The sequence below is a fragment of the Novosphingobium sp. SG707 genome, from assembly GCF_012275515.1.
Lineage (GTDB): Bacteria > Pseudomonadota > Alphaproteobacteria > Sphingomonadales > Sphingomonadaceae > Novosphingobium.
Window position 1 is genome coordinate 1 of sequence record NZ_JAAZQL010000001.1, and the last position, 115,343, is coordinate 115,343.

Annotated in this window: 93 protein-coding genes and 2 pseudogenes (1 of these 95 running past the window's edge); 36 read left to right on the forward strand and 59 right to left on the reverse strand. The window is 61.7% G+C overall.

Annotation, left to right across the window (positions count from 1 at the left end; genetic code table 11):
- The first annotated feature begins 122 nt into the window (after positions 1-122).
- A complete protein-coding gene (locus tag FHW92_RS00005; RefSeq protein ID WP_168601195.1) occupies positions 123-1,370 on the forward strand; it encodes an MFS transporter in 1,248 nt (415 codons plus the stop codon).
- A gap of 5 nt (positions 1,371-1,375) precedes the next feature.
- Positions 1,376-3,793: a TIM-barrel domain-containing protein gene (locus tag FHW92_RS00010; RefSeq protein ID WP_168601196.1), complete on the forward strand. Its 2,418-nt coding sequence runs from the start codon at positions 1,376-1,378 to the stop codon at positions 3,791-3,793.
- Between the two features lie 67 nt (positions 3,794-3,860).
- Here the strand turns inward: FHW92_RS00010 and glpK are convergent, their stop codons facing one another.
- From glpK to FHW92_RS00045, 7 genes are all read right to left on the reverse strand, one after another.
- Positions 3,861-5,336: a glycerol kinase GlpK gene (gene glpK, locus FHW92_RS00015; RefSeq protein WP_168601197.1), complete on the reverse strand. Its 1,476-nt coding sequence runs from the start codon at positions 5,334-5,336 to the stop codon at positions 3,861-3,863.
- 12 nt (positions 5,337-5,348) lie between these two features.
- Positions 5,349-6,854, reverse strand: a complete 1,506-nt coding sequence (glpD, locus tag FHW92_RS00020; RefSeq protein WP_168601198.1) for a glycerol-3-phosphate dehydrogenase — start codon at positions 6,852-6,854, stop codon at positions 5,349-5,351.
- 117 nt (positions 6,855-6,971) lie between these two features.
- Positions 6,972-8,219 carry an MFS transporter gene (locus FHW92_RS00025; RefSeq protein ID WP_168601199.1) on the reverse strand — a complete coding sequence of 416 codons (1,248 nt, stop codon included), beginning with the start codon at positions 8,217-8,219 and terminating at the stop codon, positions 6,972-6,974.
- Positions 8,220-8,234: 15 nt separating this feature from the next.
- Positions 8,235-10,901 (reverse strand): glycoside hydrolase family 2 TIM barrel-domain containing protein, encoded by a 2,667-nt coding sequence (locus FHW92_RS00030; RefSeq protein ID WP_168601200.1) that lies wholly within the window; start codon positions 10,899-10,901, stop codon positions 8,235-8,237.
- 16 nt (positions 10,902-10,917) lie between these two features.
- Positions 10,918-11,844, reverse strand: a complete 927-nt coding sequence (locus FHW92_RS25620; RefSeq protein WP_210428311.1) for an alpha/beta hydrolase — start codon at positions 11,842-11,844, stop codon at positions 10,918-10,920.
- Positions 11,841-13,739, reverse strand: a complete 1,899-nt coding sequence (locus tag FHW92_RS00040) for a glycoside hydrolase family 2 TIM barrel-domain containing protein (protein WP_246869838.1) — start codon at positions 13,737-13,739, stop codon at positions 11,841-11,843. Before FHW92_RS00040 ends, FHW92_RS25620 begins: the two co-directional genes overlap by 4 nt.
- A 107-nt stretch (positions 13,740-13,846) precedes the next feature.
- Positions 13,847-16,096: a TonB-dependent receptor gene (locus FHW92_RS00045; RefSeq protein WP_168601201.1), complete on the reverse strand. Its 2,250-nt coding sequence runs from the start codon at positions 16,094-16,096 to the stop codon at positions 13,847-13,849.
- 618 nt (positions 16,097-16,714) lie between these two features.
- On the opposite strand from FHW92_RS00045, the gene FHW92_RS00050 reads away from it, so the two are divergent.
- Both FHW92_RS00050 and FHW92_RS00055 read left to right on the forward strand, forming a co-directional pair.
- Positions 16,715-16,948, forward strand: a complete 234-nt coding sequence (locus FHW92_RS00050) for an MFS transporter (RefSeq protein ID WP_168601202.1) — start codon at positions 16,715-16,717, stop codon at positions 16,946-16,948.
- A gap of 21 nt (positions 16,949-16,969) precedes the next feature.
- Positions 16,970-17,482 (forward strand): MFS transporter, encoded by a 513-nt coding sequence (locus FHW92_RS00055; protein ID WP_168602049.1) that lies wholly within the window; start codon positions 16,970-16,972, stop codon positions 17,480-17,482.
- A gap of 41 nt (positions 17,483-17,523) precedes the next feature.
- Here the strand turns inward: FHW92_RS00055 and FHW92_RS00060 are convergent, their stop codons facing one another.
- Both FHW92_RS00060 and FHW92_RS00065 read right to left on the reverse strand, forming a co-directional pair.
- Entirely contained in the window at positions 17,524-18,111 is a 588-nt protein-coding gene (locus FHW92_RS00060; protein ID WP_168601203.1) for a nitroreductase family protein, read from the reverse strand.
- A 340-nt stretch (positions 18,112-18,451) separates the two neighbouring features.
- Positions 18,452-19,201, reverse strand: coding sequence for an SDR family oxidoreductase (locus FHW92_RS00065; protein ID WP_168601204.1), 750 nt, complete (start codon positions 19,199-19,201; stop codon positions 18,452-18,454).
- Positions 19,202-19,297: 96 nt separating this feature from the next.
- On the opposite strand from FHW92_RS00065, the gene FHW92_RS00070 reads away from it, so the two are divergent.
- The 3 genes from FHW92_RS00070 to FHW92_RS00080 all read left to right on the forward strand — a co-directional run bounded on the left by FHW92_RS00070 (position 19,298) and on the right by FHW92_RS00080 (position 21,164).
- Complete coding sequence (locus tag FHW92_RS00070) at positions 19,298-20,203, forward strand: AraC family transcriptional regulator (RefSeq protein ID WP_168601205.1); 906 nt, start codon at positions 19,298-19,300, stop codon at positions 20,201-20,203.
- Positions 20,204-20,445: 242 nt separating this feature from the next.
- Positions 20,446-20,766, forward strand: a complete 321-nt coding sequence (locus FHW92_RS00075) for a hypothetical protein (RefSeq protein WP_168601206.1) — start codon at positions 20,446-20,448, stop codon at positions 20,764-20,766.
- Between the two features lie 35 nt (positions 20,767-20,801).
- Positions 20,802-21,164, forward strand: a complete 363-nt coding sequence (locus tag FHW92_RS00080) for a hypothetical protein (protein ID WP_349237613.1) — start codon at positions 20,802-20,804, stop codon at positions 21,162-21,164.
- Between the two features lie 317 nt (positions 21,165-21,481).
- Here FHW92_RS00080 and FHW92_RS25990 read toward each other — a convergent pair whose 3' ends face one another.
- The 4 genes from FHW92_RS25990 to FHW92_RS00095 form a co-directional block, all read right to left on the reverse strand.
- Positions 21,482-21,616 (reverse strand): hypothetical protein, encoded by a 135-nt coding sequence (locus FHW92_RS25990; RefSeq protein WP_282599627.1) that lies wholly within the window; start codon positions 21,614-21,616, stop codon positions 21,482-21,484.
- Positions 21,613-22,008 (reverse strand): hypothetical protein, encoded by a 396-nt coding sequence (locus tag FHW92_RS00085; RefSeq protein WP_168601207.1) that lies wholly within the window; start codon positions 22,006-22,008, stop codon positions 21,613-21,615. The genes FHW92_RS25990 and FHW92_RS00085 overlap by 4 nt, the downstream gene beginning before the upstream one ends.
- Before the next feature lie 362 nt (positions 22,009-22,370).
- A complete protein-coding gene (locus tag FHW92_RS00090) occupies positions 22,371-24,683 on the reverse strand; it encodes a TonB-dependent receptor (protein ID WP_168601208.1) in 2,313 nt (770 codons plus the stop codon).
- 58 nt (positions 24,684-24,741) lie between these two features.
- Positions 24,742-26,991 carry an arylsulfatase gene (locus FHW92_RS00095; protein WP_168601209.1) on the reverse strand — a complete coding sequence of 750 codons (2,250 nt, stop codon included), beginning with the start codon at positions 26,989-26,991 and terminating at the stop codon, positions 24,742-24,744.
- Between the two features lie 282 nt (positions 26,992-27,273).
- Here FHW92_RS00095 and FHW92_RS00100 point away from each other — a divergent pair, with 282 nt between their 5' ends.
- Complete coding sequence (locus FHW92_RS00100; protein WP_168601210.1) at positions 27,274-28,191, forward strand: LysR family transcriptional regulator; 918 nt, start codon at positions 27,274-27,276, stop codon at positions 28,189-28,191.
- A gap of 91 nt (positions 28,192-28,282) precedes the next feature.
- Here the strand turns inward: FHW92_RS00100 and FHW92_RS00105 are convergent, their stop codons facing one another.
- From FHW92_RS00105 to FHW92_RS00125, 5 genes are all read right to left on the reverse strand, one after another.
- Entirely contained in the window at positions 28,283-30,619 is a 2,337-nt protein-coding gene (locus FHW92_RS00105) for an arylsulfatase (protein WP_168601211.1), read from the reverse strand.
- Between the two features lie 6 nt (positions 30,620-30,625).
- Positions 30,626-32,293 carry a sulfatase-like hydrolase/transferase gene (locus FHW92_RS00110; RefSeq protein ID WP_168601212.1) on the reverse strand — a complete coding sequence of 556 codons (1,668 nt, stop codon included), beginning with the start codon at positions 32,291-32,293 and terminating at the stop codon, positions 30,626-30,628.
- Positions 32,294-32,504: 211 nt separating this feature from the next.
- Entirely contained in the window at positions 32,505-33,950 is a 1,446-nt protein-coding gene (locus FHW92_RS00115) for a sodium:solute symporter family protein (protein WP_168601213.1), read from the reverse strand.
- Entirely contained in the window at positions 33,947-34,162 is a 216-nt protein-coding gene (locus FHW92_RS00120; protein ID WP_168601214.1) for a DUF3311 domain-containing protein, read from the reverse strand. Before FHW92_RS00120 ends, FHW92_RS00115 begins: the two co-directional genes overlap by 4 nt.
- 106 nt (positions 34,163-34,268) lie before the next feature.
- Positions 34,269-35,189, reverse strand: coding sequence for a LysR family transcriptional regulator (locus FHW92_RS00125; protein WP_246869839.1), 921 nt, complete (start codon positions 35,187-35,189; stop codon positions 34,269-34,271).
- Between the two features lie 181 nt (positions 35,190-35,370).
- On the opposite strand from FHW92_RS00125, the gene FHW92_RS00130 reads away from it, so the two are divergent.
- The 6 genes from FHW92_RS00130 to FHW92_RS00155 all read left to right on the forward strand — a co-directional run bounded on the left by FHW92_RS00130 (position 35,371) and on the right by FHW92_RS00155 (position 40,178).
- Entirely contained in the window at positions 35,371-36,297 is a 927-nt protein-coding gene (locus FHW92_RS00130; RefSeq protein WP_168601215.1) for a dihydrodipicolinate synthase family protein, read from the forward strand.
- A gap of 3 nt (positions 36,298-36,300) precedes the next feature.
- Positions 36,301-37,494: an FAD-dependent oxidoreductase gene (locus FHW92_RS00135; RefSeq protein ID WP_168601216.1), complete on the forward strand. Its 1,194-nt coding sequence runs from the start codon at positions 36,301-36,303 to the stop codon at positions 37,492-37,494.
- Positions 37,491-37,784: a (2Fe-2S)-binding protein gene (locus FHW92_RS00140; RefSeq protein WP_168601217.1), complete on the forward strand. Its 294-nt coding sequence runs from the start codon at positions 37,491-37,493 to the stop codon at positions 37,782-37,784. Before FHW92_RS00135 ends, FHW92_RS00140 begins: the two co-directional genes overlap by 4 nt.
- Complete coding sequence (locus tag FHW92_RS00145; RefSeq protein ID WP_168601218.1) at positions 37,781-39,148, forward strand: FAD-dependent oxidoreductase; 1,368 nt, start codon at positions 37,781-37,783, stop codon at positions 39,146-39,148. The genes FHW92_RS00140 and FHW92_RS00145 overlap by 4 nt, the downstream gene beginning before the upstream one ends.
- A gap of 101 nt (positions 39,149-39,249) precedes the next feature.
- Positions 39,250-39,738, forward strand: coding sequence for a VOC family protein (locus FHW92_RS00150; RefSeq protein ID WP_168601219.1), 489 nt, complete (start codon positions 39,250-39,252; stop codon positions 39,736-39,738).
- Between the two features lie 29 nt (positions 39,739-39,767).
- Positions 39,768-40,178, forward strand: a complete 411-nt coding sequence (locus tag FHW92_RS00155) for a RidA family protein (RefSeq protein ID WP_168601220.1) — start codon at positions 39,768-39,770, stop codon at positions 40,176-40,178.
- A gap of 44 nt (positions 40,179-40,222) precedes the next feature.
- Here FHW92_RS00155 and FHW92_RS00160 read toward each other — a convergent pair whose 3' ends face one another.
- From FHW92_RS00160 to FHW92_RS00175, 4 genes are all read right to left on the reverse strand, one after another.
- A complete protein-coding gene (locus FHW92_RS00160; protein ID WP_168601221.1) occupies positions 40,223-42,718 on the reverse strand; it encodes a glycoside hydrolase family 3 C-terminal domain-containing protein in 2,496 nt (831 codons plus the stop codon).
- A 100-nt stretch (positions 42,719-42,818) separates the two neighbouring features.
- The gene (locus FHW92_RS00165) at positions 42,819-44,201 is read right to left on the reverse strand and encodes a TonB-dependent receptor (protein WP_246869906.1); all 1,383 of its coding nucleotides are present in this window, start codon (positions 44,199-44,201) and stop codon (positions 42,819-42,821) included.
- Positions 44,099-45,034 carry a TonB-dependent receptor plug domain-containing protein gene (locus FHW92_RS00170; protein ID WP_168601223.1) on the reverse strand — a complete coding sequence of 312 codons (936 nt, stop codon included), beginning with the start codon at positions 45,032-45,034 and terminating at the stop codon, positions 44,099-44,101. Before FHW92_RS00170 ends, FHW92_RS00165 begins: the two co-directional genes overlap by 103 nt.
- A gap of 250 nt (positions 45,035-45,284) precedes the next feature.
- Positions 45,285-46,163 (reverse strand): AraC family transcriptional regulator, encoded by an 879-nt coding sequence (locus FHW92_RS00175; RefSeq protein ID WP_168601224.1) that lies wholly within the window; start codon positions 46,161-46,163, stop codon positions 45,285-45,287.
- A 132-nt stretch (positions 46,164-46,295) separates the two neighbouring features.
- Between FHW92_RS00175 and FHW92_RS00180 the strand changes: the two genes are divergently transcribed.
- Positions 46,296-47,039 carry an SDR family oxidoreductase gene (locus FHW92_RS00180; RefSeq protein ID WP_168601225.1) on the forward strand — a complete coding sequence of 248 codons (744 nt, stop codon included), beginning with the start codon at positions 46,296-46,298 and terminating at the stop codon, positions 47,037-47,039.
- Here the strand turns inward: FHW92_RS00180 and FHW92_RS00185 are convergent.
- Complete coding sequence (locus FHW92_RS00185; protein WP_168601226.1) at positions 47,032-47,889, reverse strand: LysR family transcriptional regulator; 858 nt, start codon at positions 47,887-47,889, stop codon at positions 47,032-47,034. The two genes, FHW92_RS00180 and FHW92_RS00185, sit on opposite strands and share 8 nt — an antisense overlap.
- Before the next feature lie 100 nt (positions 47,890-47,989).
- On the opposite strand from FHW92_RS00185, the gene FHW92_RS00190 reads away from it, so the two are divergent.
- Positions 47,990-48,997, forward strand: a complete 1,008-nt coding sequence (locus FHW92_RS00190; RefSeq protein WP_172249104.1) for a zinc-dependent alcohol dehydrogenase family protein — start codon at positions 47,990-47,992, stop codon at positions 48,995-48,997.
- A gap of 43 nt (positions 48,998-49,040) precedes the next feature.
- On the opposite strand, the gene FHW92_RS00195 is transcribed toward FHW92_RS00190, so the two are convergent.
- The 5 genes from FHW92_RS00195 to FHW92_RS00215 all read right to left on the reverse strand — a co-directional run bounded on the left by FHW92_RS00195 (position 49,041) and on the right by FHW92_RS00215 (position 55,122).
- Positions 49,041-49,538 carry a hypothetical protein gene (locus tag FHW92_RS00195; RefSeq protein WP_168601193.1) on the reverse strand — a complete coding sequence of 166 codons (498 nt, stop codon included), beginning with the start codon at positions 49,536-49,538 and terminating at the stop codon, positions 49,041-49,043.
- 85 nt (positions 49,539-49,623) lie between these two features.
- Positions 49,624-51,012: a PLP-dependent aminotransferase family protein gene (locus FHW92_RS00200; protein WP_168601227.1), complete on the reverse strand. Its 1,389-nt coding sequence runs from the start codon at positions 51,010-51,012 to the stop codon at positions 49,624-49,626.
- A gap of 41 nt (positions 51,013-51,053) precedes the next feature.
- The gene (locus FHW92_RS00205; RefSeq protein ID WP_168601228.1) at positions 51,054-51,392 is read right to left on the reverse strand and encodes a hypothetical protein; all 339 of its coding nucleotides are present in this window, start codon (positions 51,390-51,392) and stop codon (positions 51,054-51,056) included.
- A 1-nt stretch (position 51,393) separates the two neighbouring features.
- Complete coding sequence (locus FHW92_RS00210) at positions 51,394-51,819, reverse strand: DUF983 domain-containing protein (protein ID WP_168601229.1); 426 nt, start codon at positions 51,817-51,819, stop codon at positions 51,394-51,396.
- Positions 51,820-52,239: 420 nt separating this feature from the next.
- A complete protein-coding gene (locus FHW92_RS00215; RefSeq protein ID WP_168601230.1) occupies positions 52,240-55,122 on the reverse strand; it encodes a TIM-barrel domain-containing protein in 2,883 nt (960 codons plus the stop codon).
- Between the two features lie 443 nt (positions 55,123-55,565).
- Between FHW92_RS00215 and FHW92_RS00220 the strand changes: the two genes are divergently transcribed.
- Positions 55,566-58,091, forward strand: a complete 2,526-nt coding sequence (locus tag FHW92_RS00220) for a TIM-barrel domain-containing protein (protein WP_246869907.1) — start codon at positions 55,566-55,568, stop codon at positions 58,089-58,091.
- Positions 58,092-58,122: 31 nt separating this feature from the next.
- Here the strand turns inward: FHW92_RS00220 and gloB are convergent, their stop codons facing one another.
- From gloB to FHW92_RS00270, 10 genes are all read right to left on the reverse strand, one after another.
- Positions 58,123-58,905: a hydroxyacylglutathione hydrolase gene (gloB, locus tag FHW92_RS00225; RefSeq protein ID WP_168601232.1), complete on the reverse strand. Its 783-nt coding sequence runs from the start codon at positions 58,903-58,905 to the stop codon at positions 58,123-58,125.
- Complete coding sequence (locus tag FHW92_RS00230) at positions 58,902-59,198, reverse strand: ribbon-helix-helix domain-containing protein (RefSeq protein ID WP_168601233.1); 297 nt, start codon at positions 59,196-59,198, stop codon at positions 58,902-58,904. Before FHW92_RS00230 ends, gloB begins: the two co-directional genes overlap by 4 nt.
- A 204-nt stretch (positions 59,199-59,402) precedes the next feature.
- Positions 59,403-60,296 carry a transporter gene (locus tag FHW92_RS00235; RefSeq protein WP_168601234.1) on the reverse strand — a complete coding sequence of 298 codons (894 nt, stop codon included), beginning with the start codon at positions 60,294-60,296 and terminating at the stop codon, positions 59,403-59,405.
- 177 nt (positions 60,297-60,473) lie between these two features.
- Entirely contained in the window at positions 60,474-62,498 is a 2,025-nt protein-coding gene (locus tag FHW92_RS00240; protein WP_168601235.1) for a sigma-54-dependent Fis family transcriptional regulator, read from the reverse strand.
- A gap of 213 nt (positions 62,499-62,711) precedes the next feature.
- Positions 62,712-65,528, reverse strand: coding sequence for an FAD-binding and (Fe-S)-binding domain-containing protein (locus FHW92_RS00245; RefSeq protein WP_210428314.1), 2,817 nt, complete (start codon positions 65,526-65,528; stop codon positions 62,712-62,714).
- 119 nt (positions 65,529-65,647) lie between these two features.
- Positions 65,648-67,285, reverse strand: a complete 1,638-nt coding sequence (gene groEL / locus FHW92_RS00250; RefSeq protein WP_168601236.1) for a chaperonin GroEL — start codon at positions 67,283-67,285, stop codon at positions 65,648-65,650.
- A 106-nt stretch (positions 67,286-67,391) separates the two neighbouring features.
- Positions 67,392-67,748, reverse strand: a complete 357-nt coding sequence (locus FHW92_RS00255; RefSeq protein WP_168601237.1) for an MmoB/DmpM family protein — start codon at positions 67,746-67,748, stop codon at positions 67,392-67,394.
- 28 nt (positions 67,749-67,776) lie between these two features.
- The gene (locus tag FHW92_RS00260) at positions 67,777-68,883 is read right to left on the reverse strand and encodes an aromatic/alkene monooxygenase hydroxylase subunit beta (RefSeq protein ID WP_168601238.1); all 1,107 of its coding nucleotides are present in this window, start codon (positions 68,881-68,883) and stop codon (positions 67,777-67,779) included.
- Between the two features lie 17 nt (positions 68,884-68,900).
- The gene (locus tag FHW92_RS00265) at positions 68,901-69,959 is read right to left on the reverse strand and encodes a 2Fe-2S iron-sulfur cluster binding domain-containing protein (protein WP_168601239.1); all 1,059 of its coding nucleotides are present in this window, start codon (positions 69,957-69,959) and stop codon (positions 68,901-68,903) included.
- An 85-nt stretch (positions 69,960-70,044) separates the two neighbouring features.
- Positions 70,045-71,709, reverse strand: a complete 1,665-nt coding sequence (locus tag FHW92_RS00270; RefSeq protein ID WP_168601240.1) for a methane monooxygenase — start codon at positions 71,707-71,709, stop codon at positions 70,045-70,047.
- Positions 71,710-72,139: 430 nt separating this feature from the next.
- Between FHW92_RS00270 and FHW92_RS00275 the strand changes: the two genes are divergently transcribed.
- From FHW92_RS00275 to FHW92_RS00295, 5 genes are all read left to right on the forward strand, one after another.
- Positions 72,140-72,559, forward strand: a complete 420-nt coding sequence (locus FHW92_RS00275; protein WP_246869840.1) for a c-type cytochrome — start codon at positions 72,140-72,142, stop codon at positions 72,557-72,559.
- A gap of 6 nt (positions 72,560-72,565) precedes the next feature.
- Complete coding sequence (locus tag FHW92_RS00280; protein WP_168601241.1) at positions 72,566-72,961, forward strand: VOC family protein; 396 nt, start codon at positions 72,566-72,568, stop codon at positions 72,959-72,961.
- A 58-nt stretch (positions 72,962-73,019) separates the two neighbouring features.
- Positions 73,020-73,547 carry a gluconate 2-dehydrogenase subunit 3 family protein gene (locus tag FHW92_RS00285; RefSeq protein WP_168601242.1) on the forward strand — a complete coding sequence of 176 codons (528 nt, stop codon included), beginning with the start codon at positions 73,020-73,022 and terminating at the stop codon, positions 73,545-73,547.
- Positions 73,548-73,577: 30 nt separating this feature from the next.
- Positions 73,578-75,149 carry a GMC family oxidoreductase gene (locus tag FHW92_RS00290; protein ID WP_168601243.1) on the forward strand — a complete coding sequence of 524 codons (1,572 nt, stop codon included), beginning with the start codon at positions 73,578-73,580 and terminating at the stop codon, positions 75,147-75,149.
- A gap of 186 nt (positions 75,150-75,335) precedes the next feature.
- Positions 75,336-76,583: an Nramp family divalent metal transporter gene (locus FHW92_RS00295; RefSeq protein WP_349237614.1), complete on the forward strand. Its 1,248-nt coding sequence runs from the start codon at positions 75,336-75,338 to the stop codon at positions 76,581-76,583.
- A gap of 34 nt (positions 76,584-76,617) precedes the next feature.
- On the opposite strand, the gene FHW92_RS00300 is transcribed toward FHW92_RS00295, so the two are convergent.
- On the reverse strand, positions 76,618-76,806 hold the full coding sequence (locus tag FHW92_RS00300; protein WP_168601244.1) for a hypothetical protein: 189 nt from the start codon (positions 76,804-76,806) through the stop codon (positions 76,618-76,620).
- A 232-nt stretch (positions 76,807-77,038) separates the two neighbouring features.
- Between FHW92_RS00300 and FHW92_RS25625 the strand changes: the two are divergent.
- Positions 77,039-77,176, forward strand: a pseudogene (locus FHW92_RS25625) (DDE-type integrase/transposase/recombinase); the annotation flags it as partial.
- Here FHW92_RS25625 and FHW92_RS00310 read toward each other — a convergent pair.
- Positions 77,110-77,334, reverse strand: coding sequence for an enoyl-CoA hydratase-related protein (locus FHW92_RS00310; protein WP_168601245.1), 225 nt, complete (start codon positions 77,332-77,334; stop codon positions 77,110-77,112). The pseudogene FHW92_RS25625 and the gene FHW92_RS00310 sit on opposite strands and share 67 nt — an antisense overlap.
- A gap of 410 nt (positions 77,335-77,744) precedes the next feature.
- Here FHW92_RS00310 and FHW92_RS00315 point away from each other — a divergent pair, with 410 nt between their 5' ends.
- The 3 genes from FHW92_RS00315 to FHW92_RS00325 are packed head-to-tail and all read left to right on the forward strand — an operon-like array spanning position 77,745 to position 81,909.
- Positions 77,745-78,113: a hypothetical protein gene (locus tag FHW92_RS00315; protein ID WP_168601246.1), complete on the forward strand. Its 369-nt coding sequence runs from the start codon at positions 77,745-77,747 to the stop codon at positions 78,111-78,113.
- Positions 78,113-80,932 carry a hybrid sensor histidine kinase/response regulator gene (locus FHW92_RS00320; protein WP_246869842.1) on the forward strand — a complete coding sequence of 940 codons (2,820 nt, stop codon included), beginning with the start codon at positions 78,113-78,115 and terminating at the stop codon, positions 80,930-80,932. Before FHW92_RS00315 ends, FHW92_RS00320 begins: the two co-directional genes overlap by 1 nt.
- Entirely contained in the window at positions 80,896-81,909 is a 1,014-nt protein-coding gene (locus FHW92_RS00325) for a diguanylate cyclase (RefSeq protein ID WP_246869843.1), read from the forward strand. The genes FHW92_RS00320 and FHW92_RS00325 overlap by 37 nt, the downstream gene beginning before the upstream one ends.
- Positions 81,910-81,973: 64 nt before the next feature.
- On the opposite strand, the gene FHW92_RS00330 is transcribed toward FHW92_RS00325, so the two are convergent.
- The 8 genes from FHW92_RS00330 to FHW92_RS00365 form a co-directional block, all read right to left on the reverse strand.
- Positions 81,974-83,272, reverse strand: coding sequence for an ankyrin repeat domain-containing protein (locus FHW92_RS00330; protein ID WP_168601247.1), 1,299 nt, complete (start codon positions 83,270-83,272; stop codon positions 81,974-81,976).
- Positions 83,265-84,599 (reverse strand): DUF1552 domain-containing protein, encoded by a 1,335-nt coding sequence (locus FHW92_RS00335; protein WP_168601248.1) that lies wholly within the window; start codon positions 84,597-84,599, stop codon positions 83,265-83,267. Before FHW92_RS00335 ends, FHW92_RS00330 begins: the two co-directional genes overlap by 8 nt.
- Positions 84,596-87,052 (reverse strand): DUF1592 domain-containing protein, encoded by a 2,457-nt coding sequence (locus FHW92_RS00340; RefSeq protein WP_246869844.1) that lies wholly within the window; start codon positions 87,050-87,052, stop codon positions 84,596-84,598. Before FHW92_RS00340 ends, FHW92_RS00335 begins: the two co-directional genes overlap by 4 nt.
- A gap of 217 nt (positions 87,053-87,269) precedes the next feature.
- A complete protein-coding gene (locus FHW92_RS00345; protein WP_168602058.1) occupies positions 87,270-87,881 on the reverse strand; it encodes a pyridoxamine 5'-phosphate oxidase family protein in 612 nt (203 codons plus the stop codon).
- Between the two features lie 157 nt (positions 87,882-88,038).
- Positions 88,039-88,620, reverse strand: coding sequence for a TetR/AcrR family transcriptional regulator (locus FHW92_RS00350; RefSeq protein ID WP_168601250.1), 582 nt, complete (start codon positions 88,618-88,620; stop codon positions 88,039-88,041).
- Complete coding sequence (locus FHW92_RS00355) at positions 88,617-89,081, reverse strand: DUF1348 family protein (RefSeq protein WP_168601251.1); 465 nt, start codon at positions 89,079-89,081, stop codon at positions 88,617-88,619. The genes FHW92_RS00350 and FHW92_RS00355 overlap by 4 nt, the downstream gene beginning before the upstream one ends.
- A 355-nt stretch (positions 89,082-89,436) precedes the next feature.
- Positions 89,437-89,628, reverse strand: coding sequence for a hypothetical protein (locus FHW92_RS00360; RefSeq protein ID WP_246869845.1), 192 nt, complete (start codon positions 89,626-89,628; stop codon positions 89,437-89,439).
- Entirely contained in the window at positions 89,583-90,587 is a 1,005-nt protein-coding gene (locus tag FHW92_RS00365) for a type IV secretory system conjugative DNA transfer family protein (protein ID WP_246869909.1), read from the reverse strand. The genes FHW92_RS00360 and FHW92_RS00365 overlap by 46 nt, the downstream gene beginning before the upstream one ends.
- A 262-nt stretch (positions 90,588-90,849) precedes the next feature.
- On the opposite strand from FHW92_RS00365, the gene FHW92_RS00370 reads away from it, so the two are divergent.
- From FHW92_RS00370 to FHW92_RS00385, 4 genes and pseudogenes are all read left to right on the forward strand, one after another.
- Entirely contained in the window at positions 90,850-91,236 is a 387-nt protein-coding gene (locus FHW92_RS00370; RefSeq protein ID WP_168601252.1) for a hypothetical protein, read from the forward strand.
- A 187-nt stretch (positions 91,237-91,423) separates the two neighbouring features.
- A complete protein-coding gene (locus FHW92_RS00375) occupies positions 91,424-93,571 on the forward strand; it encodes a TonB-dependent receptor plug domain-containing protein (RefSeq protein WP_168601253.1) in 2,148 nt (715 codons plus the stop codon).
- 36 nt (positions 93,572-93,607) lie between these two features.
- A complete protein-coding gene (locus FHW92_RS00380) occupies positions 93,608-94,150 on the forward strand; it encodes a cytochrome c (RefSeq protein ID WP_168601254.1) in 543 nt (180 codons plus the stop codon).
- A 358-nt stretch (positions 94,151-94,508) separates the two neighbouring features.
- Positions 94,509-95,105, forward strand: a pseudogene (locus FHW92_RS00385) (IS5 family transposase); the annotation flags it as partial.
- A 146-nt stretch (positions 95,106-95,251) separates the two neighbouring features.
- On the opposite strand, the gene FHW92_RS00390 reads toward FHW92_RS00385, so the two are convergent.
- From FHW92_RS00390 to FHW92_RS00405, 4 genes are all read right to left on the reverse strand, one after another.
- On the reverse strand, positions 95,252-96,640 hold the full coding sequence (locus FHW92_RS00390) for an MATE family efflux transporter (protein WP_168601255.1): 1,389 nt from the start codon (positions 96,638-96,640) through the stop codon (positions 95,252-95,254).
- 128 nt (positions 96,641-96,768) lie between these two features.
- On the reverse strand, positions 96,769-97,320 hold the full coding sequence (locus tag FHW92_RS00395) for a GNAT family protein (protein WP_168601256.1): 552 nt from the start codon (positions 97,318-97,320) through the stop codon (positions 96,769-96,771).
- 107 nt (positions 97,321-97,427) lie between these two features.
- On the reverse strand, positions 97,428-98,015 hold the full coding sequence (locus FHW92_RS00400) for an NAD(P)H-dependent oxidoreductase (protein ID WP_168601257.1): 588 nt from the start codon (positions 98,013-98,015) through the stop codon (positions 97,428-97,430).
- 82 nt (positions 98,016-98,097) lie between these two features.
- The gene (locus FHW92_RS00405; RefSeq protein ID WP_168601258.1) at positions 98,098-100,350 is read right to left on the reverse strand and encodes a TonB-dependent receptor; all 2,253 of its coding nucleotides are present in this window, start codon (positions 100,348-100,350) and stop codon (positions 98,098-98,100) included.
- Positions 100,351-100,726: 376 nt separating this feature from the next.
- Here FHW92_RS00405 and FHW92_RS00410 point away from each other — a divergent pair, with 376 nt between their 5' ends.
- On the forward strand, positions 100,727-101,908 hold the full coding sequence (locus tag FHW92_RS00410; RefSeq protein WP_168601259.1) for an acyl-CoA dehydrogenase family protein: 1,182 nt from the start codon (positions 100,727-100,729) through the stop codon (positions 101,906-101,908).
- A gap of 86 nt (positions 101,909-101,994) precedes the next feature.
- Here FHW92_RS00410 and FHW92_RS00415 read toward each other — a convergent pair whose 3' ends face one another.
- A complete protein-coding gene (locus tag FHW92_RS00415; RefSeq protein ID WP_210428315.1) occupies positions 101,995-102,939 on the reverse strand; it encodes a LysR family transcriptional regulator in 945 nt (314 codons plus the stop codon).
- Positions 102,940-103,201: 262 nt separating this feature from the next.
- Between FHW92_RS00415 and FHW92_RS00420 the strand changes: the two genes are divergently transcribed.
- From FHW92_RS00420 to FHW92_RS00430, 3 genes are all read left to right on the forward strand, one after another.
- Positions 103,202-104,566: an aminotransferase gene (locus tag FHW92_RS00420; protein WP_168601260.1), complete on the forward strand. Its 1,365-nt coding sequence runs from the start codon at positions 103,202-103,204 to the stop codon at positions 104,564-104,566.
- Between the two features lie 68 nt (positions 104,567-104,634).
- A complete protein-coding gene (locus tag FHW92_RS00425; RefSeq protein WP_168601261.1) occupies positions 104,635-105,816 on the forward strand; it encodes an MFS transporter in 1,182 nt (393 codons plus the stop codon).
- A complete protein-coding gene (locus FHW92_RS00430; RefSeq protein ID WP_168601262.1) occupies positions 105,813-106,199 on the forward strand; it encodes a carboxymuconolactone decarboxylase family protein in 387 nt (128 codons plus the stop codon). Before FHW92_RS00425 ends, FHW92_RS00430 begins: the two co-directional genes overlap by 4 nt.
- Positions 106,200-106,238: 39 nt before the next feature.
- Here FHW92_RS00430 and FHW92_RS00435 read toward each other — a convergent pair whose 3' ends face one another.
- Genes FHW92_RS00435 through FHW92_RS00445 form a run of 3 tightly spaced genes read right to left on the reverse strand, consistent with a single transcriptional unit; the run spans position 106,239 to position 109,595 of the window.
- Positions 106,239-107,513 carry a cytochrome P450 gene (locus FHW92_RS00435; protein WP_168601263.1) on the reverse strand — a complete coding sequence of 425 codons (1,275 nt, stop codon included), beginning with the start codon at positions 107,511-107,513 and terminating at the stop codon, positions 106,239-106,241.
- Entirely contained in the window at positions 107,510-108,259 is a 750-nt protein-coding gene (locus FHW92_RS00440) for a hypothetical protein (RefSeq protein ID WP_168601264.1), read from the reverse strand. Before FHW92_RS00440 ends, FHW92_RS00435 begins: the two co-directional genes overlap by 4 nt.
- A 4-nt stretch (positions 108,260-108,263) precedes the next feature.
- Positions 108,264-109,595, reverse strand: coding sequence for a glutamine synthetase family protein (locus FHW92_RS00445; protein ID WP_168601265.1), 1,332 nt, complete (start codon positions 109,593-109,595; stop codon positions 108,264-108,266).
- Between the two features lie 141 nt (positions 109,596-109,736).
- Here FHW92_RS00445 and FHW92_RS00450 point away from each other — a divergent pair, with 141 nt between their 5' ends.
- On the forward strand, positions 109,737-110,801 hold the full coding sequence (locus FHW92_RS00450) for an AraC family transcriptional regulator (protein WP_168601266.1): 1,065 nt from the start codon (positions 109,737-109,739) through the stop codon (positions 110,799-110,801).
- On the opposite strand, the gene FHW92_RS00455 is transcribed toward FHW92_RS00450, so the two are convergent.
- From FHW92_RS00455 to FHW92_RS00465, 3 genes are all read right to left on the reverse strand, one after another.
- The gene (locus FHW92_RS00455) at positions 110,767-111,183 is read right to left on the reverse strand and encodes a VOC family protein (protein ID WP_168601267.1); all 417 of its coding nucleotides are present in this window, start codon (positions 111,181-111,183) and stop codon (positions 110,767-110,769) included. The two genes, FHW92_RS00450 and FHW92_RS00455, sit on opposite strands and share 35 nt — an antisense overlap.
- Complete coding sequence (locus FHW92_RS00460; protein ID WP_168601268.1) at positions 111,170-112,198, reverse strand: glycosyl hydrolase; 1,029 nt, start codon at positions 112,196-112,198, stop codon at positions 111,170-111,172. Before FHW92_RS00460 ends, FHW92_RS00455 begins: the two co-directional genes overlap by 14 nt.
- Before the next feature lie 103 nt (positions 112,199-112,301).
- Positions 112,302-113,411: a helix-turn-helix transcriptional regulator gene (locus FHW92_RS00465; protein ID WP_210428316.1), complete on the reverse strand. Its 1,110-nt coding sequence runs from the start codon at positions 113,409-113,411 to the stop codon at positions 112,302-112,304.
- A 209-nt stretch (positions 113,412-113,620) separates the two neighbouring features.
- Here FHW92_RS00465 and FHW92_RS00470 point away from each other — a divergent pair, with 209 nt between their 5' ends.
- Positions 113,621-115,343, forward strand: the 5' portion of a protein-coding gene (locus tag FHW92_RS00470) for a TonB-dependent receptor (protein WP_168601270.1). It continues 416 nt past the right edge of the window; the window shows 1,723 of its 2,139 coding nt (coding positions 1-1,723); the start codon lies at positions 113,621-113,623; its stop codon lies off the right edge, out of view.

Below are 115,343 nucleotides of genomic sequence, written 5' to 3' on the forward strand. Positions count from 1 at the left end.
CGACATCGACGAAACCCTCGCCGCCAAGTATCCTTACAAGCCCGCATACCTCCCCGTCGCAAGGCTCGAAGATGGTACCATGTGGAATTGGTAAGCCATAAAATTCGGGAGAGGATAAGAACATGACATGGCGCTCAGCAAGATTGCGCATTCTGTTGCTGGTGATGGTGGGAACCATCATCAACTATATCGCGCGCAATTCACTGGGCGTTCTGGCACCCCAGCTCAAGGCCGATCTGGCCATCACGACCGAGCAATATTCCTATATCGTCGGCGCTTTTCAGCTTGCCTATACGCTGATGCAGCCGATTGGCGGGATGTTGATCGACAAGATTGGTCTGACCGCAGGCTTCGCCTTGTTCGCGCTGGCGTGGAGTCTGGCCAATATGGCCCATGGCGCGGCGCGGGGCTGGCTTTCGCTGGCGGCGTTCCGCGGCATGTTGGGCATGGCCGAGGCCGCCGCCATTCCGGCGGGGATGAAGACGATCGGCGAATGGTTCCCCGATCGCGAACGTTCGGTGGCGGTGGGCTGGTTCAATGCGGGCACGTCGCTTGGCGCGGTGATCGCGCCGGTGCTGGCCGCCGTGGTCGCCAAGGTCTATGGCTGGCAGGCGGCCTTTGTCGTCACCGGGGCGCTGGGCGTATTATTCGCCGCCGCATGGTACAAATTCTATCGCTCGCCGGGTGACGCCTCCTATGTCACACCCCAGGAACTGGCCGAAATCCGCGAGGGCCAGCGCCCGGTCGAGGCCAGCGCCACCACTTTGCGCGCCATCGCCAAAACCAGGCGCTTCTGGGCCATTGCCATCCCCCGCTTTCTGGCCGAACCGGCGTGGCAGACCTTCTCCTTCTGGATCCCGCTCTATCTGGCCAAGGAGCGCGGCATGGACATCACCCAGATCGCGCTTTTCGCATGGGTGCCGTTTCTGGCCGCCGATGCGGGGGGCATTCTGGGCGGCTATCTCGCGCCCTTCCTGCAGCGCACGCGGGGCCTCAGCCTTGAAGGTTCGCGCATCGCCGGGATCTCACTGGGCGCGGTCATGATGATCGCGCCGGGCTGCGTCGGCCTTGTCGCCAGCCCATATGCAGCCATCGCGCTGCTTTCCCTTGGCGGCTTTGCGCATCAGATCATCTCGGTGCTCATCAACACGCTCTCCGCCGATGTCTTTCCCAAGGGCGATATTGCCAAGGCCAACGGGCTGGTCGGCATGGCCGGATGGACCGGCGGGCTACTCTTCTCGCTCGCCATTGGGCAATTGGCCGACAAGATCGGCTATGCCCCGCTGTTCGCCTGCCTTGGCGCTTTCGATCTGATCGGCGCGGTGTGGCTGTTTGCCATGCGTCGCCACCTCATCCTGCAAAAGGCCTGACCCCCATGCGTAAATCCAGCCTTGCCCATCCGCCCCGCTTTTCGCTGGCCGAGCGGGAGGGGCCGCGCGTTACCCTGCATGCCGACACCGGCGCGATTGCGCATATTTTCGTGGCCGAAGAGGATATTATCCGCGTCCTGCTGCTGGCGCAGGGCAAAGTGACATCCGCGCCGAGCTGGGCCATCGCGCCGGGGCAGAGCGATATTGCCGAGCCGGGCCGCGACCGAATGAGCGTCGAAGGCTTTGCCGCGCCCGATTTCAGCATCGAAGAAACCGAAACCCACATCACCATTGCCACCACCCGCCTGCGCCTTACCATCGCGCGCGACGGTTTCTTCTGCACGTGGTCTCAATCCGGCCCGCAAGGCTGGGAATTGATCGCCCAGGACCGCCCGACGCAAGCCTATAATTTCGGCTGGTGGGACGATGCCACCTATCATTACGTCACCCGCCAGACCGGCGAGCGCTATTATGCCCTTGGCGAAAAGGCAGGGGCGATGGACCGCGCGGGCCGCCGCTTCCGCCTGACCAATCTGGACCCGATGGGCTACGACGCCAGCGCGAATGATCCGCTGTATAAGTCGATCCCCTATGTCCTCGTGGTCAATGCAGAGGGCGCGGCCCATGGCGTGTTTTACGACACCACCGCCGATCCGACTTTCGATTTCGGCCATGAGCATGACAATTATCACCCGCATTACCGCTATATGCGCTCCGAAAGCGGCGATCTCGACTATTACATGATCGCCGGGCCCGACGCGCGCGAAGTGACCCGCCGCTACACATGGCTGACCGGGCGGCCCGCGTTTCAGCCGCGCTGGGCGGTGGGCTATTCCGGCTCGACCATGACCTATACCGACGCCCCCAATGCGCAGGAGCGGATGGGTGAATTCATCGAAGGCATCAAGCGCCACGACATTCCGTGCGAGAGCTTCCACCTCTCCTCGGGCTATACCTCGATCGGCGACAAGCGTTACGTCTTTCACTGGAATCGCGAGAAATTCCCCGATGTGGGCGGTTTCGTGCAATCCTATGCCGATGCGGGCGTCGAACTGGTCCCCAATATCAAGCCCGCGCTGCTGGTCACACATCCGCGCTATGATGAGCTGGCCGCGAAGGGCTGGTTCGTGTCGGACGCGGATGGCGATCCCATCGTCTGCCAATTCTGGGACGAGGTGGGCGCCTATGTCGACTTCACCAACCCGGACGCCGCCGCATGGTGGCGCCAGCAGGTGACGCAGCAATTGCTGGAATATGGCATCCATTCGACATGGAATGACAACAATGAGTATGAGATCTGGGACAAGCGCGCCCTGATCTCCGGCTTTGGCGCGCCCCGCCCGGCCGCCGCCGAACGCCCGGTGCAGACCCTGCTGATGATGCGCGCAAGCCGCGCCGCGCAAATCGCCTATCGCCCCGACGAGCGCCCCTATGTGGTGACGCGTAGCGGCATGGCCGGGATGCAGCGCTATGCGCAAAGCTGGTCGGGCGACAATTACACCGCGTGGCACACGATCCGCTATAATCAGAAGATGGCGCTGGGCATCGCGCTGTCGGGCGTGTCGAATTTCGGCCATGATATCGGCGGTTTCGCCGGCCCCGCGCCCGAACCGGAACTGCTGCTGCGCTGGATTCAGGCTGGCATCGTCATGCCGCGCTTCTCGATCCACAGCTGGAATTCGGATCGCACGGTCAACGAACCATGGATGTATCCCGAGGCCACCCCGGCCATCGTGGGCATGATGCAATTGCGACGCGCGCTGCAGCCGATGCTGCATGATCTGCTCTGGCGCCACCATGCCCATTATGAGCCGGTCAGCCGCCCGGTCTGGCTGGATTTCGGCCATGACCCGCGGGCGTGGGAGGATGGAGACACCCATCTGCTCGGCCCCGATCTGCTGGTGGCCCCGGCGATGGACAAGGGCGTGGAGAGCGTCACGGCCTATCTGCCGATGGGCGCAAATTGGTATGATGTTCGCGATGACCGCGCCTACGCGGGCGGGCAAGAGGTTGCGCTGGACGCACCGCTTTCGGGCCTGCCGCCAATGCTGGCGCGTGAGGGTTCGGGCCTGTTCCTCGATCTGGCCCCGGCCGGTTTCGTACAGGCTGCGCCCCAGCCCGCCGTCCTGCTCTATCCCGCGCCGGGCGAGGGGCAATTCACATGGAGCGGGTTTGACGAGAGCGGCAATGCTTGGCCCGATGCCGATCATCCGCCGCTGTGGAATGTCTGGGTCAAGAGCGCATCGGATGCGATCACCATCGTGGCGGCATGGACCGGCCATGGCCCCGCCCCGGCCCCGGCGCTGCGCATCGTTCTGCCTGCCGCCGAGGCGCGTGCGATCACGCTCAATGGTGCGGTGATGGCTGCCCGCCTTGAAAATGTGCTGGGCGTTGCGCGCAAGGTTGTGGACGCAGCCATTTAAAGAAAAGGCCGGGCCGCGCTTGAGGGAAGCGCGGCCCGGCCGATAGACCGCAACACTGGTGAGAGGTTCAGCGTGCAGTGGCGCGGCGGATGGCGGCTTGCCACCCGGCCTGCAATTTCTGGCGCGCGGGCGCCTCCATCTGCGAATGGAAACGCACCACCTCGCCCCGGCTTGCGCCCGAAAGCGCATCGGGCCAGACTCCGCTGGCATGACCCGCCAGCATCGCCGCGCCCAGCGCGGTGGTTTCCAGATTGGCGGGGCGTTCGACCACAATGTCGAGAATGTCGGCCAGGAATTGGCAGAACCAGTCATTGGCCGCCATGCCGCCATCGACCCGCAAAGCCGCCAGCGCGCCCGCGCCATCGGCCTGCATCGCGGCAACCAGATCGGCGGTCTGAAACGCCACCGATTCCAGCGCCGCGCGCGCAATATGGGCCGCCCCGCTGTCAAAGGTCATGCCGGTCAGCATCCCCCGCGCCTCGGTGCACCAATGCGGCGCGCCAAGGCCGACGAAAGCGGGCACCATATAGACCCCGCCATTGTCGGGCAGGCGCGCGGCCATTTCCTGCGTCTGGCGCGCCTCGACAATGATGCCCAGCCCATCGCGCAGCCATTTGATCGCCGCGCCCGCGACGAACAAAGAGCCTTCCATCGCGTAATGCGTGACGCCATCGATGCGATAGGCAATCGTGGTCAGCAACCGGCTGCGCGAGCGGGTCAACACCTCGCCGGTGTTCATCAGCATGAAGCCGCCGGTGCCATAGGTGATCTTGGCCTGCCCCGGTGCCAGGCAGGACTGCCCCACCAGCGCGGCCTGCTGATCGCCCGCGATGCCGCGAATGGGGATCGTTCCGCCCAAGAGATGCGTGACGCCGAAATCATCCGCGCTCTGGCAAACCTGAGGCAGAACGGCGGCGGGAATGCGGAACAGGGCCAAAAGATCGGGGCACCAGCGCTGTTTGCGAATATCAAACAGCAGCGTGCGCGAGGCATTGGTCACATCGGTCTTGTGCTCGCGCCCCTCGGTCAGGCGCCAGAGCAGGAAAGTGTCGATCGTGCCAAAGGCCAGTTCGCCCTTTTCCGCCCTTTCGCGTGCGCCCGGAATTGTATCCAGCAGCCAAGCCAGTTTGGTCGCGGAAAAATAGGGATCGAGCAGCAGGCCGGTGCGCTCCTGCACCAGCGCTTCATGGCCCGCCTCATGCAACCGGGCACAGATTTCCGCCGTGCGCCGGTCCTGCCAGACAATCGCGCGGTGGAGCGGGGCGCCGGTGGCGCGGTCCCACAGGACCACGGTTTCGCGCTGGTTGGTGATGCCGATGGCGGCAATATCGTCCGGCCCCATCCCCGCCTTGGCCATGGCGCCCTGCGCCGTGGCCAGCGTGTCGCGCCAGATATCCTCGGCATCATGTTCGACCCAGCCATCGGCCGGATAATGCTGGGCAAATTCCTGCTGCGCGCTGGCGATCACCTGATGCGAGGGCGAGAAAATCAGGCTGCGGGTCGAGGTCGTGCCCTGATCGATGCTGAGAATATGGCCGCTCATGATGCCCCCCGCCTATTTTTTCTTTTCAAACCATTGGTCGATGCGCTGCGCCATATCGCCCTGCGCAGTCAGGCCCAGCTTGCTGCGCCGCCACAGAACATCGCGGCTGGTGCGCGCCCATTCATGATCGGCCAGATAGCGCAACTCGGCCTCGTACAACCCATTGCCGAAATCCTCGCCCAGATCATTGAGCGATTGCGCATTGCCCAAGATCTGCTCGATCCGCGAGCCATAGGCATGAGCCAGACGCCCCGCCAATTCAGGCGACAGGAACGGCCAGCGGCGGCGCACATCGGCAAGGAAAGCGGCAAACCCGCCCGTAAAATCCCCGCCCGGCAAAGGCGCTGTGCCGGTCCATCCACCGCGCATCGGTGGCAGGAAAGGCTCCAGCATTTCAAGCGCATGTTCGGCCAAACGGCGATAGGTGGTCAGCTTGCCGCCAAAGATCGAGAGCACCTGCGGCCCGCTCTCACGCCCCAGTTTCAGCACATAGTCGCGCGTGATCGCCTTGGCATCCGCCCCGCCATCGTCATAGAGCGGACGCACCCCCGAATAGGTCGAGACGACATCATCCGGGCTGATCCCGCCCTCGAAATATTCATTCACTGTGGCGCAGAGGTAATCGACCTCCTCCGCCGAGATTTTGGGCGCATCGCGCTCGGCCTCACCCACCAGCAGGTCGGTCGTGCCCACCAGCGTGAAGCCGTTCTGATAGGGGATGGTGAAAACGATCCGTCCGTCCTGTTTTTGCAGGATAAAGGCATGGTCGCCGGGGTAGACCTGCGGCACGATGATATGGCTGCCCTTGACCAGACGGATACCGCCATGGGCCTGCGCCTGCGGTATCGCGCCCAGCATTGCGCCCACCCACGGACCTGCGGCATTGACCACGGCGCGGGCGCGCACCTGCTGCGGCCCCGCCGCACCGGAAAGATCGACCAGCCAGTGATCGCCCTCCACCTTCGCGCCGGTGGCGGTCACGCCGATGCGGATTTCGGCCCCGCGCTCGGCCGCGTCGATGGCGTTGAGCACCACCAGCCGCGCATCATCAACCCATGCATCGGAATAGACAAAGCCTTTGGCCAGCCCCGGCTTCAACCCCGCCCCCCATTGCGGATCGCGCAGATCAACGCCATGCGAGGGCGGCAGCGTCTGTTTCCCGCCAATATGGTCATAGAGCCACAGGCCAATGCGGATCATCCATCCGGGCCGCCCGCCCTTGGGCTGAGGCAGGACAAAGCGCAGCGGCCAGCTGATATGCGGGGCAATATGGATCAGCCGCTCGCGCTCCTGCAAAGCCTCGCGCACCAGACGGAATTCGTAATATTCCAGATAGCGCAGGCCGCCATGGATCAGCTTGGTGCTGGCCGAGGAGGTGTGGGCCGCCAGATCGTCGCGTTCGACCAGCAGGACTTTCAGGCCCCGTCCTGCCGCATCGCGCGCAATCCCGGTGCCATTGATGCCCCCGCCAATCACCAGCATGTCATATTCGGCAACCGGGGGAAGAGCTTGAGCCATCGACTTTTCCTGATCGTGTGCAACCGGCAGGTACGCCGCCATAGGGCGCGTTCCTGCCTAGGCCATCATTCCAATCCTGTCAATTGGTCATTCCAATTGGCAGGCAATTGCCACTCATCATTCCTTGATCTTGCGAACCAGCATCCACAAAACCGCGCAGCCCACCAGATCCAGCCCGCAAAGGCTGACGAACAGCGGATTATAGCCAAAGGAATCCGCGCTTTGCCCGATCAGGAAGGTAAACAGGATGCCCCCGATCCACGCCGCCGATCCGGTCAGACCACTGACCGTGCCGACCCGGTTGCTGGGGAACATGTCCGAACACAGTGTAATCAGCGCGCCATTGAGCATCTGATGCGCAAAACCGCCGATGCAGAAAAAGACGATCGCCATCATCGGGCTGGTGGCAAGGCCGATGCAGGCCGGGCCTGCCATCAACAGCGCCCCGCAGGTCATGGTGATCTTGCGCGAAGCCACTACCCCCGCCCCGCGCCGGATCAGCCATCCGGGCAGCACCCCCGCCGCCAGCGACCCGAAATCCGCCGCCAGAAACGGCAGCCATGCCCAGAGCGCCACCGCCTTCAGATCCAGATGCCATGCGCTGACCAGATAGAGCGGGATGAAAAAGTTGAAGGTCTGCCACGCCGGTTCGGCAAAGAAGCGCGGCAGGGCAATCGCCCAGAACGAGCGCTCTTTGAGCAGCGACCAGCGGCTGGGCACCGGGCCATCGGGCGCGGCCCCGCCCTGTCCTTCGCGGATCATGGTCAGTTCCTGCGCCGAAAGCCGCGTATGTTCCTCAGGCCTCCGATAGCAAAACCACCACATCAGCGCCCACACCATGCTGAGCGCGCCCGACACCACAAAGGCGGAGCGCCAGCCCCACCACAGGATGCAAAAGGCCACCAAGGGCGGGGCAATCATATTGCCGACGCTGGTGCCCATCTGAAACGCGCTGGTGGCCAGCGAGCGCTCGCGCGCGGGGAACCATTCGGACACGACCTTGGCCCCGGCGGGAATGGCGGCGGCCTCATTCGCGCCCAGCAGGCTGCGGAAAAAGGCAAGGCCAACCCAGCCCCCAGCCAGCGCATGGAGCGCATTGGCCACCGCCCAGCCCACCGCAAAGATCATGAACCCCAGCCGCGTGCCCAGCGCATCCAGCACCGCGCCCGCCACCGTCTGCATCACCGTATAGCTGGCCTGAAAGGCGATCACGATCCAGCTGTATTGCTGGGTCGTGATGCTCAGTTCCGCCTTGAGCGTGGGCGCGGCGACCGAAAGCGTCGAGCGCGCCAGATAATTGAGCACGGTCCCCAGCGTCACCAGACCGATGATCCACCAACGCAGGGATTTTACTTTGCCAGCCATTTACGCGGGATACCTTTATTGAGCGTCGAGTTCGATCAGCGAAACGCGCGCCGGAGCCGTCCCCGCCTTGAATTCCAGATCGATGCGGCCATTCGAGGTGACATCGAAGGTCCGCGCCACAGCCGCCGCATCCGTCGCCGGGGCGGCCGGTTCAAAGGCGCGCAGGATGGGTTTGCCATTGGCGCGGATATCAAAGCCGCCCTTGGCCTGCCCGGCCATGGCCGGGAACCACAGGGTCAGCTTGTAACGCCCGGCAGGCGCGGGAATGTGATAGGCAAAACTGCCCTTACGATAGGTGGCGATGGCGTCGCGTTCACCCGTGCCGTCAATGCGGGCAGGCTCAGCCTTGCGGCCGTAATCGGCGGGCTTGTCCAGACTGGCCACCTCGCCGCCTTCAAACCAATTGTCCGAGCCGAGCAGCCGCGTCTTGCTCTTGGCCGCGACCAGAGTGCCGGTGTCGATCACAATATGCCCGCGCTTTTCGGGCGAGAGCGTCCAGGTGATCTGATCCTCAACCGCCGCGCCATGGCGGATGCCGCGCGCCACCAGCCGGTTCTCGCCCGCATCCAGCGCCACGGCGGGCCAGACGCAGACCATCTGCGCACAGCCCTCGCGCTTACCTAGAGAACGGCCATTGAGCAGCAACTCGGTGCTCTCGGCATTGCTGTAAACCTTGACGTCGGTGATGCCATAGGCGCGGGCTGCATAGCGCCGCCCGGTGATGCGGATCGTGGGCGCGTCGCTCCAGTTCGCCTTGTAGAAATACCAGGCGTCCTTGCGGGTCTTGTGGTCATAGGCGACCAGACCCTTGGTGTTGATGTCCTGCGCATCGCCCTCGGTGCGCACGGTGGTGGCAAAATCGAAGGAATTCCACAGCCAAGAGGCATAGAGATAGGGTCGCGCGGTGATCTGGGCCAGCGCGGTTTCGTGGATATAGGATTCATATTCTTCGGGCTGGGCCGCGCCGCGCGAATCCGGCATCCCGCCCAGCACATTGTCCGTATGGATCGTCAACGCCCCGCCAGCGCCATATTCGGTGACGGACAAAGGCTGGACCGGACGCTTGGCGTGCAACTGATCCAGCGCCGGGCCGAGGTCCTGCTCCTTGCCGAAATACCAGCCGAAATAGCGGTTGGCCCCGCCCAGATCGGCGGCCACCGCCGTTTCGGGAATGGCCACATCCGCGCCGAACAGCCGACCTTCGCAGCAGGTCGCCAGAGCGGTCGGGCGCGAGGGATCTTCCGATTTTGCCTGTTTCTGCAGCATGTTGAGCAAAGGCATCGGATCGGGTGTCTGCCCATCGGTGCCGCCCCTGACAAAAGCGGGCAGCGAGTTGCCGAAATCGACCTCGTTGGCGATGCTCCAGATGGCGGTTGCGGCGTGGTTGTAATTCTGGTGGATCAATTCGCTCAATTGCTGGCGTACATTGGCCACCAGCGCGGGCTCCGGCTCCATCTTGCCCATCATGGTCCAGGCCGAAACCAGCGGCACTTCATCCCACAGCACAAAGCCATAGCGGTCGGCCAGATCGTGGATGGTCTGTCCATGCTGATAATGGGTCAGGCGGATCGAATTGACGCCCATTTCGCGCATCGTCGCCACGTCTTCCTCGACATCGGCGGGGCTGATCGCCCAGCCCTTGCCGTCGCGGTCCTGATGATAGCCCACGCCATGCAGGACATAGGGCTTGTCATTGAGGAAGAAGCCCTTGTCGGCATCGAAACGCATGGTGCGGATGCCGAAATTCTGCTCGACGGTATCGCTGACCTTGCCATCGGCGCCCAGCACCTCGGCGCGCAGGCGGTAGAGATAGGGATCGGCCACGCCCTGCCACAGATGGGCACCCGCAACGGTCAAATCGGCGGCCACTTCCTGCGTCGCCTTGACGCCAAGGGCCTGTTTGACGGTGGTCTGCGCCGCCACCTTGCCATCGCGGTCGATCAGGGCGATCCGCGCCGAGGCCAGAGCCGGCTTGCCCGCATCATTGGTCAGGCGCAGCCGGACATGAACCTGCGCATCGCCGCCCTGAACCGCCGCAGTGTTGGCATAGAGGCCCGGCCCGCCGAAATCCTGCATATCGACATGCAGCGGCGCGGTAGAGATCAGCCGCACCGGGCGATAAAGCCCGCCATGCACGAAAAAGTCGCCGAACAGGGGCAGCACGTCAGATGTGGATGACCCGGCCGCAGGCTGCGAATTGTCCACCCGCACGGCCAGAACATTGCTCTGCCCCGGCTTCAGCGCGGCGGTCGCATCCAGCCGGAAGCGGCTAAACCCGCCGCGATGCTCGCCCAGCAGGACGCCATTGAGCCAGACCTGCGCCACCCGGCTTGCCGCATCAAATTCGATCCACGTCTTGCGCCCGGCAAGATCGGCGGGCGCATCGAACCGATTGCGATACCAGCCTACGCCCATTTTCTTGGCCACCGTGGCCGCCGTGTTCGTGCCGCCCAGATCGTGGTGGTAATAGCCCACCCGGTTCCAGGTGTGGGGCACGGAAACCGCCTGCCATCCGCCATCGGCAAAATCGGGTTTGGCGGCATCGGCGGGAGCATCCTGCCCGGCAAAGCGCCAGTCGGAGGCGAGCGGAAGGACCGTGCGGGCCTCCTGCGCGGCGGCATGGGAGGCAAGCGCGGCGCCAAGGGCAAAACCGGCGGTACGGGCGAGAAGACGTGCGATCATCGGGGGTACTTTCCGCTTATTGGCCGGTGATGTGCCCGGTTATATGATTGTCTTTGAGCCACAGAGCATATTGGTCAAACCATGCATCGCTGGTCGTGCCATTGGGCTGTGAGGCAAAACCATGGCCGCCCGCGCTGTAGAGGTGGAACTCCACCGAGCTGCCCGACATGCGCCATGCGTGAAGCAGGCTCAGGTCCTGCGCCTTGAAGAAACGGTCATCGGCCGCGATGACCGAAAAGAGCGGCGGGGCATGGGCGGGAACTTCGGTTCCCTGGGTCGGGCCATAGACCATGCCGACAAAATCGGGCCGCGCATCCGCCGCATTGGCCTGCGTTGTGGCCAGAACCGTCACCGCGCCTGCCGAAAAGCCCAGAATGCCGACCTTTGCCGGGTCGACATGCCACGCCCCGGCATGGGCGCGCACCATGCGGATCGCGGCCTGCGTATCGGCCACGGCATAGGGGCGGTTGTCCTCCTTGGGCTTCTCGCCGCGTTGGAACAGCCCGGCCAAGGCCTGTTTGAAGGCAGGGAAACCGTCGCCGATGGGCCCATTACCTATTGGCAAGGTGCGATATTTCAGGATGAACACCCGCACGCCCTGCTTGTCGAGGCGCTTGGCGACGTCAAAGCCTTCATTGTCCATCGCGAGGAACTGATAGCCCCCGCCCGGCACCAGAATGACCGCCGGGGCCACCTTGTCCGCCGCCAGTGTGCCGGGCCAGAGCAGGAGCTGCGGCTTGCTGACATTATAAACCAGCCGCTGATCGGGCGTCTGCTGTGCCCAGCCCTCACGCGCGGGGTTTTCGCGCGGGAGGGTGATGGGCAGATCCACCGCCTTGCTGACCGGAGGATTGGTGACGGGCAGAACGCCATCGACCCATGCCCCCGGCGCAGCGCTTGCCGCAGTGGCCCAAAGGGCCGCGATCAGGGCAAGGCGCTTCACTTGGGCGTCTCCTTGGATTTCCGCGTGTAGTAATTGGCCAGCACGTCAAAGGCCAGCTTGTGCTGTCCGGTCTCCGAAATCAGCCCCTTGCGGTTCCAGCCCATCTGGAAGTCGGGATTCTGGCGGCGGGGCGAGCGGAAATCCTTGAGGATCCAAGGCGAGAGCCCGCGCAGAGTCGGCACATGATCGGCCATTTCCAGCGTCTTGCGGTAATATTCGGCCTGAAATTCCTCGGAGAATTTCTGCATCCTGTCCGGGCTGTGGAAGCCCGATTTGGCATCCGCGCCAAATTCGGAAAACACCAGCGGACGGTCGGCAGGCACATTCCACACGCTGGCGGGCAGGTCGGAGAGGCGATCCCCGGTGTACCAGCCGTTGTAAGTGTTGATGGCAACAATATCGAGATCACCCGCCAGCGGATCGGCCATGGTCATGGTCGGAACCTTGGCATTTTCCTCGCGCTTGACCAGCAGGGCGGCGCTGACCAGACGCGAGGGATCGAGACGGCGCACATCGCCGATCAGCGTGCGCAGGAAAGCGTTGCGATCATCATTGACCGGGGTCTCATTGGCCACGCTCCAGATCACCACGGAGGCGCGATTGGAATCGCGCAGGATGTTTTCAGCCAGCATGTTGCGCGCGGCAGCCAGCGTGCCGGGATTATTCCACGCCACCATCCAGTAAACCGGCACCTCGCTCCACACCAGCAGGCCCAGCTTGTCGGCGGCGCGGGTCATCACCTCGGAATGGGGGTAATGCGAGAGGCGGACGTAATTGCCGTGCAGCCCGTTCTTGATCTCGCCCAGCAAGGCATTGGCGGCCTCGGGGGTGATGACGCGGGCCGGGTTGGGGCTGATCTCTTCCTCATGCATCGAAATGCCGCGCAGGAAAATCGGCTTGCCGTTCAACAGGATGTCCGCGCCCTTGCGCTCAATGGTGCGGAAACCGATCTGGTCGCGCCAGACGTCCTCGCCCGCGCTCAGCGTCACATCATAAAGCTTGGGATTTTCCGGCGACCAGCGCACCAGCGAACGCGGCGCGGGGATCGAAGCCTTCCAATTGCCCTGCGCGTCGGTTTTGCCCGGCACGTCCAGCTTGAGCCCGGCGATCGTCAGATGCAGGCTCTGCCCCGCCGCCGATGCGCCATCCAGATGCGCCGCAGCCTCCAGCTTGCCGTCGGTGGTCAGGCGGACCATCGCATTGTCGACATAGGTTGCGGGCGTATGGACCAGACGGATGCCGCGCGTCGCGCCGCCATAGTTTTCCCAGTCGGTGACGGTGGGGGGAACGGTGGTGGCGGTGGCCTGCGAGTCGACCGCGAAGGTGATCTGGTTGTCGCCATCGCGCAATTGCTGCGTCACCTCAAAGGCGAAGGGGGTGAAGCCGCCCTCGTGGCGACCGAGGGGCTTGCCATTGAGATAGGCCGTGGTGGCATAATTGGCCGCGCCAAAGCGCAGAAAATAGCGGCCCTTGCGGTTGGCCGGGGCGTCAAAATGGCGCTGATACCAGACAAGGCCCTGATAATGGCGCATTTCGGGCGTCGCGGCCAGCCATGATCCGGGCAGCGAGGTGGTTTGCGCATGGGCCATGTCGAATTCGAACATGGTCCGGTTGTCCTGCGCCATGGTCTTGCGCACGTCGATGTCCAACCAGCGCCGCTGCCCCAGATCCGGCGCTTCGCCATGAAAACCCGATATGCCGGAGCGATAGGGGTCGATTGAATAATTCCAGGTGCCGGAGAGTTCGGTGCCCTCGCGCATGTCGGCCGAAACCAGCAACGGCTCATTGGCAATTGTGGCCAGAGGCAGCGCGTTGGGCGCCTCTTCGGCCAGAAGCGGAAAGCTGCCCGTCATAAGGGCTGCGGCGAAAAACCTGATTGCGTGGGTCTTGCGCATACCGTCTCCAAGAATGGGATTGGCCGCGCCCCTTGTGGCTGGCCGATTTTTCCGCGCGCGGCGCGCGCAAAAAGGCCGGGCGGTTTTGGCCGCCCGGCCCGGTATTATCAGAAGTTCAGGCTGGCGCGCAGCCCGCCATAGCGGCGGAAGTCACGCGGAAGCACCGCCTGCGTGGTCATGGCATTGCCCCAGCTGCCGTTCGAGTTGATCAGCGAGGGATAATACTGCTGGTCGAACAGGTTGTTGACGAAAGCGGCCACTTCCCAGCGGCGATTTTCATCGCGGATACCAAGGCTCATATTCACGATCTCATAGCCCTTCTGGAAGGTCTGGGGATCGCGGGCGGCGTAATAGACGCTGCTCTGATGCTGAACATTGACCTGCGCCAGGCCGCGCAGCCCATCGCGGATCTGGGGCGTGTATTCCGCCGTTGCCGACATCTTGAACTGCGGGGCCTGAACCGCGCGGGTACCGGTCAGGTTCTGGCTTGAGGGCGTGCCCGCCACGCAGCCCTGAGCGGCGGTCTGGCCGGGGAAGCACTGGGCCACCGGATAGTCGATATATTTCGCGTCCAGAATGGCCAGCGAGGAGTTGAAGTTGAAATCCGAGCTGGGGCGATAGCCTGCATCGATTTCAAAGCCATGCGTGCCCAGCTTGCCCACGTTGGTCAGACGGAAGTTCGTCGTGCCGTCGGCCAGCGTTTCGATCGTCTGGGCCTGCAGGTTCTTGTAGGTCGTGTCGAAATAGGTGACGTTCAGCGTAACCTTGCGGTCGAAAAGCTGGCTGCGCACACCGAATTCGATATCGCGCGAAGTTTCCGGCTTGATCGGCCCGGCCGCCGCGCGGTTGGCGTTGAAACCGGTGGTCAGGTCATAGGTCTGCCCCTTGTAGCCGGTCGAATAGGTGACGAAAGCATTGATGCGCGGCGTGAATTCATAGCGCGCGCTGATGCGATAGGTGGCTGCCGTATCCTGGGCGCTGCCGCTGAACTGGGCGTTGCCGTTCTGGATGTCCTGGAACGTGTAGGACACCTTTTCATTCTGCACGCGCCCGCCGCCGGTCAGGGTCGCCTTGGGCATGAACTGCCAGTCGGCCTGAACGAAACCGGCGATCTGGGACGACTTGGAGGTGGCGTACCAATTGGCCAGCGAGAAGGCCGGACCGCGATAGAAGGGGCGCTCAAAATCGACATTCGCGTAATAGGCGCCGACCGTATAATGGAAAGGCTTGCTGCCGTCGGACAGCAGGCGGACTTCCTGCGTGAAAAGCGTCGACTTGAACGTACCGACCTGAATGTTGTTGAAGCCGGTCAGCGCCGAAGAGGTTTCGTCGGAGTCGAAATAGTCGTCCAGACGGAACTTGTCATAGGAGGTAATGGTCACCAGCGAGTGATCGCCCAGCGTGAATTCGCCGCGCAGATTGCCGCCGCCGCCCTGATACTTGGTGCGCGAGGTGTAATTGATGCTGGCGTTCTGGTTGTTGGGCCCAACCACCACGCCGGGCAGCACCTGGCTGATGGTCTGACCAGCGGTGCCGCGGAAATTGGCGCTGGCGGCCTGGGCAATGATCGGGCGGCCAATATTGGTGTTGCCGTTCATGTAGTTGAGCGACAGGGTCAGCTTGGCGTCGCTGCTCGGTTCCCAGCGGATCTTGGCGCGGACATTGCCTGCTTCGCGGCCGTTCAGCTTCTGGCCGTTGAACAGGTTGCGCACATTGCCTTCCCACTTGGAATAGGCCGCCGAGAACACATAGCCCACTGTCGGGCTGATCGGGCCGGAAACGCTGGCATTGACCGCATATTCCTGATCGGTCGTCACGGTCGCATTGGCGCGAACCTTGAGCGTATCGCTGGGGCCGCGCGTGATGATATTGATCAGACCAGCCGAAGCCGCCTTGCCATACAGGGTCGACTGCGGGCCGCGCAGGACTTCGATACGCTCCACATCGGGCAGATCGGTGAAGGCGCGGGCCTGAAACGCCATCGGCACTTCATCGACCAGCACGGCCACGCTCGGCTCCACGCCAATGCCGAAAGCGAAAGTGCCCACGCCGCGCAGCGACACGTTGGCATTCACCGGATGTTCGGCCGGGCGGATGGTCAGCGAGGGCGAAACCGCGCCGAGATCCTGAAAATTGCGAACGCCTGCGGCCTGAAGCTGGCTCGCGCCCAGCACCGAGACGGCCAGCGGCACGTTCTGGACGTTTTCGGCGCGCTTTTGCGCGGTCACGATGATTTCGCCCGTGTCAGGCTTGTCAGACGCCTTGGGCGCAGCGCTCTGTGCATGGGCGGGGCCAGCCAACAGACCAATTGCAGCCGCGAGCGCGGCGACGCACACGGAGTTGTGGAAGCTCTTCATACCATCCCCTGATGATGCCGGACTGAATCGTCCTGTTTGTTTCGAAGGATGTTCTACATAATGGCCTGACCAAATGCAAGACCGGTTTGGCATATTGCGGATGAATGGCCTTATGATTGGTCATGGGTCGCGGCAATCAGATGTTTGGCCGAAATCGTCCCGGTGATTCTTCGGAGACCACATGGCCGCCGTCATACCGGTATGAAAATCTCCAGATCATCGCCATCAAATCAATGATAATAAAATAATAATTTGACATACCCCTATAGTGGACGACGAACGTCGGGCATGACGTCAATCTTTCAAATCCCACCTTTGATCGTGAGGCCGGGGCGAAACGGGCCCGAAAGGTTCTGCCCAAGGGTGTTGCGCAAATGACACTCGCGATCAACATCCGAGACAAGACGACACGCATCCGCGCGGGCAAGACCGTTGGGCGGCAATTGGCCTAACAACGGCCGGCGCGCGCAACACAAGCCCCGCGTGCGGTCAAGGCACTGGGCCTGAGGATCCTGTGCAGATCGCGGCCGCGACATCGCCTGCGTGCCATCGCCATCAATGTGTCGCAAAATCCGCCGTCGACAATGGCTGCGCGGGCCGCCCCTATACTCTACCAGTATGGTAGGAAAACTTGCTGACGCCCCCTTTCGCCGTAATCTGCTCTTTGCCCTCGCTTTGTCGGCGGGCATTCTCAATCTGATCGACCGCCAGATCATCGCGGTTTTGAAACCCACCATCGCGGCCGAATTGCATTGGAATGACGAGGATTACGGTACGCTGGCCACATGGTTTCAGACCGGCGCGGCGTTCGGCTTTCTGGCGGGGGCTGGATTGTGGACAGGCCGGGGGTGAAATGGGCCAATCCGCTTGGGGATGGCGGTATGGTCGCTGGCCGTGATGGCGCATGGCTGGGTGCGCTCGATGGCAGGCTTTACCGCCGCCCGCCTTTCCCTTGGCGCGACCGAGGCGATGGGGACGCCATCGAGCGTGAAAACCATCGCCAGGATTTTCCATGCTCCACTGCGCAGCGCCAGTTTTGGTCTGTCCAATGCGATGAACAGTATTGGCGCGATGCTGGCGCCTTTGGCGATTCCTTTTGTGGCGGCCGAATATGGCTGGCGGGCGGCTTTTGAACTGGGGGGGGGCGGGGCTGGTCTGGGCGGGGCTGTTCGGCAAAAATGCCAGCGCAGGTGCCATCAGCATCGCCACCAAAGGCCCCAGCGCACCGGCGGCTGTGGCGAGGTGAGCGCCACCACTGATCAGGAATATCGCGCCAAGGCGGGCATCACCGGCGCGATCACCAATGGCCTGAATGCCGGGACCAGCCGCCTCGTCCCCCGCGACGATGTGCGCTATGGCGGCATCCTGCTGCGCAAGACGTTCTGACAGCGAGGGGGCGGCGTTGAAAAGCGCCGCCCCTTTTTGCCTTAACCCTGAAGCGGGCCGTGGAACGCGATTTCGTTCACGCTCAAACGCGGGCTGGGCTTTTCGCGCGCCTGCAGCGCTTCGGGCAGATCGCCCGCATCGCCGCGCCAGCCCACGGCCACGGCCACTTCGACCTTGTAACGCTCGCCCGCGCCGGTTGCCTTGGCCGCCGCTTCGGGATCGAAACCGGCCATTGCGTGGGTGGACAATCCGCGCTTGGCCCCCTGCAGAGCCAGATAGGCCCATGCCGCGCCCGCATCGAAGGAGTTCCACTTGGCGGGCGTAGCCTCGCTTGCCCCCGGCGCGGTGATCTGCTTGTCCGACAGGACGAAGATCAGCGCCCCGGCCTTCTGCGCCCAGCCCGCATTGAACGGCAGCAGCGCGCCGACAAACGCATCCCAGTTCGCATCGCCGCGCAGCGCATAGGCAAAGCGCCAGGGCTGATAATTGAACGCGGAGGGGGCCCAGCGCGCGGCCTCGAACAAAGGCAGCAGATCGGCCTGCGTCACCCCCTGCTCGCTATAGGCGCGCGGGCTCCAGCGGGCGAGGAAATCGGGATCAATCGGGTGATCGGCATTACGCGTGGTCATATAAGCTCCTTATTTCAATCAGCCTTGGCCTTTGGGGCAGGATAAACCGGCCTTTGCGCAAAAGGAAAGTCCCGCGTCTGGCTGCAGGCCGACTTATCGCCATCGCCCATTCGAGGACGCGGCCTGCCACAAGGGCCAAACGCCTCCTGATACGCCCCTCCCGGCTAGCCCGATGCGCCGACGCCCATCAATTCTCTTTCTTGCACCCCATCGACGCTGACATGACATCGAACAGGCGGGTATTGGCAAGAAGCCGTGCACAAGGTTGGCGCCCGGCCCGCGCCGCCCACCAGCGCCGTGTCATGGTCGAAACGGGGCTGGTGGGCGAAAAGGACTGGAGCTATGCGCCCTTTGCCAAGGCCAGAGCATCCGCCCCCGCCGGAAAGCGGAGCTGGCCTGTCCGGTCCTGCACGGCGTCCCACACCGCCTGGGCAACATCGCTCTCGCGCGTGGTCAGGGCGGGCATGGCAAAGGCTTCCAGAATGGGGCGGGCAAAGTCGGCATAGCCGCCCGGCAGCAGATCGCTCACCGGCACGATGGCATTGGCCCCGAACCGCGTGGTCGGCGCATAGCCCGGCTCGACCAGCTTCACGTCAATACCGAAATAGCCCAGCTCATGCGCCAGCGAGCCGGTAAAGCCCTCGATGGCCTGCTTGGTCGCGGTATAGGCGGCGGCCAGCGGGAATGCGCCCAAAGTGACGCTTGAGGTGACATTGACGATGCAGCCCGAGCGGCGTTCCCGCATCCGGGGGATGAAGGCCTGACACATCGCCATCACGCCGATCGTGTTGGTCTCGATCAATTGCCGGATCAGGCTCATCGGCATGGCCTCGAAAGCGCCCACCCCGCCCACTCCCGCATTGTTGACCAGCACATCGATAGGCCCGGCCGCCTCTGCCAGAGCCGCGATGCTGTCCTGCGAGGTGACATCCAGCGGCAGGATGCGCAGCCGATCAGAAGCGCCGCCAAACACCGCCGGGTCGGGCTTGCGCATGGTCGCCACCACATTCCAGCCCTTGGCGAGGAAATGCTCCGCCGTTGCCTGGCCATAGCCGGAGGATGTGCCGGTGATGAGGATCGTCTTGGTCATTGCCTGTCTCCTTGATGTCGATGCAGGGAGAGATAGACGCAGGGATCAAGACAATATATAATCATAGGTCCATATTCATTTACGGATCGTCCAGACATGGATCCCCTCAGCGGAATCATCGCCCTGCTTCGCCCCCATGCGGCCCTGTCGAAACCGATCACGGCGCGGGGGCGCTGGGCGGTTCGCTATCAGGCGCATGATGCGCCGGGCTTCACGCTCATCCTCGCCGGACAGGCATGGGTGACCTTCGAAGGATCGGCGCCGCTGCAAATGGCACAGGGGGATTTCCTGCTGATTCCGACAACGCCCGCCTTTGCTCTGGGCAGCGAACCGGGGCTGGCCGGCCCTCTGCTGGAGCCGAGCAAAGAGGCGGTCCGGCATGGGGAGCAGGACGGCGAGCCCGACTTTGCGGCTCTGGGCGGCAGTTTTTCCTTTGAGCGGGCCAATGCCCCTCTCCTGCTCGCACTGTTGCCCGGCCTGATCCATATTCCCGCTGCGCAGGGTATGACGGACCGTATGGGCCGGACCATCCACCTGCTGGCCGAAGAATGCACATCCAGTCATCCGGGCAAGGATCTGATCGTGCAACACATGCTCGAAGTGCTGCTGGTCGAGGCCCTTCGGTGGCAAGGGGTGGGACATGATGCCGCCTCGGCAGGCTTGCTGGCCGGGCTGCGTGATCCGGCGCTGGCCCGCGCGCTGCACGCGATGCATGCCGATATCCGCGCCCATTGGACCGTTGCGCAGCTCGCAAAGATCGCCGGCATGTCGCGGTCGGCCTTTTCGGCACGGTTCGGCCTGATCGTTGGCCGCGCGCCCATGGAATATCTCACCAGTTGGCGCATGGCGGTTGCCAAGGATGCGCTTTCCCGTGGCGGCAAATCACTAGACCGCATCGCCGATGACATCGGCTATGAATCAGCCAGCGCTTTCAGCACCGCCTTTCGGAAACACAACGGCACTCCGCCGGGCAGCTTTGCCAGAATGATGGCAGAAGCGTAATCCGCAACTGCAGACGTTCCCCAACGGCCGCATGCGTTGTTCAACTGGCCCGCATCTTCGGTACGGAAGCGCAAAACCCGCAGGCCACGTTGATCAGGGACTGGGCCGCAGATCCTCTGGCCGCCAACCGCGCCCATCGCTTCGCGGGCGGCTATATCGCGCCATCAGACCAACCGTGGGCGGCCTGACCCATGGGCGCAAAATCTGTTCCTTGCCGACAGAAACCTGCTAATCGCGTCGACATGTCAAACATTCACAGGCTTGCCGGTACCGTCGACGTTGACGGGCTTCACTATGATTGGGAACTTCGACGCGAGCCGCACTGGAGCGAGTTTGAAGGCTGGAAGGGCATGGCCGTTGCGTTGCTCCAGCAAGATGGCCAGCGCGGAGCCGTGCTGGAATTTCCCCCGCCGAAACGTCTGCTGAAAGGCTTGCCACCGAGCCGCCTGCAAATCAGCGACACCCTTGTTTCCCGGGGAATTCGTGCGGCACTGCTGGCCGGGTGGGAACCGATGTCTCGCGGCAAACCTATGGTGTTCGTTGTCGACGCGGACGGCAACTAGTCGCCGATTGCCCTAACAGACCAAGGTTGGAGAGCATGATGAGCGTTTCGGCAAAAGCATGGGAAGGCGAACTGGTTCGGAAATGGCTGGAATGCCGCATCGAAGCCGCGAGACTTGATCAGACCGCAGCGGACATGCGGGGATATGAAGGTCAGGACGACTATGACAAGGCAGCCGCCGAGGAATGGGTTTGCCGAACCCTGATGGCCGCCGCACGCCAGGGCGATCAGGCCGCTTTCGCCGCGCGCCTCAAAGAATTGCTGGGGCAAGACGAGTATCGGGCCACGGGCATTTATGATGACCGGCGCTTCGAAAGATATGTCCGCGCCAACCTTAGAAAACTGACCAAGATGACCAGGACCAACGTTGGGTTCGAGAACACGTTGCGCTATCAGTGAGCGTCGCAGGCTCTGGAGTGAGCTAATCGCCCATTCCGAGGTCCGGGCCTCTAGCCGGACATACGACGGTTTCGCGGCAGTTAAAGATCAGTATAACCGCAATATATCGAATGAAGCAATGACGGCACTGGCACCGTATCCGGAAAGACCGGTTTTTGTGCGCGAATGACGATGGCTGCCGTAAGCGATCGCGCAACCATCTGATGGTTGCCGCAGGGTTTGCTGCCACAAGCAAAACCAGAGCGCTCACCGTGGTGCCCCCTATGTTTTGCGAAGCACGAGAACTCTCCCTGCATGCTTGGCGCCAGAGCAAGAAGCTATTCGGCGTCCAACTGGCGCCGACGCAGGGAGCCCCAGCCCGTGGCGTGGATGGCATCAAGCGTGGCAGTGATTTGCGCGGTCTGCATCGGGTTGAAACCCAAGAGGGTGAGGATCACAGGCAACCAGGTCATGACTGAAAAGCCCTGTTAATTTCTTTTGCTGCGCCATAGACGAGCTGATCGACCTCGTTCAATGTTTCACGGGCGAAACCGGCGTCAAGCAAACGGCGCGTCTCACCGGCAGGCATGGCGCCCCCGCGCAAGCGTAACAGGACTGCATAGCGCCGCAATGCCTCCAGTCGCGGATCGGCCAGTGGATTGGGCTGATCCGCCCTGAACAGCCAACGCATGAAACGATTGCCGCGCTCGGGCTGTGCCAGACTGTCGATCCCATCGCTCTGGGCAATGTGGATGGCCAGTCGCTCAAGCCTTGTCAGCGCCGGAATGAACCGCGAATTTTGCGCAGATGGGGCTGCGGCGGGGCCGGTTGAGATAAAACCCTGCGTGAGATCCAGATAGGCCATAAGAATGCTCCTCAACGTCAGGAATGTGCGGTTATCCTGCGTGACGAGGCGACAATGGCGAAATTCAGCCCTCCAAAACAGCTGATTAAATTTGAAGGATATGTTCGGAATTTTCGAACATTACCGTTTCTTGGCCTCATCAGCACTGGCAGTTCCATTGATTTCCGACGCGGCGGAGCGGCTTCTGGAATTTGGCCTCGCGATTTGGTGCGCGCAAAGGCAGACCAGCAAATCGTGATAAGGCTGCGAGATTTCGGACCGGGATCTGGCGATCCATCCGGCTCCGGGGCGAACGCCCGCGTCGATAAAGTGAAATGAGCTTGTGGCTGGCTCAACCTTCGAGCCAGCCACAAGTTCTCAGATCAGAATTTCCTCCGCAGGGAAAGCGACCATTCCCGTGGCGCTCCCAAAGTTCCGGTCGTGATGCCGATCGGCAGACGAACCTTGTTCAGATAATAAAAATTATTGGCCATATTGGTCACAGCCAAGGCAAGTGACCAGTTGTGTTCAGGAGAATTCCAGGTGATGCGGCCATTAAGCATCGTATAGCCCGGAACATTCGACAAAGGATTATTGTCGACATTAGTGTAGAATGAGGATTGATAGGCAAAGTCAATGCGCGGCGTGATACTGCCGCTGCTGCCCAGCATGGCTTCATATTGAACACCCACGCTTCCCTTCCATTTGGTGATGAAAGGAGCTTGCGAGGCCAGTGTGATATTGGCGATGGTGGCGCCGCTGGCACCAATACTTTTGAGTTTGAAATCAAGATAGCTCAAGCTCGCATCAATATTCAGCCCGTTCACCGGAGTGGCATGAAGTTCGGCCTCAATGCCTTTCAACTGGGCATTGCCCGCATTGGTCGGCGTGGAGTTCTGCGGCGTAATCAGCACGCCGCCGACGACGGTGGGCGCGGTATTCATAAAGATTATATTGCTATAATCATTGATAAATCCCGACAAATTCAACTGCACCGCCCTATCGAACAAACTGCTCTTCAGGCCGATTTCATAGGCCGAAAGTGTTTCCGGGTTAAACGGCACCACCTGCTGCACAACAAACGGCCGGGGGTTGATACCGCCGCCACGATAGCCGGTCGAAAATTGGGCATAGGCCATGATGCCCGGAGTGAACTTGTAACTGGCATTGGCGCGATAGTCCAAACGACTGCCGGAAAACCGCCCGACCGCGCCGTCGATCAGGCTTTGCGCCGTATAAGAAGTTTGGCTTGTGTTGAACGGGTTTTGCCGTTCGAAATAGTAATCTTTCTTGTCATCGGTATAGCGAATCCCACCGGTCAGATCGAGCTTGTCGGTGACATGCACGACCCCATGGGCAAATCCTGAAAGGCTGCGCGCCGGAATCCGGTCATCTGAATAAAATGCCGAACTGAATGGCGCTCCGGGCGCAATAATGTCGCCACCGACGATGGTGCTCGTGGCCTTGTAGTAATAAGCGCCAAGAGTCCAATCGAGCATCTTGTTAAAGCTCGACGAACTGATGCGCAGTTCCTGTGTGAACTGGCGATGGCCATTGGTAATGGTGCCCGTATTGATGCCAAAGGGCGATCCATCAAAATCGGTGCCATAGCGGCCCGAGATATTTTGGTAAGCCGTAACCGATTTTATCGCGATATCGCCCAGCTTCCAATCAATCGTCATCGCCGTATCCCAGGTCCGCAGCCTTGTGTTCGGCTGCCAGACCGTGGTCGGATGCGACCCGGCCGCATCGGTGAACGCGGGCGTCTGATAAGTGGAATAGTTGCTGTATTCCCGCGCAGGCGTGAGGAAAATCGACTGATTGGCCACACCGGGTGTCAGAATTGGGGACACCGCCATGGCAATAAGCTTGGTTGCGGAAGGCTCGGAATCGTCGACAAGACGGCTTGCCGAAACATTCACCTCCAGATTGTCGGTGGCAATCCAGCGAAGAGCCAGGCGCGCCGCCGTGTAGTTGGTGCCGCCCTCATGGCCGATCACGCAATTACCCGTGCTGCCCGCCGTCGCAGGCACCGCACTTGCGTAAGCAGGATTACGGCAGCCGAAATCATAGCGCGTGAGGTATCCGTCCTGGTGGCGGGTCACCCCGGAAATGCGTGCAAAGAGCTTGTCGGGCACCAGGGTGATGTCGGCGCCGGCGCGAACGTCAACGCGATCGCGAGAACCCGTCGTGGCCTCGATAAAGCCGCCATTGGTTCCGTTCGGCTTTTTGGTGTAGAGCTTGACGGCGCCGCCGATGGAGTTCTTGCCCGCCAGCGTCCCTTGCGGCCCGCGCAGAATTTCCACCCGGTCCAGATCAAGCAGGTCGAGTTGAGCCCCGAAAACGGCGCCGCGATAGACATCATCGACATAAAGTCCCACACCTGGCTCATAGGCAAAGCTGGTGTCGGCCTGGCCGATGCCGCGAATGTAAATAGCGGCGCCCGGGCCGAAAGCAGAGCCGGTCGGCTTGAGTACGACATTGGGCGAGGTGTTGCTGAGGTCTGTGATCGTATTATAGCTGCGGGAAAGCAAAGCATCGCCGCTTAGAGCCGTAATCGCAATCGGCGTATCCTGAAGTCTCTGGCCACGGAACTGCGCCGTGACGATGATATCGTTCACCGTGGCGGCCTCTGTCTTTGGCTTGTCAGCAGTGGCCTGCGCATTAGCCAAAGCCGGAACGGCCAGTGCCAGCACAGCGCAGCCGCTCTTTAGAATTATACCTTTCATGCAAATCCCCCAATATATTGGTTAGTTATTTTTTGAGATCGACATCAACCGATTGAAGGGTTGCATCGACAAGCGCTTCCACGCGTGAACCGGGCATCAATTCACCCAACCCTTTGCGGCCCACATAGGTGTTCCCGAAAACGCGGAAGAGTTTTGAAAGCTGGCGGGCGTCGACCTGTTTGCCGTCAACCGACAGGATCAGATTTACCGCCTGCGCGCCGCCCGCAGGGTGCGGCTCAAAGCGTACCGAAATATCGTGAGAGCCGGCCGCGAGCGGCAATTGCCCCGTCAATTCGACGCGCTCCTGCTCCCGGCCTGTGGGATTGTAGAGGAACACGGGAAAACCGTTTTCGATCGTCAGCCCATAGCCGCCAAAAAGGTCGCCCGTAATAAGGAGGGGTCCTCGTGCCTGACTGCTGCCAACAGTGACATGGGCGGTTGCGGACCATCCCTTCTGCAGGCCTGGAAAACTGTTGGAAGGATAGCGGGTATCGCCCGGATAATAGGTAAAATGGTTGAGCCCGGCCAGCAGATCGGGTCGGTTCGAGGGCGCAAAGCGCGTCATCAGATCGGCGCCAAGCGGATAGACGTGATTAAGGGTTGCCGCCTTATCAAACTTTTTCTTCAACTCGGCCAATTTGGCCGGAAATTGCGCGGCAACATCGGTTCCCTGCGAATAGTCCTTGTTAAGATCATACAGTTCCCAATGAAACTTGTATGGATCGACCGCCGCATGATGACGATCCCATGGAGCCACAACAGGGGTGGTGGAAGCCAGCCAACCATTGCTGTAATAGGCGCGATTACCAAGCATCTCGAAATATTGCTCGGTGTGGCGGCTTGGCGCAGCCGGGTCGTTGAAGGAGTAAAGCAGGCTGGTGCCGTCGATCTGCTGCTGTTTCACGCCGTCCACGGAAAGCGGCGGCTTGATACCGGCGGCCTCGTAAATGGTGGGCGCAATATCGATGACATGGGCAAATTGCGTGCGCAGCCCTGTGGACCGGATCCGGGCTGGCCAGCTGATCGCGAGGGCGTCGCGCAGGCCTCCCAGATGCGAGGCGATCTCCTTGCCCCACTGAAAAGGCGTGTTGGTTGCCCATGCCCATGGCGCCGGATAGTTGCCGAACGCAAATGGTCCGCCATGGCTCTCGATATTGCGCTCAAGTTCCCTGTATGTCGGTTCAATGCCGTTCAGGCTTGCCATTTCGTTGTTGGCGCCGTTGATGCTTTCATCGCTTGCGCCGTTGTCGCCCTGAATGAAAATGATCAGCGTGTTATCAAACTGACCGCTTTTCTTCAGCCAATCGATTACCCGACCAATCTGGTAATCGCTTTGGGCGAGCTGTGCCGCGGCCACTTCCATCATGCGGGATGCGGCGCTTTGTTCATCCTTCGTCAGGCTGTCCCAGGCAGGCATGGCCTCGGGCCGCGGTGTCAGAACCGCATCGGCCGGGATGATGCCAAGCTGTTTTTGTCTTTCAAATGTCTGCTCGCGCAGCTTGTCCCAGCCCATTGCAAACTGGCCTTTGAACCGCGCAATCCAATCCGCGCTGACCTGATGAGGTGAGTGCAAAGTGCCGGGCGCCCAATAGGCAAAAAACGGGCGGGCGCCGCGAACCGTATGATGGATCTGCATCCAGTGAAGAAGATGGTCGGCAAGGTCGCGATCCAGATTGTAGCCGGGATCCCTGGCCGGTGGATCTATCGGATTACGGTTCTCGACCAACTCGGGAGAAAACTGGTCTGCCATCGCGGCATTGAAACCATAGAAGTAATCGAAGCCCATGGCATTGGGCCAATGGTTGAACGGCCCCGCAGGCCCGGTCTCCCACACTGGAGTATTGTGATTTTTGCCCACCCAGGCCGTGTCATAGCCATTGAGCTGAAGAACGCGGCCGATGGTGGCCGCGCTATCGGGAATGACCGATGTATAGCCGACCTGATCGGTGGCAAGGTTGCTGATCGCGCCCGATCCCACCGCATGGTGATTGCGACCGGTCAGCAAGGCGGCGCGAGTAGGCGAGCACATGGCCGTGGTATGAAACGCATTGTAGCGCAGGCCGGTCAGCGCAAGGCTGTCAAAAGTTGGCGTCGGGATAACGCCGCCGAACGAGGTTGAGGCAGAAAAGCCGACATCATCGGTCATGATCAGCAGCACATTGGGCGCCTGTGCCGGAGCGCTGGGCTGCTGCGGGTAATTCCTGAAATCGCCGGGCGTGCGCGCAGCGGCAGCGGGCACCACAAACGCCGGATTGGCAACAAGGCCAATCGCCATAGCCATCCCGACCCCGCCTTTGATCGCCTTTTTAAGACGCCGATAGATCATCCCTGCCCCCAGATCTGCCAAGTTTACCTGGCTAGAAATTCACTTGAATTTGTTGTTGAGGAGGAGGAAGCATTGCGGACCGCGAAAGCCAGCGTGTCTATTCGTTGGGCTGCCAAAAGGTCGCATTCCCCTCATCTGCACATACTCTTGCGTAGCAAAGGCTTGAACAGCAACGGGGCAACATGTTATCGGACCATCAAGTAAAAGGTTATTGGTTGGGGGGGGAGAGGCATGCCAACGCTCAGGCGATTGGAGGTATTTGTGGAAGCTGCCGTAGATTGCAACTTTCGCAAGACGGCTGACCGCCTTGACATGAGCCAGGCAGGACTGAGCAACCACATTCTTCTTTTGGAAAAGGAATTGGGATATCCCGTTTTCGAGCGTCACCGGGGCAGCACACCAACCCTGGCCCCGGCCGGCAAGGCGCTGCTTGAACAGGCCAAGGCTGCGCTCGACGCCGCCAAGGCCTTTCGGGCGAAGGACGCGCCCCAAAGCATAGAGGGCGGAAAGGTCCGGTTCGATGTTTCCGTCAGAAACTATATGCTAAGGCAAACTATCATGCCTGCCTTGCCGGCGTTTCTGGAAGAGAACCCCAATATCGACATTGAATTCGACGTTGTTGAAAAAACTCCGGATATCATCGCGAAAGTTTCCTCACGCAAAAGTCACTTCGGCATTTATCGAGGTTACGCGCCTGCCTCGGATAACAGGCTGCGGTCAATCATCCTGGGAAGCTCGGGCACCTATCTCTTTGCATCTCCGGCCTTGGCGCAACAGGCGCGTGACGGGACTCCGTTGAATGAGCTTCCCTTTTTGCTGCCCAAAAAAGATACGGAGATGGGGAACGCGATCGAGCGCACGCTGGCGGAAAACGGCATTATACCGCAAAATGTGGTCGCGCGATCACAGTTTCCCGAAACGCTGGGAGACTGGGTCGTCGAAGGACGGGGCATTGGCCTGTTGTTCATGGGGCATATGGAGCGACATCTGGCCGACGGCCGCGCCGCTATCATCAGTTCACCGATTGGGCATTGGAACAGCGTGCTTATCAGCTCAGTGAGTGAGCAAGAACCGCATTTGCAAAAGATGATAGCGTTTTTCCGTAATGCGGTTGCCGCATCGGAGCAAATTGGTTCGCCCGAAGTGTGACGGCCATCGGCCCGGCAACAAAGGTAATTCTGCCAATCCCTCATCGCGCAAATGGCGGATGAGGGATTGATCAAATCGCTGGAAATTCCCTCTATTTCACTTTGCTCTGCATCTCGATCTTCAGCGTCTGAATGTTGCAGTCGCAAGATGCAGGAATCGTCGGCAGAGCCGGATTATAGCTGAAGGGCGCGATGCTGTTGCGACCGACATAGGCATCTCCGCGACCGCGCACCTTGAGCGAGGTTTGGGCTTGATCGACCTGCAGGCCATCCACGCTCAACTGCAAGGTGGTGCTTCCCGCTGCAGCGGCAAATCGGACCTCGATCCGGTGTGTTCCGGCATTTAGCGGTTGTCGGCCGCGCAGAACAACGAAATTCCTGCCGTCCCCGGCGTTGTAAATATAGGCTGGGCGGCCATCATCGAGCAGCAGCGCCTGCCCCCCGAAGTGGTCACCCTGAACCAGAATTGGACCACCCTCCCGCCTTCCTGCCACGCCGACGGTAGCCGAGATTGTCCAGCCAGGCCCCGTCACGGGAAAGGACGATGCCGGATAACGCGTATCGCCCGGCTCATAGTGAAAGCTGGTCCGATTTCCGATCAGGGAGGGACGAAGAGCCGGGTCCATTCGCGCCATCAATTTGGCATCGAGGGGATAGACATGGTATTTCTTTGCGGCTCGATCAAAATCGGCCTTCAACTCGGCCAGCTTCCCGGGAAACAGGGTCGATACATCCCGCGATTGCGACCAGTCCTTATTCAAATCGTAGAGTGCCCACTTGAAGGTCCCGGGATCAACGGCCCCCGCCGCGGTCCACGGCATGTTGCCGGGAAGCGTGGATGCCATCCAGCCATCCTTGTAATAGGCCCGATTGCCCAGCATCTCGAAATATTGCTCGCGGTGTCGCGTGGCGGCATCAGCATGGTCGAACGTATAGACCATGCTCACTCCCTCGATAGGCTGTTGCCGGACACCGTCGATCGAGGTTGGGGCCTTGATCCCTGCGGCTTCATAAATGGTTGGGGCAATATCGGTGACATGCGTGAATTGCCCGCGTATCTGTCCCGGCTGCTTGATCCTGGCAGGCCAACTGATGACCATGCCATCGCGCAATCCGCCCAGATGCGAAGCGACCCGCTTGCCCCATTGGAAGGGAGCATTCGTGGCCCAGGCCCAGCCAGCAGGGTAATTGCCGAAAGAGGCAGGTCCGCCATGCTGAGCGGCATCACGCACCATGTCGGCATCGCTTGTCTCTATGCCTGCGATGGTCAACAATTCCTGGCTGGAGCCGCGATAATCTTCCATGCTCGCGCCATTATCGCCCTGAATATAGACCACAAGAGTGTTATCAAGCTGGCCCGATACGCGCAGGGCCTCGATAATCCGGCCAGTCTGCGCATCGAAATAGGCCAATTGGGCGGCGGCAACCTCTATCATTCTGGCATAGGTGCGCTTCATGTCGGGGCTGAGATCATCCCACGCAGGAACCCCGTCGGGACGGGGATTGAAAACAGCGCTTTGGGGAATGATCCCCATGGCTTTCTGCCGGGCGAAAGTTTCCTCACGCAGCTTGTCCCACCCCTGATCGAACCTGCCCTTGAAACGGGCGATCCAATCGGCAGGCGCCATATGCGGCGCATGCATGGACCCGGTGGCCAGATAGGCAAAGAAAGGGTGATCAGGATGCAGGTTGCGCTGCATGTTGATCCAATGGATGGCATGGTCGGCCAGATCACGGTCGAGGATATAGCCCGGCTCGCTTGGCGGCCTTACCGGATTGCGGTTTTCAATCAGTGCAGGATTGAACTGGTCGGCATAAGGGGCGTTAAATCCATAGAAATAGTCAAAACCCCATGCGTTGGGCCAATTGTCGAACGGTCCCAAAGGACCGTTTTCCCATACGGGCGTATTATGATTCTTGCCGAAAAAGGCTGTGTCATAGCCATTCATCTTCAAAACACGGCTTATCATTCCTGCACTTTTGGGAATGACCGACGTGTAACCCGCATCATCGAGCGAGACATCCGCGATGGAACCGCTGGCAACCGCATGGTGGTTGCGACCGGTGAGCAGAGCCGCCCGTGTGGGCGAACACATGGCCGTCGTGTGAAACGCGTTGTAGCGCAAGCCTTGCATGGCCAGAGCGTCGAATGTGGGCGTCGGCACTGCGCCGCCAAAGGTGGAAGAAGCGCCAAAGCCCACGTCATCGGCAAGGATAAGCAAGACGTTGGGCGCCCCCGACGGAGCATTCGGGCTTTTGGGATAAGCCTGCCAGCCCGGCTCAGCGGGCGCGGCCAGAGCTGTTGCGGGAAGGATCAATGACAGCAGCGCAGCCTTGGCCAAGCGGCGCTGCATAAATGGCTTCAGGCGCGCCATCACTGAAATGGTCAGCCTTTGCGGGCGCGAAGCGTAGAAGGACGAACGCGGCATGGCTGCTTACAAACCCGACTGGATATGAACAGCCTGACGCAGGAAACAGTAATTGGCTGCCTCGTCGCCGGCCGAGAAGGTTACCCTGACAGTCGCGGGACAGGAGGATGGGGCCTTAAGAGGATACTCCTCGATTGGATCACGCACCAGATTATAGAATTCGCAATTCACCTTGCCGGTCTTCTGGATACACAGCACCTTGAACGTCGCGTTTTTCACCGCCACCTGCTGCTCAAGCGCAGGCCCCGGAAGCCCTTCGGGCGAGATCGATGGAATGGCTGTTTCGGATATGATGTAGTCGTGAACAGGATCACGAACATTCTTGTCACGACCGAAAAGAATGGGAGCCAAGGAACGGGAATCGAGCGCAACCTGTCCAGTTCCATCGCGGTTCGAAACTGTTTTGGGAATAGTCACGTGGGCAAGATCGAGAACGGTGGAGAAAAGATCGGTGGTATGGACCACCGCATCACTTACGCCTTGCTTGATGCCCGGCCCCCGGATCAGTACCGGCACCCGCATCCCGCTTTCATAGCCGGTTCCTTTGCCGCGATGGTCGCGCTTGATATACATATTGTCGATAAAATTGATATTGGGCTTGCCGTACATCGGCGTCCCATTGTCACCAAGGATGATGACATAGGTGTTGGGGTCGATGTTCTTGAGCGCATCGAGCAGCTTGCCGACGGCGGTATCCATCGAATTTGTCATCGCCCGGTTGAGCGCTGGCGCCGAGCAATTGCCCAAATTCGTCGTGCCGAATTGCCCGCCGCAGGCTTTCATTTCATCCTGACTGGCCTTGTCCAGCATGTCGGCATTGGGAACAAAGGTTGGCGGATGACTTTGTCCTGCAGTGATATGTGAAAGATTGAAGGCAAACCAGGCAAACCACGGCTTGCCCGCACTCTGTTGCTGCTTCATCCAGCCAATTGCATCCGACACTTTGGTGACGGGAGCATATGTCGTTGGCGCGATCCCCGGCAAAGCACGCGTAGGCGCCTTTTCAGAGCGCCATTTGTCGGGTGGCGTGGTCTCATCCTGTATCTGGTAATCGTAATCCCAATAGTCGTTAATCGCGCCATTCAGATTGCCCCGAAACAGATCGAACGATGCCTCCTTGGGCTTCAGGCCGGGATATTGATTGAGACCGGCCATATGCCATTTGCCAAAAATGGCCGTACTGTATCCTGCGGTCTTCAAATCCTGGGCCAGCGAATGATGATGCTGGGTCAGATAATTGGTGTAATCGCGCACCCCGGTTTTGTTGGCATTGAGGCCGGTGAGCATGGAGGCGCGGGTGGGCGAGCAGAACGGGTGCGCCCATGCCTCACGGAATGCCAATCCTTGCGCGGCAAAACGGTTAAGAACCGGGGTCGAGGCGGGCCTGCCGTTGATAAGGTGATAATCAGGATCATTGCGGCCTTGCGGACCATATTGGCGAGAAAGACTTTCTATGAGGCCCGGATAGGCATCACTGGTTGTGTCCAGGCCGACATCGTCAAGCACAATCAGCAGAACATTGGGATGATGCGCCGGTTTTGCCGCGGCCAGCGCGCCTTGCGGAGTGAAGCCGATACCCGAAATCGCGATCGAGGCGGCCGAAATGAGCGCAAGACGCAGCTTTGACCGAAAGCGCATTTTAAATCTCCCGTAAATTCGGATCTTTTCTTGCATCTGCCTATGCAAGTTGGCGCCAGCAGTCGTGTCACTCCCATTTAAAAGCAAGCGATCAGCCGGTTATTATACTGATAAGCTATCGCTTATGGCTATGGTTTCTCGCAACCTTCGGGGCAATTTCAGATCAAATTCGAATGATCCAATCGCCCGGAAATCAGCCTTGGGATTGCGTGAAACCGGCGGGATGGCGGCCTTTCCTATACCGGTATTATTTCGCCCCATCGCCCGCCGAAGGCAGAACCATCATGGCGACCAACGTCACCGTCAAATTGCACAGCACCGCCACCAGTCCGATTTCCCATTCAACGAAAACCCCCGCCAGCGCCTTGCCGATCATCGGCACCCACAGCACGGCATAGCCCGCGATCAGCCCGGCCATCACCGCCAGACCCGAAACCCGCCGCGTGATAAAGGCAAGATACACCCCCGGCACCAACATGCCGATGGCCGCATAGGCCGACAGGCCCACCTCGACCAGCGAGGCGCTGGCCCCCAACGCCAGCCACAGGGCCGCCCCCGCAAAGCCCACCATCGAGCAGCGCGACACCAGCAATTCGCGCCGGTCGTCCATGTTCCGCCAAACCGGCCGCACGATATTTCGCGCGAAAATCGACCCGCAAGTCAGCATCAGCACCGAACCCGGCACCAGCGCCAACAGGCTGGCCGTGCCCGCGAACAGGCCAATCAGCCAGACGGGACAATGCTGGACCACAAAAGTCAGCAACAGCGCGTTAAGATCCCCGCCCTCGGGCCGCGTGCCCGCCAGCAAGGCGGCAAAGCCGAGCAGGATGATGAAGAAATAGGACAGCGAATAGATCGGCTGAAGCACGGTATTGCGGCGGATCGTATCGCTGCTGCCCGCCGAAAAGCACAGTTGGAACATATGCGGGAAGATATAGGTGCCGATCGCCACATTGATCGCCGAGGTGCTCAGCCACACCAGACTGAGCCCGGCGTGGGGCTGTAAGCCGGGGAAACGGGTGGCGGCGGGATAAAGATCCTGAACCCGCGCGAACACGTCGAGCATCGACGACGCGCCCACCATCCCGGCCACGCCAAAAGCCAGCACCGCCACCACGATCAGCATCAGCACATCCTTGACCCCGGCGGCAAAAGCCGCCGAGCGCAGACCCGCCAAAAACACAAAGGCCAGCATCACCGCCACCGCGATCACCGCCGCCCATGTGCCCCCGATCACCGGCCCGGCCACCAGACGCACGATGAAGGTCAGCGCGGTCACCTGTATCTGGATATAGACCGTCAACGCGATCAGCCCCGCGCAGGCCACCACCATGCCCAGCCAGCGCGATTGATAGCGATGGGCAAAGAAATCGGCCTGAGTAATCAGCCCATGCCGCCGCCCATAGGCATGAATGCGCGGCGTCAGCCAATAGCCCACCGCCGCCGACAGCGAAACCGAGGTGAACGCCAGATAGGCTGGCGCGCCATAGGCCCAGGCAAAGCCCGAAATGCCCAGCACCGCAAAGGTCGTGTAAATCTCACCGGCATTAAGGAACCAGAACACCAGTGTCCCCATCCGCCGCCCGCCCAGCGCCCAGTCCTCCAGCGACTTGCTGCGGGTTTTGGCGCGGCCATAGGCCATCGCGCCGATCGTCGTGCCCAGCACGATCAGCAGGATCATCATGCGGATCATGGCTTGCGATCCAGCCAGTAGCGCAGGGCCAGCACAAAGGTGGCGAACATTATTCCCGCCATTTGCCAGACCATCGGGAAAGGAAGGCCAAACGGGCGCCACACGATGCCATTGGCCCATGGCGCAAGGCCCAGTTGCCAGACAAAGGGCAGCAAAAGCAGCGCGTCGGCCCGGCGAAAAGCCGCGACCTCGACGCCTTCGGGATCATCCATGGTTTATCCAGCCTGTGGGAATTGCGTGGGAATGGCAGAATTTGCCGCATTCAACGCTGCATTCAATGCTAGGCAATGCGGGATTATGTTGCCACAGACGCAACGATCAGACCTCGGCCACGCGCAAGGGGCGGTTCCACTGGCGCAACTGCGCCTCCACCATTTTGAGCAGGCGGGCGGGCGCGCCCTCCAATTGCCGCCCCGCGCGCAGGATCAGGCTGATCGTGGCATCCTCCATCGCATCATCGGCAATCGCGATACTGGTCAACTCGCCGCTTTCCAGCTCGCTCCACACCGACAATTGCGGCAGGATCGTCACCGCCGCCCCCCGCCGCACGGTTTCGCGCATCATATGGATCGAATTGGTGGTGATGACCGGTTCGAGATAGGTGTTGTGGCGCAGCTCCGCCCCGGCCAAAATCTGGCGCAGGCCGAAATGGCGCGGTGAAAGGCACAAAGGATGGCGCGCCAGATCGGCCAGCGACACGCTGGTCTGCCCCGCCAGCGGATGACCCGCGGCAACAATCGCCATCAGAGGCTGGGCGATCACCGAGCGGACATGGATCTTGATGTCATGCGGCGTCTGAAACACCAGCCCCAGATGCGCCTCGTCATCGAGCACCTGTCGCACGATCTGCTGCGATGAATTGACCGAGAGGTCGAGATGGATCTGGGGATTGGCGGCGGTAAAACTGGCGATCATGTCGGTAAAACCGCTGCCCAGAAAGCCTTCACCCACGGCCAGCACGGCATGGCCGCTTTTTACCGAGCGCAATTCCTCCAGCTTGGCGCGCAGAGCCTCGCGGTCGGCCACCTGGTTGCGGTAATGGGCGATGACGATTTCGCCCGCATGAGTCAGCCGCACCCCGCGCCGCCCCTTCTCGATCAGGGCAAGGCCATAGCTTTCCTCCAGTTGCGCGATCTGACGGCTGATCGAGGAGGCCGCGACATTGAGCCGGTCACTGGCCGCGCGCATCGAGCCTGCGTTGAGCGCCTCAAACAGATAGCGCAAACCCGTTTCCGACATTCGGCAAGCCCCCTATCATTCTTTGCAAACCCGGCATCAGCTTGCCCAAGTTTGCGCTCAACGCAACAACTTTGACAAAAGAGCGCCATTGCCTGCGCATATGGGGAATGCCAGATCAGGCCGTCCCCCGCCGGGCAAAGCGGTCATTCGCATCGCTTTTTCGGATGAAAACGAGGCATGAATGGCAAGTATCAAGCGTGATCGAGTGAACTGGCAGGGCTATCTTCCCGCCATCACAACTCCCTTTTCCGCCGATGGCGGGCTGGATGAGGCGGGTCTTGGCCGCCTGTTGGAATGGCTGCACGGCGAAGGCATGCATGGGCTGGTTCTGGCCGGAACCACAGGCGAATGGACCAGCATGAGCGCAGCCGAACGCGCCCGCCTGTTTGCCCTGACCGGCGCCCAGATGAAGGGCAAGCTGCCCCTGATCGCGGGCTGCTCCAGCTTTACCGCGACTGAGAGCATCGCCTTTGCCCGCCATGCGGCGCAGGCCGGATTTGACGGCGTGCTGTTGACGCCCCCGCCCTACATTCGCCCGCGCGCCGATGAAATCGTCGGCTTTTATGAAACGGTCAGCGCGGCCATCGACCTGCCCATCTGCATCTATAACTGGCCGCCGGGCACGGGCATCGACATGGATCTGCCCCTGCTCTCGCGCCTTGCCGACATCGAGGGCGTGGTGGCGATCAAGCAATCCTCCTCCTCTTTCGAGCGCTTTGTCGAGACCTTCTTTGCGCTCAAGGATCAGGTGCGCGTGTTCGGCTTTCCGATGAACGAGATCGGGCTGACGATGCTGCGCGTGCATGGCGGCGATGGCACGATGGGCGCGGGCGGTGTGCTGGGGCGCTATCAGCCGGGCTTTTACGATGCCTTCTGGGCGGGCGATCTGGAAGGTGCGCGCGCCTGCGGGGCCAAGGACCGCGTGCTGATGCGCGAATGGTACACGCCCGAACTGGTGGGGCGCTTCGGTTCCGGCCCGGCGATCCTCAAGGCCGCGCTCGATGCGCAGGGTCTGCCCGGCGGGCCGGTGCGCGCGCCTTTGCTACCTATCACCGATGCCGCGCGCGAAGAGATTGCCCAAACGCTGCGAAAGCTGCAAATCCTGTGATCCATGACGCATGAAGTCCTGATCATCGGCGGCGGCCTGCTGGGCTGCGCGGCGGCGTGGCATCTGGCCCGCGCCGGTCTTGCCCCGCGCCTGATTGAGGCGCGGGGCATCAATGCGGGCGCCTCGGGCCAGAACGCAGGTTCGCTGCATTTCCAGATCGAGCGGCGCTTTCTCGAACCGGGCGGTACGGCCCATGCGCAGGGCGGCGATATCGTCCGCCTCAACCGTCTGGCGATCGAGGAATGGGCGGGGCTGGAGGATCAGCTTGGCCGCCCGCTCGACATTCACATGCATGGCGGGCTGATGCTGGCCGAAAATGAGGCGGATCTGGCGCTGCTTTCCCTCAAGGTGGCACGCGAAAACGAACTGGGCCTACCTACGCAATTGCTGTCGGGCGCAGAGGCGCGCGATCTGGTGCCGCGCCTTGCCCCCCATATCTGCGGCGCGGCATGGCTGGCGCAGGAAGGCCACGCCAATCCGCGCATTCTGGCCGATGCCTTCGCCGATGCCGCGAAGTCATCAGGCGCGAGCATAGAAACGCAGAGCCGCCTGCTCGACCTGCGCCGCGATGGCGATCATTGGCAGGCCACCATCGAACAATCCGGCCAGATCGCCACCGCCCGCGCGCGTCACGTCATTCTGGCCACCGGCCATTGGACCGCACGGATCGCGGCGCGCATGGGGCTGAACATCCCGCTCTATCTGGCGCCTCTGATGATGAGCGTGACCGATCGTACCGCGCCCTTTCTGCCCTATCTGATCCAGCATGTCGGCAAACGGCTGTCGATGAAGCAGACAGATGACGGCAATATGGTGATCGGCGGCGGCTGGGCCTCGGCCCCACAGAAGATGGCCGACGGCCTGCCCGATCTGGACGCGCCGCCCCATCTGGTGCCCGACAACCTGCGCGCCAATCTGGCGGTTGCGGCGGGCGTCATGCCGTGTCTGCGCGGGCGCAGCCTGATCCGCAGCTGGACCGGCATGACGTGCATTTCCGCCGATCAATTGCCCATTGTGGGCGAAGTCCCCGCCGCGCCCGGCCTCCATGTCGCGGCGGGCGGGTCGATGTTCACGCTGGGGCCGCTGCTGGCGCGGATGTTGGCGCGCAGCATTATCGAGCGCGCCATGCCCGAGGAAATCGCCCTGTTCAGCGCCGCCCGCTTTGCTCATCTCAACGCCTTTGTGGTGCCGTCATGAGCCGGATCGTCGATGGCGTGACCCGCCCCGCCCCCATAACCGTCGAGATCGATGGCGCGATGATCCCGGCCCACCCAGGCGAAACGTTGGCCGCCGCCATGGTCGCAACCGAAATCTACCGGATGCGCGACGACCGATCCGGCGCCCCGCGCGGCCTGTTGTGCAACATGGGTACATGCAGCGAATGTTTCGTCTGGATCGCCATGGAGGACGGATGGCGCCGCCGTCGCGCCTGCCTGACCCCGGTGGAGGATGGCCTGCGCATTGCCACGCATGAGGTGCCGCTATGATCGACATCGCCATCATCGGCGGCGGCCCCGCCGGACAGGCCGCCGCACGGCAAACGCTGGCTGCGGGCCTGTCCACCACCATGATCGACGAGCAGGCCCGGCCCGGAGGCCAGATCCTGCGCCAGCCCCCTGCCGCTTTTGCGGTCAAAGGATGGATGGCGGGCCGCCTCTATCGCCCGCTGCGCCACCTGCTCGCCCAGACCGAGGCGGACACGCGGCTCGACTGGCGGGGAAGCACCAGCGTGGCCGGGATCGAGCGGATTGCCGATCATTTCCGTCTTACGCTCTCGGGTGCGCATGGCGGCACGCTGCTGGCGCGGCGGGTGCTGATCGCGGCGGGCTGTTATGACATGCCGGTGGCGATGCCGGGCTGGACCCTGCCCGGCGTGATGAGCGCGGGCGCGGTGCAGACCATGCTCAAATCGCAGCAGTTGGTGGCGGGCCAGCCCATTGTCCTGCTGGGCAGCCATCCCTTGCTGCTGGTGCTGGCCATGCAAATTCTGGACGCCGGGGCCGAGGTCGCGGCGGTGCTGATGCCGCAGACCTATGGCCGGACGATGCGCGCGGCCCTGCCCCATCTGGCGGGGGCGATGTTCGCGCCCAGCCCTTTGATTGCGGCGGGGGCGGCCATGGCGCGTCTGCGCTTGGCGGGGGTGCCCCTGATGATGGGCGCGCGGCCTATCGGCTTTACCGGCGATGGGCGGCTGGAGGCGGTTGATTATGCGTGGCGTGGCCGGACCCACCGTATCGCGGCGCAGGTGGCGGCTGTGTCCTATGGCTTCCTGCCCCAATCGGATCTGCCGCGTCAGGTCGGCGCGGCGGTGCGCTGGGCGCGACCTGCGGGCGGGTGGGAAACCTTGTGTGATGGGGCGATGCGCTCCTCGGTGCCGGGGCTTTATGTCGCGGGCGAAACCACCGGCGTTGCGGGCGCGGATGCCGCCATGGCCGAGGGCGAGATTGCGGGGATCGCGATAGCGCTGGATGCAGGCGCGCAGCCTGCCTCCGATATGGCCCGCGCGCAGGCAAGGCGCGCAAGGCTGCAACCCTTCATCGACCTGCTGCGCGCGGTGGCCGATCCGCGCGATGTCTGGCCGCAGGCGACGCCCGAAACGCTGCTGTGCCGATGCGAGGATATTTCCGTGGCGCAGGTCGAGGCAACTATGGCCCGGCTCTCGCCCATGGCTGACGCTTCGGCGGTCAAGCATCGCTGCCGGATCGGCATGGGCCTGTGTCAGGGGCGGTCCTGCGAACATGCGCTGGTGCGTCGGATTGCCGCCGCGCAGGGATGTGATCCCGATGCGGTCGCCCCGTTCCGTGTGCGCTTTCCCGCGCGGCCCTTGACCGTGGATGAGATCATCGGCTGACCGTTGCGCCCGCCGCAACAATGTGGTCCCGGCGATGTCATTGCTGCGGCGCAAACCCCTTGTCATCCTCGCCTCCTGCACCATTCACAGGAGCCGTCCGCATGACCGAGGCCATCCCTCCCCGCCCCCATTTCTCCGCCGATCACGTGTCATGGACCGTGGCCGATGCCGAAGCGGTGGCGCGCTTTTACATCGACGTGTTCGGCGCATCCGAATTGTTCCGCATGGGGCCGATTGACGCCGCCGACATTCCCCCCATGCCCGATGGGCGCGACTGGATGGCGGCGCATGTCAATGTGCCGGGCGCGCGGCTCACGCTCATCATGCTGCGTTTGACCGAGACGCTCAATTTTCAACTGGTGCAATATGACAAGCCCGATGACCGCAGCCCCGCCCTGCCGCGCAATTGCGATGCGGGCGGGCATCATCTGGGGCTGCGGGTCGATGATGTGCCAGCTGCGGCGGCCTATCTCGCCGCGCATGGCTGCACCGCGATGGAGATCATCGAGATTTCCGAAGGGCCGCTGGCGGGCAAGAAGAACCTCTATCTGCTCGACCCCTGGGGCCATCAGCTTGAAATCGTGGACTGACCCCCCTCTTTTTACAACAGGACACCATCATGACCGCAAAGCGTATCAATCCCGCATCCCTTTATGAAAGCACCCGCTTCGGCTTTTCCCATGCCGCGCTGGATGAAGCCACCGACACGCTCCATCTGGCGGGGCAAGTCGCGTGGGACAAGGATTACAATGTGGTGGGCGGCGATGACCTGGCCGCGCAAACCCGTCAGGCGCTGGCCAATATCCGCGCCGTTCTGGCCGAGGCGGGCGCGGGGGTGGACGATCTGCTGCGTCTGCGCACGCTGATCGTCAATTACGATATGTCCAAGCTGGAGGCCGTGGGCGCTGAACTGGCCGCGTTTTACGGCGATGTCATCCCCGCGCCCAACACCATCATCGGGGTTCAGGCGCTGGCCCTGCCCGATTTCCTGATCGAGATCGAAGCGGTAGCGGTGCTGCCCAGGGGTTGATCGATAGAAGGGCCGCTCCGGGGTGGAGAGCGGCCCTTCCCGTTTTAGCGCGACAGATTTGCCGACAAAGGCAGGTCGCGCGAACTGTTGCCCACAAAGATGCGCATGGTCCCGGCGGGAACCTTCCACGCATGGGCCTTGTCATCCCACACCGACAGATCGCGGCGCGTAAGGGCAAAGCTGACCTCGCGCGTCTCGCCCGGCGCCAGTTCGACGCGGGCAAAGCCCTTGAGCTGGCGCGGCGGCTCACCTGCGGCGGCGGGCATGGCCAGATAGAGCTGAGCCACCTCAGCCCCCGCCCGCGCGCCAAGATTGCGGACCTGCGCAAACACCTGCCAGCCGTCGCCCCGGCGCGCGACCTTCAGCCCGGAAAAGGCGAAATGCGTATAGGACAGGCCAAAACCAAAGGGATAAAGCGGGGTCAGCCCTTTGGCATCATACCAGCGATAGCCCACCAACAGACCCTCGCTGTAATCGGCCCTCGTGCCTTTGCCGGGATAGCGCGCAGGGCCATCGGCAGGCCCATGCGTTTCGTCGGCGGGGAAGGTGACGGTCAGCTTGCCCGAGGGATTGGCGGCCCCGGTCAGCAGGCGCGCGATGGCCGGTCCCGCCACCTCGCCCGGATACCAGCCCGCGATGATACCCGCCACCTTGTCGCGCCACGGCATCAAGACCGGGCCGGCGGTATGCATCACCACCACCGTGCGCGGATTGGCCTTGGCCACCGCCTCGATCAACGCATCCTGATCGCCGGGCAGGCGCAGGTCGGTGCGGTCGGCGCCTTCGGAAATGTGATCGGCCACGAACACCACCGCGACATCGGCCTTGGCCGCTGCGGCCACGGCGTCCGCGATCAGGCTTGCGTCGGGCGCCTGCCAACCCACGCGCAATTCGGGGGGAGAAAGGGTGGGCGCGGTCGAATAGTCCAGCTCGAACGAGACCGGTTTGCCCGCCTCCAGCGTGATCGTGCCATGGGTGGTCAGGCGGAAATTCTGCTTGGGCGTATAGGCCACCTCGCGCCCATCAATGCGCAGGCGGATTTCTCCGCCGCCATTGAGCGAGAAGCGGTAGAGCCCACCCACCGGAGGCACCAAAGTGCCGCGCCAGCGCGCGGAAAAGACGCTGCCCAACTCCTTGGTACCGGCCTGCTCATAATCAATCGTGGCTTCGGCGCGGGTCAGCGCGGGCTTGCCGGAAAAATCGGGCGAGGCGTAATAGCTGGCCGTCAGATCGTGCAGGGCCGAGGCGGGAATGGCGGGCAAAGGCGCAATCCCCAGCGTGCCGCGGGCATAATCGACCTTAACGTTTTCAGGTAGGGCAGCGCGGATCGCAGCCAGCGGGGCCATCGGCTTGATCTCATCATTCTTGACAAAGCCGCCATAGCGCTCGGTGGTCTGGACATGCTCGCCCGCATCATCGCCGATGATCGCCACGCGCGCCAGACCGGGGCCAAGCGGCAGCACGCCCCCCTGATTGCGCAGCAGCACGCTGCCCTCCTCAGCGATCCGTTGCGAAAGCGCAAGATGGGCGGGCGAGCGGGCCTGCGCATTGGCATCGCCCTTGATCGGGCGGTCAATCACGCCCAGCCGGAACATCGGCGTCAGGATGTGGCGCAACAGAGTGTCGATATCCCCGCCCGTCACCTCGCCCTTGGCCAGCGCCTTGCGCAGGGGCGGGCCGTAGAATTCGGCGAAACCAAAGGGGCTGGGGCCGCCGGGCATGGAAATATCCATCCCGGCTTTCACGCTGGCCACGGTGCTGCGATGGGCGAAATACCAGTCGGAAACGACAAAGCCGTCAAAGCCCCAGCCGCGCAACTGATTGAGCGCCGCCTTGTTTTCGCAGGCATAGGTGCCGTTGAAACGGTTATAGGCGCACATGATCGATCCGGCACCCGCGCGCCGCACCACCGCCTCGAAAGCGGGGAAATAGATCTCGTTCAGGGCGCGCTCGCTGACGCGCGCATCAATGGCCTCATAGGCGGGCGCATCGCCAAGGCGCAGCCATTCCTGATTGTTGGCGGCGAAATGCTTGGGCGTGGCCAGCACGCCCTGCGCCTGTATGCCTGCCGTGATCGCCGCGCCGCCGATGGCGGTCAGATAGGGATCTTCGCTGAGCGTTTCAGCAATGCGGCCCCATTTGGGCGTGCGGATGATGTTGATCGTGGGGGCAAGCACGACATTGCGCCCCTTGGCCGCATGTTCGCGCCCCAGCGCGGCGCCAAATTCCCGCATGAGGCCCGCATCCCACGTGCTGGCCGTCATCAAGGGGGCGGGAAACTGTGTCACGCCCACCATGCCATTGCCCACGCCCGCCGGACCATCGCCCATGCACAGCGCGGGCAGGCCCAGCCGGGGCAGGCCCGAAATATGCCCGACACAGGGGTTCACCCCGGTGCCATTGCCGTCCAGCACCGTGTCGCCCTGCAGCAGGCCGAGTTTTTCATCCATCGTCATGGCGGAGATCAGCCGATCTGCCCGCTGCGCCGGGGTCCGGCTCGCCTCCATCCATGGGCGCGCCTTGTCCGGCGTTTGGGCCATCACGCCCCCCCACCCCGCTGTTCCACAAAGCGCCGCCCCGGCAAACAGGGCAAGACGAAGCGACAAAACAGCAGAGCGGGAGAACATGGGCATTACTCTTTTAGAACTTCACCGAACCCGACAGGGTGATCGTGCGCGGGCGGCTGACATAATAGCCCAGCGGATAGACACCCGGCACGATTTCGTTGAAATTGATGACGGTCTGGTTGTTCGACAGGTTGGTGGCGTTCAGATTGACCGCCCATGCATCCTTGCTGATTCCGGCGCGCAGGCCGATCAGCCAGTAGCCGTTGAGATGCTGCCAGTTGTCAATCGTGGAGTTGAACTTGGTGTCCATCGGCCCCTGATAGGTGGCATCCGCGCCGATCGTGCCCATCAGCCCACTCGCCCCCACAGGCGCCGAATAGCTGATCCCCGTGGCGCCCGACCATGTGGGCACATAGGGAATATGATCGCCCTTGCGCCCGGTCGCGGCCACCGGATTGTCGCGGTCCAGCTTGGCATTGCTGTAGTTCAGGCTGCCCGTCAGGCGCAGGCCCGGCAACGGGCGCGCATCGATCTCGGCCTCAAAGCCGGTCACGCTCGCCTTGCCGCCATTGCCGGTATAGCCAAAGGAAACCGTGCCGTTCGTGGCCTGCTGCGAGACCTGAATGTTCGACCAGTCGATGTAATAGACCGCGCCGTTCAGATAGAGCTTGCGGTCGAGCAGCGTGTTTTTGAGGCCGAATTCATAGGACCACAGCTGATCCGAACCATAGCCGTCGGGAACGACCACATTGGCCAGCGCAGCCGCCGTCTGGTCGTTGGTGCCGCCCGAGCGATAGCCCTGCGCGACCTGAACATAGGCATTGGTGTGGCTGCTGACCTTATAGGCAAGGTTGAAGCGGCCGATCACGCCCTGATCCTTGGTTTTCAGCACCGGCCCTGCGCCCGCGCCCGCGCCGCCGCCCGCTGCAACAAACGCCACCGATTGCTGCTCCAGCTTGAAATCGAACCAGCGCGCGCCGGCGGTAAACGTCAGATCGGGCAGGATCTTGTAGCTGAGTTCACCGAAAATCGCGCGTTCGCGGATCTGGGTATTCACGGCGCGGTCAAGCAGCAAGGCTGCATTGGCCGGAATATTGCCGGTCGTATCGGCCTTGGGCCATGACGAACGGTAATAGCGGTCCTCATTCTGCATGAAGGCACCCACCAGCATCTGCACCGGGCCCTTGAAGTCCGAGGCGAAGCGCAATTCGGCGCTGTCCACCTTGCGGTGCTTGTTCTGCACCAGGGCGCTGCGCCCGGTAGTGTCATAGGGCAGGCCGAAAAACGCCTGTGCCGCCAGCGAGGCATCGCGCACAAAGCCGGTGTCGCGGACAAACCGCGAGCCCGTCGCCGTCACCGTACCGAAGCTGCGCTTGTAATTGGCGGTGACGTTATAGATCTCGCTCTTGTCATCATAGGGCGAGCGGACCACATCGGCCTGATAATTGGCGGGCAGCTTGGCCCCGCCAAAATCCTGAAGGTTATAGTAATCTTGGCGTCCTGATGCACCTTTTGGATCATCATCATCGTGTCGATGGTCAGGTCATCGGTGGCCTTCAGGCGGGTGGAAAGGCGCGCAGCCTTGCTCTTTTCCGCATTCGCGCCCTTTTCAAAGCGATTGTTGATCCAGCCGGGCAGGTCGGCATAGAAACCCGAAGCGCGCACCGCAAAACGGCCCGGAATGACCGGAATATTCACCGCGCCATCGGTCTGCATGCCAAGATCCGCGCCCTTGGTGGTGCGCAATCCGCCCTGAACATAGCCGGTCACCTTGTCCAGATCGGGCTTGGCGGTGATGTAGCGCATCGTGCCCGCCATCGAACTGGCGCCAAAGGTGGTGCCTTGGGGGCCTTTCAGCACTTCAACGCGGTCGATGTCGAACAGCTTGATGTCGGGGGCCTGACCGCCGCCATCCTGCGAGTTTTCGCCGGTGATGACCACTTCGTCCAGATAAAGCCCGACCGTGCCCGCGCCGCTGGCATTGATGCCGCGCACGACATAGCGCTTGTCGCCCGGACCTTCGTCCTGAACCGACAGGCCCGGCACGGTGCGATAGAAATCGGCAAAATCAATCGCGCCCTTGGCCTGAAGATCGGCCCCGCCGATCGCCTGCACGGCAATCGGGGTGGCCTGAATGGTCGAGGCCGTGCGCTTGGTTGCGGTCACGACAATGCCGTCGCCTGCCACATTGCTCGCCTGCGGGGCCTGCTGGGCATAGGCCGGAAGAGCAAAAATCATAAGACTGCTGGTCGCGGCCAGACGAAAGCCGATCTGCTTGGAGTAGCGCATATTATTCCCTGCCTTGATTAAGTGGAGGACTCTTGCCGCCTGCGAGCCTCCGGCTGTTGAGCCGCCGGATAGCCACGGAAATGTCATAGAAGCGGTCGCTGCGCTCAATGCATAATATTGTTCACTTTCGTTGCCCTGTACGCAACATATGCGAAGCGGCCGTTGGTTCAACGCTTCGAAATCGGCAACGAGCAACGCATTTCAGGGCGCGCGCCGGACCGCGTTGATCAGCAAAGCTGGAACGCGGGCTTCAGAGGCTTTCGCGTAATCTGGTGATGTCGTGCGATGGCGGCAGGCCGAATTGGCGGGCATATTCGCGGCTGAACTGGGTTTGGCTTTCATAGCCCACATCCATCGCGACCGATGTGACATTGCCCTCGCCCGCCATCAGCAGCGAACGCGCGTGCAACAGGCGCACCTGTTTCTGGTATTGCAGAGGGCTCAACGTGGTCACAGCCTTGAACTGGCGGTGAAAGGCCGAAACACTGAGCGCCGCCATGGCCGCCAGGGTTTCGACCCGCAGCGGTCGCGTAAAATTATGCCTGATCCATTGGATCGTCGCGCCCACCCGGGCCAAGGCTGTTCCCGGCGTGGCGATCGCGCGCAGCATCCAGCCCAATGGCCCCTGCAACACCCGAAACAGGATCTCCCGCTCATAGGCTGGCGCCAGCACAGCGATCTCGTCGGGGCGATCCATCAATCGCAGCAGCCGCACCCAGGCATCCAGCAAATCCTCGGTAATGGGCGCCACGCAAAAGGCAGCACCGTCCACCGGCCCGCCGGGGGCGTTGGGCGCATCGGCCAACAGCGCGGCGATGATCCTGGGCTCCAGCGTCAGGCTGACCGCCAGATAGGGCGCGCCATCATCGGCCGGATGCACCCTGCCCACCGCAGGCAGATCCACCGACATCACGAAATAGGTGGCCGGATCGTAACGCATTGTGCGCCCGCCCACCGTCATCGTCTTCGCGCCTGTCAGGATCAGGTTGATCATAGGATCATAAACAGCGGCAAGGCGATGCTCGGCAATTTCGCCCTGCACCATGGCCACGCGCGCAATTCTCGTTTCGGTCCGACGGTTTTCGGCCCGCGATGCCAATCTGCGCAATTCGGACAGCCGGGTTTCCATGTGTCGCGCTGTGTCACACCCGACTGGGCCCGGCAACGACAAAGCAGGAATAGGCATGAATGAAGGAGGATCATGGGCGCTCTCCTTCCTTGGGGCGACTAGATCCACCGCATCATAGCGAAGAGGACGACCATGAGCATTGTCATCATCACCGGCGCCAGTCGCGGCCTTGGCGCCAGCATGGCCCGCCATTGCGCCAGGCGCGGGTTTGGCACCATCATCACCTACCGAACAGGCCGGCAGGAAGCCGGGCAATTGGTCGCTGCGATTGAGGCCGAGGGCGGCAAAGCAATGGCCTTGCCGCTCGATGTCAGCGACATCGCCAGCTTCCCCGCCTTTTGTGCGATGCTGCGCGACGCCTTGGCCAGCGTATGGCAGGCCACGACCTTTGACGCGCTGGTCAACAATGCGGGGCATGGGCAATTCGCGCCTATCGCCAATGTCGCCGAAGATGACTTCGACGCCCTGTTCCGCGTCCACCTCAAAGGGCCGTTTTTCCTGACGCAGACCCTGTTGCCGTTGATGGCGGATGGCGGCCACATCGTGAATGTCACCAGCGCCACCACCCGCGTCGCCACGGCGGGCGTCGCGCCCTATGCCGCGTTCAAGGGCGGGCTGGAGGTGTTGACCCGCTATATGGCCAAGGAGTTTGGCGAACGCGGCATTCGCGCCAATGCCATTGCGCCGGGGGCGGTCCGTACGGATCTTGGCGGCGGCATCAGCGCGGAGTTCGAGGCCATGCTGGCCGGACAGACGGCGCTGGGCCGTATCGGCGAACCCGACGATGTGGGTCGGATGGTGGCCAGCCTCCTGTCTGACGACAACCGCTGGATCAATGCGCAGACCATCGAAGTGGCGGGCGGTTACATCATCTGAAAGCCACGCTTTCCACCATCAGGTCAAGCAACGCACGCAGGCGCGGCAAGCGCTTCAGGTCACGGTGATAGCCGAGCCATGTCTCGCGGCTCGGCGGTGCGCTGCCAAGATCCACCTCCACCAGACCCGGCGTGGCGGCGGCCAAAGGTTTGGGCAGGACCGCCAGCCCCGTGCCCAGCGCGCAGAGCTGCGCCTGCATCTCGCGGCTGTTGCTGCGGGCAACGATGCGTGCGGTGGGCAGGCTCTGCATCAGCCAGGCCACATCGGGCATCCCGCCAAAGCCGGTGTCCATCACCACCACCGGCACGCTATCCCCCAGCGGGCCAAAATCGGCCGGGGCATAGAGCGCATAGGGCACCGTCATCAGCCGCCTTGCGATCACCTCCGGCTCATCAAACGGGGCGATGCGCAGCACCAGATCGGCCTCGCGTCGGGCAAGGCTGTAGATGCGCGGATCGGTCAGCGTTTCGACCACCACGCCGGGATGGCGCCGGTGAAACTCGGCCAACATGGGCGCCAGCACGATCCGCCCGAACCAGTCCGAACAGGTCAGCCGCAACATGCCCTCCAAGCGCTGTTCATTGCCCGCCAATTCGCGTGAGAGCGCCTGCGCCTCAGCCTCCATACGCTCGGCATGGCGCAGCATCACCGCGCCTTCATCGGTCAGCACAAAGCCATCGGCGGTACGCTGAAACAGGGCGGTGCTTGTGGCTTCTTCCAGCGCGCGCAGGCGGCGGCCCATGGTGGGCTGCGATTGACCCAGTTTTCGCGCGGCCGCGCCCAGCGTGCCTTCGCGCGCAATGGCGAGGAAAACCGGCAGATCGCTCCATTCAAGCGGCGGGGAAGACATGGCATATCCAAACAAATATGAATGGACAGCATACAGTATCGTCGATTTTCATTCAAGCATGATCGGCGCACCATCAGGGCATCAAACAGGAGATACCCCGATGACCCATACTTCCACCATGCTCGCCGCCATCGCCGATACCGCCAATGGCCCTTTCACTCTGCGCACCGTCTCCCGGCCCACCACTGGCGCGGGCGAGGTTCTGATCCGCGTCCACGCCAGCGGCACCAACCCGCTCGACACCAAGATCCACGCGGGCGAGGCCGCTCATGCCCGCCGGCCGTTGCCCGCCGTGCTGGGCATGGATGTGGCGGGCGTGGTGGAACAGGTTGGCGCGGGCGTCACCGGTTTTGCGCCTGGAGATGAAGTCTATGGCCTGATCGGCGGTGTGGGCGCCCTGCCCGGCACGCAGGCGCAGTATGTCGCCGCCGATGCCCGCCTGCTGGCGCATAAGCCTGCAAACCTGACCATGCGCGAGGCGGCGATCCTGCCGCTGGTGGTGATCACCGCGTGGGAAGGGCTGATCGACCGCGCCGCCATCCGCCCGGGTGACAGCGTGCTGGTGCAGGGCGGCGCAGGGGGCGTGGGCCATGTGGCGGTGCAGATCGCACTGGCCCATGGCGCCCGCGTGTTCGCCACCGCCTTTGCCGCCGATCACGATTACCTGCGCGCATTGGGCGCCACCCCGATCGACGCCGCGCTGGATGTGGACCTATACGTGGCCGAGCATACCGCAGGGCGCGGCTTTGACGTGGTCTATGACACCGGCGGCGGAGCGCTGCTCGATGCCTCATTCCGGGCGGTGCGGCGCTTTGGCCATGTGGTCAGTTGCCTTGGCTGGGGCGCGCATGCGCTGGCCCCGCTGTCCTTCAAACAGGCCACCTATTCGGGCGTCTTCACGCTGCATACGCTGCTGGCCGACGAAGGGCGCGCCCATTATGGCGAGATCCTGAGCGCCGCCGCCGCCATTGCCGAAGGCGGCCACCTGCTGCCCCGGCTCGACCCGCGTACGTTCACGATGGAGCAGATCGGGGATGCCTATGACGCGGTGATCGGCCGCAATGGCGCCCGGCGCGCGCAGGGCAAGATCGCCATCACCGTCGCCTGATGCACGCTGGTGGGGGCATTTCCCGCGACAGGTTCAAAACGCCTCAACGCACAAAACTGAACCAACCGGCGGCAACATTACCATAGGCCCACGCAAGCGCGCTGACGGTCACCGCGATGCTGAAATAGATCTTTTCGCGCAGCAGGGAGTCGCGGCGGCGGATCAAAGCATCACGCAACGCCTCGATATGCTGAATGCTTTCCTCCTCAAGGGCGTGGCCGGCTTGTCCGAGGCGATCATACAGATCGGCCTCGGCGGTCGGCTTCGCCACCAGAAACACCGCCAGCGTAAGCACGAAGGCCAAGGCGCCGCCGGTTCCGCCCACAGCCCTGTCGCCCCAGCATCCGGCGTAAACAATCCCGATCAGGGATAAGGTGAGGGCGATCAGCATCGTTATGAAAATGCGCAATTCGCTGGTCCATTGCGCGTCGGTGCCTTCATCTTTCCGATCCTGATCGTAATGCCATTTGACGGCAAAGAACATGGCGGTGCCGATGACACTAGCCTTTACGATCAGCAATATTACGGGAGCCCAATCCATCACGACGTCCTAACAAAGTTCATTGAGGGTGAGGTTTGGAACCGTGTCCTCACCCTCCCATATTCCGACATATCGGCCCAGAGTATCAGACCAGATTGATCTTGCGCGGTGCCTGCGGACCAATCAGGGCAGACAGCAGGTTGAGGCCACGTCGCAATTGATCGCGCCCTATCGCTCCGCCAACCGAAACCCGCATGGCGGCAGGCCTGCTTGATGATTTTTCGGCCGCGAAAGCATCACCGGGGATCGCGGCCAGGCCATGCTGGCGCAGCGCATCGCAAACATGGCGAGCATCCAGATCCTCCGGCACTTCGACCCACAGGTGATAGCCATAGTCCTGCGCGCGGAAGCTGCCCGGCGAAAGGCTTTCCCGCACGATATCCTGTCGCAGGCGGGCCTCGGACCTTACCTCGTCAATCAGCTTGTGGAACAAGCCGCCCCTGACCCAGTCCGTGACAATGGCGGCATTGAGCGGCGGCGCCATGATGGCGGTTTCATGCATATCGGCGGCCAGTCGCCACGCGCCCGCCACATTGGGTGCGCGCAGCCACGCAACGCGCAAGCCGGGGGTCAAGACTTTCGAAACGCTCGCGATGTGCCAGCTTTGATCGGGCACATAGGAGGTGATCGGGGGTAGAGGATGGTCTGGCAGCCAGCCATAGGCATCGTCCTCGATCAGCAGCAGATCGTGCTTTTCAATCACTGCGGCCATCGCCTGCCTGCGGGCATCAGGCATGGTGATGGTGGTCGGATTGTCATTCGTCGGTACGAGGTAAATGCCCTTCACCCCGCCGCCCGCGCAAGCCTGGTCCAAACTGGCGGGATCCATGCCATCGGCATCCGAGGCGATGACCTGCAACGTCACGCCAAACCGCCGGGCCAGCGCGAGCAATCCAGGATAGGCATGGGCGCAGACCGCAAGCCTGTCGCCCGACCTGAACTGGGCGCTGAAGATGGCATGAAGCGCATTCTGACCACCCGCCGCCAAAAGCACGGTGTCCTCGCAGCAGGCAATGCCGCGCGCCATGAGCAGTTCGGCGCCAGCCCTGCGCGCCGACGGAGCACCGCCGCTGCGCTGATACTGGAGGGGCGCCGCGGCCATGTCGGCGCTGAGCAGACCCGCCACACTGTCGCGAAAGGCCTGAGCAAGCGTGCCGCCAAAGCCTTCGGGCGGGGCGTTCATCCCGGTATCGCCGGGATCGTCAGCGGAAATCGACGGAGCCGTTTTATCCCGGGCCTTCACATAGCTGCCACGGCGGCCGCTACCCTCGATCAGACCAAGCCTTTGGGCCTCTCCATAGGCGCGGGTTACGGTGGTCAGATCCAGACCAAGCAGATCAGCCAGCGCCCTTTGCGGCGGCAGCCGGTCGCCGGGCGTCAGAACCCCCGCCTCGATGGCATTGGCCAGAGATTGGGCAATCGCCAGGTATTTAGGGCCGCTCGCCGCGTTAATGTCGGGCGTCCAATCGGTCATTATGAGGTTCCAACCTTTTTGCAGGCATTTTGCATGGATCATCAGTCCCGATGATTGAAAACGGGGCGGCCCGCAAGCACGTTCCTCGCCATTTCCCCAGCATCATGCAACGCGAGCATGCCGCCCGGCGTCGTGTCATCCCAAAGGCCGGGATCGGCATATTGCCGCAGCGCTGATTCATAACGGCCAATGCGGGCCGTTTCATGTTCCAGCAGTGCCGCAGCGTCCGCGATCTCCGGAAAATCTTCTGCCTGGCCGGCGCGGATCATGGCAGCAAGATCTGACCTGTTGATCGCATCATACACTTTTGCAACCAGATGTGCGGCCAAAGTCAGTGCGTTACCGTCTGTCGCAGCAAGATCGACATTCTGCGTCTGCATGTCAATCAGCCTTGTCCTCGGCGCGGGCATGCAGTTCGGCCCACAGCCTTTCGGTGCCTGCCTCCTTTGCGTGATTGACATAGGCCGAGGCGACCAACCACCCCTTGATATAGGGCAATGGCAAGATACAGCCGAGCATCATCAGCGGAAGCGATGTGACCAGATGCACCCAGTAGGGCGGATCAAACGCCACCTGAAGCCAGACAACAAAAAAGGACAGCGGAAAGGCCACGATGCAGAGCGAAAAGAACGCCGGGCCATCGTCCGGCGCGGCAAAGTTATAATTCAGCCCGCAATTGGGGCAGCGGTCCTGCAGCTTGAGCCAGCGCTTGAACATGGATGCCTTGCCACATTTGGGGCAACAGCCCTTCATGCCGCAACGAAAAATCCATTTTCCTTTATTTTCAACGAGATTTGCGGGCTTCATCGGCCATATCCCTTAGAGGGGCACTGATTCTGCATCCCACTTACAATGCATACATAACACATGCAATAATCCATACGTTATGAAGGCAAAATTTCACATCATGGTTCCGAGAGCATTGTCGTTCAGGACAGAAAAAGCCGCTCAGGACCAACAAGCCCGAGGCAGCGCGAAACCAGCCGACATCGATTGTACGGCACGTTGCCGGGCGCGCGGGCCAGCCTGCCCGAACCGCCCCCCTGATGTGACCGACCTGTCACGGACTTGCCAGCCACCGATACGGGCCATTCCTTCTTGATCCTCAGGTCTCGTCCCGAAAAGCATCATCCGGCCGCCGTGCGCCACGACGGTGGATCACGTCAGACCTGACGAAAGCCTTCAACAGAAGCACGAGGGCCTGCTTCAACGGAAAATAATTTCCGGTCACAGACGGACGGACAACTTCTTGCCTGAGTATTGAACGCGCCGAAGGAACGATGCGGGCGCCAATCCTCCCGCCGGGTTTGGGCGGATTAGCGCAATATTCAAAATCCGCCTTTTCACCATGCCGGGAAAAGCACCCTGTCTTGCGCCGATGATCAATGTGCGGGTGCGGTCGTGCCAGACCAGTTCGGTGGTGGCGCGCTGCCCCTTCTCATAGGCATAGGTTTCGCCGTCATCGTCATAGAGTGTGAATCGGGCGTCCGCGCCGGGATAGATGCGGATGTCCAGCAGAGCGTCCGGCTTTTGGGTGGCATATTGCAGCACCGGTCCCATGGGCAGGATCGACCCGGCCCGCACATAGAGCGGCACCAGATCAAGCGGAGCCGGACGGGTTACCCTTTCGCCGCCCCGCAAGCGCTGCCCGCTCCAGAAATCGTACCAGTCCGCGCCTTTGGGCAGCGTGGTGGTGACGTTGAAATCCGCAGGACCCGTCACCTCGCCGCTGCCATCGCTGGGGCGGCGCCAGGCAAGGCGCAGCGCGCGATTGCCATCGCCGTTGAAGTAATCAATGCCGATCCTCACCCTCTGCCCCTTGGCCAGCGTGAGGCGTTTGCCGGTATAGCGCAAGGTGCCCTTTCCCCAGCGGCTGATCACCGTCTCGCCATCCAGCGTCAGGCGATAGCCATCATCGCCTTCCAGCCCCAGTTCATAGCTTCCCGCCTCAGGCGCGGTAAGCGTCCCGGTCCAGCGGGCGGAGAAATGGCTGAGGCCGGAAAGTCCGCCCGGAATCTCGGCCAGCGGGGGATCGGGCCAGGTATGGTCCAGCCTGGCGTCGATGGCGGTGCCCTTGGGCGTTTCGAAGTTCTCGCCCTCAAAATACTGGACGGCAAGACCCGGTTTGCCATCCGGCGTCGTCAGGGCTTCGGCCGGAACCGTGGCGGGCGGGGGCGGCTGGATATGGATCATCGCGCGCGTGACCGGGTGGACCAGCAGCGAGGAACCGAACATGAACTGATCGTCGATGGTGTCGAGCGCCCGGTCGTCGGGAAAATCCATCATCATCGGGCGCATCATCGTGCCCCCCGCATGAGTCACATTCCACGCAAGGCCATAGATGTAGGGCATCAGACGATAGCGCAGCTGCGTGCTCTTCAGCAGGGAATCATACACCTGAGGGTCGAGCGTTTTGAAGCGCCATGGCTCGCGCTCGACATCGGTGCCGTGGATGCGCATCAGCGGGTTGAAGGCGGCAAATTGCAGCCAGCGGGCATAGAGTTCGCGCCAGCCCGCGTTCTGTTCGCCGCCGGGAAAGTCGGAGACGAAGAAGCCGCCGGTGTCCTGTGTCCAATAGGGATTGCCGGTGACGGTGACGTTGATCCCGCCCGCCACCTGCTGCTTCAGCGTTTTCCAGCTGGCAAAGATATCGCCGCTCCATGATGCGGCGGCTGTGCGCTGCGCCCCCGCCCAGGCCGAGCGGGTAAGAGTAAACACGCGCTTGTTGCTGGTGGCGCGCTGGCCGTCATAGGTGCCCTGCGTGGTCATCAGCGAATAAGGGTTGAGGTAGCGCGTGAAATCACCCAGCGCGTTGGCCCCCAACGCCTTGGTGTCGCGGATGTTGTCGGCCGCATTCCACATGGCGCTGGAAACCTCGACCTCGGTGCCGTCCATCCACAGCGCATCGACGCCCTTGTCCAGCAGGCCCGATTTGATGTGTTTGAAATAGATCCGGCGGGCGACGGGGCTGTAGGCGTCATAAACCCGCGCATGTTTGGAAATCCAGTGCAACGGGGCAAAGCGCAAATGCTGCGCGTCCAGCTCATGCGCCAGCGCCGTATCATCACCTACCGAGGGCCAAATCGACACCATCAGTTTCATATGCATGGCGTGAAGCTGGCGCGTCATGCCCTCGGGGTCGGGATAGCGGGTCTTGTCCCAGATCATCCCGCTCCAGGTGCCGTCCTTGTCGCCGCCCCAATATTGCCAGTCCTGCACGATCGTATCGAGGGGAAACTGTTCTTTGCGAAAGGTCTGCGCGATGTCGAGCAATTGCGCCTGCGTCTTATAGCGCTCCTTGGACATGAACAGGCCCAGCATCTGTTTGGGCACCATCGGCGCATCGCCGGTCAGACGGCGATAGGCGGCCACCACATCGTCGGGCGTCTGTCCGCCCATGAAATAGTAATCGACACCGCCCGGCGCGCTTTCGGCCCATAGCGATGCGCCGCCCGCGTCATCCTTGAACCGCATCTGGGAATAGGTGTCCCACAGGATGCCATAGCGGCGCGAGGACATCATCACCGGGATGATGATCCCCACATTGGTCTGTACCAGCAAAAGGTCGCTGCCGCGCCGGTTGGAGCGATCATCGGCGGTGAAGCCAAAGCCATAGATCGCCTCGTCGCCTTGCAGGGTGAAGCGGTTGGTGGCCTCGTAGCTGGGGGCGCCCTCGATGGTGACGGGTTTGACCGTTTCGGGCGCCGCGGCATTCTCGGCGGTATAGAGTTTGCCCGATGCGTCCATGAAACGCAGCGCGCCGGTAGCCTTGCTGACCTCGATGCGCAGGCGGGGGGTGATGATGGTCAGCGTGTCGGGTTTTTCCGCGACGGTGAAGGGCTGGGGCGCCGGAGGCCGCACCACGACAAGGCTGGGCGCCGTCCAGTAATTCCGGCCGAGATTGGCATTCACCCGCACCGTATCGGGACCATAGAAGAGGATGTTTTTGGTCAGCCCGTGCAGGTGAATCTGCACGCCATCGCTGAGCAGCTTATAGGCAAAGGCGTCCCCCGCCTCCGCTTCCACGGCCAGCAGATGGCCGCGCGCGTCAAGGCCGCTTGCCGCCTGAGATTTTGCCGGTGCCGGCAGGCTGGCCGCAAAAGCCATCATCAACACTGGAATCCAGACGGAGCCCCGCCGAAGCCTGCCAACATCCGTTCCCATAGCGCATGGCCTCTTATCTCTATTGCCAGAGCATGGTATCGCTAACAAACTCGCTGTCAAGGCTTACTCATATGCGGGGGCAGCGAGGTGCGGTGCTCCACTTTGAAAGTTATGATTGTTCCATTCCCACTTTGCGAAACTTTATCTGTCGGCGCTTATGACTCTTTGCTTCGCCTTGGCAGGTATGGTAACGCTACCCAAAGAGAGTATAACAGTACTACCTGCCTAAAACAAAACCATATCGTGTGTTGAAGAGAGGAAATATGGTCAGGTCACTCAGTCGTCGCAAACTCTTGTCTGCCGGGGTTGCGGGCGCGACACTGGCCGCACCTGGCATGCCTTTGTTGGCAAACCCGGCCCGAGGCCGCGCAGCAGATCTCTTGCTGCCGATGGCCGACGGTCTGCTCCAGATTGCCGCGCTCAGCGACCGGGCTTTCCGCATCCGTTTTGTGCCGGGACAGGCCGCTCCCGCCATGCCCGTCAGCGACATTCTGGCGCCCCTCCATGACAGGCCAAGCCCGGCTCGGCGTAAAGAGAGCAATGGCGCCATCCGGCTGGAACTGCCCCACATCCGCTGCGAGGTGAGGCCGGACAGCGCCGCGCTCCGCTTTTTTGATCGCAACGGGGCGCTGCTGCTGGCGGAAAGGCCCGGTGGACGCAGGCTTGCCCCCGGCATGCTGGGCACAGAACGGGTTTTTTCGGTCGAACAGGCTTTCGAATCCCCCGCCGATGAACATCTCTACGGCACCGGCTGTTTTCAGGACGGCCATCTCAACCTGCGTGGCCTGCCGCGCCGGTTGACGCAGGTGAACACCCAGATCAGCCTGCCCTTCCTTCTCTCCAGCAAGGGCTACGGCCTGCTCTGGCACCAGCAGGGGATGAGTGAGATCAACCCGCCTGACCGCCCCATCGCGCTGGTGCGGCAACAGCAGGATGGCGCCGCCCAGTTGGCCGATGTCACCACCACCCAAGGCAATGCCCGCGTCGCGCGTCGAGAGGCGGTTTTTGAGGGTCGTTTTGTCACCGACCATGAGGGGCCCCATGCCTTCCTGCTCGACATCGGCCAGAAGATGGCCTCGCGCCACCATGTCGAAATCGACGGCAGGGTTCTTACCGATCACACCAATCTCTGGCTGCCGCCCACGGCGGGTTTCATCGCCCATCTGGGCGCCGGCGAGCACAGGGTGAGAGTGATCGCCGATGACAAGGACACACCCTCGCTGGCCTTTGCGCCGGTGGATGAGAGCACGCGGTGGCGCTCTCCCGTGGCCGAGGCGATCGACTATGTGGTGATCGCGGGCCCCTCGGCGGCCGAGGTCATGGCCGGTTATCGCGCGCTGATCGGGATAACACCCATGATGCCGCTCTGGGCGCTGGGCTATATCCATTGCCGCGAAAGGTTCCATTCCTCCGACGAGATCATAGAGACCGCGCGCGAGTTCCGCCGCCGCCGCCTGCCTGTCGACATGATGGTCCAGGATTGGCAATATTGGGGCCAATATGGCTGGAACGCGATGCGTTTCGATGAAAGCCGTTATCCCGATCCGGTGGGCCTTTGCCGGACCCTCCACGACATGGATATGCGCTTCATGCTCTCGGTCTGGTCAAAGGTGTCGCGCGAGACCGATCTGGGCCGACAGTTCGCCCAAAGGGATTTCTATATCCGCGACACCGACTGGGTCGATTTCTTCAACCCTCAGGCCGCCTCGTTTTATGCCTATAACCAGAACCGGCGCCTGGCCTCGCTGGGCATCGACGCATGGTGGCAGGATGCCACAGAGCCGGAGAATGACGATCTGGTCGGCCGCCATACCGCCGCCGGGCCGGGCGAGAAGGTCCGCCTGTCCTATCCCCTTCAGGTTTCGCGCGCGGTCTATGAAGGCCAGCGCCGCGCCGCGCCCGACAAGCGGGTGATGATCCTGACCCGATCGGCCTTTCCGGGCCAGCAGCGCTATGCCGCCGCCACATGGTCGGGCGATATCGGCCATGACTGGGAAACGCTAAAACGCCAGATACCCGCCGGGCTCAACATGGCGGCGGCGGGCTATCCTTATTGGACGGTGGATGCCGGGGGCTTCTTCCGCCCCGGCAAGGAGCAATACACCGACCCTGCCTATCACGAACGTTTCCTGCGCTGGTTTCAGTATGCCACCTTCCTGCCCCTGCAACGGGTGCATGGTTATATGACCGACACCGAATTCTGGCGCTATGGCGATCAGGTGGAGAACGTGGCGCGGCGCTATCTTGAACTGCGCTATCGCATGCTGCCCTATATCTATGCGCTGGCGGCGCAGGCCCATCAGGTCGGAATGCCGGTCCTACGCCCGCTGGTCTTCGATTTCCCCCACGATCCCCAAGCTCTTGGGCAAAGCCACAGCTATATGTTCGGCCCCGCGCTGCATGTGGCGCCGGTGCTGGCTCCGGACGCCGCGTCATGGCCGGTCTATCTGCCCGCCTCGACCGGGGGCTGGTACGATTTCTGGACTGGCTCTCGCCGGGCCGGGGGGCAGGTCCATCAGGTGGACTGCCCGATTGAGCGGATCCCGCTTCATGTCCGCGCGGGCAGCATCCTTCCGCTGGGGCCAATAGTGGAATCGAGCGCGCACGCGTTGGGCAAGGATCTCGACATCGTGGTCTTTCCCGGCCGCGACGGCGCAATGATGCTCTACGAGGACGATGCCCTCAGCTATGCCTATGAGCATGGTGAGAGCGCAAGTACGACTTTGATCTGGCAGGATGCGAAACGCGTTCTGAAAATCGGCCCGCGCGTGGGCCGATTTTCAGGCATGGCAAATCAACGGCGCTTGCGGATCAGGCTGGCCGGGGATGGTACCTGCGCAATGGAAGCGCCGATGTTTCATGACATCCTCTACACAGGGCAAGCCATAGATGTAGAACTCGGCCGAGGTCATTGACGAAGCCATCCGGTTCGTCGCGCTACGGCAACTATGATCGAAAGTCGTTTTTCAGTTCGCGAAGTTCGCGAAATCGGTCCACCTGTCTTTCGACACACTGCTCAGCCAACGGTAATCTCAGAAAGGGGTTCGTGCGCTTCTCAAGGCCGATGGTGCTCGGCACCGTAGAGCTTACCCGATGCATCACTATGGCCTGCGCCCGTGCCGTGACCTCCCTTTCTGTCTCGTCCCCCAGGCTCAAGGCAAAACTTGCATTGCTGAACCCATACTCATGGCCGCTGTAAACTCTGGTCTCATCGGAAAGCTCCGCAAGCCTGCGCAGGCCGCCCCATGCCGTCTGCGGTGTTCCCTCGAACAGGCGTCCGCATCCCATGGTGAACAGGGCATCGCCCGTAAACACGGCCTCCATTCCTGGAACGTGGTAGCTCAGACAGCCCAGCGTGTGCCCAGCCGTGTCGATGGCATGGATCACCAGCCCTCCCAGAAAAATCACTGTTCCCCCACGAATGCCTATGTCGATCCCCGGTATGCGCCTGCGCTCGGCGGCCGGCGCGATAATGCGTGCCCCGGTCGCCTCCTTAAGCGCAACGTTTCCCCCGACATGGTCATCATGCCAATGCGTGTTGAGGATATAGGTAAGCCTCCATCCCCTTTCTTCCAGCACCTCCAGCGCCTTTGCCGGATCGGGTGTGTCGATCGCTACGGCCCGGAATGACGCGCTGTCGACCAGCAGGTAACCGTAGTTATCCGCAAGGCAGGGGAACTGGACAATCTCCCCCGCGTCAACGCGCATGCCCTGATGGAGTATCGTCATGCCGTCTCCTTCAAACGCTCACAGCAGCCTGTCCGGCTTCCTGACCCATAATACAGGGCCATCACCCGCAGGCAGGATGCGAAATTGGGAAGGTCCGCCCCGGACTGGCGCACTTCGTCATGCAGGATGGTCACGAGACGGCCCAGACTCTTGCCCTCTGCCTCCGCCATGGTTTCCAGAATATCCCAGAAGCCCTTTTCCAGCCGAACAGAGGTGGAATGACCGTGGATGCGCAATTTGCGCGTGGCAGGACTATAGCTGTCTGACGATGTGTGGCGATACAATCGACACATGGTTTTTTCTCCCTGAACCACGCGCCTGCAGGGTAATCCCGATCTTGTCCGGCGCTGGATCGGGGGATTGCTATCAAGCTTCGTGCCAATTCCGCTGCGCACGGATCGCACAGCAAATTCGCAGCGCCCGCCCGCCCTGCGGCCCACGGGCCGACGCTGCGTGAGACACATGTGTGTCAACTTGTATCGGTTTGTTCCGAAGCGTCAAAAGACATACAGCGTGCGGACCAGCACCCCGACATTCTGACTGAAGCCGCCGCGAACGTCGAACTGATGATTGACTTCGCCCATCAACTGGACCCGGGGCGTGATGAATTTGGAGGCCACCAGCCGCGCTTCGTCGAAATGCGTGCGATTGCCGTTATCAACGCCGTCCAGCCGCTGCTTGCCGCCGCGCATGCCCTGATACCCCGCTGACAGGGTAAAGCCATGGGCGAACTTGCGGTTGAGGAAGGCCTGAAACTGCATCGTTTCCGACTGAGAAAGCCGCTGACCTCCGCCCAGCCCGGCTTCGGTATTGGCGCTGTAGAAGATCAGATCGGCGGTAAGATCGACAGACCATTTTTTGCCGATGCCTTGCGACAGGGCAATCTGGGGATCGAGCGCGACACGGTGATTACCCAGATTGACCACGCGCGTCTTGTCATAGGCTCCGGTGGGCAGCGTGGCGTAGAGCGTCACGCCAAAGTAGGTTTGCTTTTGAACATCGTTGATCGGCCAGACCGCTGCTGCCAGAATGGTGTCGCCCAGGCCCGAACTCGAATTCAGCCTCTGCCCCCCGAGCCGCGCGTTATTCAGCGAGCCGAAGGGCTGGAGTACCTCGACCAGAGCCAGTGTCTTGCCGATATTGAAATAATGCGCCAGCCGCGCGATGCCCAGTTCCAGATCAAGATTAGTGCCATCCTTCACGCTCGGCCCCGCGACCGGGACGAACTGGTCATGATTGGCATAGAGCGCATAGCCCAGAAACACCGTAGTCCCTGGCGGCGCGGCCACGAATTCCTGCGGTTCAAGTTCGGTTGCCCGCGCTTGCCCACAGAAAAATCCTGCCATCGCCAACATGGCCGTCACGGCGATAGGACGAACAATCCACTTCATAACATCCTCCCATTTTCTTTGCAGGAATGGAGAGAATGTCGCTATTTTTATCCAAGTCTAAAAAATAATCGAATATTTCACAAAGCATTATATAAAAGTTGCCATAATGAAACACGATTACTCATCATAATACTTCATTTTTCAATTGTGGATTTGTTGCAGTAAAGATTTACTGCATTACCCTCCCGCAACCATAAAGGCATGGCCTATCTCAATAGGGCTGATTCGCCGCATGCCATACTGCCCCATCTTTCGATAAAGGGTGCTTCGCGATACACCCAGCGTGACTGCTGCCGCCGACAGATTGCCTCTGGCCATCCGGATGGCATGATCTATGGCCTGCTGCTCTCCACTTTCCGGGACAGCCTCACGAACCGGCACCTGAGCCAAATCGCTTGTGTGGAATATTCCGTGCTGCTCAATCTCACGGGGAAGCACATCGACATCGGCGATGTCGTCCTGCGCGAAAAGGACGCTGCGTTCGACGACATTGCGCAATTCGCGCACATTGCCCGGCCAACTGTAGTTTTCCATCCGCGCCAGCGCCGCCGCCGTAAACCGGACCGGCTGACGACCATGACGGTCGGCGATGCGGGGATTGAAATAGTCGATCAATCGGGAAATATCGCCCGCGCGCGCGCGCAGTGGGGGCACCTCCACCGCCGTGACGCTCAGGCGATGAAAGAGATCGAGCCGAAAGCGCCCGGCGGCCACCTCGGCGCGCAAATCGCGGTTGGTCATGGCCACGATGCGGGCGTTGACCCGGCGCGGCTTGCTGTCGCCTACACGATAGACCACGCCCTCTTCCAGAACGCGCAGCAAATAGGGCTGCAATTCCAGACTCAGCTCTCCGATCTCGTCGAGGCAGAGGGTGCCGCCATTGGCTTCCTCGAACCGACCGACACGGCCATCGCTGCTGGCGCCCGTAAAAGCACCCCGAACATAGCCAAAGAGTTCGCTGGCAATCAGTTCCTTCGATACAGCACCGCAGTTGAAGGCCACGAAGGGGCCCTGCGCCACCTTGCTTTCGCCATGGATCGCTCGGGCGAACAGTTCCTTGCCTACGCCCGATTCCCCTTCGACCAGCACCGGCACATGCAACGGAGCGATCCTTCGCGCCATGGCGATGGAATGCCGGATGCAGTCGCTTTCTCCCACGATGCAGTCGAACTGGGAACGCACCGGCTCCGACACGTCATGCACGGGGCTCACCGGAAGCGGACGGCGTTGCGAACGGGCTGGAATGACCAGCAGATGCCCGCCCAGTTCACCGTCAGCCATCAAGGGGCGCAACCAGTCACGCGGCAGGCCCGGAACCACATGCCTGAGCGGCTTGCCGTAATCGTCGAGGATCTGCATGCCGCGCCTGAGATCGGGAAGGTCCGTGCCGAATTTCTCGCTCAAGACCTTTTGCGCCAGCCTGCTGGTGTAAACGATGCGGCCAAAGGCATCGATCGCAATCAGATCATCGCCAGCGTGACGCTGGCTATGCTCAAGGCCCATCTCCATCAACCTGAGATGCTGCACCTCGACCTGCCGTGTCAGCCTTTGCTCGATCTGGCTGGCGGTCATGACAGCCAGCGCCAGAATCCGGGCACTCGATTGCCCGCGCTTCGCCGAAATGTCGAGAATGCCCACGATATCGCCGTTCAGCGGATCGCGGATGGGCGCACCGGCACAGCTCCAGCCTTTGATGCCCTCGCAATAATGCTCGCCGGCATGCACCATGACGGGCCCACCGATAGCCAGAGCGGTACCGATGCCATTGGTACCCGCGTCAGTCTCAGTCCAACGTCCGCCCTGCATCAGAGCGATATCCATACCGGCATGAACAGTGTGGGCATCCCCCGCCGCTTCCAGCACGACTCCGTTGGGGTCCGTGATCAGCATCAGCGAGTTGGTGCCCGCCAGCACATCGGCCGCCTGGACCAGGGTAGGAGCGGCAGCCTGCAGGAGCTGACGGTTCCGCTGGCGCAGATGCGGGACCTGATCGGTGGCCAAATGCGGCGCATATTCAACACCAAGGTTGACCTGAGAGGTGCGGCAACGCTGCCAGCTTTCAATCACCACGTCGCGCACCAGCTTCGGCCCGCAACCCGAACCGGACACAAAATCCTCCCATGCCCTGGCGACGACATGATCACGCTCTTCCAGCACCGCCAATGAGGTTTTTCCTGAGTGCACCACTCCACTCGCAGCCATTAGCATCCTCCTGCGCGATCGGTGGACGCCGAGCTTTCCGGGTTCATTCCCAAGCCAACAGGTTCGGGATCGATCCGAGCAGCTTGTTTCGGGTCAGGGTGACCCGAAGCGGCATCGACCGATGTGCTTCTCCTCATCCGTGTGGATGTCGAACCCCAGGTCCACTCCACCTCTGCCATGCATCTTAGTCGTGCATTTCAGGCGTTGGTAGTATTATCGTACCGCTTGCCTTGTTGCTCGCTCCACCAGATAAGCCAATGAACGGTAAGGTATATTTGCGTGATCGCTGAGACCGATTTCGCATGTCCTGCTGGTCGAATAGCCTTGCGTGCAGCCTGACGGAACCGACTCGGGCAAATCGCGCAGCGCATGATCGTTCAGCTCAGGAAGTGTGAAGCCCTTGTCGCCGGCAAAACCGCAACATCCTATGCCCTGCGGCATCACCACCCGCGTTGCGCAGGCGCGCGCCACCGCCGCCAGCTTGGGCTCCAACCCCATGCGGCGGCTGCTGCATGTGATATGCAGCATGACCGTCTCGTCCAGTTGGTTGACAGTCAGACGGGGCAGAATCACGTCATGCAGGAACTCTGCAATATCGACGATGGCCACGCCGCGCCCCCTCGCCTGTGCACGCCGCCGCAGACGGAAGGTACAGGGGCTGGTGTCCATCAGCACGCGCGGCGCCCCGCTTGCCTCGACAGCATCGAGCACGGCGTCGGCCATGCGGTCGGCAGTTGCGGCCAGCCCCTTGCTTTCCCATGCCATGCCGCAACACAGGCCGCTTTCGCAGGGGCTGACGGCAAGGTTGATGTCCGCGCGCCGAGCCAGCATCGCGAGGATGTCGCTGAGCGGCATATCCGCTGGATCGGCCGCCGCTGGCCCCATGGTGCGCGCCGCGCAGCTTGAGAGATAGAGCCAATCGGCAGGCCCGTTTGCGATCGGGCGCGCAAGAGGCATAGGCCGGGGCAGATATTCGGGCGCGACAGGCGCAAGTCCACCTGTCGCCCGCCGCAGCCCGCGGCTGAGCGCAGAAAGATTGCCCCGCCCGATCACCCGTCCTGCCCCCTGCCCCAAACCCAGCATCGCCCGTGTGGCGGCCAGGGTTGCCGGGAGATGGTCGGCCAGCACATCGCCGATCTTTTGCGCCAGGCCCCCGCGCCGCTTGCCGCGCTCCTGCTTCATCAGAAGGCCCGTCTCGATGCCCACCGGGCAGGCATTGGCGCAAAGGCCACAGGCCGCACAACTGTCGACGCCAGCAAAGGCGTAGGATTGTTTCAGCGCATCGCCGTCTTCCCCCGCCTCCTCGCGGCGGGCGATCTCCCGCGCGGCGACGATCCGCTGGCGCGGCGAGAGCGTGAAGCCATGCGAGGGGCATGACGGCTCGCAAAAGCCGCATTCCATGCAAGTGTCCACCAATGGATCGACCGGCGGCAAGGGCTTGAGATGGTGCAAATGGGCCCGCGGATCATCGTTGAGGATCACGCCCGGATTGAGCAGTCCCATCGGATCAAGCAGCGCCTTGATATCGCGCATCAGCCGATAGGCTTGCCCGCCCCATTCGACCTCGACGAAAGGCGCCATGTTGCGTCCGGTCCCATGCTCGGCCTTGAGCGATCCGTCGAAGCGGGTCACGACGAGCCGGACAACATCGTCCATAAAACGCCGATAACGATCCACTTCGGCCGTATCGTCGAAGTTCTGGGTGAAAACGAAGTGCAGATTGCCCTCAAGCGCATGGCCGAAGATGATCGCCTCATCATAGCCATGCTGCGCGAAAAGCTGCTGAAGAGCGACCGTGGCATGGGACAGGTGCTCGATGGGAAAGGCCACGTCCTCGATGATGACGCTCGTGCCCGGTCGGCGCATGGCTCCCACTGCCGGAAACATGCCCTTGCGCACCTTCCAATAGGCCTCGGTGATCGCCGGATCGCGCTCGAAATGAGCAGGGTTCAGCATGATCTGGCCGGCCAGGCGGCGCGTGACCTGTTCGATCCGCGACACAAGATCGGCCTCGTCACTGCCCCGGATCTCGACCAGCAGCGCCGCCGCCGTCGGTCCCAGATCCGCGATACCATGTGGGATACCGGGCTTGCCCTCCACCGAGCGCAAGGAGGCGCGGTCCATCAGCTCAGCAGCGGCGACAGGTTCATGGCGCAGGGCCATCACAGCGCGCGCCGCCGCCTCCACATCCGCAAACAGCAGCAATGCGCTGGCCTTGTCGCTGTGTTCGGGAACCGTGCGCAGGACCACTTCCGCGATGAAGCCGAGCGTTCCTTCCGAGCCGATCATCAGATGCTGGAGAATGTCGAAGGGATCCGTGAAATCGACCAAGGCATTGAGGGCATAGCCGGTGGTGTTCTTGATGGCGAACTTGCGCGTGATGAGTTCACGCAGCGGAGCATCCGCACGCACCGCCTGCCCCATGGCAGCAAGCCTCTCCAGCAGGGCGCCATGGGTCTTGCGAAAGCGTGCTCTGCTGGCAAGACTGGCCGTATCGACCGTTCCGCCATCGGCCAGAATGATGCGCATCGATTCCAGCGTCTGATAGCTGTTCTGCGCCGTGCCGCAGCACATGCCGCTCGAATTGTTGGCAACGATGCCACCGATCTTGGCGCTGGCGATCGAGGCGGGATCGGGACCGATCTTGCGCCCGTGAAACGCCAGCGCCCGATTGGCCGCAGCGCCGATCACCCCCGGCTGCAATGTAACCGTCGCGCCATCGGCGCCGACGCGCACCTTGCGCCAGCCATCGCCCAGAACCACCAGAAGGCTGTCGCTGATCGCCTGACCCGATAGGCTGGTGCCCGCCGCCCGAAAGGTGACCGGCGCCTCGTGACGGCAGGCGACATCCAGCACATGGCGGACCTCGGCTTCGGATTCGACAAAGACCACAAGGTCGGGAATCATGCGATAGAAGCTGGCATCCGTACCATAGGCCAGGCGTCGCAGTTCATCCTCGATCAGCCGCTTGCCCGGAATGACCGCCCCGAGATCGCGCCTGATCGCCCTTGTCCTCGCATCCTTCATCATTGTCCCAACCCGGTTCACCAACCCCATCCCTTCGCAAAGGATGCCCGTCTGATGAACGGACACCCCTGCCTGATCTGCTGCCGACCGGCGAGCGCTCGCACTGCCGGTCGGGTCACGCCTCATGCCCGGCCGTAGACTTCCGCCCCGCCGCCACGGGCAGGACCGGCCGTCGGATCAAAGTCCTCCGGCAGGTCGACGACCAGCGAATGTGTCGTCAGAATCAGCTTGGCCACCGAAACGGCATTGGCCAAGGCAGCCAGAGTTACCCGCACCGGATCGATGACCCCGGCGGCAAAAGTGTCGCCAAAGACGCCGGACCTGGCATCAAAGCCAATACCGCTTTCGGCATCGACCACCTGTGCCACGACCTGATCGGAATCGCGCCCCGCATTGCGCGCGATGATCGCCAGCGGCTGGCGCACGGCCTCCTGAACCAACGCGATACCGGCGCGCACGCCGCCCTCATGCTCATCCACCAGCGACTGGAGCAGGCGCGAGAGCTGGGCCAGCGCCGTGCCGCCGCCCGGAACCACACCTTCATCCCGCGCGGCACGCGTGGCGTTGAGCCCGTCATCGAGAAGCTGGGCCGTCCGCTTTTGCTCGACCGGTGTCGCGCCACCGGCAAGCAACACAGCCGTACCGCGTGTCAGCTTGGCAAGACGCTCGGCGTATTTGTCGCGCTCGATGTTCTGCGGCGCCTCATCCCACAGTTGCTTCACCAGACGCCTGCGACCGGCGATGGCGTCCTCGTCGCCCTGCGCACCGCGAATGACCGTGGCCGAGGCCGTGATGTGAACATGGGCCGCCGAGCCCAGATCCCCAACCGTGGCATCCTCGATCCTGCCGCCCAGATCCCGCGCGATCACACGGGCCCCGGTCATGATGCCCAGGTCTTCCATCATCGCCTTGCGCCAATGGCCGAATTCGGGCGGATTGATGGCCACGACCGTCCCGTGCCCCTGCGCACGCGCCTGCATGATCGCGGCGATGGCTTCGGGCGAAATCTCGTCGGCCACCAGCAGCAGCGGGCGACCGCTGGCGCGCAGCGCCGCCAGCAAACGCAGCACGGGCTCAGCCGAAAGCACCTTGTTATCGGTCAGCAGGATGGCCGCATCCTCCAGATCGGCCGCCAGGCTCGACGCGTCCGTCGCCATGTGATGCGAAACGAAACCCCGGTCGAGGACGACCCCCTCATCGACATCCAGCCGAGTCGGCGTACCGGGCAGACCGTATTCGACATTGATCACACCTTCAGGCCCGACCCGCTCGACCGCTTCCGCGATCAGCGCCCCCAGCGCCTCCTGCGTCGAGGCGACATTGGCGACCATCCGCAATTCGCCCTGCCGGACCGGGCGGGCCAGATCCACCAGTTCGCGCGCCAACGCCTGATGCGCCCGGTCGATGCCCGCGATCACATCGGCGGCCTTGTGGCCGTCCTCAACCAGCGGAACCCCGCCCTGCACCAGCGCATTGGCCAGCGCCGTCGCGGTCGTGGTGCCATCACCTGCGACCTCATTGGTCTGCATTGAAACTTCGCGCACCACCTGCGCGCCCAGATTTTCGAAACGGCAGGGCAGTTCGATTTCCGCCGCGATGCTCACGCCATCGCGTGACACCAGCGGCGTCCCGATCGGCCGGTCGATGATCGCATTGGTGCCCTTTGGCCCCAGCGTGCCCACCACAGCCCGCGACAGCTTGTCCACCCCCCGCGCCAGCGCAGCCCTCGCCTCTCCATCATACAGCATGATCTTGGCCATCAGTCATCTCCTCGTCATCTCCCGCTTGCGCACGGGCTGATTGTTCTTGTCCGGTTGTAAAGGCAGATGCTCCGGCAAGCCCATGCCTGCCGGAGCCGGCGCGGTGTCACTCGTATTCCAGCGCCTCATCCATATCGCCGAAGAGGACCACGGTGTTCTCGTCGATCATCACCATCCGCCCATAATGGGTCGAGGTGGAGATCTCGAAGATATGCGGGGTCATCTCACGGCCCAGAGCGTCGCTGATCTCCTCCATGTTGAAGACGATCTTGCCCTCGCCATCCATGCGGATCATAGCAGGCAGATAGGTGATCTTGATGCCTGGCTTGTCCTGCATCACCTCGGCGATACAGCGCGCCTCGACGCTGTCGTTCATGGTGACGCCGCACTGGTGGGAGATGGTGCGCTCCTGCTTGATCTGGTCAAGCGGGGTGAAGAGTTGCTGTTCGCTTGTAAGGGCCATAGGTCAGTTCCTTTCCATGTCGCGCCAATTATTCGGCGGGTTCGGTTTCCAGACCGGGCATCGGCACCTGCGTGGCAAAAACGCCGATTTCCCGGACGATGGCCTGAAGCCGGTTGATCGCCGAGGCATAGGCTTCGGCAAACTGCGCGCTCTTGACGCGTGGCTGCGACCAGATGGGTTGCAGGTCCATCGCGGCCTGGGTGGCAATGGGCTGGTACTTGTCGAACCAGTCATGCAGCACCCGGCGGTTGGCCTCGCCATGCTCGGCATCGGCCACCAGCATGGCGAAGAGTTCGACCGTATTGGCCAGATTGCGTTCGTAATCGGCCTCGGCGGCGGACACGACCGAAGGGGTCGAATAGTCGTTCTGGGGCGCGGCGGCCTGCATCAGGAAGCCGGAGCGGAACAGCTCACCGATCAGGGGCTCGAACAGAACATTGACGATGAAATACTGTTCAAGGAAGTCATTGGCGCCGCGCGCGCATTCGACCAATTCGCGCGTCTTCTGCCAGATCGGGCTTTCCAGCCAGGCCCGCTTGCCCACATCGACATCGAAGCCGTCGATGTCGAGCGCGATCTCGCCCAGATAGAGCGTGAGATCCTGCGCCAGCCGCAGCTTGTAGGAGGAATTGGTCAGGATCGCATTGTTGACCATCTGGGTATAGCCATAGCGCTGTGCCCGCATCAGCGAGGTGCCCGCACCATATTCGGCATGTTTGAAGGCCCCCAGATGCTCTTGCAGCACCTTAACCCATGCCGCATCGAAGCGTTTGGGCGCACCGGCGCGGCGGGCATTGTCGATGACGTTCTTGATCATCCCGCAGATGGTCGACTGGCGCTGGTAATGCGTGCGTTCCCATTCCTGGTCGGGCGCGCGATAGCGATGCCAGTCGCTGCTCTTGAGCGCGGTCCAGTCCTTGGAATAGGTGGGCACGCCGTCGCCGAAGCTGATGATCCAGTCCTGAAGCAGATAGCGTTCCGGGTCAGGCTGGACGTCGACGGTCACGTCTTCATAGTGGGTGGCGCGACGACCCTTGGGTTCATAATAATTGTAGGACCGGCTGTCCGATCCGGGAAAAATCTTGGCCCCAGCGGCGGCCGATTTTTGTTCATTTTCCAGTACTGGCGCGTTCATGTCTTTATCCTCTCCAGTTATTCACTCGTTGCCGGGGTGAATTTGTCGAAATACATGCGTGCTGAATCAATGCCGGCGATCTGCATCACCGGTGTCGCGCTATCGATCATGACCGGGGGGCCGCAGCCGTAGGCGTCGGCATTCTCGATATCGTCCATGGTCATGATATGGCGGCGCAACACATCGTGGATGAAGCCGACCTCGCCGGTCCAGCCATCTCCCTCCTCCGCATGGGAGAGCGCTGGGATGAACTTGAAATCGGGCATGCTGGCCTCAAACTCGGCAAAAACGTCGAGTTCGAACAGGTCCTTCACCGTGCGGGCGCCGTAGTAGAAGCGCACCGGGCGGGTTTCGCCGCTGGCCGCCTGGTCCTTCAGGATCGAGAGCAAAGGCGCCATGCCCGACCCGCCGCCGACAAGGATCATCGGCCCATCGCGGTTTTCGCGCCGCGAGCAGGAACCATAGGGCCCCTTGACGGTGATCCGCGCACCGATCTGCGCGGCGCCGATGGCCGTCGAAAACGCGCCGCCCGGATACTTCTTGATGATGAATTCAAGACGGCTTGGATCGCTGGGCGGGTTGCCCATCGAATAAGAGCGCGTGATCCCGGCCTCGACCAGCGTCAGATCGGCAAACTGGCCCGCCCAGAATTTCATGGGCTCGTCGAGTTCGACCGCGATCCGGACGATGTCGTGAGTCAGCGGCTCGACCTTGGCAAGGCGACCGTTGAACTCCTTCACCGCGATCGAACGGGACAGTTCCTCCTCGTCGAAATTGAGCAGTTCGACTTCGATGTCGCTGTAGACCAGCGTCCGACACAGCAGGATCTGACCGTTCTCACGCTCAGGGTCCGACAGGGCAAATGTCGAATATTTCAGCATCTCGACATCCCCTTCGTTAAGGATGCACTTGCAGGCCGAGCATTGCCCTTCCTTGCAGCCGTGGGGCAGCGCCACGCCCTGGCGGAAAGCGGCATCAAGCACCGTTTCGCCTTCCTCCACCTGCATTTCCACGCCAACCGGCTCCAGGCGCACCGTGTGCACGGCGGCCGCCGGTTTCTTCATCTCTTGTCCCATGGGACTCCTCCCCTGATGTTTTTTCGGGACCGCTGTCGGGGCATGGCGGGCGAAGGAATTTCCCTCCGCCCGCTGCCGGCAGGGATCAGATCCGGCGGATCTTGAAGCCCTTGCGATACTCTTCGATATGGGCGGCGCGCGCCTGGGGCGACAGTTCGCGCAGCGCCTTGAGCGGACTGCGGATGGTGTTGCCGCGCACGTGGTCGAGCGTCCACATGTCCTTCTCCTCGAACGACATGTGCGGCTGGGCGATCAGCGTCTTGCCGTCGGGGCGCACGAAGCCCATGTCGACAATGGCGTCGGCCACATCCCAGCCATCATAGACATCTTCCCAGATGCGGCGGCCGGAGAAGCGCCCCATCGCCGGGGTGGCGCGGCCCTGATATTCGGCGGCGAAGGCTTCCTTATGTGTCCAGCGATCCACTTCGCTGGCATAGGTGAAGAGCTCGCCGTCCACCTCGTCGACGCAGAAGTCCTCACGGACGACCGCCGGAACCAGGCTGGACCAGCAGCGATGCGGATAGACATAGCCGGTGTCGGCAAAGGTGATCAGTTGGCTGCCGGGCTTGGAGAGCTTCTCGTAATTCTCCCACCAGGCGCCGTATTCGTCGTACCAGCCCGGATACTTGTGCTCGAACCACTCGAAGTCGCGCTCGGTCTGCGCCTCGATGCGCCAGAAGTTGGCCCACCAGCCGGCCGAGAAAAACTGGGCGATCTTATGGACATAGCCCTTCTTGACGATGGAATCGAAGGCTTCATGCACATCGTCGTGATGGATCTTGATGCCGTATTTTTCCAGCGGCAGCATGTAGGTGCGATAATAGTCCTCGAAAATCCAGCGATGCCACAGCTCCGCATAGCTTTCCTTGTTCTTGTCGCGGTTCTTGGTGCCATATTCGATGATCGTGCCGATGGCGGCATCGACGATCATATGGTTCTGCCAGAAGGAATAGCGGATGTCGCGTTCCAGCAGCAAGTGGTTGTCGGGCTCCTTCAGGATCGACATCAGCATCGAGTGGCCGTTGCCGATATGGCGGCTTTCATCCGACTGTACCGACAGGAACACTGTGGGCAGCGCATAGTCGCCGTTGCGCGCCGCCTCGGAAGGCATGGCAACGAAGAGCGTGTTGGTGAAGGCCGTCTCGGCCGCGACCTGAAGATAGATGTTCGACGAGGTGATGGCGTCACCCGTCAGGAAGGCCTCACCGAACTGACGCCCGATGGTGGTGGCATAGCATTTGCCGAAGGCCTTCTCGGTGATGTCGAAACCGGCCGGATCGATGTAGTTTTCCATGTACCACTTCTTCAGGTTCATCTGAATGGTGGAATGGCGGAATTCATCGACCATCTGCATGGTGAAGCCGGTGCGCAGGTGATCGCCCGGAGCCAGTTGTCCCAGCGTCGCCATCGAACGGGCGGCCGAAATTTCCGGGAAAGGAATAATCGCCAGGAACAGCTTCATCCACTCGATCCAGCGCGGCTCGACATTACGGAACATGTCGCCGCGCAGCGCCGCATCCAGCGCGCCATAGACGCGGTTATCCTTTTCCTCCTGCATCGGAAAATACGAACGCAGGACCTGCTTCATCGGATCCTTGGGCGTCTTGCTGATCTTGTAGTCGGTGGGGAAATGCATCGCCTCCTGAACATAGGACGGCGTCCAGCCCAGATCAGCGATGAGCCTTGTGGCTTCGCTGATGCTGATCCCTTTCTGGCTGATGATCTTGTTGAGTGTCAGAGCCTCGGTCATCTTTTTCTCCCTTTGGCCTAGCCTTCGGCCATTGCCTTCACAGGCGGATGTGGGCCTTCAGCGTTCATGTCGCCGATCAACCTACTGACTCGGCCGGACCGCCGGCCTGTCGAAGATGACAGGAGCAACATGCGTGCCAAAATTGGAAAAGATCTATATTTCTATTAATTGCAACATCCACCCAAGGCGGCGGTCATAGGAAGAAGCATCATAATACTACAGCACCGCTTCAACCACGAAACACATGCTCCATATTGACCTTATATGTGCGACAAAATGGCACACTTTTTAGAAAGTGCCGCACATTTCGTCGAGAGACTCTCCTTTCAAAGCCGCATTTATGTTCATTTTCTTATTTTGGCATGACGCTTGCTGAATTGCTCTCACCGCCCGGCAAGGCCGATAAAATCGGTAGAGAGAGGAAAATTCGATGGCGACTGCCACATCCCATATCCGCACATGCCCTCCCCATATATCCGCCCTTCTGGGTATCGGCACCGGACTGGCCCTGCTGGCGATGTCTGCCGCCCCGGCCGGCGCCCAGCCCGCCTCGTCCGACGCCAAACTCTTTGCCCAGCAATGCGGCGCCTGCCATTCGACCAAGCCGGACGAAAACCGCGTGGGGCCCTCGCTCGCCGGGATTATGGGCAGACCCGCCGGAAAGCAGACAGGGTTCACCTATTCGCCGGCGCTGAAGAAAAGCACGATCAAATGGTCGCCTGCCACGCTTGAACGCTGGCTGACCGACAGTTCCCAGACGATTCCGGGAAGCGTGATGAATTTTCGTCAGGCCGATGCCGCAAAACGCAAGGCGATCATCGATTATCTCTCCACCCTGACCGCGAAGTGACCTGCCATGGCCAAAATCATCCATGCAATGATCCGCGTCCTCAATGAGCAGAAGTCGCTGGATTTCTATCAAACCTGCCTCGGCCTCTCTATCGCCGATCGCTATCCTTTCGACGGCTTCACGCTGGTCTATCTGCGCAATGCCGAAAACGACATGGAGATCGAACTGACGGTCAATCATGATCGCAGCGAGCCCTATACCCACGGTGACGGCTATGGCCACATCGCCATCGCGGTCGACGATCTGGACGGCGAACACGCAAGGCTGGCCGCCGCGGGCATCGCGCCCCAGCCCATCAAGGAATTCTTCCGCGAAGGCGCGCTGATGGCGCGCTTCTTCTTCATCCTCGATCCCGACGGTTACAAGATCGAGGTTCTTCAACGCCTTGGCCGATACCAGTGACCGGCCAGCACAGCACATGTGCCCCCAACACACGCGGGCACAGCCAAGGAGAAATTTCATGAGACTGGTCGAGAAAAGGACCATATTGAACCGCCGCCTGTTTCTGGGGCAGTCGGCAGGGATGGCGATCATCGCCGGAGCGATCGGCTCGCGGGCGAAGGCCGCGCCGCTCAAGACCCTGGCCGCTCCTGCCATGCCCACGCTGGTGAAGATGGCGCGGGACCTCTATCCGCATGACCGTCTGCCCGACGTCTTCTACGAAACCGCCGTGGCCACTATCGATGGCAAGCTGGCCGCCGAACCCGGTTCGGCAAACCTGCTGACCGATGGCGTCGCCAATCTCGACAAGGCGGCAAACAGCGCCTTTGCCAAGCCCTATGCCGCCATCGACGCGGAAAAGGACCGCGTGGCTGTGCTCAAAAGCGTGGAGACCACCCCCTTCTTCCAGCGCATGCGCAGCGAGATGATCACCGCTCTCTACAACCAGGACGAGCTGTGGGCCAAGCTTGGCTACGAAGGCTCCTCAGCCGAACACGGCGGCTACATCCATCGCGGCTTCAACGACATCGACTGGCTGCCGGCGTGATCGCGCGGCGGGCCTGAAAGGATTTACCCCATGGTTACGAAATTCGCTTTGAGCGACGACAGTGTGGTCGTCGTCATCGGGTCGGGCGCGGGCGGCGGCACGCTGTCGAACGAGCTCGCGCAAAAAGGCATCAGGGTCGTCTGTCTGGAAGCGGGCGCCCGCTACGAAATTCCTGATTTCATCAACAATGAATGGGACAGTTTCGACCAATTGGCCTGGAAGGACAAGCGCACCACCTCGGGCAGTTGGCAGGTGGCCAGGGACTTTCCCAACCTGCCCGCCTGGATCGTGAAGGCGGTGGGCGGCACGACTACCCACTGGGCAGGCGCCTCGCTGCGCTTTCAGGAGCATGAGTGGAAGGCGCGCAGCACCTATGGCGACATTCCCGGCGCGGCGCTGCTCGACTGGCCGATCAGCGCCGAAGAGATGGCCCCATGGTATGACAAGGCCGAGTTGAAGATGGGCACCACCGGCACGCATGGCATTCCCCGCCTGCCCGGAAACAACAATTACAAGGTCCTGGCCGCCGGCGCCAAGCTGATGGGCTACAAGGAATTCCACACCGGCAACATGTCGATCAACAGCCAGCCGCGCGACGGACGCGGGAGTTGTCAGCAGATCGGTTTCTGCTTTCAGGGCTGCAAATCGGGTGCCAAATGGTCAACCCTTTACACCGAAATCCCCAAGGGTGAGGCGACGGGCAGGCTGGAAGTGCGCCCCGGATGCCAGGTGATACGCATTGAGCACAATCCGGCAGGCAAGGTCACGGGCGTGGTCTATGCCGATGACAAGGGCGTGCTGCACAAGCAGAAAGCACGCGTGGTGGCGGTGGCGGGCAATTCGATCGAAAGCCCGCGCTTGCTGCTCAACTCCGAAACCAACCAGTTCAAGAATGGGCTGGCCAATGGCGCAGGACACGTCGGCCGACACTACATGCGCCATACGACCGGATCGGTCTATGCCCAGTTCGACAAGCCGGTCCACATGTATCGCGGCACGACCATGGCAGGCATCGTGCGCGACGAAGCGGTCCACGACGCTCGGCGGGGCTTTGTTGGCGGCTATGAGATGGAGACGATCTCGCTGGGCGTTCCTTTCACAGCGGCTTTCCTCAGCCCGGGCGCCTGGGGGCGCGATTTCAGCTCGGTGCTCGACGGCTATGATCGTCTGGCAGGCATGTGGCTGGTAGGCGAGGATCTGCCCCAGGCTAGCAACCGAGTGACGCTCAACACACAGGTTAAAGACGCTTTCGGCATGCCCGTCGCCAACGTCCATTATGACGATCACCCCAATGATGTAGCCATGCGCAACCACGCCTATCAACGCGGCGTGGCGCTGTACGAGGCTGTCGGCGCCAAGCGGACGATCAAGACCCCGCCCTATCCATCAACCCACAACATGGGCACCAACCGGATGAGCGAGAAGGCCGAGGATGGCGTCGTCAACAAATGGGGCCAGACCCATGAGGTGAAGAATCTCTTCATCTCGGACGGCAGCCAGTTCACCACCAGTGCGGCGGAAAACCCAACGCTGACGATCGTGGCCCTGGCCATCCGTCAGGCCGACCATATCGCCGAGTTGATGGCCAAGAACAACATCTGATCATCCAGGAACATGGCTGCACCATCCACCATAAGAATGGGCAGCAACGGGGAGGAGAGCGACGTGATCGAAAGTAATGCTTTCGCGGCAGGCGTGTCATGGCAGGACCAGAGCCAAAGGGCCGGACAAAGAAGATATCAGGGGGGGCACGAGCCTTCGCTGACCGAAGCCTTTCGGACGGTGCCGGTGCGCGGCCTTGGCTGGCGACGTTTGCTGTCCTTTCTTGGCCCCGGCTATCTTGTCGCGGTCGGCTATATGGATCCGGGCAACTGGGCAACAGATCTCTATGGCGGATCCGCCTTTGGTTACACGCTGCTCTCAGTCGTCGCCCTGTCCAGCCTGATGGCGATGGTGCTGCAGCATCTTGCAATCCGATTGGGCGTCGCAACAGGGCGCGATCTTGCACAGGCCTGCCGGGATTATTACAGTCCCGCAACCGCCGCCCTTCTCTGGGTACTGTGCGAGATCGCGATCTGCGCCTGCGATTTGGCCGAACTGATCGGCACGGCTATTGCGTTGCAACTCCTCTTTCACATCCCGCTGATCTGGGGCGTCGCACTGACCGGGCTGGACGTCTTTCTGCTGCTGTTGCTGCATAAAAGCGGCATCCGGCTGCTTGAAGCCTTCGTGGTCGTTCTGTTTATCAGCATCACCACCTGCTTTGCCATCGAACTGACGCTGGCCCGGCCGATCTGGGGCCAGGTGGCCATGGGTTTCGTCCCCGACCCCAAGATCTGGAGTGACCCACTGATGCTCTATGTCGCCATCGGCATGGTAGGAGCGACGGTCATGCCCCATAATCTGTACTTGCATTCCTCGATCGTACAGACGCGGATGTACGATCAGGATAATCACGGCAAGCGCGAGGCGATCCGCTTTGCCACCATCGATTCCACCATTGCCCTGTTTTTCGCACTGCTCGTCAACGCCGCCATTCTCATCCTGGCAGCTGCGGCATTCCATACCACAGGCCATACCGTGATCGAGATCGCGCAGGCGCACGAACTCCTCGCCCCCACGTTGGGAGCCGCCGTCGCCTCGACAGCATTCGCCATAGCCTTGCTGGCGTCGGGACAGAATTCAGCGATCACCGCGACACTGGCCGGTCAGATCGTGATGGAAGGCTTCATGAACTGGAAGCTGGCGCCATCCCTTCGCCGGATCGTCACCCGCGGCCTGGCCATCATCCCCGCGCTCTTCGTCACTTATGCTTACGGCTCGGGCGCAACCGCGAAATTGCTGGTGCTCAGCCAGGTCATCCTGTCCCTGCAATTGCCTTTTGCCGTATTTCCCCTGATCGCCTTCACCCGCAATCGCGATGTCATGGGAGCAATGACATCGCCTCGTTGGCTGACGCTGGGCGCCTCGATCATTGGGGTGGTGATCGTCATGCTTAATCTCAAACTGGTCTGGGATATGGCGCAGGGCCATTAAATAGCCGTCAATGATGATAGCCATGGCCGGTTTTTTACAGGCGCCGCAGGAATGCGGCGTTGACGCGGCCGATTTGGCCTTTCTGGGGTGCGGCACCCATTTTTGACCAGTACGACAAGGTTGAGCTGGACATGCGGATCAAGGACTGGACTTGTAACGGTTTTGCGCCGGTCACCTCAGAGTTTAATGCTTGTGCAAAGAGATCGACGAGATGATCAGGCATGGTGAAGAGTTCAAGCAGGAGGCGATGCGCATTGTACTGATCAGCGGGTTGCGTCAGATTTGGGGGGGCGGCAAGTCAACTCTGAACAAATAGGCTTCACACTATCGTCCGTCAGACCTGGTGACAGCGCCGCAGGATCAACGGGATCAAGCCATTCCGCACGCGCAAGCACAAGGTTACCGCAGGCAGTCATCACTGCCCGGGTGTCGCGGCGAACTGGGTCGATGGGAGCTTTACCGCCGATGCGCCTAACCAGAAGTGGGCCGACGATATCCGCTATATCTGGACCACGGAGGGGCGGCTCTATCTCGCCGTCGTCGTTGACCTGTTCAGCAGGCGTGTCGTCGACTGGACGGTTAGCGGCAGGATGATCGCGCTTACCCCTGGATCACTCTCGCAAAGCGTCAGCGCATCGACCAGCTCCCGCTTTACCGCCATATTCAAAGCGTTGCGCCGTTCGGGGCGCACAATGCTGAGGATGGCGATACCATCGCGGGCCCGATTGATATGGACGAAACGCTCGCCCAAGCCTTCTGCCGGTCCAAACCGGCTCCGCGCGTCGATCAGGGGCGACCGTCCAGATAATCGGCGCACGCCGGTCGGTCTCCAGCAAGTGCCAATCCTGTCATGGCGCAAGCAGTAGTCCGAAAGGGGCATCAGTGACCGCCTCGGGATGGGTGTCGGTGTGGGAGGCGATGGTGCCGGAGTCGTGATTCCAGCTCTCATGGAGAAACGGCATTGCGCATTTACCCCACGGTGCGCTTCCCACCATTGCCGAAAACAGGCTTAAAGTGATCTGCCATTGGCAATGGCGCGATGCCCCCGATGATAATTCTTAACCATATCGCAATGTCTCAAGCGTAACCCTTCACGGTAGGATCATTTGTCTCTGGAGCATGTGCGCCTCCAGCGTGCTTCTGGCGAAAAAAGGGGCAACCATGTTTTCTGCTGCCCTGACCTCCATCAAACTGCATTGGCGTGATTTCATTCCCGCTGCTGTCCTCATGATTGTCGTGACAGCGGCAATTGCCGCCGCCACGCTCTGGCCCTCCGGTGATCGGGGCCAGTATGCCGTCGTTGCACCGCCATCCTATGATTTGGGCCGGACGATCACGATGGTGCAGGCTGCTGGCGGCAGCATCGTCGATGTCGGCGGTTTGAAGAATGTTGTGATCCTGCATTCTGCCGACAAGAACGTTGTGGCTGCGCTCTATCACGCGGGAGCGTGGCTGGTCATAGACCCCCATCTGCTTCGGGGTTGCGCAGGATTTCATCGCGTTTCAACCTCTCCTGGAGCCTCTGCCTGATGTCCGATCTCGATAAGCTGCGAATTCGATTTGGTCGGTTTCTGGTCATCTTGCTTTGGCTGCACATTCCCGTGCTCGCGGCGGTCGCCTTTGTTGTCGGTCGTCCGCCCCTCGCGGCCGGTCTGGCGGGCGCGCTTCTTGCAGGCGCCTATCATCTGACCTGGTGGCGGCATGGGATTACCCCTGCCACGCGCTATCTCTCCGCTGTTGCGCTGATGGGCGAACCGGCCTTGCTGGTCTATCTGCTGGCCGGTCACCCGTGGCAGATGGACATGCACATGTATTTCTTTGCGCTTCTGGCGCTGACCATCGCCTGGTGTGACTGGCGCGTGGTGGTGGTGGGCGCCGTGGCCATTGCCATACATCACATCATGCTGGACTTCCTGTTGCCTCTGGCCGTTTTCGCCGATGGAGCGGACGTTGGCCGGGTCGGCCTGCATGCCGGGATCGTTGCCTTGCAGACCGGGGTGCTGGTCTGGCTGAGCAGGACGCTGGTTGAAAGCTTTGCCCTCAACAATGAGGCGCTGCGCGAAAGGACGCTGGAGGCCGAGGAGGCCAATCGGGCAAAGAGCTTGTTCCTGGCCAATATGAGCCATGAAATCCGTACGCCGATGAACGCCATTCTGGGATTTTGCCATCTGGCCTTGCGCACGGACATGACGCCAAAGCAGCAGGATTATGTTTCCAAGATCAACGGCGCGGGACTGTCCCTTTTACGGCTGATCAACGACATCCTCGATTTCTCCAAGATCGAGGCGGGCAAGCTCTCGCTGGAAATTGCCCCCTTCGACCTGCGTGCCGCGCTCGAAGGCCAACTGGCCATTGCCTCGGTGGAGGCCGCCAAAAAGCGCGTTGCTGTCGAGCTCGTCATGGATCCCACCGTGCCCGCCACGCTGCTGGGCGATTGTCTGCGCCTCAACCAGATCGTGCTGAACGTGGTCAGCAACGCTGTAAAGTTCACCGAAAACGGCACGGTTACGGTCACAGTCGACCTTTCGGCGCGGCATGGGGCGTCGGTGTCGCTTGAAATCTCGGTCAGGGATACGGGCATTGGTATGACGCCCGAACAGCAGGCCCGGCTGTTTCACTCCTTCACCCAGGCCGACAGTTCGACCACGCGCCGATTTGGCGGCACGGGTCTTGGCCTTGCCATCAGCAAGCAACTGGTCGAGTTGATGGGGGGGCATATCGGGGTCGAAAGCAGCCCCGGGCAAGGGACGACGGTCACTTTTACCCTGATGTTGCAGGCCGATGACGCCGCGCCGTCGGTGCAGGACATGCCTTCGCCTGAACTTAAACGGTTGCGTGTGCTGATCGCTGATGACAACCCGGCCTCGCGCGAGATCCTGCAGGCCATGTTCACGGCATGGTCGATGAACGTCGATGTCGTCGCGTCGGGCAAGGAGGTCCTGGGCGCCCTTGTGACGGCTGCGGCCGACGCGGTGCCTTATGATCTGGTTCTGATGGATTGGAGGATGCCGGACATGAACGGCATCGAAACCGCCCGCGCCATCCGCCGGGATCTTTACCTGGCGAAAGTGCCCAGCGTGTTTCTGGTCACAGCCCACGGGCATGACGAGGTCAGGGCCGAGGCGGAGACAGCTAACATCGCCGCCGTGCTGATCAAGCCGATCGCTCCGGCAACGATGCTGGCAACAATGAACACATTGTTCGGTGCAGAGCAATCCGGCCCTCCGGTCGATGACGGTCAGGCCGGGACGGTTCCGATGGTGGCAGCCCATCTGCGCGGCCTTCGCGTTCTCGTGGCCGAGGACAACCAGATCAATCGCGAGATTGCGATTGAGTTGCTGATGGATGCCGGTTTGCAGGTCGAGGTCGCCGAAAATGGCTGCATCGCCTTGGAGCGCATCAGGGATGCGGCCGAGCCCTTCGACGCCATCCTGATGGATGTGCAAATGCCGGAAATGGACGGAATCGAAGCGACTGTGCGCATCCGCCAAATCCATCCGACCGAGCGTTTGCCGATCATCGCCATGACCGCCCATGCCTATGAGGCCGAACGGCAGCGCTGTTTGGATGCGGGCATGAATGATCATATTCCCAAGCCGGTCGATCCTGCATTGCTCGTCAGGAAGCTGGACCTTTGGTTGAAGCCGCGCCCGTCTCAAGCAGGTTTTGTCGAGACAGCAAGCCCGATTGTGATGCCGATCAAGGCCGATATCCTGCCTGACCACCTGCCTCCGTTCGGCATCAAGGCGGCGCTGGTGCGCGTCAACGGCAAGCGGGCGCTGCTGCGAAAGCTCATCGTTGATTTCGGCGACACTTTCGCCACAGTCATTTCGACGCTTCGCGCCCAGATCTCCGCTGGTGATCTGGGCGAGGCGCGGCGCCTTGCCCATACATTGAAGGGCATTGCGGGCACGCTGGAGGTGGGCGCTGTTGCCGAAGCGGCCAAGCGCATGGAAGCCGCGCTGGCCCAATCCGATCTCAGCCGGATCGATGAGCTGATTGATGGGCTTGAACAGGCTATCCTGCCCGCGCTCACCGCCTCGGCAACGCTCAAGGGGATGCAGCAGCCGACTTTGACGCAGTCAGACGTACAACTCGATTATTCCGAATGGGCTTCGAAGATCGAAGAGATTCGCGGTCTGCTGCGGCGCCGAAGCCTTGGTGCTCGCAAAGCTTTTCAGGAACTTGAGGAGACGCTCGGCACAAGGCCTGAAGCTGGAGGACTGCATGCGGTCAAGGCCGCGCTCGCCAGACTCAATTTCGAAGAGGCCTTGACGCAACTGGATCTGGTGCCGGGCGCGGATAACCGAGAATGCGGGGCGGCGCCTTTGGCGGCGGCGAACTCGTAATGGGCCGGCCCCTGGTTCTTATCGTCGATGACGAGGTCTCGAATATCGAGATCATGAATGCGGCGCTGGAGGATGATTATGAGATTTGTTTCGCCACATCCGGCGAAGAGGCCATAACCGTCGCGCAGACGAGCCTTCCCGACCTGATTTTGCTGGACGTGCTCATGCCGGGCACGGACGGGTACGAGGTTTGCCGTAGATGCAAGGCAGATCCGTTGATCGCTGATGTCCCGATCATCTTCACCACCGGGCTTGGTGACGAGGAGTCCGAGGCGAACGGGCTTTTGCTCGGCGCGATCGACTATATCGTCAAGCCGATCCACCCAGCTATCGTGCGTGCACGCGTTCATAATCATATCGAACTGAAGCGCATGCGCGATCAACTTGCCCAACTGGCGGTTACCGACGCGTTGACGGGTCTGAGCAATCGCCGTCGCCTCGAGCAGACCCTCGATGTGGAAATCGCCAGACTTTCACGCACCGACGACTGGCTCTCGGTTATCATGCTCGACATAGACTTCTTCAAGCAATTCAATGACGCCTATGGCCATCCCGAAGGTGATAACTGCATCGTGATGATCGCGGCGGCGCTGCAACGCGCAGTTCGGCGGGCCTCGGATCTGACCGCCCGCTATGGCGGCGAAGAGTTTGCCTGCGTTCTGCCTGCTACCGATCACGACGCGGCGATGATTGTGGCAAACTCCATCATGGAGCAGGTCCGTTCGCTGGGTATACCGCACAGGAACTCGGGGGTTGGCCCCTATGTGACCGTCAGCGTGGGTATCGCGTCAGCTCGGTGCAGGCCGGGATTGACACGGGACCTTTGGGTCAAGGTCGCAGACAATCAGCTCTATCTCGCCAAGGTCGCCGGGAGGAACAAGATCACGGGGACCGTGTTTGGGATCGAAGACAGCAAGCAGCTTGAATATGCAACAAAGGCAATGCCTTCGACATCGTTCTTGCCACGCTTGACGTAAGGTTTTGCCAACTGCGGCGCGATCAATTTTACCGCGTAGGTGAGGCGCCCCAGGCTTCTCCGCTTTATGTCGCCGGAGAAGCCTGCCCCGCCTGTGCCTGAGGAAAGGCGGCAAAGAAGGCGTTGCGCACTTCGGTCTGTGCCCCGGCCGCGATTTTGGCGGGCGTGGCGCCGCGCACATTGGCCAGATCAGGCCGCGCCCCGGCCCGCGCCATCGCCATGAACATCGCGGCCAGGTCCGCCGCAGGCCTGCTGCCCGCCAGCACATGCAGCGCGCTGTTTCCTTTGGCATCGACCAGTTCCGGCTTGGGCAGGGCGGCCAGAGCCACTTCCAGCGCGGCCAGTGTCCGGCTGCGGGCCGCCGCGATCAACAGGTTCTCGCCATCCTGCGCCACGAAATCCGCTTTGGCTCCTGCCGCAATCAGCGCTTTCATCGCCTCGGCCTGCCCGGCTTCGGCGGCCATGAGCAGCGGCACTTTGGGCGGCACCGGCGGCGGCGCCACACCGAAATTGGCCTCGGTCACCCATGTGATGCGCGAGAAGCCGGATAGCCCCTCCACCGCCGCGCCCCGCGCGATCAGCAGACGGACGAGGCCCACATCTCCCCCGGCGGCGGCCCGGTGCAGCAATTGCCAGCCTTCGCGGTCACGCTCATTCAGATCGACGCCCCCGTGTTCGATCAACAGGCGCAACACCTCCCAGCGCCCCTGATAGGCGGCCAATTGCGCCGCGCTGGTGTTTTCCGGCCCGCGCACCGTTGCATCCGCCCCCGCCGCCAACAAGGCCGAGACCGCCGCAACATCCCCCGATTTCACCGCAAAGAGCAAAGGAGTAAAACCACCCTGCGACACCGCTCTTGCCGAAGCCCCGGCCCGGAGCAGAGCCGAAACCGCCTCTGCCCGGCCGGAGGATGCCGCCCACATCAAAGGTGTTTGCCCCCGCGCATCGCGCAGATCGACCTCGCCATGGGCCATCCGCTCCACCACCGAGGCAGGCGCGAAACGGGCGCACAGATGCAGGGGCGTGGCGCCGTCACTGCGTGCGCGTCGCGGGTCGGCCCCGGCATCCAGCAAAGCCCCGATCATGCCCGCATCGCCCATTTCGCAGGCCAGCCATAATGCGCCCACGCCATCCTGATCCACGGCATTGACCTGCGCCCCGGCCCGGATCAGCGCGCGGACTGCCCCGCGATCCTGATGCGACACGGCCAGCATCAGCGGCGTTTCGCCATAGGCCAGAGGGCGATTGGCCTGTGCCAGCGAGGCCGCCACCCCGCGCTCGTCACCCAGACGTATCGCGTCGGCCAATTCCTGCGCCTGAACCGGCGCGGCCACAAGCGCGGCCAACAGCCAAACCTTACGCAAGGGCCAATTCCTTGAGCGCGCCGGTGCTGTCGCCAAATTTTTCGACAGACATCCCCACCGCCTGCAGCCCGGTCAGCAGCAGGTTCGACATGGTGGTGCCCTTTTCCACCCGCGCATGGCCGATATGGCGCACCAATCCGCCCGCGACCACGATGGGCAGGTCCATGAAATCATGATCGTTGGAATCGCCAAAGGCCGATCCGCGCAGCACGAAACTGGTGTCGAGCAGGCTGGCCTCGCCATCGCGCGCACTGTCCAGCTTGTCCAGCAGATAGGCAAAATAGGTCATGTGATAGCGGTTGATCTGCGCCAGTTTTGTCTTCTTCTCCGCCATCTGTCCGTGATGGCTGAGCATGTGGTGGGAATCGGGCACGCCGATCTCGGGATAGGTGCGGTTGCTGATTTCGCGCCCGGCCATAAAGGTGGCGACGCGCGTGATGTCGGCCTGCATGGCCAGCACCTGAAGATCCAGCATCAGGCGGACATGCTCATCGAAACTGTCGGGAATGCCCGCCGGACGCTCGATCCCGGCCTGCGCCATCGGGGTGTTGGCGGCGCGCTGGATGCGGCGCTCGATGTCGCGCGTAGCGGTCAGGTATTCGTCCAGCTTTCTCCGGTCCTCCATGCCCAATTGCCGGTTCAGCCTTGCCGCATCTTCGCGCACGAAGTCGAGCAGGCTGGCCTGACGGCGCAACCTCGCGGCCTGCGCGGCGGCATCCACCGCATCGCCATCACCAAACATCCGCTCGAAAATCTCGGCTGGATTGGCCGCCACCGGCAGGGGCACCGTCGGGTTCATCCACGAAAGCCCGTTGGTATAGGCGCAGCTGTAGCCGATGTCACAGCTGCCCAGCAGGCTGGGCTGATCGATCCCCGCCTCGATCGAGGGCAGAGCCGTGGCATCGCCCAGATGGCGGGCATAGGCCTGATCCATCGAAATGGCGCAGCGGATGTCGGTGCCCTCGGTCTGGCGGACATGGGTGCCGGTCAGGAAAGCCGGGCACGACCGCCCGTGGCCCGCCGAAAGATCGCCCATCGCGGCTGCCTGCGGATGGCCAAGGCCGGTGATCACGCTCATCCGGCTTTTGAATTTTTCCAACGGGCCAAGGGTGGGTGTCAGCGCATAATCCATCCCTGTTGCGGCGGGACGGAACTGGTCCATCATCATGCCGTTGGGCGTATAGAAAACGAACAACCGGCGCGGTCGGGCCATGCGGTCGGCGGCCTTGGCCGACGGCGCCATCGCCTCCAGAAAAGGCAGGGCCATGGCGGCGCCTGCCCCGCGCAGCAGGGTGCGGCGGGAAAGGTTGGGGCGCGGGATCATCATGGGCGAAGGCTCCCCCCGTTTGTGTTCAAGGTGGTGGTGTTCAAGGTCATCTGCGCGGCTCCGACGGGCACTTTGCGCAGGCGGAAGGCATCGGACAGAACAATGCCGCGAATGACGGTGCGGATGCGGAAATTGTCGGCTTCGGCCATGCGGGCGATGGTGCGGATCTGGGGCCGGTCGCCCGCAATGATCCCGCGCCCCAGCGCATAGGTCATCAGTTTTTCGGTGAAGGCCTGCGTAAACTGATCCTTGCGCGCCAGCAGGATGCGGCGCAGCCCCGGCAGGCCCGCAAACCGCGTGCCGTCAGGCAAGGTGGCGCCGGCGTCGATCACCTGCCCCGCATCCATCGTGCGGCGCGCGCCGATGGCATCATAATTTTCCATGGCAAAACCGATCGGGTCCATCCGCACATGACATGCCGCGCAGGCCGGATCGGCGCGGTGCAGTTCGAGTTGTTCGCGCGCGGAAAGCAGTTTGCCGTCATGGGTGGTTTTCAGCGCGGGCACATCGGGCGGCGGCGGAGGCGGCGGCGAGGAAAGCAGGTTTTCCAGCACCCATTTGCCACGCTTCACCACGCTGGTGTGATTGCCATAGGAGGTGACGGTCAGGATGCTGGCCTGTCCCAGCAATCCGCCCCGGCCCCAGCGCGGATCGAGCGCCACCTTGCGCATGACGGTGCCGCGCACGCCGGGAATGCCGTAATGTTCGGCCAGGCGCTGGTTGAGGAAGGTGTAATCGCTGGAGAGGAAGTCGAGCAGGCTGCCGTTGGTTTTGACCAGATGGGCAAAGAACAATTCGGTTTCCGCCGCCATCGCGCCGCGCAGCCGCGTGTCGAATTGCGGGAAGACATCGGTATCGGGGCGCTGCTGATCCAGATTGCGCAGATAGAGCCACTGGCCCGCAAAGTGTTGCGTCAACGCCTTGGCGCGCGGATCATCCAGCATCCGCATCGCCTGCGCGGCCAGAACATCCGGCCGGTGCAGTTGATGCGTTTCGGCCAGCCGCAGCAGGGTTTCATCGGGCAGGCTGCTCCACAGGAACAGCGAGAGACGCGTGGCCAGATCGCGGTCCGCCACGGGATGGATGGTGCCGGGGGCGCCCCCCGCCGGATCGCTCTCGGCCTGAAACAGGAAATGAGGCGAGACCAGCAGCGCCGCCACGCCCGCCTCTATCCCGCGCTCAAACTGGCCGCTGGCGGCGCGTTCATCGTTATAGGCGTGCAGCAGAGGCGAAAGATCATCCGGGGAGATCGTGCGGCGATAGGCACGCCGGGCCAGCCTCCCCAGAATTTGCCTTGCGCAGCCATCTTCCTGCGCCGCATCGGCCGGGTGGCAGGTAAAGATGCGACGTCGGCTTGGCGTGTCCTGCGCCCCGGTGATGGCGGTCGGCCCCGCCACGTCCACTTCCATCACATCGCGCGGGAAATTCTGCTGCGCATAACGGTCCGAAAGCCGATAGGAGGGCACCATCAGCGTGGCCGCCCGCCGCCCGTCCACCAGGACATCCAGCGGCAGCATCACCGGTTTGTTCACCGGCAGCGGCACTTCATCCAGATTGTTGCGCAGGAACTGGACGCTTTCATCGGGCGCCACCTCGCGGCGGAAGGCCATGCCGATCCGGTGCGCCCCCGCCCCCAGCCGCACCCGCGCACTCACCCGGTCCTGGGGCAGACGGTCGCTTTCATTATTGGTGTTGGCGTTGAGCCAGCCCACCACATCATAATCGCCCGCCGCCCGGGCATAGAAATCCATGATCCCGCCCCCGCGCGAGGCGGGCGGCAAATCCTCGCTCATCCTTTCATTATAGGCCGGGCGGCCCGAATTCATGATCGAACCGTCCTTGGGCACGATATAGCTGGCAACCGAGGGGCGCGGGCGGTCGATCCCGGTGGCCAGACGCGCCACCTTGGTGCCCACCGCCACATAGCGTTCGACCAGCGTGGGCGAGACAGACAGAACATCGGCGATATTGTCGAAACCATAGCCCGAATTGTCCTGCGGCAATTCGCGCGAGACATCGACATGGAGCGCCAGCAGATCGCGCACGGCGGCTGCATATTCCACCCGGTTCAAACGCCGCAGCGTGGCCCGGCCCGGATCGGGATGGACTGCAGCAAAGGCATCGCGCCCCGCAGCCACCCAGCGCACAAAGGCGGCGCGCATTTCGGGCGATGGCTGGCGCTTGGTGTGGGGGGGCATTTCATCCTGCGACACTTTGCGCAGGATTGCCTCCCAGATTTCGGCCCGCCTGCCCTGCGGTATGTCATCCCCGCGCAGGTCGTCGAAAGAGAGCGATCCGGCCTCGTCAATATCGTTGTGGCACGAGGCGCAGTAATCCTCGACCATCGACAGCGCGGCCTTGTCGTTGAAGGCCAGCGCCAGATGGGGCGACGCCGCAGGGGTTTGCGCCGAATGCAGGGCGCCTGTGGTCGCCAGCGCCAACAGGCTGGTCATCAGGCCCGCCCGTCCGAAATGGTTTGCCCCGATGCGGCGCATGCTATGCAGATCCCGATGGTTGGTATGGCGCGTCCCTGTGCGGCGCGGCATCGGGCTAATCGCTTGCGGCGTTGCCGTCTATTGCCGTTATTGCCATAAGCTGTACGCAAAAATAGAGCGCCCCTTGTGGCGTCAGGCCCTTCCAGGCTGCATGCCGCTGCCACAGGTCAGTTTTTCAGCCATGATGAAGTTCTTCCAATTCCACAACGCGGGCGCGCAACCGGTCAATTTCAGCCAGCAGGGGCCGAGTGGCTTCTGCAATCTGCGCCTCTGTGAAGCGGGGTGTGATATGCTGAGGGCAATTCCAGTCGAACCCGACGATATCGATCACGAAGGCCCTCTCTCCTTCGGCATCGTAACCGGGTACCATCAAGGCGGCGACCTTTTCGGGATCGTCGGTGATATGGGCATGGCCGATCATCTTGAGCCGACGCCGGTTCGGATAGTCCATCAGGAACAGACATACCCGATCATCGGCGGCCAGGTTTGCGGTCGAAAGGTACTGTCGATTGCCGCGATAATCGGCAAAACCGATACTGTTGCCGGAGATCCGGCGCAAAAATCCTGCCGGTCCACCGCGATGCTGCACATAGGGCCAGCCACCTTCGCTGAGGCTGGCCAAATAGAAGCTGTCCCGCGCGGCGATGAAATCCAGTTCTCGATCGGTAAGAATATCCATCTTGCCCGCCTGGGCCTCCATGCGTGCATAGGATGCCCGCGAACCGTCGACTTCCTGCAAGGCGCGCGAGCGTGGGCCAAACATGGTTTTGAAGAATGTGTGTGCCATCGAAACTGGGCCTCCTCGGGCGCGTTCGATCAGCCCTGCACGAAGGCGAGCGGATCGGGATTGATCGTGAGCATACCGCAGAGCCAATCGGGCTAACCGCAGGCATTGTTCTGGAAGCGGGCATAGGCCAATCGCATAAGCGGCGGCTTACAGAGTGTCAGCCAAAGCGGCCGATTGTATCAAGCAAGGTCGACCGCAGGCGATGCACGATCCGTTGAAAGCTCGCCTCATCACCAAGCGCCCGTGCCAGGACGATGGCCCCCTGTATTCCGGAAACCGCCTCTTCAGCCAGATCCAGGGCCATCGCCGGAGGCACCTTCCCCGCTTCGAGACATTGGGCCAAAGCCGAAATCCAGCGTGCGAAGTAATCCTTCACCTTGATCGCGAAGGTCTCGCCCGAAGAGTTCAGCCCGAGGCACCCCACCACGCATACTCTCCTCCCGGAGCGGAAATAGGCGGTCACGTCGTCAAACATGGCTGTAACAGCCGCTGCCGGATCAGACCCATGCTCCAACGGCGAGAAAATCGCTTTGGCGAACCAGCCGTCGATATTTTCAAGGACCGCCTCCATCATCTCCTCCTTCCCGCCGGGGAAGAAGTTGTAGAGGCTGCCTTTGCCAAGACCGGTGGCTTTGGACAGGGTGGCCAGGGTCGCGCCCTCGAAGCCGTGTTCACGGAAGGCTTCTGCCAGCGCCGGAATGGCACTTTCGCGATCAGTGAGGGCGCGCTTGGCTTTCAAAGGCCGAGGTCGCTCAGCGAGGGATGGTCGTCCGGACGACGGCCAAGAGGCCAGTGGAACAGACGATCCGCTTCCTTGATCGGCATTTCGTTGATGCTTGCGTGGCGGTTTGACATCAGTCCGTCTTCGGCGAATTGCCAGTTTTCATTTCCATAGGCCCGGTACCATTGGCCGGCATCGTCACGATACTCATAGGCATAGCGCACCGCAATACGGTTGCCGGTAAAGGCCCAAAGTTCCTTGATAAGCCGGTACTCGTGCTCCTTGTTCCACTTGCGCTCGAGGAAGGCCTGCGCCTCCTGACGGTTGGTCGCGAATTCGACCCGGTTACGCCAGCGGGTGTCGAGCGTGTAGGCCAAGGCCACCTTGGCCGCATCGCGGGTGTTCCAGCCATCTTCGGCCAGACGCACCTTCTCGACGGCGCTATCGTGGGTGAACGGGGGCAGCGGAGGACGGGACATGGTATTTCCTTTCGAGATGGGAAGGGTCTTGGCAAGCGCCGGGGCCGTGAGGGCCGCAGCAGAGAGGGCAGCTATGAAGGTGCGGCGGTTCAATGAACCCCCCTGTGGGGTTGTTCGCATGTACCTATCGGTACAATCTTTTACCGATAGGTACAAGTTATTTTTCAGGCAGCCAATCGGCGTCTTGGTTCATTCCGCCAACAACGCAGCACTTTCAGATGTTTATGTATGAAGTCCTGCTCCGTAACACGGCTTGGCGCTGGGGAGGCAAGGCTGCGCTCAGCGACTTGTGTCTCGGAGGAGACGGGAAGATAGGTTCACCATCCCGGCCTTCTTCAATCTGGGCGTCGGCCCGTCAGAAGGGCTTGGTCGGGAGATACTTGCCGTCGAGCGTGATGACGCAGCGGTGGCCGCCTTCGGGGTCTTCGCGCTTTTCAAGCTTGAGCTTGAAGTTGATCGCGCTGATGATGCCGTCACCGAAATCCTCGTGAACGAGGGACTTCAGGGTCGTCGCATAGACCTGAATGATCTCATAAAAGCGATACATGGTGGGATCGGTCGGCAAGTCTCGATCCCGCCGGAAACATATGCGCCCGACGGGTAGGTTGTCGTCCCTAGATTGGCGCGATGCTGAAGGAATCGCAGCAGCAGAATGCACATAGTATGGAGCAGCGCTCTGGGCTCGCGGCGTGCCACGTCAGGGCAATCTGATAATTGCGCCATGAGGATAGACCATAAGGGCGCCAACTGCCGGTTGCGAACAACCACGATCTCGATCTGCGAGGCCATCATCACGGCGGTGGTTTCGTCGGCTCCGCCCTTCATGAGCAGATCGGCGACACGGGCCACATCGCGGTCAAAAACATTGAGTCCGATGAGATGGTTGTGAAGCTCGGACACCACCGAACTGGCCAGTTTGGCAAGGCGCTGGGTGGCGATGATCGTGCCGATGCCGCGTTTGCGGCCCCTCGCGCACATATCGGTGAGCGTCGCCACCCCAAGGCGGCGGGTTTCCGCATCCCGCGCGGAAGCCGCCATATGCGGGGCGAGAAGATGGGCTTCGTCGATACAGACCAGCACCGTATTGCCCCAATGCTCGCGCGGGGCGGATAGGAGCCCTGCAAAGAAGGCCGCCGCCTTTTCGATGCGGATATCGGGTTCAAGATCGGTGAGATCGAGATGAAGGGCGATTCGATGCTGACGCGCGCGCAGCGCAAGGGCGGTCAGCCCGTCATTGGCATAGTCACGCGCGAGGATGGTGGTGGCGCCGATATGATCGGCCAGACTGGCAAATTCGCCCTCCGGATCGACGATGATCGTGGTGAGATAATCGAAAGCCTCCTCGATGATCCTGCGCGGGGTCTGGCTCTTGCCCGCCCCGGAGGAACCCTGAATGAGGCAGCGCCCCGCCATCAGCTTGGCGAGATCCAGTTCGAGCGGAGCGGTCGAAACGCGGCCGAACGGCACTTTCGTATCGGCGGCGAATTCATGGGCAGCAAAGGTCATGAAGCCGCCCATGTCGGGTGCAACCCGGATCATGGGCGACAGGGCATCGAGATCGAACCACGCGCGGCCCATCGTCGCCTTGCCAAGAAGACCTGCGATTTTCCCCGGCATCAGATCGGAATTGGCCAGGCCGCCCCAGCGTGGATGCGTTTGCAGGACCGGCAGATCGAGGTGGTGGCGCCTCACCTGTTTGAGAACGTGGACATATCGGACCGTGGCATCGTGCCCGGCCACTTCCTCGACCCTGATTTTGGTGCGGTACGTGGCGAGGATCGTCATGACGGCGCCTTGCCGACAAAAGAAACTGTCCCCAATTGCGCAGCAGCAGGTCATCGACAGTGTCGCCATCGCAATCGACGAGGACATCAGAGAAGCCCCTCTCGCGCCCGAAGGTGATCAGCGCCGCGAGGTCATCCGGCAAGGGCATTGCGCCGGGTTCGGCTGCAATCTGGTCGGAACGAACCAGCCGTGGACGGCAGCGGCAATGTCAAGCGGGCGGTCACCGGGCGGCCAGGAAGACCAGAGATCAAGCAGTTCGGCCGTCGCAGCGGAGAGATGTGCGGTCGACAGCGCCTGGTCACCCAAGAACCCGACATGGCCTGCCCCGCGCCTGGTCTGTTTTCCCGACGCGCTCTCCGACAAAGAGTAAAACATTCGGCGCGCGTGTAACGTCCTGTAACGTCCAACCAACGGTAATGAACTTGCGTCCAGCCGTCTGCTGGAAATACTGGAGGGGTGGATGCCGCCATGGCGGGTCCTCCCCCCGCATCGGCCATCATCCTCGGCGCCTTCTGGCAGTGCGGCGATGCTGCCCCCAGAGATTTGAGATCACCATCATGAACTTGCGTCTTTCCGCCCCCTGCGCCGCATCGCGCCTCCTCCTGCTGACAGGTGTCTGCACGATGGCCATCGCGGGCAAGGCATCCGCCGAGGATCAGCGCACGATCATCGTCACCGCATCGCGCAGCGAGATGATGGGCAAGGCCGAAACCGCCAGTCAGGGCTCGATCAGCCAGCAGGAGGTTGCCCTGCGCCCGATCTATCGCGCCGCGCAATTGTTCGAGAGCATCCCCGGCCTTGTCGTCACTACCCATTCGGGCGAGGGCAAGGCGCCCTATTATCTGATCCAGGGCTATGCGCTGGACCATGGCACCGATTTTGCCAATTTCATCGACGACATGCCGGTCAATCGCGGCACCAATGCCCATGGTCAGGGTTATTCCGATCTGGGCTTTCTGATCCCGCAGGTCGTGGCCGGGATCGATTATACGAAAGGCCCCTATTACGCGGGCGTAGGTGATTTCGGCTCGGTGGCGTCCGCACGCACGCGGCTTCTGAATGAAGCCCCCGCGCAAATGGCCGCGACCGTGGGCACCGATGGCTATCAGGAAGTTCAGGGCATGGCCACGCTGCGCCTTGGCAAGGACAAGCGGCTGCTGGGCTCGTTTCAGATCAGCCACTATGACGGCCCGTGGCAGCCGGGACAGAATTTCCGCAAACTCAACGGTATGCTGCGCTACAGTCAGGGCACCGCCAGAGACGGCTTCACCCTGACCGCCATGGCCTATGCCAGCGAGGGGCGGCTGACCACCGACCAGCCCCAGCGGGCGGTCGAGGCGGGCATCATCAGCCCCTACGGCACGCTGGACCCGAGCGATTACAGCCGCTCGCAACGTTACAGCCTGTCGGGCCATATCGAAAAACCCATCGGTCCGGGGCAATTCTCCGCCAGCCTCTATGCGATCCGTTCGACCATGACGCTGTGGAACAATTTCACCCATTACCTTTATGACCCCGTCAACGGCGACCAGCAGGCCCAGCATGAGGCGCGCACTGTGCTGGGCGGGCGGGCCAGCTATACGCTCAAGGCGCAGGTGCTGGGGCTGGAGACAGAGACGGTATGGGGCGCACAGATCCGCCACGATACCGCGCTGGTCGACCGCCGCCATACAAAGAACCGCGACACGATCCTGTCCAATTGCTTTCAGAAACAGGACGGTAGCGGCATCCTTTACTACAATGCCGTCAACGGCAATTGCAACGCCGACCGGGTGCATATCCTGATGCTCTCGCCCCATATGCAGACGACGCTGCGCTGGGCCAGTTGGCTGCGCACGGTGAGCGGCGTCCGGCTGGATTATATGCGGGCCGATGATGTCAGCTATGTCACCGGCACCAGCGGACGCGGCCATCAATATCTGTGGCAACCCAAGGGCAGCCTGATCCTTGGCCCATGGGCGAAGACCGAGTTCTATTTCAGCGCGGGGCGCGGGTTTCACTCCAATGACGTGCGCGGCGGGTTCGGCACAGTGCCCACGCAAGGCGTGCCGCTGGCGGCGGGTGGCACGCCGCTGCTGGCCTCGACCACGGGGATGGAGGTGGGGCTGCGCAGCAACCTTATCCCGCGCCTCAGCCTGCAAATCGCCGCGTTCCAGCAGGATTTCGGGTCGGAACTGCGCTATAACGCCGATACGGGCCAGAACGAGGCGGGCGCTCCCAGCCGCCGTCAGGGCATCGAGATTTCCGCGCAATATCGCCCGGTTCACTGGCTGGAGCTGAACGGCGATCTGGCCTTTGCGCGGCCGCGCTATCGCGGCGCCAATCTGGCGGCCTTTGGCATTGCCCAGCCCTATATCGCGGACGCGCCCAATTTCACCTATTCGGCGGGCGCGCTGGTCAACGGTCTGGGGCCGTGGTCGGGTTCGCTGCAATGGCGGCGGCTGGGCACGCATTCGCTGGCCGATGGACAGCTCGACCCGCGCGATGGGGGGTACAGCGAGTGGAACATCGACGTCACCTATGCGCTGGCGGGCGGATGGAAGGCGCAGGTCAGCCTGTTCAACATCTTTAACAGCCGAAGCGATTCAGCCACCTATTACTACACCTCCCGTCTGCAGGGCGAAGCAGCCGAGGGCGTCGAGGGTTATCACGCCCATCCGCTTGAGCCGCGCTCGGCCCGGTTTACCATCCGCAAGGAATTTTAAAGCGCGCGCGCAAGAAGTCAGGAAAGGATCGAAGGAATGGCAGATTGGAAATTGTTGGGCATGGCCGCGCTGGTACAGCTGGCCGTGTTGACGCAGGGCGCCGTCAAGCCTGCGCGCAAGGGGCCGGTGGTGGTCTATAGCGAGATGCACGATCACGTTGCGGCCAAGGCGCAGGTTCTATGGGACATCACCAATGCCAAGCTGGACGATGAGGGCAATCCTTCGGCCAAGAAGATGAAACCTGCCGACTGGATCAAGCTGCGCGCCGCCCTGACGGACCTGTCGGCCTCGCTCAACCGGCTGGGCGGGGCCAAGAGTTTTGTGGTGCGCAAGGCCGATCAGCATATCCTTGACGAACAGACCCCCGGAGGCGCCAAACCGGCCGACATTCAGCGCCACATCGACGCCAATCCCGCCGGCTTCCGCCAATATGCCACCGCCCTTGCCCGCCAGATCGACGGCATCGGTAAGGCCGCCGACCGCCGCGATCTCAAGACCGTCTATGAGGCGGCCGGCGAACTGGATGGCCAGTGCGAGACTTGTCACCAGACCTTCTGGTTCCCCAAGGACGCGCAATAAGGACCAGCGCCCGCCCCCAGGCAAGGAAGGCGGGCATCAGTGCGCAATTTCTCGATAAACTTGCGGTCGACCTAGTTGATCAGACTATTACCTTGCCGCGTTGATCGAGGCGGCTAATCCGCTCGACGCGATGCAGGGCGCGATTGCGCAGAAGTCAGCCGCAAACATTCCTCTTTACAGGTTTGCTCAAAGCATGCCCGCAGCATGGTGATTGCCCCAAACGCTCCATCCCAATGACGTCCACAACCTGACATCTCGATTACGCGAACGGGGTGGCACTTCTAAGGCGTAAACTCATAAACCGTGTTGAGTTTGCGGCCATTGCGTGATTCAGGCGCTACCCAGAAAGGGTAGGCAGGTGGCGTGGCGGCGATACGAACTGACGGACAAGGAATGGGCGATCATCGAGCCCCTGCTGCCTAACAAGCCACGCGGTGTGCCTCGGGTTGATGACCGCCGCGTTTTGAACGGGATCCTCTGGCAGTTTCGATCTGGTTCGCCCTGGGCAGAAGTCCCCGAACGCTACGGTCCCTCGACCACCTGCTACAACCGGTTCGTGCACTGGCGCAAAGCCGGGGTCTGGGACCGGCTGCTGGCGGCGGTTTCTGCGGGCTTCAACGGCGAATTGGTGATGATCGATTCCACCTGCGTGCGCGTCCACCAGCATGGTGCGACCGCGAAAAGGGGGGCATCCGATCATGGCATGGGAGCGCAGACGCGCAGTCCATCCGGGGGATGGGCGAGCACCGAGCCCCGGGGCGGCCTTACCAGCAAGCTCCATGCTCTTGTCGACGCTGAGGGACGTCCTGTCGGCCTGCGATTGACCGGCGGGCAGGTTCACGATGTCTGCGAAGCCGAAGCCCTGATTGCAGACATTCCCGAGGGTGCCACGCTGCTGGGAGACAAGGGCTATGACAGCAACGCCATCCGCGAGGCCGCTGCGGCGCGAGGCGCGCAACGCATTGATTTGATTTTCAGTACATGCCGGATGCAATCAGAACAGGAGTGTATCGCGGCCAAATAGGAACATTTGATGGTTTGGTAAACGGAGCAAAGCTCCCGGATCTCCGGGCGTGATCGCACGTAAATTGCGATCAATCCTTAAACGATACCAGCGCCAAAATTCAAACGGTCAATACGCGACAGCCATCGCATGGACAGCAAGATCGCCACGACAGCCAGCCCGGTTGCAAGCCCGATCCAAATGCCGACACCAGCCAGCGGCGTGCGCGTAGAAAGGAGGTATCCGGTTCCCATCCCTACCAGCCAATAGCCCAACACCGCCACCGTCATAGGATAGCGCGTGTCATGCAGCCCTCTGAGCAAACCCGCATTTACCGCCTGTGTGGTGTCCATCAATTGGAACACCCCAGCAATGTAGATAAATTTGGTGGCAAGCAGCACGACCTCGCCGTTTCGCGGGTCATGCAGATCCAGGAAAAGCGCGATGAGGTTGCGCGGCAGTGCTGCCAGCGTCAGCGCGGATGTCATCGCAAAGGCGAGGGCAAAACCAAGCGCGATCCATCCGGCTCTTCTGATGGCGATTGCATCCCTGCGGCCATAGGCGATCCCGACCCTGACCGTTGACGCCTGGCTGATGCCCAGCGGGACCATGAAGCACAGCCCCGCAATTTGATTGGCAATGGCATGGGCGGCCAGTGAGGAACGTCCAATTGTTCCCATGAGAAAGGCAGACGCGTTGAACACCGTCACTTCCATGGCAAATGTAACGGCGATAGGCGCGCCGAGCCGAAGCATAGTGAGGAGCCGGGGCCAATCCGCAACCCAGAAGCGGCCAAAAACGTGAAAGCGTTGAAACTGACGATCTCGTACAATGACCGTCACCAGAGTAAGCAACATGGCCAGCGCTGTCAGGCTGCTCGCCAGTCCCGCGCCGAAAAGGCCAAGGCGGGGCAGGCCCAGATGCCCCAATATCAGGCACCAGCCGAGCAGAAAATTGACGGGCAGCGCGGCAACAGTGATGATCACGCCCCAAAGCGGACGTTCCATTGCGCCCAGAAAATGCCGGAGCCCATAGAACCACAGATAGGGCAACAGTGCCCATTGCAGGCCCCGCAGAAGCATCTGAGCCTGGGCGGCAAGGACCGCATCCTGCTCCAGCGCCAGAAGGATTGTGGCTGCGTGCCACAGGGCAATCCATATTGGCACGCAAAAACCGGCCGTGATCCACATTCCCTGACGGACCGTGCGCCGTATTTCCCTCACCGAATACTTGTTCTGCCCTCGCTCGCGGGCAATCATCGGGGAAATCGCAGTCGCCAGCCCCATTCCGAAAATTTGAAAGGCATTATACAGATTCGTCGCCAGCGCACCCGAAGCAACCGCGTCAGAACCCAGATGGCCGATCAGAAAAAGATTGCCTGCCGCAATCAGAGACCATGCCAGATTGCCAATGATGAATGGCGCCGCAAGGCTGAAAAGCGCCCTAGCCTCCGATATGACTGGTTCAGAACGCCAGACAATCCGCATACTTTCTGTCCCTCCGATTGCCCAACCGAACGCGATCAAGCCATGGATTGAAGCGACGCGGGTTCAATGAATAAGCCGTGTCGGCAGCGCGATCGGAAAGCATGGCGACCTGCCGGTCTGAATGATTATCAGGCAGTGGCAACAGAATTACCTTGCGACGGCCATTCCTTGCTCAGCATCGCATATTGGAACGTATTTTCGAAAATTGGCTGACCATCAGCGTCGTCGATGAAGGATGCAAACTCCAGAAACAGGCCTTCGCGCCGCATCCCCAAACGCTCGCATAGGCGCTGCGATCCGACGTTGTCGTCTTCGACATAAGCGTAGATACGGCGAACACCTTGGCTGGAAAAAAGGTTGTCGATCAAAGCCCGGGATGCTTCGAAGGCGAACCCCGCGCCCGTATGATCGGGATTGAAGTGCCAACCTATCGAAACTGTATCGCCCTCCCGCTCCATAAACAGATCCCCGATCAGTTGCCCAGTATCCCGACGGCAGACAGCGACATAATCCCCGGCCGCAGCACGAATGCGTGCTTCGGCCTCTGCGGCAATCTCGTCCGCCACCGCCATGGAAGCGAAACAGGAAACACGCGGCTTGTGCAGATAGGCAAAGAGTGCCGGACCATCACCCTCGCGGAACTGACGAAGTGTTAGCCTGTCAGTTGTGGCAACAATCATCCGGTTTCCTCTTTTCCCCGTTGCCGTCGAGAATGGTCCAAGGCCGGCGTTTTGCTATGGAACCGCTTGCCAGAGAACAAAGCGCAGGCCACAAAGTCTCAGCAATGTTACCCTATTTGCTGCGGCTCGATCAGAATACGCGGGGAACCTAGCTCCGCCACTTCCCTTCGGTTATCGAGCGCAAAAGTAAAATGCTCGACCGCCCGCAACAGCATATCCTCGGTTTTGTCGACCAGCGCAGGTCCGGCCTCGCTGTAGATCCAGTCTGCTTCGGTCACCACGGTGGATTGCACGATGTGGCGCGCCGCCATGGACTGCAGCACCGGGCGAAGGGAATAGTCGAGCGCCAGCGCATGAGCCAGGCTGCCTGCCGTTGCGACGGGCAACACGGCCTTACCGGCCAAGCCAAATTGCGGAAGAATATCGAGCGCCAGTTTGACGATCCCGGCAAAAGACGCCTTGTAAATCGGAGTCGCCACCACCACGCCGTGAGCTTCATCCACCAGACGCAGCATTCTTTTGACGCCGGGATCGGAAAGGTCGAACCTTGCCAGCGCCTGACAGTCGATCTCTGCCAGACGGACGATCTCGGCTTCAATATCCGAGCGAGCCATTTGCGAGGCGATCCATGCCACCAACAGGCTGGTTTTGGAGGACCCACCTCCTCCAGCGAGGATCACGACCTTTTTGCTCATTCTCAATCCTGTGCGATTTCAAAGGGGAACAATACCTGCGTTTTCCGCCATCCCATCGGACGGCGGAAAACGCAGGTCCGGCTTACATCTTCCAGCCGAAGGTCACGCCCATCCAGCGCGGGCGGGCAAAGGTGGCCTGCGCCGAACCCAACGAAAGGCTGTTATCCAGATCATAGACCCGGAAACGCTTGTTGGTGACATTGTTGACAAAGGCGGTGATCGACCAATGGCCCAGCGTATAGCCGATGCGGGCATTGCCCATCACATGCGACTTTTCCAGATCGATGGGCGCGTTGAAGGTTGAGAAGTAGAAATCGCCATCATAGCGCCAGTCAGTGCTAAGGCTGACTTCACCCTTGCCCAGAGCGGAAGAATAGCTGCCGTTCCAGCCCGCGCTCCAACGGGGAGCCTGAGGCATGACGCGATCCGTCACCCGGCCCGAGGGCAGCGCGACATTGTTGATCTTCGTGTCAAGATAGGTGGCAAAGGCGCCCAGACGCATGCCCGAAATCGGGCGCACCGCGACCTCCATTTCCGCGCCCGTGATCTGGGCAGGCAGATTGGTGATGACCGCCGTCAGCCCCTGAATGATAAAGGCCTGATAATTGCTGTACTTATAATGGAAGAGCGAAGCGTTGACATCCAGCTTGCGGTTGAGCGTCGAGATCTTGAACCCGCCCTCGTAATTGGTCAGCACTTCCTGACGATAAGGGATGGTGTTGTTCAGATAATTGCCGTTCGCATCCTGAATAAGGAAGTTGGGAATGTCGAAGCCGCCGCTCTTGGTGCCCCGGTTGATGCCTGCATAGAACAGCACGTCCTTCATCGGGCGATATTCAAGCCCGGCCTTGCCCGACCAGTTGCGATAATATTGCACAGCCAGCGGATTGTTGCCAGGATTGAACCTGTCATCCACGCCGTTCAGGGTAACGACGCCGGTGGTGTAGCCATAATCGCCGACCACAGAGTGGAAATAATCGTCCTTCTTGCGATCCCAACTGTAACGGCCGCCCAGAGTCAAGGTGAGCTTATCGGTCACCTTATAGTCAAACTGACCAAAGGGCGCAAAACTGAGCGTTTTCTGCGGCCCGCCTGCCTGCAGGCGGCCGACGAGAAAGCCCGGAATCTGGCCGTCGATCGTGGCGCGCGCATCGGCATCAATCACCAGACCATAGATGCCCGCCACCCAGTTCAGGCGATCGGTCTTGCCCGACAGGCGGAATTCCTGTGACGCCTGCCACTGGGTCTGATCCTGATAATAGTCAAAGACGCTTTGCGGCGTCATGTCGGTGTCTTCGCCGTAATGCTTGGTCACGTGCTGATAATCGGTGATCGACACGAACTGGATATTATCGTTGAGCGGCTGTTCATAGCGCGCCGAAACGCTCCAGAACGTGCGGCGGAAACGCGGCACGTTGTTAAACGACTGCACAAAGGGCGATGGATTGGTGTTGATATAGCCCAAATTGTCGGGCTGTCCCGGATTGGGCACGCCCAGACCATCGGCATTGGGCTGCGCGGCCAGCCATGTATAGGGCGCGCTGGTTTCGCTGCGGTTTTGCAGATATTGCACCTTGACGCGCAACAGACCGCTTGCCCCCACGTCGCCTTCGATCTGGCCGCGCGCGCCAAAGAAATGGCGGCTGCCCACATTGGGGCCGGAAAGGTTCTGGATATAGCCGCCGTAATCGTCACTGGTCACGGCCAGACGGGCGCGAACACGGTCGGACAGCGGACCGCTGATAAAGGCATCGGCGCCCACTTCGCCATAGTCGCCAAGGGTGAGCGAGGCGGCAGCCTCCAGTTTCTTGGTCGGCTTGGCGGTGATATATTGCACCAGGCCGCCCGTGGCGTTGCGGCCAAACAGCGTGCCTTGCGGGCCGCGCAGCACCTCGATGCGTTCAAGGTCGAAATTCTGACCGCTGATGGCGGAGAGCGCCGCGCCGTAAACTTCGTCATTGTAGAAGGCGATTGGGGCTTCCTGACTGTCGGCAAAATCGTTCTGCGACACGCCGCGAATGTTGAAGATCACCGAACTGGGGCTGAACTGCTGGACCTGAAAACTGGGCAGGCGGGTGACAAGCGCGGTGGCGTCCTGATGCCCCACGGCCTTCATCTCATCAGCGCCCAGCGCGGCAATGGAAAGCGGAACATCGCGCAGGCTTTGCTGGCGCTTCTGCGCGGTCACCACGATTTCGCCGGCCATGGGCGCGGCCCCCGCATCAGCCGAAGGGGCCGCCGCATTATCGGCCGCCTGCGCGGATGTAGCAAGCAGGATGGCCATGGCGGAACCAAGGATAAGATCCCGTTTGAGGCTTTGGCGGTGGTTAGTCATGGTCTCCCTTTCATCAACACAGAGCCCGCCGCATTGCATGCAGCGAGGTTTCACCTGCGAGTCTGTCCCCTCGTTTATCCGAGAGCAACGATTTGCGCTTAATATTGACCATTGTTTCGTAAATGCAACCGAAAAATTTCGCCACCGCACTTTGACGTAATGCACGCCAAACATCCCGGAAATTCGGCCGCATGAATTTACATATATCATTGTATTTATGATGTTTTTGTCAAACATAAATGGTTGCACTCGTGCAACAGTATGCGCCTATTGACGTATTTGATTGCATTATGGCAACCTTAGAACGCCACAATGAGCGACAGTGATTCGAGAGGAGTCAAAAATGTCCGCCAGCCTATCGAAAGAGGAGAGTTCCATGGGTGCATCGCACACTTTGGCGCAGGATCTGGTGAAGCGTGCCGCCGACATGATCCCGGTGCTGCGCGAACGCGAAGCCGAGACGCGCCGCAACGGTCAGGTCAGCGATCAGACCATTCAGGAATTTGTGGACGCCGGCTTTTACAAAGTGCTCCAGCCCAAGGCCTATGGCGGCTATGAATTGTCGCCCAAGGTCTATGTCGACATCGCCCGCCAGCTTGCGCTGGGCTGCATGGCCAGCGCCTGGGTCTATGGCGTGGTGGCGGTGCATAACTGGCAAATGGCGCTGTTCGATGATCGCGCGGCCCAGGATGTCTGGGGCGCGGACAATTCGGTGCGGATCAGCTCGTCGTACATGCCGGTGGGCAAGGTGGAACGGGTCGGGGGCGGCTATCGCCTGAGCGGGCGCTGGGCCTTTTCCAGCGGTTCGCATCATTGCGATTGGGTCATTCTGGGCGCCAACGTGCCCCGTGAGGATGGCGCGCCGGGCGTTGAGCCCTATAATTTCCTGATACCGCGCGCCGATTATCAGATCCTGAAGAATTGGGATGTGATGGGCCTGCAAGGTACGGGCAGCAACGATATTCTCGTTGAGGGCGCTTTCGTGCCCGAACATCGCGTGATCCGCGAATTTGACATGTTCCGCATGGAATGCCCCGGTCATGCCGTCAACAAGAGTGCGCTTTATCGCATCCCCTTTGCGCAGGTGTTCAACCGCACCGTTTCGACCACCTCACTCAGCACCCTGCAACGCGCGCTCGACACCTTTATCGAGGCCACGCGGGAGAAGCGCACCACCTACACAGGCCAGCGCATCGCGGGCGACAGCGCCATTCAGGAAACCATCGCCGAGGTGAAGCTGACACTGGATGATCTGGACATGCGGCTCAATCGCGATCTGGCCGAAATGGTCGATCGCGCAGAGCGCAATGACTGGCCGCTGGAGCGCCGCGCCGAACTGGGGGCCTCCACCACCTCGACCGTCAGCCGCTGCGTCACCGCCATTGACAAGCTGATGCTCTACAGCGGCGGCAAGGCGATATATCGCGGCAATCTGGTCCAGAACGCCTTTCTCGATATTCACACGGCGCGCGCGCATGTGGCGAACAATCCTGTGCCCTATTTCCGCAATCTGGGAGCCATGTCTTTCGGCTTCCCCAACGATTGCCTCGATCTTTGAGCCAGCCTTGCGGGGCGCGAACAATCGCGCCCAGCCAATAATCCACCCTGAGGGGGCGCCACATCTGCGGCGCCCCTTTTTTGCGCTTAATAGGCCTGCGTCAGGGCGATACCACCGCCCACACTGGCGGCCGGACCTTCGCGCACTTCCGAGGCGACGAAATCGACAAAGGCGCGAACCTTGGAAAGCATGTAGCTTCCCTTAGGAAAGAGCAGATGGAGCGGGATCGTCTCGGTCACCAGATCGGGCAGCAGCACCTCCAGCCTTCCGGCATCAATGTCATCGGCCACCAGAAAGCGCGGCATATAGCTGACGCCCAGATCCTGAAGCGAGGCCTCGCGCGCCATGCGCACCGAGTTCGACGTCAGAGGCCCGCGCCCGATCGCCACGGTCGTATCCTTGGAAAGCCGCCATTCGCCCAATTGCGACAGGTGGGTTTCGGAAATGCAGACATGCTCTTTAAGATCGCCGGCCGCCTTGGGCCGCCCCTCGCGGTCGAGATAGGCCGGCGAAGCCACCAGCACCATCGGATATTCGCGCAGCAGCACCGAATCAAGATTGGCGTCATAAGGCTCGCCAATCCAGAACGAGACATCGAATCTGCCCTTGAGCAAATCTGCCCGGCTGTCGGAAAGGTTGATGAACAGGCGAATATCGGAATAGGCCTGCAAAAAGCGCGGGATGATCTTGGTCAGGTCGAACAGCGAGGAAACCACCGGCGCATTGACCTTGAGATCGCCGCGCGGCTTTTGCTGCATCCCGGTCATCACGCGATTGGCTTCGTTCACCTCGTCCACAATCCGGGCGCAGCGCGCATACATTTCGCGCCCCACCGGGGTCAGCGTCACCGTTCGCGTGTTGCGCTCGAGCAGCTTCATGCCAACGCTGGTCTCAAGCCGCGAAATCTGTCGGCTCACGGCCGCCTTTGAATAGCCCAGCGAAGTTGCCGCCGCCGAAAAACTGCCGGTGCTCACCACTTCGGCAAAAGACATCATGGCGATGACGTTGTTGGTTTCAAGCTTGTCGTCCATCGGTCCAGATTCCTCTCTTCTGCCTTCGAGTCAAGCTGATGCCGCATGTCGCGCAGGAAACAAAGCGCTTGTTTCGGCCTCATAGCTCGTCGGAGGTAAACAGTGATGGGCTCGCGGGCACCAATGTTTACCCTTGACAACAAACTTAGGCTATTTACTGTGACTGTTGCAGATAATAATCCCTTCTCCCACGCAGGACCGAAGGGGGAGAAACCCAACGGGCAACCTTTCGGCTTGCCTGTCCCAGCCAATAGGACATGACATGACCCTGGATATTCAGCGCGCCGGAACGATCGACCAGCAAAGCCTGTTCCATCCCTTCACCTCCATTGCCGATCTGAAGGCCGATGGTCCCACGATCATGGCATCGGGCAAGGGCGTGCGCATCACCGACATCCACGGTCAGGAATATCTGGACGGCATGGCGGGCCTGTGGTGCGTCAATCTGGGCTATGGCCGCGAGGAAATCTCGGCGGCGATGGATGCGCAAAGCCGCCGTCTTTCCTTCTTCCATGCGTTCAACGGCATGTCGATCGATGTGGCCGTCGAATGCGCCGAAGAACTGCTCAAGCGCGCGCCCGTCCCCATGTCGCGCGTGTTCTTTGGCGCATCGGGCAGCGACGGCAACGAAACCCAGGCCAAGCTGATCTGGTATTACAACCAGCTGCGCGGCAAGCCTGAGAAGAAGAAGCTGATCTGCCGCTGGAACTCCTATCACGGCTCGGCGGTGCTGACGGCCAGCATGACCGGCCTGCCCGGCATGCATTCGCCCTTCCTGCTGCCGATGGGGCCGATTGTTCACACCAGCGCGCCCTATTACTATCGCAAGGCCCCCGAAGGCATGAGCGAGCGTGAATTCTCGCGCCAGCTGGCCAAGGAACTGGAGGAACTGATCGAGCGCGAAGGTGCGGACACGATCGGCGCCTTCTTTGCCGAAGCGGTGATGGGCGCAGGCGGCCTGATCCCACCGCCCGAAGGCTATTTCGAGGAAATCGTGCCGATCCTGCGCCGCAATGACATCCTTCTGGTCATGGATGAAGTGGTGTCCGGCTATGGTCGCCTCGGCACCTATTGGGGCGCGCAGACCTATAATGTCGAGCCCGACCTCATCACCTCGGCCAAGGGCGTGACCAGCGGCTACTTCCCGATGTCGGCCTGCTTCATCTCGCCCAAGGTCTGGGATGTGATCGAAAGCAATGCGGCAACTGCCGGCCTGTTCGGCCATGGCTTTACCTATTCGGCCCATCCGGTGGGTGCGGCGGCGGCGCTGGCCTCGCTGCGCCTGATCGACGAGGAGAACATCCTTGCCAATGTTCAGCAGCAGAGCGACTATCTGTTTGCCCAAATGCGCGCCGCCATCGGCGATCATCGCGCCGTGGGCGATATTCGCGGCAAGGGGCTGATGGTCGGCATCGAACTGGTCAAGGATCGCGCCACCAAGGAAATCCTGCCCATGGCTGATCGGACCGGGCGCCAGGTGCTCAAGGCGGCCGCCGCACGCGGCCTGATCACCCGCGCCTTGGGCGACACGCTGGTGTTTGCGCCGCCGCTGGTCATCAACCGGGCCGAAGTGGACGAACTGGTCGACAAGTTCGCGGCCGCCGTAAACGACGTATTGCCCGCCTGATAGCGGCTCATTCACACTGGCCAAGCGACACTGGCGCTGATTTTTCCCGATACGAACTGGGCCTTGCCATGGATCATGTTTCTACCATCGATGGACAGGCCCAATTGGGCCGCCATGCTGAACGGCTCAGCCCTGCGGGTCTGATCAGCGCCATTGTCATTGGTTTTGTAGGGGCGTTGTTTGTCTATGCTACGCCAGGCATTCTGGGCCTGATTGCCGCGCAATCGGGCGTGGATGACGAGCATCTGGGCTATATCGCCTCGTGGAACCTTAACGCCATGGCTGCCGCCATTGCCGTCAGCACGCTTTTGCTGACGCGGCTGTCATGGCGTCTGGCCATGGGGCTGGCGTTGCTGCTGATCGCCGGGGGAGATATGGTGACGGGCCTTGCCCATTCCTACGGCGCGATGGCCGGCGCACGCGCAATCACGGGCGCGGGCGAAGGCATGGCCATCGGCTTTTCCTTTGCCGCGCTGGGCCGCGCGCGCAATCCTGACCGCGCCTTTGCCTATTATCTGGTGGTGAGCGGCATTGCCGCGGCGATCCTCCTCTTCGCCCTGCCCGCGCTTCAGGAGCGTTATGCGCCTTCGGCCATTTTCATGGCCAGCGTGGCACTGACCGCCTTGACCGCGTTGGGCATCGTCGCCTTTCCGGAAGGCCAGAAGGACGAGGCCCATTTCGACCTTTCCGGCAAGGTGGACTGGCGCAAGACATTGTTCGGTCTGGCCGCCGTGCTTTTCGTGTTTTTCGCAATCAGCGCCGTCTGGTCCTATGCCGAGCGGATTGGCCATGCCTCCGGCCTTGGTGCGCAGACCGTGGCCAATGGCCTGTCACTGGGCATGGTGGGCGGCATTCTGGGCGCTTTGGCGGCGGCTGGCCTGCCGCAAGGCTGGGGGCGCGTCGGGCCGATCCTGACCGGCGGCGTGATTGCGATTGCCGGGTTTGAACTGCTCAATGGCCATGTCGGCGCCGCTGCGTTTGAATTGGGCAATTTTCTGATCTGGGGCGGGTGGAATTTTGCCCAGCCCCTGCTTTCAGGCCTCTGCGCCGATGCCGACAGCCGGGGCCGCGTGGTTTGCGCGATGGGCGCGGTGCAGACTTTCGGCATGGGGCTTGGCCCTGCGGTCGTGGCCCCCACGGTGGCGGGCGGCTCGTTTGGCGTGGCGATCACCATGGCCTCGGTCACGATGCTGATGGGCATCGGCTGCGTGGCGGCGGAACAGATGCTGGGGCGGAGCAAAAAGGCATGAGCGACACACCTTTCGAGCGTGGCCTGGCCATTCGGCGCGAGGTTCTGGGCGCCGATTACGTCGACGCGGCCATGGCTTCGGCGGATGAATTCATGCGCCCGATGCAGGAGCTTTCCACCGCCTATTGCTGGGGCGAGGTCTGGTCGCGCCCCGGATTGGCGCGGCGGGATCGCAGCCTGATCAACATTGCGATGATCGCCTGCCTCAACCGGCCGCAGGAGTTTCGCCTGCATATTCGTGCCGCTCTCAACAACGGACTGACGCGCGAGGAAATTCGCGAGGTTCTGTTGCAGGTGGCGGTCTATGCCGGGGTGCCCGCTGGAATCGCCTCTTTCCACATGGCCAAAGAGGTCTTTGCCGAACTGGATGCCGCGCCGGCATAAAACGAGAGGCCGGGGTGGATGCCCCCGGCCCCGCCGCCTCTATGCGCTGTGCAGGCTGATGGGCAGGGACTTGACGCCATGGACATGGTTGCTGCGCAGCCGGTCCATCGGCCCCTCCCTCTCGATCCGCGCCACGCGCAGGGCCATTTCCTCCAGCAGGATGCGGATCTGCAACTGGGCCACATGATTGCCCAGACAATAATGCGGGCCGCCTTTGCCAAAACCCATATGCGGATTTTGCGCCCGGTCGATAATGAAACGGTCGGGCTGGTCGAAATAGGCTTCGTCCCGGTTGCCCGAGATGAAATACATCGCCACCTTGTCGCCCGCGCGGATGTTGGCGCCCATCAATTGGGCATCGCGCATGGCGACGCGGCGCACGAAAAACACCGGGCTGGCCCAGCGCACGATCTCGCTGGTGGCCAGACGAGGATTGAGCGCGTCGGCGCGAAAGCGCGCCCATTCGCCCGGATTGTCGGCCAGAGCGGCCAGCCCATGCGAAATCGAATGGCGCGTGGTTTCATTGCCCGCCACCACCAGCATCAGGAAATAATTGCAGAATTCATTGTCGGTCAGCGGACGGCCATCGACCGTGGCATTGGCCAGAACCGAGACGACATCATGTTGCGGCGATGCCCTGCGCGCCTGGGCCAATTCGCGCCCCATGGCAAAAGCATCGAGCGAGGCCGGATGGCCAAAGGGCAGCATCCGCCGCTCCTCCTCGGGGAAATGGGCATAGGCCGGGTCAACGAAATCGGGGTCATCTGAACCGATCAGCAGATCGCTCCAGCGGATCATGTCCTCCTGCCGCTGCATGGGCACGCCCAGCAGCGAGCACAGGGTCGAGATGGGCAATTGCTTCGACAAAAGCGAGACGGCATCGAACGGCCCGGCATCGATCAGCCCTTCGAGCAGGCTGATCGCCTTGGCGCGGATCGCGGCTTCCAGATGGGCGATGCCCTTGGGCGAAAAGCCGGAAAAAGTGATCTTGCGCATCGCCCCATGTTGCGGCGCATCCATTTCCAGCAAGGTGCGGCGGGCATCATTCTGCTCGCTGTCGAAATCGTCCAGACTGATCACGCCATGGCGCGAAGAATAGGTTTCGGTGTCGGCGGAAACGGCCATAATCGCCTCGTGGCTGGCCACGGCCCAGAAGCCCTTGTGCCCATCATGGCGCTCATTCCATGCCACGGGGGCCTCGCGCCGCATCCGGGTAAATTCCTTATAAGGCACAGCCTTGTGCCAGACCCCGGCGTCGGACAGGTCAAGCCCTGTGGTGGGGCCTTTGGTGGGGATCGTATCTTGCGCCGTCATGCCATCTCTCCCTTGTGATCGCGCGCGGCAAGGCGGGCGCGGATAAAACCTATGATCCAACGCGCCGCCAATGCGGCATCCAGCGCGCCCGGCAGGCTGTCGATGGCGGCCTGCGCGGCGGCGGGGCCAATGTCGTGATAGTGGTGGCGATAGATTTCGGCGGCCTGCGCGCGGGTCATTTCCGGGTGCGCCTGAATGGTCAGGACATTGGCGCCGATGGTGGTGATCGCCAGCGGGCAATGGTCGTTTGCGGCCAGTACCGACGTATCCGGCGCAGGTTCCACCACCTGATCGCGGTGCAGGGCGATCATGCGCAGCCCCTCGGCGCTTTGGGCGGCGATGTCAGGCGGCAACCATTCGGGCATGGTCTGGATGGCATAGGCGTGAATGCCCACACCCCAGCTTTCATGCAGCCCTACCCGCCCGCCCAGCGCGGCGTGCAGATGCTGATGTCCATAACAGATGCCCACCACCGGGCGCAGGGCAACCGCCTTGCGCACGAAGCGGGTCAGGGCCTGCTGCCATGGCTTGTCCTCATAGACGCTCGCCGGGCTGCCGGTCAGCAGCCATGCATCGCACAGGCGCGGATCCTCCGGCAACTCGCCCTCAATGGCGGCATAGACGCGGAAGGCGCAATCATCACCGGCCTGCGCCAGAAGCGGGGGGAACCAGTCGGCAAAACCGCCATGTTCGGGCAGCCAGCGCTCAAGATTGCGTCCGCATTCCAGAATTCCTATCGTGATCATATGCTTATCCCAATTCAAAGAAGCGACGGCGTTCGTCGATCAGCGTCTTGCCCGCGAATTGGGCGAGCTGTGCCCGGCGCGTGGCGCAATAGGTTTCGACGAAACGCTCGCTCAGCCATTCGCGGGCAAAACTCGAGCCTTCGAGCGCGGCAATCGCGGCCTCCATCCCATCGGGCAGGGGAACGGCATCGGCGGGCGGCGCGGCATAGCCATTGCCGATGGTCTGCTCGCCCGGTTCGATCCGGCCCGCAATCCCTGCCAGCCCCGCCGCAATGGAGGCGGCCGCCACCAGTTGCGGATTGGCATCGGCGCAGGGCAGCCGGTTTTCCACCCGGATCGAACCCGGCCCATGGCCCACCACGCGTAGGCATGTGGTGCGGTTTTCGATGCCCCATGTAAAAGCGGGCGGCGCGAAAGTGCCCGGCGCAAAGCGGCGCCAACTGTTGACCGTGGGTGCGAACAACAGCATCACCTCGGGCAGGAAACGCTGCAACCCGCCGATGAAATGGCGGAATGTGTCCGACATGCGGTCGGGTCGGGCCGCGTCCCAGAACAGGGGCGCGCCCTCACCATCCAGCAGCGAGAGGTGGAGATGCGAGGACTGGCTGTCCGCATCAAGCGACCAGCGCGGCATGAAGCAGGCCGTCTGCCCCCGACGCATGGCCAGAATTTTGAGGAAATTCTTGAGCAGCACGGCCTGATCGGCGGTGGCATCCGCCCGGCCCGGACCGACGCAGGCCTCCATGAATCCGCCGCCGATTTCCTCGTGCATCTTGCCGAGGCGGATGCCCAGAGTCTGGGCCATATCGGCTACCTGACAATAGAATTCGGACTGAAACGCCTGATAGATCAACAGGTCATGGCTGGCATGGGCGGTGGCCGTGGTCAGATCCTCGAAACCCTTTTCGGCAAGGCTGGCCGGGGTTTCATCGAACAGGGTGAATTCCAGTTCAAAACCGATGCGGGGCTGCATGCCCATTTGCGCGCCGCGCGCCAGCACCTTTGCCAGCAGGCTGCGCGGACAGAACCGGGCCGCATCGCCGGTGAACTGCGCGAAATAGAGGCCGCTGTCGCAGGACTGTTCAAACGGCATCGTGACGCGACTGGCGCGGTCCACGGCCAGCTGGCTGTCATGGAAATCGGCGCTGTCATCGGTGACGCCCGGCATATCGAGAAAAACATCGGTGGGATCGAGCGCGAGCTGCGCAGGCGACATGCCCACCCCATTTTCCAGAATGCCGGGCAAATCATCAGCCGCCAGCTTTTGCCCGCGCAGCAGACCATTGGTGTCCACCACCGCCACGGTCACAAAACGATCACCCGATGCAACTGTCATGGATTTCCCCTTTTTGGTGATCGACGGCTGCTTGGCGCCATCCTGCACGGGGCCGGTCACCTTTGTTCTGAATGAGGAAAACCTATCATTCGCCCTGCCGATTTATTGATATTTTCATGCAAAAATTTGATATTCTGCGTCATGAGCTCCCCATCCCATTCGCCCGCTCCGCTTCATGCCCCAGCCCTGATTCAAGCCAAAGTGCTTGAAGGCATCATCCATGCCGCCGGGCTGACAAGGCTGGAGGCCTCGCGCCTGCTGGCCGTGGAGGGGCTGCGCCTTGAAAGCCTGTCGGGGCAGAACGGCGCGGACGGCATGCCCCCCACCGTGCCGCTGGCCACGTATATGCGATTGTTCGAAAGGCTTGCGCAAAACACCGGCACGCCGACGCTTGGGCTGGATCTGGCAGACCGGATGGGTCCGGGGCTGGTCGGGCCGATCGGCTATGTCCTGCTTTGCTCTCCCACGCTGAGCGCCGGGCTGGAGGCTTTTTCACAAAGTGTTTTCAGCATTCAGGGTGTGACCAGCTTCGCCTTCTCTCGCCACAGCGCGCCGATGCTGACCTATACGATCAGCGATGAGGACATGCGCCCGCGCCGCCACGATGTGGAATTCTCGCTGGCCTATGTCCATCATCTTGTCCGACAGGCACTGGATGGTGCCTTCGCCCCCCGCGAGGTCTATTTCGAACATGCGCGGGTAGGCGATCTTGCCCATTATGAGCGTTTCTTTGGCTGCCCGGTCTATTTCGAGCAAAGGGCCAATGCGCTGGTGCTGGATGAGGCCGATCTGACCCGTCCGATGGCGCGCGCCGATCCGACGCTGGCGGCAATGCTGCGGCATTACATTGCGCTGATGGACCGGCGCGATGCTGCGCCCTCGTCCCTGAGCGAAACGGTGGACCAGGTTCTCTCGGGCATCATCGGCACGCGGGCGGTGACCATTGGCGATGTCGCCGCGCGGCTTGACACCAGCGTCGATACGCTGCGCCGCCATTTGCGAAGCGAAGGCATGACCTTTCGCGGCATCCTGCGCAAAAAGCGGGCGGCCATGGCCTGCCGCCTGCTTCAGGAATCGGGCCTTTCGGTGCTCGAAGTGGCCAGTCGGCTCGGCTATGGCGAAACGGCCAGTTTCACCCGCGCCTTCACGGCCGAAACGGGCGAAACCCCTCTCACATGGCGCCGCAAGAACCGATGGCAAGGCTGATCGGCCGCCCATCCGGATCATGCAGGCGCAGGCCGGTCAGGATCGCGCCCTTGCGGATTTCCTCCACCGCCACGCCGTCACGGCGCCACAAGGCCAGTCTGGCGGCGACCTCTTGCCCGTCCGCGTCCCATTCCAACGTGATTTCGCCCAATTCGCGCCCCGCTTTGTCTGGCGGCGCGCTATAAAGGGCAAGGTCGTGATCGCTCTGGCCAAAGGAAAGAAAGATCGCGCCGCGATAGGGGCCATCAGGGCTGCGCGCGGTGATTTTCATACCGAGCCTATCGCCATACCAGCGCGCCGAAGCCTCGGCATCACGGACGAACAGCAGGATATGCGCAATGGCGGCAATCCGGATCGGCGGGATCGGCTCATTGGGTTTCATGGGGCAAATCCAATTGGGCCGGAACGCCGGGCAACCATGCCATATCGGTGATTTCGCTGAATTCGCGGCGCTGTTTGGCCCAGTGGCGACCGCCATCGGCGCTCATGAAAAGGTGGCCGAATTTCGTGCCCGCCATCATCACCTCCGGATCGGCCCGATGGGCGCCAAAGGCCCAAAGGCAGGAATTGGGATCGCCCGCCAGTTCGGCGCTCTGCCATGTTTCGCCCGCATCCTGCGATTGCAGGATCAGCGTGGTCGTGCCCGGTGTGCCATCGCCGATGCCGATCAGCACGTCCCGATCGCTGCCGGGTTTGCGCAACAGCGCACGGGCATAGCGCAGGCCCCATGTATCGCGGGCGTGAAACCGCGTCCATGTCCGCCCATCATCGGCCGAGCGGTAAAGCGCGTTGACCACCAGCGCGAGGATGATTGGCACTTCGCCATCCAGAATGAGGATTGAGTGAATATCGGTGTTTCCGGCATGATCGGGCCATTGCGGGTGGATTTCCTGCCAATGGTCGCCGCCATCACGGCTGCGGAACAGCCCCCCCGCCTCCACGCCCACCCAGACATCGAGCGGATCGCGCGGATTGACCGCCAGCGCCAGCATACGGGGGCGGCTGACCCCGGCGCAACGCTCGGGCATCAGCAAATCGGTCTGCTCCCACGTCTTGCCGCCGTCCGTGCTGCGAAAAAACGCAGCGCGAGTGGGCGATCCGGTCCCGGCGTACATGTAATCGGGGTTGCTTTCCGAAACCGCCAGCTTCCACACGGCAAATCCGCTGAGCGCGCAATCGACCTGATGCCAATGCGCCCCGCAATCCTCGCTGCGGAAAAGGCCGCGCTCACTGCCCGCCCAGATCGCGCCGTTCCGGCGCGGGTCCACCAGAAGGCAGCGCACGCAATCGTCATATTCCAGATCCTGGCCCACATTGATGCGATACCAGTTCGTGCCGCCGTCGTGGCTGCGCATGATCGCCTGTCCGTCGGTCGATACCAAAAGCGTCTTCTGCATGGATATATTCCCTAACCGGCGCTTTCTCCCTCGCCGGAATGGAATATCAATGCAACAATTACTGGAATAAGAAATTGATTGTTGTCAAAACGCGATAGATCAATCAGTGATGCGAGCCGAACAGACCGGCCGGACTGTTCATTACCAGACGCACCAGATCGCTTTGCCGGTGGGTGCGGGTCTTGGCCATCACCTGCTTGAGCTGGGTTCGCGCGGTGTGGATCGAAACGCCGCGGCTCTGGGCAAAGGCCCTCAGATCCTCTCCCATACATAGATGAGCCAGCAATTCGGCCTCCACCCGCGTCACACCAAACAGGGCAAACAACTCACCCGGCGCGGGAGAAACCCGACCGTCCGCATCACAGCCAACGATGACATGGCTGGGCCGTCCTAAAGGTTGCGGGATCGTATCGAAGCCGTCCTGCACAAGCGGCATGGCCCGGATCAGCCAGTCCCCCGCCGGCGTTGTCCAGCGCATTTCACTGGGACCATGAGACAGCAACAGACCACGCGCCGCAGTCACCAGCCGGGCGCGTTGGCCAAGGCCGCAGCGCTCAGGAGCAGCCAGAGCGGCATCCGTCATCCATCTTTGCCCGATGGCATTGGCGGTGATGATCCAGCCCGATGCATTGCAGAACAACACGCCCAAACGCATCTGGTCAATCAGGAGACGCATGCTCTCGCGTTCCCGTTCGCGCTCCGCATTTGCCACCGACAGTTTCAGCACTTCGCGGACGTGGGGCATCATTGAGGTAAGCGTCGCGCGGCAATCCTGCGCCAGTGCTTGTCCGCCATGGGCCGCATGAACGGCCAGTCCGGCCTCTCCCAATTCGCCCATCGTCATGCGTGCGCCGATGAACTGGCCGAGCCCGCTGTTGCGCAGCTTTTTCTGCCATTCGGCCACTTCATCGCTCAAGATATCGGGAATATGGCTGTCCTCAAGCATCACAACCCCGCTGTGCACCGGATTGAGCGCGGCAATCGTGCGCGGGTTGATGTCATCCATCGCACCCAGGTCGGCGAAATCGACCGGGGTCTGCGAACAGCCGACCATCCAGCGATGGCGCAAACGGTCTGCCCGGCGATGAAACCAATGAATGGTGACGCTGCCCGCCCCGGTGCGGGCGCGCAAGGCGTCCAGCACAATCGTCAATCGCCTGGAATCATGCGCCGCGCCATAGAGATGGCCCAGAATACCGGCATCATCCATCACCTGTTTCCCCTGACAGATCGGCTGCTTTCAGGTGCCTTGAGTCGCGCAGGATGGGCAGCCGCAGCACTACGTATTGATGCAACAATTCTGTAAATTCCTCCATTATTTTTGCAAATATTTGTCACATAATACCGTAAATGGGTGATGCCCCCCGGATCGGCCCGCATCACCATGGCGCCAGAGCAACAGACTCTCTGGGAGCACAAGCAATGGGGAAAACAAGCATACTGGCCTTGGCGATCTGCGCCTGCGCCGCAACGCCCGCGCATGCGCAGAACGGTGCGCCGCCTTCGGATAATGGCGGCGGGCTAGACACGATCATGGTGGTGGCCCGTAAGCGACAGGAAAATGTTCAAAGCGTGCCCATTTCCATCACCGCGCTGACCGGCGCCGGGCTGGCCGAGCGCAGCGTCAACCGCGTGACCGATTTGGTCGCATCGGTGCCCAATATGTCGCAGGATGGCGGCGGCGCCGTGCTGGGGGCGATCGGCATTCGCGGCGTGGTTTCGCAAACGCGCAATATCGGTTTCGACAGCGGGCTTGGCGTCTATGTCGATGGCGTGCTTACCGTGCGGCCCAGCGGCGCGGATCAGGAATTGCCCGATATTGCCACGCTGGAAGTTCTGCGCGGGCCGCAGGGAACGCTATTTGGCCGCAACACCACCGCCGGGGCCATCAACATCACCACCCGCAAGCCCAGCCTTGAGCGCACCATTGCCGAAGGCAAGGTGGCGGTGGGCAATCTGGGGCTGGCCGAAGCCAGCCTGTTTGCCACCACGCCGATCGTCACCGACAAGCTGGGCATCAAGGTGGCCGGTTCGATTGCCGGGCGCGACGGCTATATCACCAATGTTTATGACCATTCCAAGGTCAACAATCTCAACCGCAAATCACTGCGCGGCGGGCTGTTGTGGCAACCTTCGCCCTCGCTGGACATCGCGCTGACGGGAAGCTGGCTCAAGCAGGCCGACCGTATGATCCTGGGCCAACCGGCCAGCAACACCGCAGGCGGCCTTGCTGGCCTGCCGGGCTATTACGCCGATCCCTATACCGTGTCGCAGGACCATCCCAGCCAGCAGACACGGGACATATGGACCGCAAATCTCAACATCGACTGGCATCTGGGCGCCTACACCATCACCTCGATCAGCGCCTATGGCGACAATCGTTCGCGGTTGATCGTCGATAATGACTCGCGCCCCTTGCCCCTGTCCTATTCGGATTTTCAGGATGGCGCCAAACAGTTCACACAGGAACTGCGCCTCGCCTCGCCCACCAGCGGCAGCGTCGATTATCTGCTGGGCCTGTATTATCTGCATCAGGATGCCGATTCAAACCGCGCGACGGTGGCCTTCGGACCTCCGGGGCCGGGCGCGTTTTTCGGCACGATTTCGAGCATTTCCAGCCTCAAGACCGACGCCTTCGCCGGTTTTGCCAGTGGCAACTGGCGCCCGCTGCCCGGCCTGACCCTCAGCGGCGGGCTGCGCTATAATCTGGAGACCAAGGATCTGGTGTTCAATCAGACCAACACATCCTTTGTCCCGCTGCCCGATCTTTCCGCACGACTGCATCGCCGCGACACCAATGTCTCGGGCAATGCCAGCATCACCTATCAGGTGCTCCGCGATACGCGGATCTATGCCAGCATCGCGCGCGGTTTCAAAAGCGGCGGGTTCAACCCCGACATCGTGGGCGACACCAACATCAGCTTTGGTCCGGAAAACGCATGGTCCTATGAGGCAGGGTTCAAGTCGGACCTGCTGGACCACAAGCTGCGCATCAATGCGGCGGCTTTCTACACCGATTACAAAGACCTGCAGGTCTCCGCGCTGGTGGGCGCCGCGTTCCAGATCCGCAATGCCGCAGCGGCCAAAATCAAGGGCTTTGAAGTGGAAGTGACCGCCAAACCCATACGCGCGGCCGAACTTAACT

What these genes read in the sequence shown, in the direction of transcription:
- FHW92_RS00005 (WP_168601195.1), top strand. Translation starts at nt 123, where the DNA reads ATGACATGGCGCTCAGCAAGATTGCGCATTCTGTTGCTGGTGATGGTG.
- FHW92_RS00045 (WP_168601201.1), bottom strand. Translation starts at nt 16,096, where the DNA reads ATGAAGAGCTTCCACAACTCCGTGTGCGTCGCCGCGCTCGCGGCTGCA.
- FHW92_RS00050 (WP_168601202.1), top strand. Translation starts at nt 16,715, where the DNA reads ATGGTAGGAAAACTTGCTGACGCCCCCTTTCGCCGTAATCTGCTCTTT.
- glpK (WP_168601197.1), bottom strand. Translation starts at nt 5,336, where the DNA reads ATGAGCGGCCATATTCTCAGCATCGATCAGGGCACGACCTCGACCCGC.
- gloB (WP_168601232.1), bottom strand. Translation starts at nt 58,905, where the DNA reads ATGACGATACTCCATCAGGGCATGCGCGTTGACGCGGGGGAGATTGTC.
- FHW92_RS00175 (WP_168601224.1), bottom strand. Translation starts at nt 46,163, where the DNA reads ATGGAAACCCGGCTGTCCGAATTGCGCAGATTGGCATCGCGGGCCGAA.
- FHW92_RS00040 (WP_246869838.1), bottom strand. Translation starts at nt 13,739, where the DNA reads ATGCGCAAGACCCACGCAATCAGGTTTTTCGCCGCAGCCCTTATGACG.
- FHW92_RS00025 (WP_168601199.1), bottom strand. Translation starts at nt 8,219, where the DNA reads ATGGCTGGCAAAGTAAAATCCCTGCGTTGGTGGATCATCGGTCTGGTG.
- groEL (WP_168601236.1), bottom strand. Translation starts at nt 67,285, where the DNA reads ATGGCCAAGATCATGCTGTATGATGGAGAGGCGAGGGCTGCGCTGGCG.
- FHW92_RS00400 (WP_168601257.1), bottom strand. Translation starts at nt 98,015, where the DNA reads ATGAGCAAAAAGGTCGTGATCCTCGCTGGAGGAGGTGGGTCCTCCAAA.
- FHW92_RS00340 (WP_246869844.1), bottom strand. Translation starts at nt 87,052, where the DNA reads ATGACCAGCCTGTTGGCGCTGGCGACCACAGGCGCCCTGCATTCGGCG.
- FHW92_RS00425 (WP_168601261.1), top strand. Translation starts at nt 104,635, where the DNA reads ATGGATCATGTTTCTACCATCGATGGACAGGCCCAATTGGGCCGCCAT.
- FHW92_RS00290 (WP_168601243.1), top strand. Translation starts at nt 73,578, where the DNA reads ATGGTTACGAAATTCGCTTTGAGCGACGACAGTGTGGTCGTCGTCATC.
- FHW92_RS00055 (WP_168602049.1), top strand. Translation starts at nt 16,970, where the DNA reads ATGGCGGTATGGTCGCTGGCCGTGATGGCGCATGGCTGGGTGCGCTCG.
- FHW92_RS00375 (WP_168601253.1), top strand. Translation starts at nt 91,424, where the DNA reads ATGAACTTGCGTCTTTCCGCCCCCTGCGCCGCATCGCGCCTCCTCCTG.
- FHW92_RS00210 (WP_168601229.1), bottom strand. Translation starts at nt 51,819, where the DNA reads ATGAAGCCCGCAAATCTCGTTGAAAATAAAGGAAAATGGATTTTTCGT.
- FHW92_RS00150 (WP_168601219.1), top strand. Translation starts at nt 39,250, where the DNA reads ATGACCGAGGCCATCCCTCCCCGCCCCCATTTCTCCGCCGATCACGTG.
- FHW92_RS00190 (WP_172249104.1), top strand. Translation starts at nt 47,990, where the DNA reads ATGACCCATACTTCCACCATGCTCGCCGCCATCGCCGATACCGCCAAT.
- FHW92_RS00405 (WP_168601258.1), bottom strand. Translation starts at nt 100,350, where the DNA reads ATGACTAACCACCGCCAAAGCCTCAAACGGGATCTTATCCTTGGTTCC.
- FHW92_RS00260 (WP_168601238.1), bottom strand. Translation starts at nt 68,883, where the DNA reads ATGAACGCGCCAGTACTGGAAAATGAACAAAAATCGGCCGCCGCTGGG.
- FHW92_RS00140 (WP_168601217.1), top strand. Translation starts at nt 37,491, where the DNA reads ATGAGCCGGATCGTCGATGGCGTGACCCGCCCCGCCCCCATAACCGTC.
- FHW92_RS00195 (WP_168601193.1), bottom strand. Translation starts at nt 49,538, where the DNA reads ATGGATTGGGCTCCCGTAATATTGCTGATCGTAAAGGCTAGTGTCATC.
- FHW92_RS00010 (WP_168601196.1), top strand. Translation starts at nt 1,376, where the DNA reads ATGCGTAAATCCAGCCTTGCCCATCCGCCCCGCTTTTCGCTGGCCGAG.
- FHW92_RS00030 (WP_168601200.1), bottom strand. Translation starts at nt 10,901, where the DNA reads ATGATCGCACGTCTTCTCGCCCGTACCGCCGGTTTTGCCCTTGGCGCC.
- FHW92_RS00080 (WP_349237613.1), top strand. Translation starts at nt 20,802, where the DNA reads ATGATGAGCGTTTCGGCAAAAGCATGGGAAGGCGAACTGGTTCGGAAA.
- FHW92_RS00360 (WP_246869845.1), bottom strand. Translation starts at nt 89,628, where the DNA reads ATGTATCGCTTTTATGAGATCATTCAGGTCTATGCGACGACCCTGAAG.
- FHW92_RS00320 (WP_246869842.1), top strand. Translation starts at nt 78,113, where the DNA reads ATGTCCGATCTCGATAAGCTGCGAATTCGATTTGGTCGGTTTCTGGTC.
- FHW92_RS00270 (WP_168601240.1), bottom strand. Translation starts at nt 71,709, where the DNA reads ATGACCGAGGCTCTGACACTCAACAAGATCATCAGCCAGAAAGGGATC.
- FHW92_RS00280 (WP_168601241.1), top strand. Translation starts at nt 72,566, where the DNA reads ATGGCCAAAATCATCCATGCAATGATCCGCGTCCTCAATGAGCAGAAG.
- FHW92_RS00345 (WP_168602058.1), bottom strand. Translation starts at nt 87,881, where the DNA reads ATGGCACACACATTCTTCAAAACCATGTTTGGCCCACGCTCGCGCGCC.
- FHW92_RS00160 (WP_168601221.1), bottom strand. Translation starts at nt 42,718, where the DNA reads ATGGCCCAAACGCCGGACAAGGCGCGCCCATGGATGGAGGCGAGCCGG.
- FHW92_RS00415 (WP_210428315.1), bottom strand. Translation starts at nt 102,939, where the DNA reads ATGGACGACAAGCTTGAAACCAACAACGTCATCGCCATGATGTCTTTT.
- FHW92_RS00130 (WP_168601215.1), top strand. Translation starts at nt 35,371, where the DNA reads ATGGCAAGTATCAAGCGTGATCGAGTGAACTGGCAGGGCTATCTTCCC.
- FHW92_RS00115 (WP_168601213.1), bottom strand. Translation starts at nt 33,950, where the DNA reads ATGATCCGCATGATGATCCTGCTGATCGTGCTGGGCACGACGATCGGC.
- FHW92_RS00155 (WP_168601220.1), top strand. Translation starts at nt 39,768, where the DNA reads ATGACCGCAAAGCGTATCAATCCCGCATCCCTTTATGAAAGCACCCGC.
- FHW92_RS00255 (WP_168601237.1), bottom strand. Translation starts at nt 67,748, where the DNA reads ATGGCCCTTACAAGCGAACAGCAACTCTTCACCCCGCTTGACCAGATC.
- FHW92_RS00060 (WP_168601203.1), bottom strand. Translation starts at nt 18,111, where the DNA reads ATGACCACGCGTAATGCCGATCACCCGATTGATCCCGATTTCCTCGCC.
- FHW92_RS00230 (WP_168601233.1), bottom strand. Translation starts at nt 59,198, where the DNA reads ATGTGTCGATTGTATCGCCACACATCGTCAGACAGCTATAGTCCTGCC.
- FHW92_RS00235 (WP_168601234.1), bottom strand. Translation starts at nt 60,296, where the DNA reads ATGAAGTGGATTGTTCGTCCTATCGCCGTGACGGCCATGTTGGCGATG.
- FHW92_RS00430 (WP_168601262.1), top strand. Translation starts at nt 105,813, where the DNA reads ATGAGCGACACACCTTTCGAGCGTGGCCTGGCCATTCGGCGCGAGGTT.
- FHW92_RS00245 (WP_210428314.1), bottom strand. Translation starts at nt 65,528, where the DNA reads ATGATGAAGGATGCGAGGACAAGGGCGATCAGGCGCGATCTCGGGGCG.
- FHW92_RS00095 (WP_168601209.1), bottom strand. Translation starts at nt 26,991, where the DNA reads ATGGCGATTGGCCTTGTTGCCAATCCGGCGTTTGTGGTGCCCGCTGCC.
- FHW92_RS00275 (WP_246869840.1), top strand. Translation starts at nt 72,140, where the DNA reads ATGGCGACTGCCACATCCCATATCCGCACATGCCCTCCCCATATATCC.
- FHW92_RS00365 (WP_246869909.1), bottom strand. Translation starts at nt 90,587, where the DNA reads ATGACCTTTGCTGCCCATGAATTCGCCGCCGATACGAAAGTGCCGTTC.
- FHW92_RS00075 (WP_168601206.1), top strand. Translation starts at nt 20,446, where the DNA reads ATGTCAAACATTCACAGGCTTGCCGGTACCGTCGACGTTGACGGGCTT.
- glpD (WP_168601198.1), bottom strand. Translation starts at nt 6,854, where the DNA reads ATGGCTCAAGCTCTTCCCCCGGTTGCCGAATATGACATGCTGGTGATT.
- FHW92_RS00240 (WP_168601235.1), bottom strand. Translation starts at nt 62,498, where the DNA reads ATGGCTGCGAGTGGAGTGGTGCACTCAGGAAAAACCTCATTGGCGGTG.
- FHW92_RS00440 (WP_168601264.1), bottom strand. Translation starts at nt 108,259, where the DNA reads ATGATCACGATAGGAATTCTGGAATGCGGACGCAATCTTGAGCGCTGG.
- FHW92_RS00285 (WP_168601242.1), top strand. Translation starts at nt 73,020, where the DNA reads ATGAGACTGGTCGAGAAAAGGACCATATTGAACCGCCGCCTGTTTCTG.
- FHW92_RS25990 (WP_282599627.1), bottom strand. Translation starts at nt 21,616, where the DNA reads ATGACCTGGTTGCCTGTGATCCTCACCCTCTTGGGTTTCAACCCGATG.
- FHW92_RS00100 (WP_168601210.1), top strand. Translation starts at nt 27,274, where the DNA reads ATGCCAACGCTCAGGCGATTGGAGGTATTTGTGGAAGCTGCCGTAGAT.
- FHW92_RS00325 (WP_246869843.1), top strand. Translation starts at nt 80,896, where the DNA reads ATGCGGGGCGGCGCCTTTGGCGGCGGCGAACTCGTAATGGGCCGGCCC.
- FHW92_RS00390 (WP_168601255.1), bottom strand. Translation starts at nt 96,640, where the DNA reads ATGCGGATTGTCTGGCGTTCTGAACCAGTCATATCGGAGGCTAGGGCG.
- FHW92_RS00355 (WP_168601251.1), bottom strand. Translation starts at nt 89,081, where the DNA reads ATGTCCCGTCCTCCGCTGCCCCCGTTCACCCACGATAGCGCCGTCGAG.
- FHW92_RS00170 (WP_168601223.1), bottom strand. Translation starts at nt 45,034, where the DNA reads ATGCGCTACTCCAAGCAGATCGGCTTTCGTCTGGCCGCGACCAGCAGT.
- FHW92_RS00435 (WP_168601263.1), bottom strand. Translation starts at nt 107,513, where the DNA reads ATGACGGCGCAAGATACGATCCCCACCAAAGGCCCCACCACAGGGCTT.
- FHW92_RS00450 (WP_168601266.1), top strand. Translation starts at nt 109,737, where the DNA reads ATGAGCTCCCCATCCCATTCGCCCGCTCCGCTTCATGCCCCAGCCCTG.
- FHW92_RS00220 (WP_246869907.1), top strand. Translation starts at nt 55,566, where the DNA reads ATGGCCGACGGTCTGCTCCAGATTGCCGCGCTCAGCGACCGGGCTTTC.
- FHW92_RS00215 (WP_168601230.1), bottom strand. Translation starts at nt 55,122, where the DNA reads ATGATGGCTTTTGCGGCCAGCCTGCCGGCACCGGCAAAATCTCAGGCG.
- FHW92_RS00200 (WP_168601227.1), bottom strand. Translation starts at nt 51,012, where the DNA reads ATGACCGATTGGACGCCCGACATTAACGCGGCGAGCGGCCCTAAATAC.
- FHW92_RS00180 (WP_168601225.1), top strand. Translation starts at nt 46,296, where the DNA reads ATGAGCATTGTCATCATCACCGGCGCCAGTCGCGGCCTTGGCGCCAGC.
- FHW92_RS00070 (WP_168601205.1), top strand. Translation starts at nt 19,298, where the DNA reads ATGGATCCCCTCAGCGGAATCATCGCCCTGCTTCGCCCCCATGCGGCC.
- FHW92_RS00205 (WP_168601228.1), bottom strand. Translation starts at nt 51,392, where the DNA reads ATGCAGACGCAGAATGTCGATCTTGCTGCGACAGACGGTAACGCACTG.
- FHW92_RS00105 (WP_168601211.1), bottom strand. Translation starts at nt 30,619, where the DNA reads ATGCCGCGTTCGTCCTTCTACGCTTCGCGCCCGCAAAGGCTGACCATT.
- FHW92_RS00265 (WP_168601239.1), bottom strand. Translation starts at nt 69,959, where the DNA reads ATGGGACAAGAGATGAAGAAACCGGCGGCCGCCGTGCACACGGTGCGC.
- FHW92_RS00085 (WP_168601207.1), bottom strand. Translation starts at nt 22,008, where the DNA reads ATGGCCTATCTGGATCTCACGCAGGGTTTTATCTCAACCGGCCCCGCC.
- FHW92_RS00395 (WP_168601256.1), bottom strand. Translation starts at nt 97,320, where the DNA reads ATGATTGTTGCCACAACTGACAGGCTAACACTTCGTCAGTTCCGCGAG.
- FHW92_RS00460 (WP_168601268.1), bottom strand. Translation starts at nt 112,198, where the DNA reads ATGCAGAAGACGCTTTTGGTATCGACCGACGGACAGGCGATCATGCGC.
- FHW92_RS00420 (WP_168601260.1), top strand. Translation starts at nt 103,202, where the DNA reads ATGACCCTGGATATTCAGCGCGCCGGAACGATCGACCAGCAAAGCCTG.
- FHW92_RS00380 (WP_168601254.1), top strand. Translation starts at nt 93,608, where the DNA reads ATGGCAGATTGGAAATTGTTGGGCATGGCCGCGCTGGTACAGCTGGCC.
- FHW92_RS00300 (WP_168601244.1), bottom strand. Translation starts at nt 76,806, where the DNA reads ATGCCTGATCATCTCGTCGATCTCTTTGCACAAGCATTAAACTCTGAG.
- FHW92_RS00335 (WP_168601248.1), bottom strand. Translation starts at nt 84,599, where the DNA reads ATGATGATCCCGCGCCCCAACCTTTCCCGCCGCACCCTGCTGCGCGGG.
- FHW92_RS00455 (WP_168601267.1), bottom strand. Translation starts at nt 111,183, where the DNA reads ATGAAACCCAATGAGCCGATCCCGCCGATCCGGATTGCCGCCATTGCG.
- FHW92_RS00145 (WP_168601218.1), top strand. Translation starts at nt 37,781, where the DNA reads ATGATCGACATCGCCATCATCGGCGGCGGCCCCGCCGGACAGGCCGCC.
- FHW92_RS00110 (WP_168601212.1), bottom strand. Translation starts at nt 32,293, where the DNA reads ATGCAAGAAAAGATCCGAATTTACGGGAGATTTAAAATGCGCTTTCGG.
- FHW92_RS00445 (WP_168601265.1), bottom strand. Translation starts at nt 109,595, where the DNA reads ATGACAGTTGCATCGGGTGATCGTTTTGTGACCGTGGCGGTGGTGGAC.
- FHW92_RS00410 (WP_168601259.1), top strand. Translation starts at nt 100,727, where the DNA reads ATGGGTGCATCGCACACTTTGGCGCAGGATCTGGTGAAGCGTGCCGCC.
- FHW92_RS00125 (WP_246869839.1), bottom strand. Translation starts at nt 35,189, where the DNA reads ATGTCGGAAACGGGTTTGCGCTATCTGTTTGAGGCGCTCAACGCAGGC.
- FHW92_RS00120 (WP_168601214.1), bottom strand. Translation starts at nt 34,162, where the DNA reads ATGGATGATCCCGAAGGCGTCGAGGTCGCGGCTTTTCGCCGGGCCGAC.
- FHW92_RS00065 (WP_168601204.1), bottom strand. Translation starts at nt 19,201, where the DNA reads ATGACCAAGACGATCCTCATCACCGGCACATCCTCCGGCTATGGCCAG.
- FHW92_RS00135 (WP_168601216.1), top strand. Translation starts at nt 36,301, where the DNA reads ATGACGCATGAAGTCCTGATCATCGGCGGCGGCCTGCTGGGCTGCGCG.
- FHW92_RS00185 (WP_168601226.1), bottom strand. Translation starts at nt 47,889, where the DNA reads ATGTCTTCCCCGCCGCTTGAATGGAGCGATCTGCCGGTTTTCCTCGCC.
- FHW92_RS00315 (WP_168601246.1), top strand. Translation starts at nt 77,745, where the DNA reads ATGTTTTCTGCTGCCCTGACCTCCATCAAACTGCATTGGCGTGATTTC.